This window comes from Billgrantia montanilacus (assembly GCF_003336675.1).
Taxonomy (GTDB): domain Bacteria; phylum Pseudomonadota; class Gammaproteobacteria; order Pseudomonadales; family Halomonadaceae; genus Halomonas; species Halomonas montanilacus.
Genome location: NZ_QPII01000002.1, coordinates 173,015 through 288,357, shown reverse-complemented (window position 1 = coordinate 288,357; position 115,343 = coordinate 173,015). Strand labels below are relative to the sequence as shown.

Here is a 115,343-nt window from a genome sequence, read left to right as displayed (position 1 = left end):
TTGCCGGTCGGGGGATCGAGCGCGAGTGGCTGGAGGCTGCCCTGCGCGGCGCCGAATTTCAGCAGGGCGTGTTGGATGCGATGGAGGGTGCCGCTGAGCGCCGGCTGCGCTGGGACGAATATCGGGAAATCTTCCTTCAGCCGGAGCGGATCGAGCGAGGCGTGGCCTTTATCGAAGCGCATCGCGAGGCGTTCGCCCGCGCCGAAGCCGACTATGGCATACCGGCGGAAATCATTGCCGCCATCATCGGCGTCGAGACCAGCTATGGGCGCTTTACTGGTCGCCACAGGGTCATCGACTCGCTGTCAACACTGGCCTTTCATCATCCCGTTCGGGGCGGCTTCTTTCATGGCGAGCTGACGGCCTTCCTCGAAATCACCCGGGAGCAGGGGGTGGAGCCGGGTAGTCTGAAAGGTTCCTACGCCGGCGCTATGGGATACCCGCAATTCATACCGACCAGCTATCGCGCCTATGCCGTGGACTTCGACGGTGACGGGGTACGGGACCTGTGGACCAACCCGGTCGATGCCATCGGCAGTGTCGCCAACTACTTTGCGGAGCATGGCTGGGAGCCGGGCAGTCCGGTCTACGATGAAGCCCAGGGGCCGGACACGCCGCCGGCGACGGTGGATTTCAACCGCACGGCCAAGCCCTATGCCAGCGTCGTCGAGCTTGCCGACGCGGGTATCCGGGTCGAAGCCAGCCTTGATGACGATGCCCTGGTGGTGCCGCTCTCCCTGGAGGTGTCCGAAGAGGCTTGGCGCTACCGGGTGGGTCACGAGAACTTCTATGTCATCACCCGCTACAACCATAGCCATCTCTATGCCATGGCGGTAACCGAACTGGCCGAGGCGATCGAAGCCTCGCGTGCACTGGGCATGCACCCACTCGACCCGACGAGCAACGGCGCGGGAGGTGATGAATGAAGCCCTGGTATCTCGGTCTGGCATTGGCGACCCTCCTGGCCGGCTGTGCCGGTGGCGGAGGTTCACCGCCTTCGGGTGAGCGTGAGGCATCGCGCAGTGCACCCGCGGCGGCCCCTGCCGGTGGCGGGCGCTACGCCATGAGTGGTGATGCCTACCCCGAGAACCCGCCAGACGTCAGTACCATCCCGGATGCGGTGCCGCGTGTCGAGGCACCGTCCCGTGGCGGCAACCGCCCTACCTATGAGGTGTGGGGCAAGACCTACCGGGTATTGCCCGATGCCCGTGGCTATGCCCGGCAGGGAACAGCCTCCTGGTACGGCGAGAAGTTCCACGGCTATGCCACATCGAATGGCGAAATCTATGACATGTACAAGATGTCCGCCGCGCATCGCTCGCTGCCGCTGCCCACCTATGCCAGGGTGACGAGCCTGGATAGCGGCCGTTCCGTGATCGTGCGGGTTAATGATCGAGGGCCCTTCCACAATGATCGTGAGATCGACCTTTCCTATGCCGCCGCGGCGCGCCTGGATATCCTGGGCAGCGGTACCGGTCGCGTGAAGGTAGAGGCAATCGACGCTGAGCGCTGGCTGGCCGAGAATGGCAGCAATGGCGAGAGCCGAAGTGCCTCGCCGGTGGTCCAGCCGCCGCCCGCCGCTGAGTCACGGGTTGCGCTGGCGGAGCCGGAGCGGCAGGCTTCGTCCGAGTCTGCCAATGGCGCGGTTCGCGAAAGCGCAGCAACGAACCGAGCCACGGAAGCAACCACTGACCAGGGTGCCATCTATCTGCAGATTGCGGCACTGGGGTCGGTGGACAATGCCCGGGCGCTGAAGGCGAGGCTCGACAATGAGTTGTCTCATCCCGTGCGGGTGGCAGATTCAGCCGGGATGTACCGGGTCCAGGTTGGGCCATTGGCCAGCGCTGCCCAGGTTGAGCCGGCACGTGACGAACTGAGGCGCGCCGGTTTTGACCAGACCTTTATCGTCAATGGTGCCGACTGATCGGCGCCTTGCTCCTGACTTTCCGATGTTTTCGATGAGATCCGAACCAATGAGAGTGCTGTTTCGTAAACGCCATCCGCTACTGCTGCCGGTGATGCTGGTGAGTCTGGTCCTGATGACGGCCCAGGCGCTGGCCCAGGCGGTGCCTACACCTCAGGTGCCTGCGCCTCAGACCATGATTCCCGCCCCCCCCCAGATTGCTGCCAAGTCATGGTTCCTCATGGATGCCGACAGTGGACGGGTGTTGGTCGAGCACAACGCAGACGAGCGCCTGCCGCCAGCCAGCCTCACCAAGCTCATGACGGCCTATCTGGTGGAACGGGAGCTGGATCGCGGCAATATCAGCATGGACGACATGGTGCGTGTCAGTGAGAACGCTTGGCGCACCGGGGGCTCGAAGATGTTCATCGAGGTCGATACCGAAGTGTCGATCCACAACTTGCTCTACGGCATCATCATCGCTTCCGGCAACGACGCCAGTGTCGCCGTGGCGGAGCATCTGGCCGGAGGCGAGGCGCCCTTCGCCGACCTGATGAACCAGCACGCCACGCGGCTGGGGTTGCACAACACCAATTTCGTGAACGCAACGGGTCTGCCGCATCCGGAGCAGTACTCGTCAGCCCGCGATATGGCACTGCTCTCGCAATACATTATCAACGACTACCCCGAGCACTACGCGGTTTACGCCGAGAAGTACTTCACCTTCAGCGATATCCGTCAGCCCAATCGCAATCGCCTCCTGTGGCGCGACCCCACCGTCGACGGGTTGAAGACGGGTTGGACGACCGAGGCGGGTTACGGTCTGGTGGCTTCCGCCAAGCGTGACGATATGCGCCTGATATCTGTGGTGATGGGCACCAGCTCCGAGGAGGCCCGGGCCCAGGAGACTCAGAAACTCCTGAGCTATGGCTTCCGCTACTACGAGACGATGAGCCTCTATGAGCAAGGTGCAGTGCTCAATACACCGCGGGTTTGGGGCGGTGAGAGGAACGAGCTGCGCGTGGGCGTTGACGAGAACGTCTTCATGACCGTTCCCCGTGCCCGCAATCAGGAGCTCAGCGCTCGTCTCGATATTCGCCAGGATCTGACCGCCCCGATCAGCCAGGGTGATCGCGTTGGAACGCTGGAGGTGCGGCTGGGGGACGACATCGTCGGTGAACAGGCCCTGGTGGCGCTGGAGTCGATCGAGGAGGGCAATATCTTCAAACGCCTGTTCGACCAAGTCAGGCGCTTCTTCAGCAACCTGATCGGTGGCTGGTTCGGCTAGAAGCCTATCGGACTTCGCGCGGATCTACTGCGAGATCCGGTCTTTCGGCCAATTTCATTCGATCTGATTCGTTAAATAGCGGGCTATTCGCCTGATCAGATCGATAAACTTGTCGCGAAATCCAATTTCTCGTGATGATCGGTCAAATCCGACAGGCTCCTGGGCGGTCCTTGGGTCGTGTTAAATAGCCGAGTAAAATACTCGGAAATGTTCTGAAGGGTAGATGGTCATGACCGACAGGAACCTGCGCGACTTGCGTCGGGCAGCAAAGACGAAGACAGCCGCCCCTGGGGCGCCGCCCACGATCACCTTCCCCTGCGACTACCCGATCAAGGTGGTGGGGGACGCCGCCGAGGACTTCGCGGCCGTGGTCTGCCAAGTGGTGTCTCGCCACGACAGCGAGTTCGATGCAACGACGCTGGAAGTGGTGGAGAGCCGCAACGCACGCTTTCAGTCGGTGCGGCTGACCATGCGTGCCACCGGTGAAGCCCAGCTCAAGGCGCTGTTCGCCGAGCTCAAGGCAACCGGGCGCGTCCACATGGTGGTTTGATGGGCGAGCTTGAGCTCCATCGCCTGGGCCGCCGCGCCTACGAACCGGTCTGGCAGGCCATGCGCACGCTGACCGATACTCGTGACGAGCATACTCCCGACCAGCTGTGGCTGGTGGAACACGATCCGGTGTTCACCCAGGGCCAGGCCGGCAAGCCGGAGCATCTGCTGATGACGGGCGATATCCCCGTGGTACAGACCGATCGCGGCGGCCAGGTGACCTATCATGGCCCCGGACAGGTGGTGCTCTATCCGCTATTGGATGTACGCCGTGCTCGGCTTGGCGTGCGCGATCTGGTTTCAGCCCTGGAGAATGCCGTGATCACCGTGCTGGCGGAGTTCGATGTGGAGGCGCGAGCGCGGCCCGATGCCCCCGGCGTCTACGTGGGTCAGGCCAAGATCGCCTCGCTGGGGCTGCGCATTCGTCGCGGGGCGAGTTTTCATGGGGTAGCACTCAACGTCGATGGGGATCTTTCCCCCTTCGACCGCATCAACCCCTGCGGCTACGCGGGCATGGCCATGACGCGTCTGGCCGACCTGGTCACCGACTGCCCCGGGGCCGAGGCGGTGGGCGAACGCCTCGCCGAGTGCCTGGCCCATGAGCTGGGAAGAGATATCCGCAGTACTGAGCGGTTGGCGCCCAGTCCTTGAGCAGGGCCATTGATTGATGTGCAGCGCGCGCCAGTGATGGCGCGCGCTGCTGTTTCCGTTCTAACGGTGCTCAGCGACACTAGCCGACGTTGATGGCGTCGATACGGTTGGTATCTGCTCCCTGGCCCGGCACCTCGGCGGGCGCTGCGAGACCGAGATTGTTTTTCTCGAAAACCTGGTCGGCGCGATAGCTGGAGCGCACCAGTGGCCCCGAGGCCACTTCCAGAAAGCCCTTTTCCAGCCCCAACTGACGATAGCGTTCGAACTCCTGGGGGGTGACCCAGCGCTCGACCGGCAGATGGTTTCGCGTGGGGCGCAGGTACTGGCCGAGGGTGACGATATCCACGCCGATGGCGCGCAGGTCGTCGAGGGTGGCCAGGATCTCCTCCTCGGTCTCGCCCAGGCCCAGCATGAGGCTGGTCTTGGTCAGGACCTCCGGCTTGTATCGCTTGGCATGGGCCAGCACGTCGAGCGTCTTGCGGTAGCCGGCACGCGGGTCGCGTACCCGGTGCGTAAGGCGCTCCACCGTCTCGACGTTCTGGGCAAAGACTTCCAGGCCGGAATCGACGACGCGCTCGATGGCCTGCGGGTCGCCGTCGAAATCGGGGGTGAGGGCTTCCACCACCACCTTGGGCGTGTTCGCCTTGATGGCGCGGATGCAATCGGCGTAGTGCGTCGCACCGCCATCGGGCAGGTCGTCGCGATCCACCGAGGTCAGCACCACGTAGCGTAGCCCCATCAGCTCCACCGACTTGGCGGTGTTGGCAGGCTCCTCGCTGTCGAGCCAGCCCCTGGGGTTGCCGGTATCCACGGCGCAGAAGCGGCAGGCACGCGTGCACACCGACCCCATCAGCATGATGGTGGCCGTGCCGTTGCTCCAGCACTCACCCATGTTGGGGCAGTGCGACTCGGTGCAGACGGTGCTCAGGCGGTGTGTGCTGACATTCTTCTTGACCGCCTCGAAGCGCTCGCCACCGGGGATCTGGGCACGCAGCCACTGGGGCTTCCGGCCCGGCTCGGGCTGCTCTTCGACCTGCTTGCGCTGCTTGATGCCATCCTTGATTACGGCCATGCCGTGTTCATTGCGGAATTTCTCACCGCTGGGCACGCGTTTTGAGGTGCTGTCGCTCATAAGGGTGTGAGCCCCTCCACTCGGCGGCTGCCAGGGCCATGTGGCTGTACGTCGAAGGCGCCCGGAAGGGGCGACGACAACGTCACGAGCGCTGCATGGCGCGCAGATTGATACGTTGGACGCAGGCCGCTAATCTACCATATTCGCCCTGGGAGGGGACAGCCGAGGCGGGCGCGCCGTGGCTCAGGTCGGCTGAATTGGCAGGCACACCACGCCGTGATCCGGAATCGGCTTGGGTGGCGCCTTGAAATGAGCGTCGAATTCGCCGAGTCGCTCGCGCACGAAGCGCAGGAATAGCTCCGTCACCGGGGTGGGGAAGCGATCTCGGGGATAGACCGTGCACCAGGAGCGGCGCAGGGGAAAGCCAGGCAGGGTGAGTTCGGCCAGCAGGCCCGCTCCCAGCTCCAGCTTGACGGCCAGCCGTGGCAGGACCGCAACGCCCAGGTGCGCCATCACACCCTGCTTGATGGCTTCGTTGGTACCAAGCTCCATGGTGTGGGGCAGGGGGACGTCCTGTTCGGCCGCCTGCTGCTCGAAGGCGGTGCGAACCCCGGATCCTGACTCGCGCATCAGTAGATAGTGCTGGGCCAGGTCTTCCAGGGTGGGGGTGGCGGCCGCCAGCAGCGGGTGCCCGGGCCACACCACCGGTATCAGTTCGTTTTCCAGGATCGGCATGAAGATCAGGTTGTCGTCGTCTTCGGGCACCATGGCCATGATTACCAGGTCGTCGCGGCGCTCGGCCAGGCGCTCCAGAGCCTGGCTGCGGTTGCAGACCTGCAGGCGCACCTGGACATTGGGATAGTGCGCGCGGAAGCGTGCGATCAGGTGGGGCACAACGTATTGCGCGGTGGAAACGGCCGCCAGGTTGAGTTCCCCTGAGATGGTGCCGGCCATGTCCGAGAGTGCCATCTGCAGTCGTGAGACCTGGCCGAAGATGGCCAGGGTCGAGGCCGATAGTGCATCGGCGGCGGGCAGCACATGCAGGGTCTTGCCGGTGTACTTGAAGAGGGGCTGGCCGATGACCTGTTCCAACTGGCGGATCTGCGCGCTGACCGCCGGCTGGGTCAGTCCCAGCGTTTGGGCCGCCCGCGAGTAGGAGTGTTGGCGATACACGGCCTGGAAGACCTGGAGTTGGCGAAAGGTCAGGCGGTTCAGCAGGCTTGGCGTGGTCATCGATCAATCCGCTGGAGGGGCGCCAGGCACCCATTGAACATCGGAATTCATGCTATCACCGCCTGCGGGCAGCGGTCATGCCCGGTTTTCGGCATCCACGAGGAAAGGCTTCATGAAACCTAGCGACAGTGCTGTCGGGCAGCCTAGCGCCAGGCAATCGGTCATGGTGGTGGGCAGTGGCCTGGAGGCGCTGCGTGCCGGCCAGGCGTGTACCGAGCTGGGGCTGGACTGGCACGGCAGTGATGGCAAGGTCGGCGACGAGCTGATGGGGCATGCCCGTCGGCTGGGCTGCGATCTGCTGCATCCCGCCGAGGCGGGGGCCGACGTCCAGATAGCCCTGGCAAAGGCCTGCCGCCAGGCCGGTCTGGCGTTTGTCGGACCCTGTGTCAGCCTGCTTGCGACACTGCACGATCTGTCGGCTGGCCGTCAGCTGATGCGGGAAGCGGGAGTCCCGCTCAGCCACTTGGAAGATGGGTCGCCTCCCCTGCATCTGCCGGTACTGGTCGACGCCCGGGGACAGGCGTTGGCCCTGATCGAGCATGAGATTCTCGATGGCGGTCTTGCGGTGGCACCAAGTGACAGACTGACGCCGGAGCAGCGCGCCTATCTGGGCCAGCTTGCTGTCAAAGGCGCCCAGTCGGCTGGGCTGGTCGGCCTGGCGACGCTCAGCTTCACATTGGTGGGCAATCGACTGGGGTTCGCCTACATGCGGCCCGGCTTGACGGGCTATGAGGGCCTTGCCGAAGTGCTTACCGGGCTCGACCTCGCTGTAGAGCAGCTGCGTCTGGTCGGCGGCGGTCGCCTGCGGCGTCCACGGGTGGGGCACATGGGGCATGGGCCGGGTCGTCCCGGCCAGGCGCGCTTGCGCTTGCTGTCGCTCTCGGGGGGCTTTCTGAGCGGCGGGCCAGGGGTCAGGCTCGACCGGCCTCGAGGTGATGGTGTCGGCGCGCCAGACGCGAGGTTGCTGGTTTGGGGGCGTGATGCCGCCGAAGCGGAACGCAGGGAGCGGCGGGCAATGACGGAGTGGCAGGTATCGGCTAGTTATTCTTGATTAACATTACAAAACAGAGGGTTGCGAATTTTGGATACAGAATTTCAATAAAATGACTCGTCAGCATGTCCCCCTACGTACTATGATTGTTGCATTGCAGCAATCAATCTCCCTCCTGGTGCCGACACAATCGGTGCCAGCGAACCCTGGAGTCGCACATGAACTCACTGATGCCGACACCGCCTGAAGAGGCGATGACCTTTCTGGATCCCTTCGGTTTCGGCCGTGCCGCGTTCGACTACTGGCGTGATGCCGTCGAACGCAGCGTGTTGTACATGGACGTCATGCGCGAGCGCGGTAACCAGTACCTGGAGCATATCGAGAAATCCAAGCCCAACGTGCTGGGTTTCGAGGCCGAGGTCGTCATGGATGGCCGCACACTGCCGCGACCGGTCAACTATGAGTTGATGCGAATCCTGCCACCGTCCAATGTCGAGCTTGACCTCCAGTCCCGTCCCTTCGTGGTCGTGGATCCGCGGGCGGGACACGGCCCGGGCATCGGTGGCTTCAAGCCCGACAGCGAGATCGGTGTTGCCCTGCGTGCCGGTCACCCCTGCTACTTCATCGGCTTCTTGCCTTACCCCGAAGAAGGCCAGACGGTGGAGGATGTGGTGGAGGCGGAGATCGCCTTCCTGCGCCGTGTCATCGAGCTGCATCCCGAGGCCGCGGAAAAGCCGATGGTGGTGGGCAACTGCCAGGCCGGATGGCAGATCATGATGGCGGCATCACTCGAGCCAGACCTGTTCGGGCCGATCCTGATTGCCGGTGCGCCGCTCTCCTACTGGGCCGGCGAGCGGGGCAAGGCACCGATGCGGTATACCGGCGGCATGTCCGGTGGCAGTTGGATGACCACGTTGGCCAGCGACATCGGTAGCGGCCTGTTCGACGGCGCCATGCTGGTGCAGAACTTCGAAAGGCTCAATCCGGCGAACACCTGGTGGAACAAGCAGTACCAGCTGTTCGCCAATGTCGACACCGAAGCCGACCGTTATCTGAATTTCGAGCGCTGGTGGGGCGGCCACGTGGTGCTTGGTGGAGAGGAAATCCAGTACATCGTCGATAACCTCTTCATCGGCAATCGACTCTCCACCTCGCAGCTGGTCACTTCCGACGGCCGACGCATCGACCTGCGCAACGTGCGCTCCCCGGTCGTGGTGTTCTGCTCGCAGGGTGATGACATCACGCCGCCGCCTCAAGCGCTGGGCTGGGTGCGAGACCTCTATGAAGACGTGGACGATATCATCGCCAGCGATCAGACCATCGTCTATTGCGTGCATGACACCACCGGCCACCTGGGAATCTTCGTGTCGGGCAGTGTCTCCCGCAAGGAACATACCGAATTCACGGCCAACATCGATTACATCGACGTATTGCCTCCGGGGCTCTATGAGACCACGGTGACGACTGCGGCCGAGCGTAGTGATGCGGAGCTGATCGAGCGGGACTACCTGCTCGAGTTCAAGCCCCGCTCCATCGAGGGAATGAATCGGGACGTCATCCGCCATAGCGAAGAAGACGACACGCGTTTCGCTACGGTGGCACGGGTGTCCGAGATCAACCTGGGGCTGTATCGACTCTTCGTCCAACCATGGGTGCGCGGAGTGATGACGCCCGAGGCGTCGCGGCTTATCCGTCGCATGCACCCCATTCGCCTGGGCTACAAGCTGCTCTCGGATCGCAATCCGCTATCCGTGCCGCTGCCCGTATTGGCCGACTGGGTGCGCGAGGATCGTCATCCGGTGGGGAAAGACAATATCTTCCGTACTTTCGAAGGTATTGCCTCGGACCAGCTGACTCGGGGGCTCGACGCCTGGCGTGAAATGCGCGACAACGCCACCGAGCAGCTGTTTCTGCAGGTCTATGGTCAACCGTTGCTGCAGGCTATGGTAGGCCTGGGAGGCGATGCGCACATTCACCGCCGTCGCCCGGGGAGCGAGCCCGAGCATCGCCGCTTCATCGAGCGTCGCCAGGATGAGCTGCGTCATCGGGTCGCCGAGGGTGGCAGCCACGAAGCCGTGATGCGCTCCGTGATCCATGTGCTGGGCGGATCACCTACAACCGATGAGCGCAACTTCAAGCGGCTGCGGGCTTCACGGGCTGAACTCGAGCCGGGGCGTAACCTGGCCGACTTCAAGCAATTAGTGCGTGACCAGTTCTTCATCCTCAAGCTTGACCGGGAAGCAGCCCTCGAGGCTATCCCGGAGCTGCTGCTGGGGGAGAAGGCCGATGAGATACGCGGCCACCTGGAGCATATCGATCATGTGCTGGCCGCCAGCGGTGACCTCAACGAGCGCGCAAGCAAGCGTTACGATCACGTCCGGGAACTCTTCGGCAAGGCGCTGGAGCGGGTCGATCCGGCAGGTCAGCGCCAGGCAATCGCCGAGTTGCATGCGGACGTAGAGAGTGGCGCCAAGGCCGAGGCGATGGCCCGTGGGGAGGTCGAGAAACTGCTGGAAGACAGGCAGGCCGAGTCCAAGCCGGTTGCCAAGCAGGCCGAGCCCAAGCCGGTTGCCAAGCAGGCCGAGCCCAAGCCGGTTGCCAAGCAGGCCGAGCCCAAGCCGGTTGCTAAGCAGACCGAGCCTAAGCAGGCCGAGCCCAAGCCGGGTGCCAAGCAGGCCGAGTCCAAGCAGGCCGAGCCCAAACCCAAGCCGAAGGCGACCCGTAAACCGCGCAAGCGCTGATTGTTTCCTTCGCTACCGTGCCCCCGTCGATTCCATCAACGGGGGCACCCGCCTTTTATAGAAGGAGCATTGGCGGGCCCGCTTTGGGGGAGGATGTTGGCGGGGCAGGCGGCGAAGTAAACGACAGCAGCCCTGCCTTGCTGCTACGTTCAGAGTGCTGGTTCCGTGCCGTCATTAGGGCCGTGACTGGCGCAAAGAGGGTTGCTGGGGTAGGGTAAGCGGATTTTTCACCCCGCGAGGATCGTCCGCTCGGACAGGCGGGCCGGAACCGTCAGGGGGGACCATCGGGTCCCCGCCGCGCAGAAAGTGGAGCACTATGGGCAAGTCATTGGTCATCGTCGAGTCGCCGGCCAAGGCCAAGACGATCAACAAGTATCTCGGCAGCGAATTCATCGTGAAGTCGAGCGTGGGTCATATACGCGACCTGCCGACCAGCGGCTCGGGCAAGGCTGCCTCCGACCCCAAGGAGCGCGCACGCCAGGCTGCGGCTACCCGCAAGATGTCGCCTGAGGAGAAGGCCGAGTACAAGCAGCACAGGGCCAAGGATCAACTGATTCGCCGCATGGGCATCGACCCGGAACATGGCTGGAAGGCACAGTACGAGATCCTGCCGGGAAAGGAAAAGGTCGTGGCGGAGCTTCAGAAGCTGGCCGAGAAGGCCGACGCCGTCTACCTCGCGACCGATCTGGATCGCGAGGGGGAGGCCATCGCCTGGCACCTCAAGGAGACCATCGGCGGTGAGGATTCTCGCTACAAGCGGGTTGTCTTCAACGAGATCACCAAGAACGCCATCCAGGAGGCTTTCACCGAGCCCGGCAGTCTCAATATTCCCCGGGTCGAGGCCCAGCAGGCGCGTCGTTTCCTGGACAGGGTGGTGGGGTTCATGCTGTCGCCCCTGCTGTGGGCCAAGGTCGCTCGCGGCCTGTCGGCGGGCCGCGTCCAGTCGGTGGCCGTGCGCTTGATCGTTGAGCGTGAGCGTGAGATTCGCGCCTTCGTGCCCGAGGAGTTCTGGGACGTACATGCCGACCTGGTCTCGAGCGAGGGTGAGCCTGTTCGCTTCGAACTGGTTCGCCAGGACGGCAAGGCATTTCGCCCCACCTCAGAAGCCGAAACCATGGAGCGCATTGCCGCGCTGCGTGAGGCGAGCCTTGCCATTACCTCCCGGGAGGACAAGCCGACCCGTTCGAAGCCGAATGCCCCCTTCATCACCTCGACCCTGCAGCAGGCCGCCAGCGGCCGGCTCGGTTTTTCGGTGAAGAAGACCATGACGCTGGCCCAGCGCCTCTACGAGGCAGGCTACATCACCTATATGCGTACCGACTCCACCAACCTGTCCAAGGACGCGGTGGAGAACGTGCGCGAGTATATCAACGCCGAATTCGGCAGCCGCTACCTGCCCGAGGCACCCAACCGCTACTCGAGCAAGGAGGGTGCCCAGGAAGCGCATGAGGCAATCCGCCCCTCGGAGGTACAGCGCAAGGCGGGTGAACTGGCCGGCATGGAGCGTGACGCCGAGCGTCTCTATGAATTGATCTGGCGTCAGTTTGTGGCCTGTCAGATGACGCCGGCGGAGTATCTCTCCAGTACCCTGACCGTGGAAACCGGAGGCTACGAGCTGCGGGCCAAGGGCCGTGTGCTCAAGTTCGACGGTTATACCCGTGTCATGAAGCCGGCGGGGAAGAACGAGGATCAGGCGCTACCCGACCTGCCCACGGGCACCCCCATGACCCTGGCCGCGCTTGACCCCAAGCAGCATTTCACCAAGCCGGCGGCTCGCTACACCGAGGCAAGCTTGGTCAAGGAGCTGGAGAAGCGCGGTATCGGCCGGCCCTCCACCTACGCGTCGATCATCTCCACGATCCAGGATCGTGGATACGTGAAGCTGGAGAATCGACGTTTCTACGCCGAGAAGCTGGGCGATATCGTCACCGAGCGTCTCAAGGAGTCCTTCCCGGACCTGATGGACTTCTCCTTCACGGCACGCATGGAAGACGGGCTCGACGAGGTGGCCGAAGGCGAACGCAACTGGCGGGAGCTGCTCGATGCCTTCTATGCGGAGTTCCGACAGGAGCTTGAGGCGGCCCAGAGCGAGGACGGCATGCGGCCGAACCAGCCGGTCCCCACGGATATCGATTGCCCCACCTGCGGTCGCAAGATGCAGATCCGTACGGCCTCCACCGGCGTCTTCCTGGGCTGCAGCGGTTACAACCTGCCGCCCAAGGAGCGCTGCAAGACCACCATCGACCTGCTGCCCGGCGAGGAGGCGGTCGCCGCCGATGCCGACGAGGAAGCCGAGGCCGAGGCGCTGCGTGCCAAGCATCGCTGCCCCAAGTGCGGTACGGCCATGGACAGCTACCTGATCGACGAGCAGCGCAAGTTGCATATCTGCGGCAACAGCCCCGACTGCGACGGCTACGAAGTCGAGAGGGGCCGGTTTCGCATCAAGGGTTATGATGGTCCCACCATCGAGTGCGACAAGTGCGGCAGCGAGATGCAGCTCAAGTCCGGCCGTTTCGGCAAGTACTTTGGCTGTACCAACAGCGAATGCAAGAACACACGCAAGCTGCTGAAGAGTGGGGAAGTGGCGCCGCCCAAGATGGATCCCATTCCCATGCCGGAGCTGGCCTGTCAGAAGGTGGAGGATCATTATGTCCTGCGCGACGGAGCCAGCGGCCTGTTCCTGGCCGCCAGCAAGTTTCCCAAGAATCGGGAAACGCGTCCGCCGCTGGTGCGCGAACTCAAGGCCCACGCCGAGGCGCTGCCCGAGAAATACCACTACCTGCTCGATGCTCCCACCGAGGATCCCGATGGCCGCCCGAGCCAGATCCGCTTCTCGCGCAAGACCAAGGAGCAGTTCGTGATGACCGAGGAGGAGGGCAAGGCCACCGGCTGGAAGGCCTACTTTGACAATGGCAGGTGGCAGGTGGAGGACAAGCGCAAATGACGCCTCGGGCCCGCACCAATCAGCTGCTCTATCAGGCCGAGCTGTTGCTCGATACGCCAACGGGCAGCGACGAGCATGCCGAAGCGCGTCGTATGGCGGCCGAGGAGGGTGCGCTGGCCTTGACGGAGCTGGCGCTGGAGTCGCTGCTGCGGGAGGTGACCGAGCATGCCCACCTGGCTCGTCATGACTGGCGCGAGCTGCTCGGCCCCGAGGGGGCCGGCATCGCCGAGCTGCACCGACTGCGCGAGCTGGCCGCCCAGCCCGACAGCTGGCTCGCCTGGCTGGTCACCCGGCTCGAGGCGCTGCACGGCTGCGATGGTGCGGCGCGGCGCTCCAGCGGCGCCACCCGGGGTCTGATCGCCGTGGGCAGCGCCGCCGCCCTGGGCGATGAGCTGCGCGGCTGTCTGCTGGACGCCAAGGTCGAGATCGCCGCCTTGCGTGAGACCAGTCAGGAGTGGTGAACCGAGCGGAGCGTGTCGCCATCTTCGTCGATGTGCAGAACGTCTACTACACTACCCGTCAGGCCTTCGGTCGTCATTTCGACTATCACGCCTTCTGGGCCCGCTTCGCGGCCGGCCATGACGTGGTCGTGGCCAATGCCTACGCCGTGGAGCGGGGCGATCCCAGGCAGCGCCAGTTCCAGAACATCCTGCGTGGCATCGGCTTCAGCGTGAAGCTCAAGCCCTACATTCAGCGTAGCGACGGCTCGGCCAAGGGCGACTGGGACGTGGGAATCGCGCTGGATGCCATGGAGGCCGCTCACGCCGTGGAGCGGCTGGTGCTCGTCTCCGGCGACGGCGATTTCGACCTGCTGGTCGAGCGAATCCGGCAGCGCTGCGACATCCCCGTGGACGTGGTTGGGGTGGAGCGCTTGACGGCCGACTCGCTGATACGCGCGGCCAGTGAGTTCATTGCCATCGACGCCTCTCTGCTTCGCTAGCGCGTATCGCTTCTCGTTGATATGCATCAAACCGCTCTCGCTGTGCTTTGGCTAAGATGAAGGCAGGGCGAGCCGATTAGGCTGGCAATGACGATATCGGGGGAGGTTCGTATGCGCTTTCATCAAGTGAAGGAACTGGTGCATTGGGCGGCCGACTATCACGCTCGTCTTGCCAGCCACTACTCGCAATTGGCCGGCAGCGGCGTCGACGACCGGGTACGCATGGCGTTGGATTATCTGGCGGAGCGCGAGCGCAAGCAGCAGTCCGATCTCGCCGGCTACCTGGATGACGGCTCTGATCATACCGGCGTGCTGGAGACATGGTTCGATGACCCGAACGATTTTCCCCACGCACCGGTGCTTGAACGTCTGCCCGAAGGGGTCGACAGTGAGAGTGTGCAGAGCGTACTGGCGACGGCACTGACCGCTCACCGAACGCTGCAGGATCTCTATGCGCACCGCAGTGAGCTGGCGGGAGGCAGCGACGAGAGAGCATTTTTCAATGCCCTTGCTGCCGGGCATGAAGCGGAGGTACGGCGTATCGTCCGTGACATGCAGAGACTCGAGGATTACTGAGCCACCAGGAGGAAGACCCTATGTCGGAACAGCTGTTATCCCCCAAGATGCTTGGCTACTGGACTCGAGATCAACTGCATGACGCTCCGGACGAATCCGGTATCTATTGTGTTTTTCGTGCCGCCAAGGATCCCGAAACCGAGGAAATGGACGTGCAGGAGCTTCTCTACGTTGGAGAGCATCGCAATGCACGCTATGGTCTCGAACACCACGAGGATCGTGCCAAGTGGGAGGCCTTCCTGCAGCCCGGAGAAGAGCTCTGGCATGCTGTCGGACTGGCCGGGCACGCCAATCGGGAGCGACTGGCGGCGGCCATGATCAATGCCCACAAGCCGCGTTTCAACAACCACAGCGAGTACCTGGACCGCTTTCCCTTCGATGAGACCACCGTCCACCTCTATGGCAAGAAGCACAAACTGCAGAGTATCTTTACGGTAGAGCGCCACGACTGACCTGGCCACCCTTGCCATCGTCCCGCCGGATTCCGCCCGGCGGGGCGTCAGGTCGGGGCAATCGTTCGGTGCAGGTAGGAGAATGGCCATGTGATAGGCGGCCATAAGAGGTACAATCGCGGTCTTTTGCACTACGGAAACACTACACAAATGCCTGCACGAGCGAATCGCTGCGTTGCGCGGTGCGCGGAATCCTCACATATACCCCATATGCTCCGGTTCCTGTGCTCCGTGCGCCTTGCGCTTCATCTCGCTCGGTGATTTGTTCAGCGTTTCCCTACGATTGGGCCTTCCTACGTGATCTCCACCGCCAATATCACCATGCAGTTCGGGGCCAAGCCCCTGTTCGAGAACGTTTCCATCAAGTTTGGCAACGGTCACCGCTACGGCTTGATCGGGGCCAACGGCTGCGGCAAATCCACGTTCATGAAAATCCTCGGAGGCGATCTGGAACCCTCGTCGGGTCAGGTGATGATCGATTCGGGGTCCCGTCTCGGTAAGCTGCGCCAGGACCAGTTCGCCTTCGAGTCCGAGCGGGTCATTGATACCGTCATCATGGGCAATCGCGAGTTGTGGGAAGTGGCGGCAGAGCGAGAGCGGATCTATTCGTTGCCGGAGATGAGCGAAGCGGATGGCATGGCTGTGGCCGACCTGGAGGTGCGCTTCGCCGAACTCGACGGCTATACCGCTGAATCCCGGGCCGGCGAGCTGCTGATGGGGCTCGGCATCCCCATGGCGCAACATGCCGGCCCCATGAGCGAAGTGGCGCCGGGCTGGAAGCTGCGGGTGCTGCTGGCCCAGGCGCTCTTCTCCGATCCCGATGTGCTGCTGCTCGATGAGCCCACCAACCATCTGGATATCAATACCATCCGCTGGCTGGAAGGCATGCTCACGGCCCGTAGCAGCACCATGATCATCATTTCCCACGATCGCCATTTCCTGAACAGCGTCTGCACGCACATGGCGGACCTGGACTATGGCGAGATCAAGCTGTTCCCTGGCAATTACGACGACTACATGACCGTTGCCACGGCGGCACGTGAGCGCCAGTACGCCGACAACGCCAAGAAGAAAGCGCAGATCGCCGAACTGCAGACCTTTGTCAGCCGCTTCTCGGCCAATGCCTCCAAGGCCAAGCAGGCGACTTCTCGAGCGCGGCAGATCGAGAAGATCAAGCTCGAGGATATCAAGCCTTCCAGTCGCGTCAGTCCCTTCATCCGCTTCGAGCAGGGCAAGAAGATCCACCGCAACGCGGTCAATGTCGAGGCCCTCAGCCAGGGGTACGCTGGCGAGCCCTTGTTGTTTGAAGGGCTCTCCATGACCGTCGAGGCGGGAGAGCGAATCGCCATCATCGGCCCCAACGGCATTGGCAAGACCACGCTGCTGCGTACCCTGGCCGGCGAATTGCATCCGCAGGCCGGCGCGGTGCGCTGGACCGATAGTGCGGAACTGGGCATCTTCGCCCAGGACCATGCCGACGACTTTGCCAACGACGCGACGCTGTTCGAGTGGATGTCCCAGTGGAGCGATGGCGGTGAGCAGGTGATCCGTGGCGCTCTGGGCCGCATGCTGTTCTCCAGCGACGATATCGACAAGTCGGTGAAGGTCATCTCCGGTGGTGAGCAGGGCCGCATGCTGTTCGGCAAGCTTACGCTGACCCGGCCCAACGTGCTGTTGATGGATGAGCCCACCAACCACCTGGACATGGAGTCCATCGAGGCGCTGAACCTGGCTCTGGAGCATTATCCCGGTACGCTGATCTTCGTCAGCCACGACCGTGAGTTCGTCTCCTCGCTGGCCACCCGGATCCTCGATATGAGCGATGCCGGGATCGTCGATTTCACGGGAAGCTATGACGATTACCTGAGAAGCCATGGCCTGCCAGGCTGAACAGCACTGGACGCTCGCCCGCAGGCGTTGATCGCTGTTGCACGAGGGGCTTGACTGGAAACCCTGCCAGAGGCCGGCTATGGAGCGCTGCAGGGGCTTCCATGGTCCGGCACCGGCCGCCTCGAGCAGCCATACGTCTTCGCCCGGGGGCATGAGCCACTCGATACTGGTGGTCGGTTTTTCCGCAAGTGATTGGTGCGCAAGAAGCCTGTGTAGTAATTTTTCTTGGTAAGGTGTGGTTTGCCAGCAGCGAAATGGAATTGCTTGGTCTGCAAGCGGAGAAAGGAAGCGGGCCCAGCGGGGCGGCTACATTTTTTTGCACTTCTATTTCGACTGACACCCATGCAACGGATAAGCTATAACAACGCCATAAGGCCCCGTTTTTCTGCTTTCTTCTTCCCCTGTGAGGAGCCGATGACCTCTGTCACTCGACGCCGCTTCGGCCTGCTTGCCCTGTCAGCGCCTTTTGCGCTGCTGATGTCCAATAGCGCCCGAGCCAATCTGATCGAAACCCTTCTGGCTCGCGCGCAGATTCCTCGTCATGACGACGAACTCTGGGTGTTGGTCGAAGACGAGCGGGCCGTGCTCAGTGTCTACCGGGGCAATGCACTGGTCGAGCGTTTCTCACCGGTCTCGTTGGGGAGAGCCGGTGCCGGGCCCGAGCGGTTGCGCGGTGGTAATGTGACCCCAATGGGCGAGTTTCGCGTCAATCGCTTCAATAACGAGAGCGATTGGCACATCTTCATCGGGCTTGACTATCCGACGCCGGCCCACGCGCGCATGGCTCTCGAATCAGGGCTTTACACTGAGCGCGATTACGAAGATTATTTCGCGTACTATCGGAGCCATGGCTATCCGCCGCAGCAGACCGTGCTGGGTGGGTTTATCGGTATCCATGGACTCGGTGGGGCAGACCCTGATGTGCATGCCAGTTACCACTGGACTCAGGGGTGTGTGGCGGTCACGAACGAGCAGATCGAAAGGCTTTCGGAGCTAATCGAGATTGGCACTCGCGTCGTGATCCGCTAGGCTCAATATGCGCAAGGGACGTTTCGAGCTATGGACAAGCGCCGTAAGGTGTTATAAAACAGCGTTTGACTCCTGTGCTTGGCAGCAGTCGCTGCAAGAATCCTGCAATTTGCAGGATAGCCTGACCTCAGGCTACATTAACGCCGCTGTACTAACCGTGCAGTACCAAGGAAGACTCAAGGAGAACACCATGACTCTGAAGACCACCCTGAAGCTCACCGCCGCTGCTGCATCTATGGCTATTCTGGCCGGTTGTGCTTCCAACGCTGCTCTGGATGAAGTTCGCCAGACTGCAGAATCTGCCCAGGCTGATGCTGCCGAAGCACGCAGCATTGCGACTCAAGCTCAGAACACTGCCAACCAGGCACAGCGTGACGCCCAGGCGGCGCTGCAGATGTCCGAGCAGAACCGCGAAGAAATGAACCGTATGTTCCAGCGCTCCATGCAGAAGTAACTCTGCGTGAGTGCCGGTATCACCCGTCAGGGTGATGGCGGTTTTGCAGTACAAGAAAACCCCGCTTCGGCGGGGTTTTCTTGTTGCTATTCTCGTTGCGCTCGAGGCGATAGGTGCGTTATCGCTGGCTGATCTCCAGCTCGGAAAAGAGCCCTTCCTGATGGGTAAGCTCCAGCTCGGAGAAGAGGCCTTCTTCATGGTCATCCAGGCTGGGAGCAGACGGGGATGGTTCTTCTTCGGCGACCATCAACAACGAAACCATCTGGCCGTTCGGGTTCTCGACGACGCGACGCAGCTGGGCATAGTCCACCGGGGGCTTTTCGTCGCCGAAGGTATTGGCGACCACCTCAATGGCGTTGAGAATCGGTTCGAAGTTGCCCAGGTTCTCCTCGAGCTGCGGGAAGGATTGGGCGTAAAGAATGCCATCAGAAGACCAGGCGGCCTTGAAAGGCTGGTCGATGATGTTCACCTTGGTACCGCTGGGCACTCGGTCATAGAGCGACTCGATATCTTCCGGGAACATCCGGATGCAGCCGCGGCTGGCTCGCATGCCGACCCCGTCGGGCATGTTGGTGCCATGGATCAGGTAGCTCGGCAGTCCCAGCAGAATGGCGTGCCGGCCCAGTGGGTTGTCGGGCCCAGGTGGGACGATTGTCGGTGCCGGTTCGCCCCTTGCGGCGGCTTCCTCGCGCATGGAGCGAGGCGGTGACCAGTGCGGGTCCTTGACCTTGACGGTGGTCCTTGTGACCCCCACCGGTGTGGCGAAACCGTCGCGGCCCACGCTGATGGGGTAGGTCTCGACCACGTCGTCGCTGGAGTAGTAATAGAGACGCAGTTCGGAGAGGTTAACGACGATTCCTTCCCGCGGTGCGTCGGGCAGGATGTGCTGGGCAGGAATCACCACTTCGATACCGGCAAAGGGTGCCCAGATGCTGACATCGGGATTCGCCATGCGGATCTCGTCATAGCCCACATTGTGCTGGCGCCCGATATCGATCAGGGTCTGCCCCTCCTCGACGGTAACGGTGTAGGCCTCACCGATCACGTTCCCCTGTTCGGGCAACAGGAAGTGGCCGCGGGGGAGCGTGTTTTCCTCGTCAGGCTCATTGGCAAGCGCCGGAGCTGCGAGCAGGGCAACAAGGCCGAAGAGCGCGGCAGAGCGCAATGTTCGTCTGGCCAGTGTCGGGTTTTTCATCAACGTCATGATCTCGTTGGAGAGTCGTCTGCAGCCGAGGCAGTAAGCACCCGGTACCCTGCGGAGCGACGGTTCAGGCATCCTGGCGAAGCGCCAGTGATGCCGTTTCGTGTCTTGGGTTGCGATGTTGAGAGCACGTATCGCCATTATAGCGCTCAAGGCGGTCGCGGGGAGTCCCCCTGTGAAACAAACGAGCTGGTGCGCCGCTTCAGGCGGCATCCGCCTTGCGGTTGAGTACTTCCAGCAGCTCCTCGATGGCGTGGAAGCGAGCCTCCTCCGTTTCCATTTCCCGCTCGAAGCGCAGCGTATCGGCGCCGTCGAGGCGATAGCACTCCGGGGACTTCTGGATCAACTGTACGAGTATCAATGGGTCGACTCGAGTCTGTGCGCCGAAGATCAGCCGGCCTTTCGCGGCACCGGCCTCGAGCCGCACGACTCCCAGGCGCTCGGCCCGCTGGCGCAGCTTAGTCTGGCGCATCAGGGTTTTCACCGGGGCCGGAAGAAGGCCGAAACGATCGATCATTTCCACCTGCAACTCCTTGAGGTCGGCCTCGGTCTCGGCACTGGCGATACGCTTGTACATCACCAGGCGCTGCTGGACATCGGGCAGATACGCTTCGGGGATCAGTGCCGGCAGGTTGAGGCTCACTTCGACGCCCTGGTCCAGCGGGGCGTCGATATTGGGCGTCTTGCCGGCACGAATGGCGGCCACGGCGCGATCGAGCATCTGCATGTAGAGGCCATAGCCGATTGCCTCCATCTGGCCGCTCTGCTCCTCGCCGAGCAGCTCCCCGGCGCCGCGGATCTCCATGTCGTGACTGGCCAGGGTGAACCCGGCGCCAAGGTCCTCGGCACCGGCTATCGCCTCCAGGCGCTTGGATGCGTCACGGGTCATGGTCCGCGGTGGCGGGGCGAGCAGGTAGGCATAGGCCTGGTGATGACTGCGGCCGACGCGGCCACGCAGCTGGTGGAGCTGGGCCAGGCCGAAGCGATCGGCGCGCTCGATGACGATGGTGTTGGCGCTGGGCACGTCGATGCCGGTCTCGATGATGGTGGAGCAGACCAATACGTTGAAGCGCTTGTGGTAGAAGTCGGACATCACCCGCTCGAGCGCGCGTTCGGGCAGCTGTCCGTGGGCCACTGCGACTCGGGCCTCGGGCACCAGCTCGCGTACCTTCTCGGCGGCGATCTCGATGGTCTTGACCTCGTTGTGCAGAAAGTAGACCTGCCCACCACGGAGTATCTCGCGCAGGATCGCCTCTTTGATCACCGACTCGTCGCGTTGTTGGACGAAGGTCTTAACCGACAGCCGGCGGGCCGGTGGCGTAGCGATGATCGAGAGATCGCGGATACCGCTCATGGCCATATTCAGTGTGCGCGGTATGGGTGTGGCGGTCAGTGTCAGGATGTCGACCTCAGCGCGCAGGTTCTTGAGTCGCTCCTTCTGGGTGACGCCGAAGCGGTGCTCCTCGTCGATGACGAGAAGTCCCATGTTGGGCAGTTTCATTGATTTCGACAGCAGCTTGTGGGTGCCGATGACGATATCGGCCTTGCCGGACTCGATGCGATCTAGAGATTCGGCCTGCCCTTTGCCGGCAGTGAAGCGCGAGATCAGCTCGATCTGCACGGCGGTGTCGGCAAAGCGATCGCGAAAGTTCTCATAGTGCTGGCGGGCGAGCAGGGTGGTGGGCACCAGCACCACCACCTGGCGGCCCGACTGCACGGCGAGGAAAGCGGCACGCATGGCGACTTCGGTCTTGCCGAAGCCGACGTCGCCGCAGACCACGCGATCCATGGGGCGAGGGGCCGTCATGTCACCGATCACCGCGGCGATGGCGGCGCGCTGGTCTGGCGTCTCCTCGAAGGGGAAGCTGGCGGCGAAGCGGCTGTACTCCTCGTCAGGGGGGGCGCAGGCGAATCCCTCGCGGGCCTCGCGGCGGGCATAGACGTCGAGCAGCTCGGCGGCGGTGTCGCGGATCTTCTCGGCGGCCTTCCGGCGCGCCTTGTCCCAGTGGTCGGAGCCGAGCCGATGCAGGGGGGCTAGTTCGTCGTCGGCGCCGGCATAGCGTGATATCAGATGCAGGCTGTCCACGGGCACATACAGCCTGGCGCCGTCGGCGTATTCCAGGGCAACGAACTCGGCTGCCTGGCCACCCGCTTCCAGGGCCTCCAGGCCACAATAGCGACCGACGCCGTGGGTCTGGTGGACGACGGGTGCGCCTGGACGAAGCTCGGAGAGATGCCGTACTGCCAGTTCGTTGGCATCCGTGGCCTTTTCCCGGCGGCGACTCTGTCGTACCACGTCGCCGAGGAGCTCGGTCTCGCTGATCACGGCGAGATCGGGCCGCTCCAGCCACAGGCCGGCGTCGATCTCGCCTTCGGTAATCGCCAGTTGGCTGTCGTCGGCAAGAAAGCTGCGAAAGTCGGCCACGTGGGGCAGTTGGAGGTGCAGCGGGGCCAGGGTCTCCTCCAGGGCTTCGCGACGCCCTCGGGATTCGGCGACGAACAGGGTCCGGGTGTCGGGGTTCTGGGCGAGGAACGCCTCGAGCGCAGCCAGCGGCTGCTTCGCCCTTGCATTGATGGGCACCGGTGGTGGCGCCTTGGCCGCGGGCTGCAGGGCGTGGCGATGGTCGGGGTCGTCGGTCAGCTCGACTCGCGGGTGCTTCTTGATGGCCGCAAACGCCTCGGCGACCGGCACGAAGGCGCGGTGAGGTGGCAGCAGGGGGCGGGTCGGATCGACGCCGAGATTCTCGTAACGACTCTCGATAGCCGCCCAGTGATGTTCCGCGGCGTCGAACACTCCCGGTAGCATCGCCACTCGGGTGCCTTCGGCCAGGTGTTCGAACAGGGTCGCGGTCTCTTCGAAGAACAGCGGCAGGTACTGCTCCAGCCCGGGTGAAGGGATGCCCTTGAGCGCATCGATATAGAGCGGACACTGGCGTGGGTCCACGTCAAACAGCGTCTCGAACCCTTCGCGGAAGCAGGCGATTGCCGAGCGGGCCAGCGAGTACTCGTGCGCCGGCAGCAGTTCCACGCCTTCGACCTTTTCCTGGCTGCGCTGGGTATCCGGGTCGAAGTGTCTCAGGGTGTCGATCTCGTCATCGAACAGATCGATACGCAGTGGAGACTCGCTGCCCATGGGAAAGAGATCGATCAGGGCGCCGCGCAGGGCGTACTCGCCGGGTTCGTAAACGGTCTCGACCGCCCGGTAACCAGCCCGGGACAGGCTTTCGCGGAAGCCCTCGCGGTCGAGGTGCATGCCCACATCCAGCGTCAGCACACGCCCTGCAATGTACTCGACCGGTGGCAGGCGTTGCATCAGGGTGTTGATCGCCACCAGCACGATGCCGTGCATGCCGTCCTGCAGCCGGCGCAGGGTGCGCAGTCGTGCCGAAACGATGTCCTGATGGGGTGAAAAGCTGTCGTATGGCAGGGTCTCCCAGTCGGGGAAGGACAGTACCGGCGTGGTGGAGAAGAAACGCAGGTCGTTCTCGAGGCGCTGGGCGCCGGCGGTATCAGCCGTTACCACCAGCAAGGGGGCGTCCTCGGCAAGATGCGCCAGGGCCAGGGCGGTGCCGCTGCCGGGAGGGGTCTGCCAGAAGAGGGTGTCACGAAGACCCTGCGGGCGTGGCGGATCCAGCAGTGAGAAATGGGACATGGTGTCGTCAGGCACTATCGTTGGGCTCTCTCGTCGGGCCGATGGATCAGGCGGGGTGCGGGATCGAGCCCGATCACGGTCTCGTAGTCGAATTCAATGGGGAATCATACCAGCCCGAAGATTCCCTTGTAGTCAATCTGCGATTTCTGTAACCCCCCTACAGCGCCTGCGACCATCCTGCGATTGCTCCGCCCGATGGCTGCACTGATAATGCGTATGAATTCCAGACCATCAGAGAGGCTTCACGTGAGTCAGCAACCCCTCGACACCGTTTTTCAGGATTGGCACGATAACCAGGCTCTTGCCGAGCAGATGATCCCGCTGATCGGCAGCCTATACCGCCACAACAACGTGGTCACCACCCTCTATGGACGGTCGCTGTTCAACCGCTCGGTGATCCGCATCCTGAAGGACCATCGTTTCGTCAGGAAGGTCGAGGGAACGGCGCTCTCCGTTCAGGATACGTTCCCGCTGGTGCAGGCTATGGCCGAACTCAACCTGGGGCCCGCCCATGTCGATGTAGGCAAGCTGGGCGTGGCCTTCAAGCAGCGTGGCGGGGGCGATGCCAAGGCGTTTCTGCGTGAGGAGCTCGCCGAGATCGTCGATGGCCGCGACGTCAACGGCAACAACGGGCAGTCGAAGGATGTGGTGCTTTACGGCTTCGGTCGCATCGGCCGGATCCTGGCGCGCGTGCTGGTCGAGAAGGCTGGCGGCGGAAACCTGCTGCGCCTGCGTGCCATCGTCGTGCGCGGCCGTGGCGATATCGCCAAGGACCTAGAGAAGCGGGCCAGCCTGCTGCGTCGCGACTCCGTTCACGGTCCCTTCGACGGTACCATCAGCGTGGACGCCGAGGCACGCACCATCACCGCCAACGGCAACGTCATCCAGGTGATCTATGCCGATTCGCCGGAGGATGTCGACTACACCGTCTATGGCATCGACAATGCCGTGGTGGTGGACAACACCGGTATCTGGCGCGACGAGGCGGGCCTGGGCCAGCACCTGCAGTGCAAGGGTGTGGCGAAGGCGCTGCTCACCGCGCCGGGCAAGGGCGATATCAAGAACATCGTCTTCGGCATCAACGATGGTGACATCAGCGCCGAGGACACCATCCTCTCGGCGGCGTCGTGCACCACCAACGCCATCGTCCCGGTGCTCAAGGTACTCAACGACGAGTACGGCATCGAGCACGGTCATGTCGAGACGGTTCACGCCTACACCAATGACCAGAACCTGATCGACAATTACCACAAGGGCGATCGCCGTGGCCGCAGTGCGCCGCTCAACATGGTGTTGACCGAAACCGGCGCCGCCAAGGCCGTGGCCAAGGCGCTGCCCGAACTCGGCGGCAAGCTGACCGGAAACGCCATCCGCGTGCCGACGCCCAACGTCTCCATGGCGATCCTCAACCTGACCCTGGAGAAGGAAACCGACGTCCAGGCGCTCAACGACTACCTGCGCCGCATGTCGATCGACTCCCTCTACCAGAAGCAGATCGACTACGTCGACTCGCCCGAAGTGGTCTCCTCCGACTTCGTCGGCAACCGCCATGCCGGTATCGTCGACGCCAAGGCCACCATCGCCAACGGCCGGCACGCGGTGCTTTATGTGTGGTACGACAACGAATTCGGCTACAGCTGCCAGGTGGTGCGCATCCTGCAACACATTTCCAACGTGCATTTTCTCAAGTTGCCCCGCGCCCGGGGCTGAGCGCCGGAGCCGAAGCGTCGCCCATTCCCGACCCCCGTGGTCGGGAATGCCATGACCCAGATCATTCTTGCCTCATCTGCGTCGGCACTCTCCGTGTGCCGGCCCTTTACCGTCAAGGCCGCGCCGCGGCTCGCTATCAGCGTTTTTCAACGTCTTCTCGACTCGCCGTTCGCCCCGTCTGGCATGTTTCGCCTGGCGGTTTGCGACTATAGGTCGTGTGGTCTTTGAGTACGCTTGTCTTTATAATACCGTGGATTTTTCGGGGTGGTCCGAGCATGCCTCGGGCCTGACTGGTAACGTACTGACGCCAATAAGAATTCGAATCCATTCGAACCCCTTTCCTTCGTATATCCGATCCATCAACTGGGCGAGACTATGATCGAAGTCAAGAAAGGCCTGGATCTCCCCATCATGGGGGCGCCCGAGCCGCGTATCGACGATGCGCGGCCGGTGCGCCACGTGGCAATCCTGGGTACCGACTACGTCGGCATGAAGCCGACCATGGAGGTCCGGGAAGGGGACAAGGTGAAACTGGGCCAACTGCTCTTCACCGACAAGAAAAACGAAGGCGTACGCTTCACGGCACCGGCTGCCGGCGAGGTCACCGCCATCAACCGTGGAGAGAAGCGCAGGCTACTCTCCGTTGTCATCAAGGTCGACGAGACCGAGGAGGCGGTGTCGTTCACCGCTCATGGCCGCGACAAGCTCGAAAGCCTGGAGCGCCAGGCTGTGGTCGACCAGCTGGTCGAGTCGGGGATGTGGACCGCTCTGCGGACCCGCCCCTACTCGCGCAGCCCGGCCATCGACGGCGTGCCGGCCGACATCTTCGTCACCGCCATCGATACCCACCCGCTGTGTCCTGACCCTGTCGGGATCATCAACGAGCAGCCGGAAGCCTTCGAGGACGGTCTCAAGGTGCTGGCGCGCCTGACCGAGGGCAAGGTGTACCTCTGTACCGCCCCGGGGGCGCAGATCCCCGGCGGTAACGTCGGCGGCGTGCAGGTCGAGACCTTCGCCGGACCGCACCCTGCCGGGCTCGTCGGCACCCATATCCATTTCCTGTCGCCGGTCGCCCTGCACAAGCGCGTCTGGCACATCGGTTACCAGGATGTGATTGCCTTCGGCAAGCTGTTCGCCGAGGGCCGGCTCGACATGAGCCGTGTCGTCGCCGTGGGCGGCCCCCGAGCCGAGAACCCGCGGCTGCTGCGAACCCGTATCGGTGCCAGCACCGAAGAGCTGTTGGCTGGCGAGGTCATCGAACCCGATGAGACGCGCGTGATCTCCGGTTCGGTCTTTTCCGGCTTCGCCTGTGAAGGGTCGCTGCGCTATCTGGGGCGCTTCCACAACCAGTTCAGCATGCTGGAAGAGGGCAACAAGCGGCAGTTCATGGGATGGCTGTCGCCGGGTACCAACCGGCATTCGGTCATGGGGATCTATCTGTCGAAGTTAACCGGGCTGCGTAACTATGCTCCCACTACATCGACGAATGGCTCCGAGCGCGCCATGGTGCCGGTCGGGATGTACGAGGAGCTGATGCCGCTGGATATCTTGCCGACCCAGCTGCTGCGCTCCCTGATCGTCGGCGACATCGAGGTGGCCATGCAGCTCGGATGCCTGGAGCTGGATGAAGAGGACCTGGCGCTGTGCACCTATGCGTGCCCGGGCAAGTACGAATATGGTCCCATCCTGCGTGACAACCTCACCTTGATCGAGAAAGAGGCCTGATGATGGGTATCCGACAGACACTCGACAATCTCGAACCGCATTTCCACAAGGGTGGCAAGTACGAGAAGATGTATCCGCTGTTTGAGGCGGTCGACACCATCTTCTATGCGCCGCCCAGCGTGGCCAAGACCACTGCCCATGTGCGTGACGGGGTCGACCTGAAGCGCATCATGATCACCGTGTGGGCCTGTACCTTCCCGGCGATGTTCTTCGGCATGTGGAACGCCGGCTGGCAGTCCAATATGGCGATCGCCGAAGGCTACGCTTCCATGGCGGGCTGGCGCGAGGCCATCATGCTGACGCTGACCGCCGGGCACGACCCGGGCAGCTTCTGGTCCAATATCGTGTTGGGTGCGACCTACTTCCTGCCGATCTATCTCGTGACCTTCGTGGTCGGAGGGTTCTGGGAGGTGGTCTTCGCCGTCAAGCGTGGCCACGAGGTCAACGAAGGTTTCTTCGTCTCCTCGGTGCTCTATGCACTGATCCTGCCGGTGGATATCCCGCTGTGGCAGGTTGCCCTGGGCATCACCTTCGGCATCGTCATCGGCAAGGAAATCTTCGGCGGTACCGGGAAGAACTTCCTCAACCCGGCGCTGACCGGCCGCGCCTTTCTCTACTTCGCCTACCCGGCGCAGATCTCGGGTGACGCGGTGTGGGTGGCAGCCGACGGCTACACGGGCGCGACAGCCCTCTCCCTGGCCTTTCAGGAGGGCATGGCCGCACTGACCACCGAATTCACCTGGTGGGACGCCTTCCTCGGCTTCATGCCCGGCTCGATCGGTGAGACCTCCACGCTGGCGATCTTCCTCGGTGCTGTCGTGCTGCTGTGGACCAAGATCGCCTCGTGGCGAATCATGCTCGGGGTGTTCCTTGGCATGGTTGCGACCAGCGCGCTGTTCAACTTGATCGGCTCCGACAGCAATCCGATGTTCGCCATGCCCTGGTACTGGCATCTGGTGGTCGGCGGCTTCGCCTTCGGTATGGTCTTCATGGCCACCGACCCGGTGTCTGCTTCCATGACCAACCAGGGAAGGCTGATCTTCGGGGCGCTGATCGGTGTCATGACCGTGCTGATCCGTGTGGTCAACCCCGCGTTCCCCGAGGGCATCATGTTGGCGATCCTGTTTGCCAACCTGTTCGCGCCGTTGATCGATCACTTCTTTGTTCAGGCCAACATCAAGCGCCGCCTGCAGCGCACCGGTGTACCGGCCGAGGAGACTGCCTGATGGCACAGAGCAATAACTCCATCAAGAAGGTCCTGACGGTGGCGTTCGCACTCTGCATCGTGTGTTCGGTCATCGTCTCCACCGCCGCGGTGGCACTGCGTCCCATGCAGCAGCTCAACGAGGAGCTCGACCGCAAGACCAATATCCTGCGTGTCGCCAACCTCTATGAGGCGGGCATCGACGTGGAGACGGCATTCGGTGAAATCACCCCCCGCGTGGTGGACATGCGTAGCGGTGAGTATACCGACCAGTTCGATCCGGAGACCTTCGACCACTTCCAGGCCTCGCGGGATCCAGCCACAGGTCGCACCCTCTCAGGGGAGCGCGACATCGCCGGCCTGTCTCGTGTCGAGAACTTCGCCACCGTCTATCTCGTCGGTGACCCCGAAGACCCCGAGCAGATCATCGTGCCGATTCGCGGCCAGGGCCTGTGGGGCCTGATGCGGGGCTACATGTCTGTCGAAGGCGACGGCAACACCATCGTTGGCATTACCTACTACGAGCACAGTGAGACCCCGGGGCTTGGCGCCGAGGTGAACAATCCGCGCTGGCAGGCTCAGTGGCAAGGCAAGGAGATCTATGCCGACGAGGAAAGTGTTCAGCCGGCTATTCGCGTGGCTCGTGGCAGCGGCAGCGGTGAGCACCAGGTCGATGGCCTGTCCGGTGCTACCCTGACCAGCAACGGTGTCACTAACATGCTTCAGTTCTGGCTGAGCCCGGAAGGCTTTGGCGAGTACCTGGCGAGATTCCGCAGCGGTATCGAACCGGAAGACGCTCAGGAAGCCGATGTCGAATTCGAAGCGGAAGGAGCCTGATCATGTCAACCGTCACTCCAAAAGGCGTCGTGTTGACGCCGATCTTCAAGAACAACCCCATCGCCTTGCAGATCCTCGGTATCTGCTCCGCGCTGGCGGTGACGACCAGCATGAGCGTCTCGCTGGTCATGACCATGGCGGTCATCTTCGTTACGGCCTTCTCCAACCTGTTCGTGTCGTTGATCCGCCATCATATACCTTCTGCGATTCGTATCATCGTGCAGATGACCATCATTGCTTCTCTGGTCATCGTGGTGGATCAGGTGCTCAAGGCCTTCGCCTATGAGATGTCCAAGCAGCTCTCGGTGTTCGTGGGCCTGATCATCACCAACTGCATCGTGATGGGGCGTGCCGAAGGCTTCGCCATGCAGAATACGCCGGGGCTCTCCTTCCTCGACGGTATCGGTAACGGCCTGGGCTACGGCATGGTGCTGATGTTCGTCGGCTTCGTGCGTGAGCTGTTCGGCTCCGGCAGCGTGTTTGGCTTCACCATTCTGCAGACCGTGCAGGACGGTGGCTGGTACGTGCCTAACGGCCTGCTGTTGCTGCCGCCGTCGGCGTTCTTCATCATCGGCCTGCTGATCTGGGTCATTCGCGAGACGCATCCCGAGCAGGTCGAGGAGAACGAGTTCAAGATGAAGCACAACACCGAGCCGAAGGAGGCTGTGTAACATGGAACACTATATTAGCCTTTTCGTCGCCTCGGTTTTCGTCGAGAACCTGGCGCTGGCGTTCTTCCTGGGTATGTGTACCTTCCTGGCGGTGTCCAAGAAGGTCTCGGCGGCCTTCGGCCTGGGTATCGCAGTCATCGTGGTGCTGACCATCTCCGTGCCGGTCAACAATGTCATCTACCATGGCCTGTTGGCGGAAGGGGCACTGACCTGGACCGGGATCAGCGGTACCGAGAACGTCGATCTCTCGTTCCTGGGTCTGCTCTCCTATATCGGCGTCATCGCCGCTCTGGTGCAGATTCTCGAGATGTTCCTCGACAAGTACGTGCCGGTGCTCTACAACGCGCTGGGCGTCTTCCTGCCGTTGATCACGGTGAACTGCGCCATCCTCGGTGGCGTGCTGTTCATGGTCGAGCGTAACTACAACTTCGGCGAGTCCGTGGTCTACGGCTTCGGTTCCGGGGTCGGTTGGGCGCTGGCGATCACCGCACTTGCCGGTCTGCGCGAGAAGCTCAAGTACAGCGACGTGCCTGCCGGCCTGCAGGGCCTGGGCATCACCTTCATCACCGTGGGTCTGATGTCGCTGGGCTTCATGTCCTTCTCCGGCATTCAGCTCTGAGCCAGGGCTTGTTTCCGGCGGTGCAAGGCACCGCCGGCGATCCGGTTACTCACAGCAAATAGGAAACCGACATGGTTGGAACATCACTCATCTTGCTCGGTGTGTTCATGTTCACCCTGATCGTCATCGGTCTGACCGGTGTGATCCTGGCGGCTCGCAGCAAGCTCGTGAGCAGTGGGGACGTGACCATTGAGGTCAATGGCGATCCCGAACATACCCTGACCACCCAGGCGGGTGGCAAACTGTTGAACACCTTGGCTGCCAACGGCATCTTCCTGTCTTCCGCCTGCGGCGGCGGCGGTTCCTGCGCCCAGTGCAAGTGCCGCGTTGAAGAGGGTGGCGGTGCGATTCTGCCCACGGAAGAGTCTCACTTCACCATGCGCGAGAAGAAGGAGGGCTGGCGTCTCTCCTGCCAGGTGCCGGTGAAGCAGGACATGAAGGTGGAGGTTCCCGAGGAAGTCTTCGGCGTCAAGAAGTGGGAGTGCGAGGTCATCTCCAATCCCAACGTCGCCACCTTCATCAAGGAGCTCAACCTCAAGCTGCCCGAAGGCGAGAACGTGGACTTTCGCGCCGGCGGCTACGTTCAACTGGTGGCGCCGCCCTACGATATCAAGTTTTCCGACTTCGATATCGAGGAGGAGTACCGGGGCGACTGGGAGAAATTCGACCTGTTCAAGCTCTCCCACAAGAACAACGAGGAAGTCATCCGCGCCTACTCCATGGCGAACTATCCGGAAGAGGTGGGGATGCTCAAGTTCAACATCCGTATCGCCACGCCGCCGCCCAACACCAACCATCCGCCGGGGCTGATGTCGACCTATGTCTTCAGCCTGAAGCCGGGCGACAAGGTCACGGTGATGGGGCCCTTCGGTGAGTTCTTCGCCAAGGAAACCGACGCTGAAATGGTCTTCGTCGGCGGCGGTGCCGGTATGGCGCCCATGCGCAGCCATATCTTCGACCAGCTCAAGCGTCTGAAATCCCAGCGCAAGATCTCGTTCTGGTACGGTGCACGCTCCTGGCGTGAAACGTTCTACAACGACGAGTACGACCAGCTGGCCGAAGAGTATCCCAACTTCGAGTGGCACCTGGCGCTCTCCGACCCGCTGCCTGAGGACAACTGGGAAGGCCCCACCGGCTTCATCCACAATGTCCTCTACGAGAACTACCTCAAGGACCATCCGGCGCCCGAGGACTGCGAGTACTACATGTGCGGGCCGCCCATGATGAATGCCTCCGTGATCAAGCTGCTACTTGACCTGGGGGTGGAGCCCGAGAACATTCTGCTGGACGACTTTGGCGGATGATCTCACTCGCCTCACGGCGATTTGCAGGGCTGGCCCATGGTGGGCCAGCCCTGTTCATGTTCCTGCTGCTGATGCTGCCCATGGCGCTTCTGAGCGCCTGCCGCAGCCAGTTTCAGGAGCATCTTTACCAGGGCACTGCCCTGGGTACGGGTTACCATATCACCCTGTATGCCGATCTCGATGCACATGAGCGCGAACGGATCGCGGTCGGTATACAAGGTGAGCTGGCACAGCTCCAGTCGCAGCGCGAAGCACTCCTGGGTTCGCTGGCCGCCGCCTTTTCCGCCAATCCATACACCAGGGCGGTGGCCCCGGTCTCGTTTGGCGACGAGCTGGAGCGTCTCATTCACGCCCTTGCCGTCGACCGCCTCACGGAATGGCTGACCGAGCTCGAGGTCGAACACATGATGGTCGAGGTCGGCGGCGTGATTCGCACCCGTGGCCTGCCGCCGGGCGGAGGCTGGTGGCTCTCCCTCGAGCATGCGGGGCTACCCGAGCAGGGCAAGAGGCGGCGAATCAATTTGACGGATGCGGCACTGGTGCATCGACTGGTCAGGCCGCACCCCGTGGCGATTCCCGTCCTGCCCAGGACGCTGGGTATCACGGTGGTGGCGGCCACCGCCAGCGAGGCTTCGCGCCAGGCGTTGTTGCTGATGGCGGCCGACCAGCAGGGTACGACGCCAAGCAGGACCATGGCTGTGGATAGTGCCGCCCGAATCGTTGTCAAGACACCACAAGGCATCGAAATACGCTACACCACGGCGATGGAGCCGTGGTTCGAGACCTAATGAAGAGGAGCGCGACATGAACATCTTTTTCCTCGTTCTAGGCTTCATGCTGCTCGTCATGGCCGCCATGGCAGTCGGTGTGATCATGGGACGCAAGCCCATCGCCGGTTCCTGCGGGGGCCTCAACAATCTAGGACTCAAGGAGGGGTGTGATATCTGCGGCGGCAAGGATGAGGTTTGTGAGGAAGAGAACCGCAAGGGGAATACGAGCCAGCGGCGTCGTAGCGACGAGAACCGTGGCACCGACCTGGGGTACGACGCAACCCGGCGCTGATTGCCATCCTCAACCAACGAGCAAGGGAACAGGAGACGCGAGAGCCCATGGCAGTTCATAACTATGACGTGGTGGTGATCGGAACCGGTCCTGCCGGTGAGAGCGCGGCCATCAATGCCGCCAAGCACGGCAGGCGGGTTGCGATAGTGGAGAAGCAGCCGGTGGTGGGCGGCAACTGCACCCACTGGGGTACGATTCCCTCCAAGGCGCTGCGCCACCAGGTGAAGCAGATCATGGCCTTCAATACCAATCGCATGTTCCGCGATATCGGTGAGCCCCGCTGGTTCTCCTTCCCCCGCGTAATGGAGCGCTCGCGCATCACCATCGATCAGCAGGTAGAGATGCGGACCCGCTTCTATGCCCGGAACCGAATCGACCTGTTCAGCGGTGTGGCACGCTTCAAGGATGAGCACACGCTTCTGATCCGTGATCGTCAGGAAGCACTGGAAGAGCTGGTCGCCCAGAAGATCATCGTCGCCACCGGCTCACGCCCTTACCGGCCGGCGGATATCAATTTCCGCCATCCCCGCATCTACGAATCCGACACCATTCTAAGCCTGTCGCATACACCGCGTACGCTGATCATCTTCGGTGCCGGTGTCATCGGCTGTGAATATGCGTCGATCTTCTCCGGCCTGGGCGTCAAGGTGGACCTGATCAATAACCGTGACAGCCTGCTTTCCTTTCTCGATGACGAGATCTCCGACGCACTCTCCTACCATTTGCGCAAGCATGGCGTCCTGATCCGTCACAACGAAGAGTACGAGCGTGTGGAGGGTGACGAGTCGGGTGTCGAGGTGCACCTCAAGTCGGGCAAGCGCCTGCGCGCCGACGCCTTTCTCTGGGCCAACGGTCGTACCGGTAACACCGATGAGCTTGGGCTCGAGAATATCGGCCTGGAGGCCAATGGTCGCGGACAGCTGCAGGTGGACGACCATTACCGCACCGCGATCCCACACATCTATGCCGCCGGCGACGTGATCGGCTGGCCCAGCCTGGCAAGCGCCGCCTACGATCAGGGCCTCAACGCCTGCGATGAACTGCTCGACCGGGATTACCGCTACGTCAACGAGGTACCGACCGGGATCTATACCATTCCCGAGATCAGCTCCTTCGGCCGAACCGAGCGTGAGCTGACCGAGGCCAGGGTGCCCTATGAAGTGGCACAGGCGTTTTTCAAGGATACTGCCCGTGCCCAGATCACCGGCGATACCGTCGGGATGCTCAAGATCCTCTTCCATCAGGACACCCTGGAGATCTACGGCATCCATTGCTTCGGTGACCAGGCCTCGGAAATCGTTCACATCGGCCAGGCGATCATGCAGCAGAAGGGCGAAGCCAATACGCTGAAGTACTTCGTCAATACGACTTTCAACTACCCCACCATGGCCGAGGCCTATCGGGTCGCGGCGCAGAATGGACTCAACCGGGTGTTTTGAGCACTGTCCGGAGGAGGAGCCAAGCCTCTCCTCCTCATTCTCCTTCCCTTGATATCCTTTTCGGAAAGAAGGATATCGTCATGATGATAGCTAGCAAGGCTCTTGAATCCATGATGCCTGTGCTGCTCCTCTCTCCCGTCGCCGACAACGAGTGTTTCTGATCACTCAACCGCATATCGATGGATACGCGAGCCTGATGCCACCGAAAACCACCGTACCTATCGGGTCTGATAGGCCGGCTTCCTCATGATTTTTACCTGCCAAACACGGCCAATATGGCGTCCGATGGCTGTCGCTTGCTCCTCACATGATTGTGGTCTCTGGTAGGCGGACCAGCATGCTAATCCTTGCGGATAATGCAGTCGACTCCGCAGGATTTTCAGAACCGTTATGCGCTCAATGCTCCGCCCGACGTCAAGGCTGAACTACGGTACCTTGTAGTTGGCCAGTGTGACGGGAAAGCGTTCGTGATGCTTTCATCACTGGCAATCTCGAGGTATTGCCCGATGATCGACAGCCCGGCAGGGCGAGTGACGTGGAATGGAACGCTTGGCGTGAGAAAAAGAGCGGGCAAACGAAACTCCCGGGAAAAATTTTAATAATATCAGTGGGTAGTATGATTTGTCGGCCAGGTTTATGAGCTTTTGAAGATTCTAATGCTACGCGACTGATTTTTTTGTCACTTTATAGTTGAAGTTTGCGACCAGGTGTAACTGTGTGTAATGTTTAAGTGGGTCTTGCGTGCGATCGTCGGCATTGAAAACTCGTTGGCGTGGCTCGCCGTCGTTGCACATAAGCGAATCTATCTATGCCGATGGGACCAGGGGGGATCCTCGATGTCTCCATTCTTGTCGATAGTTTTTGGGTTGCCCCGCGCCAGCAAGCGGTTGATACAAGTGGTGGCGGACGTTTTCCTCATTACGGTCAGCTTTCTCGTGGCCATGTGGCTGCGTGTGGACAATTTCGACTTCCTGTCTCAGCCTGGCGTGTGGATCGCCCTGTCCCTCGCTGTACCCATCAGCATCGCATTGTTCATCAAACTGGGCTTCTATCAGACAATTATCCGCCACCTTGGACTGAAGGCCACCCAGACGATGCTGATCGGTGTGGTTGTCTCGTCCGGAGTGCTGGGCCTGACAATCATTCTATTCGGACTTCCCATCCCGGGCTCGGTCCCTTTCATCTATGCCATGGTGGCGCTGATTGCGGTCGGCGGGGTCAGGCTCGGCCTTCGCCATCTTTTTCTCAGTGACCAGGTGCGACGCAAGGGACGAGTATTGATCTATGGCGCTGGCGCCTCTGGTCGCCAACTGGCTATGTCGCTTCGTCATGGGCGAGACTACCAGCCTGTTGCATTCGTGGATTATGCGCCCAGGCTGCAGGGCAGCCATGTGCAAGGGCTCAAGGTATACCCACCAGAAGAGAGTGGTTGGTTGATCAAGACCTACGCTGTGCAGAAGCTCCTCTTGGCTATACCTGAAGCGACTCGAGCCAGGCGGCAGGAAATCCTTCAGTCCATCGAGACATTGAACATACCCGTGCAGACCATTCCTGACATGGCCGACATCATCTCGGGGAAGGCAAGATTCAACGAATTGCTGGACGTTGCGATTGAAGACCTGTTGGGGCGGGATCCTATTCCCCCCGACCCAACACTGATGGGGGCCGACATCACTGGCAAGGTTGTGATGGTGACGGGTGCTGGTGGTTCCATCGGTAGTGAGCTTTGCCGACAGATCTTATGTCAGAGCCCCCGACAACTGCTACTTGTCGATGCCGCTGAATACGCGCTCTACCAGATCGAACAGGATCTCCAGCAAATGCAGGAGAGGGCTGGGTCGAGTATTCCATGTCTGCCCATCCTGGCATCGGTTCAGGACGGTGAGCGACTCGAGGCCCTACTGCTGGGATTTAATGTCAATACGATCTATCACGCTGCAGCTTATAAGCATGTGCCGTTGGTCGAGCAGAACATGGCCGAAGGCATTTGCAACAATGTGTTCGGAACGCTAGCCATGGCCAAGGCTGCCATAGCGGCTCAGGTATGCAATGTAGTCTTGATTTCTACCGATAAGGCAGTCAGACCCACGAATGTGATGGGGGCGAGTAAGCGGCTGGCCGAAATGATATGTCAGGCTCTCGCCAAGGAGCAGTCCGTAACCTGTTTCTCCATGGTTCGATTCGGCAATGTGCTGGGGTCCTCGGGCTCCGTTGTCCCCCTTTTCAGGAAGCAGATCGAAATGGGAGGGCCCATTACCGTGACCCATCCCGATATCACTCGATACTTCATGACGATTCCAGAAGCGGCTCAACTGGTCATACAGGCGGGAGCCATGGCACGTGGAGGGGATGTCTTCGTACTGGATATGGGCGATCCAGTGAAGATAAGTGACCTTGCCTTTCGCATGGTGCGGTTGACGGGGTTACAGCCCTACTTTCCTGAAATCGAAGAAGCAGTCGATGCGTCAAATCATTCTAGTGGCTCGAAAGGGGATATTGCTATTTGTTTCACCGGCATGCGCCCTGGTGAAAAGCTGTACGAAGAGCTTCTGATAGCCGATTCTGCAAAAGCCACGTCGCATCCGAGGATCATGACGGCCGTAGAAAAAATGCTGGGATGGGATGAGCTACAGCAGTTATTGCGCGCGATCAATAAAGCTTGCTGCGAGCAGGACATGAATCAAGTCCGAAATATTCTTTTGTCGGCGATGATCGGTTACGCCTCGCAAAGTGAACTCGTCGATATTCGTTGGCTTCAGAAAACGGATCATGCGCGGACACCTGAAGATGCATCGGCAGAATGGCTGGATGCTGAGCTACCCATTAAGGAAAAAGCGTCAAGCCTGGCAAAGTTTAATCCTGGTGGTACCAAGGTGGCTTTTCATTCCCAAGGTAGTCCCGAGACCAATGTTGCAATGATGTACAGGAAGCCCGACCAATAGTGACTGATTTTGATTAAGTGGCAAGCCAATAGGAGTAGCAAGTAGTTGTTCGGATTATACGAATTGGTGAAAGGCTTCGAGGACGCGCCGTCACTTCGGGGCGGTAGCGTGGGTAAATGACCACATGGCCAATCCAAGCCCTGAGAGATACTAATAATGAGGGACACATTCATGGCAATACCCCGATCGCTTCGGGCGACACTGGCAAGCTTGGCTATGCTTGGGCTGGCAGGCTGTGCCTTCGCCCCCGGTGGGCATATGGACTATCCCGAAGTCGAAAGTGTCGACCTTGCCTCGATGGTGGATATCGAGCCGATCACTCCGGCGCTGCTACAGCGTATCGAGCGAGAGCGGCCGACCGCGCAGGCACGGTCGGAGGTATTGCGCCGCCAGATTGCCGAATATGACTACCAGGTAGGGCCTGGCGATATCCTGAGCATCATTGTCTACGACCACCCTGAGCTTACGATTCCCGCAGGGGCAGAGCGAAGCGCTGCGGAAGCGGGCAACATTATCCGGCCGGACGGCACCATCTTCTACCCCTTCCTGGGGCGCATCAACGTTGCCGGCAAGTCGACCGATGAGATTCGCGTCCAACTCACACGCGGTCTGTCTGCGTATCTGACGGATCCCCAGGTGGATGTGTTCGTGGCCCAATACAACTCACAGAAGGCATACGTGACCGGTGCCGTAGATGAGCCAGGGGCGCTGCCCATCACCAACGTGCCCTTGACCATCGTGGATGCCATCAGCGCCGTGGGTGGCCCTTCCGACGATGCCTACTGGCATGACCTCACTCTGATTCGCGAGGGGCAGGAAGAGCGGCTCTCGCTGTTTTCCCTGCTTAGCGAGGGGGACCAGAGCCAGAATCGCCTGCTCCGCGATGGCGATCAGCTGCACCTTGCCAGCGCTGACAACAAGGGAATTGCCATGCTTGGTCAAGTCCTCGTGACCGGCAATCTATCCATGAACCGTGAGCGGCTCTCGCTGACCGATGCCCTGTCACGCGCGGGTGGAATCAACGAAGAGCGCGGCGATGCCACCGGGATCTTCGTGATGCGCTCTCAGCCGATGGAAAGCGACAAATTGGCCACGGTCTATCAACTGGACGTGAGCGACGCAACTGCCTACATGATGGCCAGCAGGTTTCCACTTAGAGCCAACGATGTCGTGTATGTGACAACCGCCCCGCTGGCTCGCTGGAACCGGGTGATCACTCTAATCCTGCCGTCCCTGGGGTTGCCGGGTGATATCCGGGGTGGCCGCGACAGCTTCGAAGATCTGCTCTAGGCATGTTCCAGCGCATATTGGTCGTGTGTACCGGCAACATCTGCCGCAGCCCGGTAGCGGAGGTTATGTTGCAACAGCGGCTGCCACATCTGACGGTAACGTCGGCTGGCCTGGGCGCCTTGATCGGCCAGCCGGTGGATGCGCAGGCCCGACGACTGGCCGAGGCCAATAGGCTCGACGTATCGTCGCATCTGGCGCGCCAGTTGGACGCTGACTTGCTAGCCGAGGCCGATTTGGTGCTGGTAATGACGGACGGCCAGCGCCAAGCAGTAGCCAAGCGTTGGCCGGAGGTGCGTGGAAAGATTTTGCTGATGGGCAAGTGGCTGGCACAGCAGGAGGGGATCGACATCCCCGACCCCTACCGTAAGAGCCCGGAAGTCTTCGAACATGTGCACCGGCTGCTGGATGAGGCAACTCGCCTCTGGGCAGAACGCCTCTGATGCCCGTGCCATGTCCCCATTCTTCCCCTCCTTATTCGCGGAAGAGTTAATGAACGAGACACCACAACAATCGCCACAACAGCAGGACACGCAGGAAGCCACCATCGATCTGGGGCGGTTGCTGGGTGTGCTGCTGGATCACAAGTGGCAGATTCTTATCATCACTCTGCTCTTTGCCGGGGTCGGCTACGTGCAGGGGCAACTGGCCACGCCGATCTATCAGGCGGATGCCTTGGTACAGGTGGAACGCCGCTCCAGCGTTAGCCCCTTTGGTACCGTCGGTAGCATCCTTGGTGAGGATGTCGTCAGCACGCCGGCAGAAGTGGAAATTCTGCAGTCTCGAATGGTGTTAGGTCAGGTAGTGGACCGCCTGGAGCGAGACGTGATCATTCGCCCGGTGGAGCTGCCCTTCATCGGCAATTACGTGATGCGTCACGGCATTCCTCGCCCCGAATTCATGGATCGCCAGCCGCATGTCTGGGGAGATGAATCTCTCGATGTGGCGCGTTTCGAACTGGCCGACAGCCGTCGCGGTCAGCGGCTCTTGGTTGAGCGACTGCCCGAGGGTTATCAGGTACTGCTGGATGGCATGCCCATTGGCAGTGGGCAGGTTGGCCAGGCAGAGCGCTACCTTGAGGGTGATTTGACGCTGCATATTGCCAGCTTCAATGCCGCACCCGGTGCCCGCTTCCGACTCATGAAGCAGCATCGAACCTCGGCAATCGGCAGCATCGGAGCGCGGTTGCAGATTCGGGAAACTTCATCGAGCAGGGATGGTGCCGGCATGTTGCGCCTGATCATGACCGGTGACGACCCGGCTGAACTCACCCGTACGCTGGGTGCCGTGGCGGAAACATTCCTGACTCAGAACGTTGAGCGGCAGTCTGCTCAGGCCCAGCAGAGCCTGGAATTCCTGGAAGAACAGGCGCCGGAGTTGCGCAGCCAGCTGGCCGATGCCGAACGGCACCTGAACGAGTATCGGGCGGGTCTGGATAGTGTCGACCTCGATAGTGAGTCGCAGGCTGCCATTGAGCGCTACATCGAGCTCGAAACCCGTCTGAACGAACTTGAGTTCCAGGAAGCCGAGCTCGCCCAGCGATACACGCCCAGCCACCCCTCCTATCAGGCCCTGCTGCGACAGCGCCGCCAGATCCAGCAGGACCGGACCGAGCTGAACGACCGTGTAAAAGAGTTGCCCGCCGCCCAGCAGGAGGTTATTCGTCTGCGGCGCGATGTGGATGTCACCCAGGCGATCTACGTCAACGTACTCAACACTATTCAGGAGCTGGAAGTGGCACGTGCTGGCACCATCGGCAATGTGCGCATCATCGACACCGCGGTGATCAGCGGCCTGGTGGCTCCCAATCGCATCCGTATGATTCTTCTGGCTACGTTGGTTGGCCTGGTGCTCAGCGTTGGCCTGGTGCTGATGCGTGAGTTATTGCGCCGAGGCGTGACCTCACCCGACCAGATCGAGGCAGCGGGGATTCCCGTCTATGCCACTATCCCGCTTTCCAGCGCACAATCACGCCTGACCAAGCGGATGAGGCGAAAAGGTCTTAAGCAGACCAAGAGCGTGGTGACCGGGATACTGGCCGAACAAGCCCCGGCTGACCTGAGCGTCGAAGCGATACGCGGGCTGCGCACCAGCTTGCATTTTGCCCTGCTGGAAGGTTGCAACAATCGCATCATGATCACGGGCTCCAGCCCCGGCGTGGGAAAGAGCTTCCTTACGATCAACCTTGCATCGGTCTTTGCCCAGGCCGGTAAGCGGGTGTTGGTAGTGGATGCCGATTTACGAAAGGGGTATCTGCATCGCGCCTACAAGCTGGATGCCAGCCCGGGATTATCCGACTACCTGGCGTGGCAGTGCGAGCTGGCCGATATCATTCGTCCCACCGGCATCGAAAACTATTATGTGATCAGCCGGGGCAGGGTGGCTCCCAATCCTTCCGAGCTGCTCATGCAGTCGCGCTTGGCTGAGGCCATGGTGGCCTTGGGCGACCGTTTCGATCTGGTGCTGGTTGACACCCCCCCGATGCTTGCGGTGACTGACGCCAGTGTGGTCGGCAAGCACTGTGACACCACCCTATTGGTGGCTCGCTTTGAGCAGAACCCGGTGCGTGAGATCAAGGCGGCCAGGCGGCGCCTGGAAGACAACGGCATACGGGTACGCGGTGCCGTGCTCAATGCCGTCGAGCGCAAGCCCTCGACGGCCGGCGGCTACTACGGTTACTACCACTATCAATATCGGTGAGAGAGCCCTTTTCCACATCAAGATTCTTGTCACTGGCAGCGCTGGCTTCTTCGGCGTTCATACGTCCAAGCGGTAGCTGGAGCGGGGTGACAGCGTGGTTGGGTTCGATAGCACGAACGACTACTACGACATCGCCATCGAGGGGCCTGGCTGGAGGTACAGTGGACCACGGAGGTGAAGTCGTGCGTGGTTGGCGTCGTGGACTGGCATCACGAAATCTATGGACATAAACCATGAATCTATTGATGACCTGGGTTTACCAGACGCCTGATTGTTTCACAGGCACCATTACGCCATGAGTAGAACGGTGCTCAACCGTCTACATGACCGCGTTAGGGTGTTTGGAAAAAGCAGGTTCGTGCGCAATGTCGCCACCGTGGCAACGGGTATCGCGGCCGCGCAGGCAATCTCGCTAGTATTCGCTCCATTCCTGACACGGTTGTATGGGCCTGAAGCATTCGGGGCGTTAGCTGCGTTTACTGCCATGATCAATATCATCACGCCACTTGCCACGCTCGGTTATGCCAATGCGATCGTGATGCCCGAGACGGATGAGGGGGCGACCGCGATTGCTCGGTTGGCCATTGTGTGTGCAACAATGGTGGCGCCGGTGATGCTCAGTTTCGTATATATCTTCCAGGACCAGTTGGCCACTTGGGCGAGCCTGGAAGCAACGCCAGCGATACTGTATTTGATCCCAGTTTCATTACTGCTGGGGGCGCTGCTGTCAGTTGCTGACCAAACAGCCATCCGTGAAGGATTGTTCAAAGCCAAAGCGGGCTCCCATGTAGCCAGCACGCTCCTGATTAACATCGGAAAGTTGACCGGCGGATTGCTTGCGCCTTCTGGCCTGCTGCTTATCGTATTTTTTATGCTCGGAAAGGCAATCAACTTTGTGATGTTGCTGGCGCTTGTGCCAAGAAATGGTGCTTACGAGGTGCGGCGCTGGTTCGGTGCTGCTGGTATTCGCAACGCAGCTAGGGAGTATCGTGACTTCTCGCTGTACCGGATGCCACAGAGCATGATCAATGCCGCTGCGCTTGGTTTGCCTGTGATTTTGCTCACTAGCTTTTTCGGTTCCGGCGCTGCTGGCCAATACTCTCTTACTGTGCTGGTGCTGGGGGCGCCTGTGATGTTGCTGGGGCAATCGGTAGGAGAGGTGTTCTATCCCAAAATCACACGTGCGATCCTTGAAGGAAGCCAGGACGCTGGAAAGATGCTCATTCAAGCAACTACTGTTCTCTCGCTATTGGCATTGGTGCCATTCGGGATCATCGCGATTGCCGGCCCCGTATTGTTTCCCATTGTGTTTGGTGATGAGTGGAGTCGGGCCGGCGAGTATGCCCAATGGATTGCCCTATGGTTGGCGTTTGTACTGGTTAGCGGGGCATACGTCGCGGCCTACCCCGCGCTGAAATTACAACGATACCTTCTTGTACAGGAGGTGCTGAGCGTGATTCTACGTGTCACGGCGCTCTATATTGGTTTCACTTTTTTTAAGTCTGACCTGGCTGCGATCGCGCTATTTTCAATAGTTGGCTGTTTTCTCAGCACCGCCTTGTGTGTGGTTGCGTTCATTCGCCTCAATGGCGGGATCTATTTTCAGAAAGATAAGGATTGAACTATGGGGAACAGCATAGACATATTTCCTGAGCCAACTGCTATGGGGGCTGAAAGCTGGAAACGAAGTTGCCGGTTAGTGGAGCGCGTGGACGGTAGTGAATCAGAGAAACAGCTCTGGTGGGAGTATCCTAGCAACGTTCCTCAGGCGACCCAAAAAAATTGCGATTCATATCTTCTTGCGGTCCTGTTGCCGGCCATGAAGCAGGGAGCTGATATTCACGTGCACGGCAGTGTGTGTAGTGAATTGCTAGCTAATATGACCGAGCTACAGAGGGTTTGGGTCAAGTGGTGCCCGGAAGTTTATCAGGAAGTAAAAATCGAGGTGGATGAGGTTCGTGATGAGGGGGAGCCTGTAGCGGGCGCGGTTGTCACTTTTTCAGGAGGTGTTGATGGGCAATTCACAACCTATCGTCACACGAAGGGGTTGGCCAGAGATAAACGAATATCAATCTCAGCTGGAGTATTAGTCCATGGCTTTGATATTCCACTGGAGGACCATGACGGGATCGCAGGTGCTGCCGAACGGGCACGGGTAGCGCTAGCAGATTTAGAGCTGAATTTGATCTTAGTGCGAACGAATATTACCGAAGTTAGCTTGGTGAACTGGGAGCATTACTGCGGTACTGCACTAGCATCAGTGTTTAGCGGCATGGCAGACTTTGCAGGGATGGCTCTAATTGCATCAGGAGATGCTTATGATAGACTTGTAGTCCCGTGGGGCTCCCATCCCATCACTGACCCTCTGCTCAGCTCAAAGCGTATGCAGGTCATTCATGATGGAGCCGGGTACAGCCGATTTGAGAAAATAAAAGTCCTTTCAGCTTGGGAGGTTGGTGTTAGGAATCTCAGAGTTTGCTGGGCCGGAGAGCTGCATGATCGAAATTGTGGAAACTGTGAGAAATGCGTGCGAACACGCCTAGATTTCCTGCTTGCGGGCGAGCCGGATCCGACCTGCTTTGATACTCCTCTGGGAAAAAAGAGCCTGGCCTCTGTAGTACTTCGTAGCGAAGCGGAGCGATTAGACTGGAAATTCTTCTATGACAAGATAATTAGAACGGGAATTGGTAAAGACATGCTGCCGGAAATTGAGAAGGTACTTAAACGCCCCTCGGTGCGGTGGGGGAGTATTCTTCCAGCCAATACACGCAGACGCCTGATAGCTAAGCGCTTCCTGGGGAAATAGTGATGCGGGTGGGGCAGAAACGAATACTTCCGGTTTTACTCGAGAAGTATCTTGTGATTTGTCTCTTTTTCAGAAGTATTTGTCCACATCTCAGCCACTGATTATGTACTGCTTGATTTTGTATTGGAGATCAAAGCATTTTCATAGAAAAATAATAATGCAATTTACTAGGTATCATGTGGTTCCAGTACCTATCAGTTTTCTCCATTGGGTCATCAGCTATATATTCATTAGATATCAGGTGCGAGATCTGAATTAATTAATTTTTGGACAGTGAGCATGAAGTTAAAGTTTTCAGTGATTATACCTGTTTATAATGGCGAGATGTATCTTAAATACTGCTTAGATAGCATTCTTTTGGCGGCAAAAAATCATGCGGTAGAAGTTATAGTCATCGATGATGGTTCTACGGATTCATCGGCCGGTATAGCGCAGAAATATTCAGAGTCCTTCGAGAGTTTTCTTTTCATTACTCAAAATAACAAAGGGCCTTCTGCTGCCCGCAATGTAGGATTGGGTGTGGCGAATGGAGAGTATGTAACGTTTGTAGACTGTGATGACATAGTCTTTAATAATTATTTCTTTTGCCTTGAAAACGCATGCCGAAAAAATCCAGATATTATAGTTTTTGGTTATCAACGTGTCTTTTTAAATGGTGAAAAACAATCCTTTCCCACTAGTGGAATGGAGCAATATATATCGCCAGGGAAATTTCTAGATGATGTGATTGGCGACCGAGAGCTGTTTTGGTTCACTTGGAGTAAAGCATTTCGAAGATCTGCCCTGAGTGATTTGCGCTTTGATGAGAGGCTTCATCTTGGTGAAGATACTATTTTTAATATGTATGCGGTTCTTTCGGCAAAGTATATCATAAGAATTCCTGAAATAATTTATTCGTACTATCAGGTAGAGGGGTCTCTTTCAAGCCCTCGATATAAACCACTGCTTTTGGAAAATATGCAAGTGCATTTTGATACTCGGCTTGATATTCAAAATAAAGCAGGTGAGATAACAGATGAAGGCCGTCGTGATATTCGCGACTACTATATGCTTCATATATTACCTTGGCTGATCTCCAATGCCATAAAGATTAGTGATTTTTCAGCACAAATTGACGAGCTCAAGAGAATTAGAAACTCAGAACTAGTAGAAACATGCCTTTCCTGGAAGGGGAGGAGGGGAACTAGAGGAATGAATATAATTCAGCTTTTGTTTAAAGCTAGAATGTTAAGGTTATTGCGGTCTCTCTTGGTATGGAAATCAAGAATTGAGAGTAGCAAAAAAGATGGAGTGAGATCATGGTCAATAAAGTAATCGCTACGTTTTTTGCGCTGATTCCAAGATCAATCAAGATTTGGCTGTCAACATGGTTTCACAAGACTAACCTTTCTCTACCTTCAGGAAATCGGGCGCTAGTGTTCTTGGCTGCCGATTACGGAAACATTGGTGACTTGGCGATTACTGCAGCTCAGGAGTCGTTTCTCCGCAGCACCCTGAAAGACTATTCCATTATACGAGTTCCAATCAGCAGTACCCGCAGCCTGCTAGATTCTATTAAACATCAGGTTTTAGCCAGTGATGTTATAACAATTGTTGGTGGTGGCAATATGGGCTCACTGTACTCTGACATAGAAGAGTTGCGACAACTTGTTATCAAGTCGTTTCCCAATAATCGGATTATCTGCTTTCCTCAGACACTTGATTGGGACAATTCGAAAGTGTCGCAGCGGGCGCTTCGAAAGATCGTGCGTGTCTATTCAGCTCATGCAGATATTCATATTTTTGCACGCGAATCGGTTACACGCGACAAGCTCGAGGCATTGTTTAGTGCTTATGCTAACGTAACTATTGGGTATGCACCTGACATCGTGCTGAGTGCAAGTAGAATAGTTTTTTGCAGACATGCTGATATTCATCCTGCGGGCATTTTACTTTGTTTGCGTGACGACCGAGAGAGTGTAATCAAACCACAGCAACGAATGATACTGGAGGACATGCTGATTAATACCGGTATGCCAGTAGAAGTTACTGATACACATGTCGGCGGAATTCGGCTTGATAAATTTCGATGTGAACAGTTGCTGGCAGAGAAGCTTAATCAGTTCAGTTCATCCAGGCTGGTGGTTACTGATCGCTTGCATGGCATGATTCTATCGATAGTTGCCGGTACGGCCTGTCTTGTGCTTCCGAACGCAAACCATAAAATTCACCAGACTTGGCTTGATTGGCTCGACGATAAACCTCAGGTACAGTTTATCATGTCTGATTGCTTCAATTTGATTCCTGAAGTAGTCGAAAATCTACTTGCATACGAACGGTGCAGTCCAGTTAATCCACCACTCGATCTCGGAAACTATGACGAACTGAGACAATCCGTGACTTACCCATGAAAGATGAAAAAAAACCTTTGGTCAGCGTGATCGTTCCTGTCTACAACGTGGAACGTTATCTCGACTGCTGTCTGGATTCGATTCGCGACCAAAGCTATCAGCGGCTTGAGATCATCATGGTCGAGGATTGTTCAACCGACGGCTCACTATCGATGCTGGAGCGGCACCTGGCCGATCCTCGTGTGCGCCTGCTGAGGCACAAGCGTAACTCTGGTCTTTCTGCAGCCCGTAACACCGGTATCGAAGCGGCCACTGGTGACTTCGTGCTGTTCGTAGATTCTGACGACGTGATCGCTCATGAACTCGTTGACACCTGTCTTTCTCATGCCTTGGAGACTGGTGCAGACCTGGTGGTATTCGACTTTGTCGCATTCAAAGATGGTGATGATCTTCCCGAAGTCAATCAGGCCGTTGATACCATCGGCGCTGAGCCACTCGGTGGAGTCGAATACTTCAAGCTGCCTCATTTTGCATGGTTGAAGTTCATCAGCGCCGATTTGCTGAATGACCCGCGTTTGCGCTTCCCGGTAGGAGCCTATTACGAGGATTGGCCATTTCATTGGGAGCTAGGCTTCTCAAGCGGTCAGATAGTGCGCCTAAGCGGATATTGGTACTGCTATCGGCAACGCGTTACATCCATTACGTCTTCCATGGGGAGAAAACTCCTTGATCAGTTTGTAGTGCAACGTATGGTGCTGCAGACGGTCCGTCTGCGTGGCGATAGCGCTGAATCGAAAGTATTTTCTGAGAAGGTTTACGAGGCATCATGGTCAGTGCTGATGAAGATTGATATCAATCTTCTTTCAGAGGCAATAGAGCAGGCAAAGGGTTTGCAATCGGAGCTTCGATTGCTGGAAATAAACTCGCCGCGCGGAATAAGAGCTAAACTTCTGGCCGAAATTATCTCTGTTCCTTATTGGCTATCCATTTTGAGCGTTCGTTTACTTCGCGGGATAAAGACTATAAGCAGGGTTAAGCCACGCGTATTAGGAAGCTTAAGATTCAAGGAGGTGCCATGAATATCGCTCATCGAAGTCCTCCACGCCGCATTTTGCACATTGTTGGTCGAATGGATAGAGCGGGCGCTGAAACCATGATCATGAACATTTATCGGGAAATCGATCGCAGTCAATATCAATTTGATTTTATATATTTTACAAGTGATCGCTGTGATTTTGATGATGAAATTGAAGCGCTTGGGGGGCGTATTTTTCATGCAAGCGGAAGTAATTCAATCACACGATCTTTGAATCTATGGCGTATTCTGCGTAAAAACAACTGGACTGTTGTGCAATCTCATACACTCTTCAGTAGCGGCTTGAATCTATTGGCTGCTAAGGTAGCAGGTGTGCCTCGCAGAATTGCACATTCACATAACACTAGCGACATAAATAGCGTTTCAGTAATTGGTAGGTTCTACCAGTTCTGCATGCGCTGGATTCTTGCTTGGGTATCTACCGATTGCGTTGCTTGTGGCAAGGCTGCGGCATCGTACCTTTTTACTGATAAAGAACACGTTGAAATTATTCCAAACGCCGTAGATATATGCCGTTTCATAGAAGCAAATGGATATGCAACAAAGAAGGCATTGGCAATTCCTGATGGAGTCATCACAATACTTCAGGTCGGTCGATTAATGGCGGTTAAAAATCATAACTGGTCCGTCAGGCTAGCGGCGGCGCTTAAGGATGCCGGTATCGATTTTCAAATGCTATTTGTTGGTGATGGTCCGGATTCTGATGCCATTAAGGAGCAGATTAATTTTTTGGGTTTGCAACAAAATATACGATTGCTGGGAGTGCGTCATGACATTCCAGAATTGATGGCAGCCTCTGATGTGATGTTAATGCCATCATTGTATGAAGGTTTTCCGGTGGTGTTGGTTGAATCTCAAGCTTCTGGCCTTCCCGCAGTTATTTCGAATACAATTTATCCTGAGGTAGATCTTGGCTTGGGACTGGTTCATTTTGTTGAATTGGATAATTCTCCCCAGTGCTGGATTGAGAAGGTGCTAAATTCCATCAAACAGCCTGAGGTTGATCTCTTGATACGCCAACAACGCTTAGAGACACATGGTTTTTCTTCGAAAGCTGGAGCCCTTCGATTGGTTTCGTTGTATCGGTTCTCATGATTCCATATCTTTTTTTGTTATTTTTTGTCGTTTTTGTTGCCACACTTGGTCGCAAATACGGTAGTGTCGGTGTCCGGCGCTTAAGTTTAGTATTTGTCGCTGCTTTTCTCATTTTTTTTGCCGGGTTTCGTGATAGGACGGTTGGTACAGATACGGGAAATTATGTTGCCTGGCTTTTACGGGTGACTTCCATTGAAGAAGCGTTAATCTTTCCAATAGAGATTGGCTATAGTTTTTTAGTTTTGCTCAGTTCATCGCTATCTGATAGCTATGCAGTGCTACTGACTTTAACAGCGTGTCTCGTCGTTGGATGCTACGCGGTTACAATTGTACGCCTCGTAAAGGTTTATGAGTTTTCGTTGTTTGTCTTTATTACGTTAGGGGTATACACTTTTTTCTTTAATGGCGCGAGGCAAGGAATAGCAGCAGCGTTGTGTTTTCTTGCATTGCCTTGGTTGCTTAACCGTCGGGCGATTCCATATTTTTTCTTTGTCTTTGCTGCAACTCTGTTTCACAAGACAGCAATTATTGCAGCGCCACTTTATTTTATTGCAAGATCACATATTGGGTTGCGTGAAATCTTTTCGGTTATGTTTGGAGTCGTGACACTTTCTGTATTTTTATCTAGTTTGACAGAGTTTGCCGCTTTTTTTATTGATGAGCGGTTTGCGTCATATGGTCAGTCTGGAGTAGGTGGTGGGCACGTCCAGCTTGCATTCTTATCTGTACAAGGTATTCTGTTGTTATTGTTTAAAAATCAGATCGAAGAAAATAAAGTCTGGTACTGCAGGCTACTTAATATTTATTTTATCGGATTAATTCCTGCCATTGCTTCTGTGGTTTCTAGTGCAAATCCATCAGGTATACTAAGACTGGCGACGTATTTTTCCCATACAAGCATACTTCTTTGGCCTATGGTGTTTGTCAGCTTTAAAAGGGTTACTGATAGAAGAATATTTTTACTTGGATTTTCCTCATTTGCGCTCCTCTACTTTGTGTTGACTACTACTAGTTTTAGTGGTCTTTCACCTTATCAGCTTAATATGAAGCCTTTCTTGTGAAATGTTCTCTTCCTCCTGTATCAATCGGTATTCCTTTTTTTAACGCCGAGGATACTCTCCTTGATGCTGTTCGTGCCGTATTCTCTCAATCTCATATTGATTGGGAGCTGATTTTGTTAGATGACGGTTCTACCGATAACTCTCTTGAGTTGGCGCAGTCTATAAAAGATCCTAGAGTGAGAGTATATTCGGACGGAAAAAACCGATGGCTTGCGGCTCGACTTAACCAAGTAACAGCATTAGCGTCTCATGACTTTATTGCGAGAATGGATGCCGATGATTTGATATCTCCTGAAAGGCTAAGGATTCAGCTGGAGTTTTTGCTTGCCAGACCGAAATTAGACTTGGTATCTACAGGAATATGTTCCTTGTCAAATAATAACTATCCACTTGGACTTCGTGTGCCTTCCAATGGTTATAAAATATCACCAAAAACCCTTTTGTCCGGAAATTCCGGGATTGTTCATGCGTCTCTCCTTGGAAAGCGAGCCTGGTTTCAACGTAATCCTTACCGTGAAAACATACGCGTTGGTGAAGATGCAAACCTTTGGGTGAGAGCCTTCTCACAAGGTGATCTGCAAGTTGGTTTTGTCGACAAGCCCCTGTATTATTACCGCGAAGATGGAAATGTAGTTCCTTCCAAGCTGGCAGTTGCTTATCGTGAATGTTTGCGAACAATAATGAAAGATTCTGGTTTCGGGTTTTCGCTTGCTGATAAGGTACATGCCTTTTCCGTCACTCTGGCAAAGTTGATGGTTGCACGTGGACTTTCGATTGCTGGATCGCTGGATATTCTAAGAAGGCGGAGAAATAAGGCGCCGTTGTCCCAAGATGAAAAAGACTTTTTCTTGGAAGAGATAAAGCACATACAAGCAATTGACCTTCCAGTCTAGTACCTTTCTGTTTTGCCAAATATTACAATTAAAGAGAAAAAAATGAAGCGTATTGTATTTGTCGTAGCCGCACCAGCTACTGCAGAGGTTTTTTTGAGTGGTCATATTGCTGCCCTGGGAGAGCGCTATCAGGTGGATTTGATCGCAAATCTACATCAACATTATCCATTATCTCTTTCGGCCAATAATATAATTCATGCGCCGATCCATAGAAGTATCAATGTCTGGCTTGATTTTATGGCTCTTGTCGCACTCGTCAGAATTTTTTCAAATAATCGCTACGATGCTGTGCATTCTGTGACACCGAAGGCAGGCTTGTTGACAATGATAGCCGCTTGGATAACTCGGGTGCCAGTCCGGAACCATACTTTTACTGGACAGGTGTGGGTAACACGAACTGGTTTACCACGCTATCTTCTCCGCTCACTTGATAAGCTGCTTCATAGTATGTCCACGCACTCGCTGGTGGACAGCCACTCTCAACGAAACTTCCTCCTCACTGAGCAAGTCATCCAGCGAAGAAAGTCATCAGTTCTGGCGAATGGTTCTATATCGGGAGTAAACGTTGACCGTTTCAAACCTGACTCTGAAATGAGGAAAATTGTACGAGATAAACATGGGGTCTCCGAGAATGACTTTGTTTTCCTGTTTCTTGGACGCATTAATGCTGAAAAAGGGGTTCCTGAGCTGGTTTCCGCCTTTCGAAGAATTTCAGAGGCCTACTCCGAGGCGAAGCTGCTGATTGTGGGGGAGGATGAGTCAGGAATGTTTGATGACGGCTCTATTGTGGATTCTTTCACGGGTAAGCTCATACGTGTTGGCTGCACTAGTGAGCCAGAGGCCTATTTTAATGCGGCGGATGTGTTTTGCTTGCCCAGCCATAGAGAAGGATTTGGTTCCGTTTTGATAGAGGCAGCAGCTTGTGGTGTGGCTAGTGTCGCGTCAAACATCTATGGTATTTCTGATGCACTGGTTGATAATAAAACAGGGCTCTTGCATTCTGTAAAATGCGAAGAGGATTTGTTTGCGAAGATGGTCGTTCTGATTTCAAATCCACTCTTAAGAACACAGTTGGCTAACGCAGCGATGTTTCGTGCTCGTGGTGATTTTTCGTCTTCTGTATTGGAGCAGGAGTTGGTTGAATTTTATGAGAAGGCTTTTCTTGATAGTGAGAGGGCTTCTTACCCTTGTTGATTGGTAATGCATACGGCAGGCAAGGTTTTATACACGCCCGGGAGGCCGGCGTTATAATGGATGAGTTATATTTGTTGGTGCAAGTATCGCCGTTGTCTGTAATCTGAAGTATGACACCACAGTAATCGCTTTACCTACCAAGCTCTTCGCTTAATAAATTGCTTGCTACTTTTATCTTCTCTTGGTGGAATAATGTTGAAAGGACCCTTTTCCCCTTGGCCTTCTTTCTCCGAAGAGGAGGCCCAAGCGGTGCAGTGTGTTTTGCTTTCCAACAAAGTGAATTACTGGACCGGTACTGAGGGGCGTGAATTTGAGCGAGAATTTGCCCATTTTGCCGGTACTGATTATGCCATTGCCGTATCCAATGGCACGACGGCATTAGACCTTGCCTTGAAGGGGCTCGGTATCGGTGGGGAGGGCAGCAGCGGACGTGACGAGGTGATCGTCACTCCGCGCACATTCCTGGCCTCGGCTTCTTGCATCGTCACTGCTGGCGGTGTGCCGATATTCGCGGATGTGGATCGCCATTCCCAGAACATCACCGCTGAGACGGTAGCCAAGAAGATCTCTCCTAATACCCGAGCGATCATCGCTGTTCACTTAGCCGGTTGGCCCTGTGAAATGGATGAGTTGATGGCGCTGGCCGCGCAGCATGGGATCTACGTAATCGAGGACTGTGCTCAGGCGCACGGTGCCACTTACCGCGGCCGTAGCGTGGGAAGTATTGGCCATGTAGGCTGCTGGTCGTTTTGCCAGGATAAGATTATGACCACTGGCGGGGAAGGTGGCATGGTAACCACCAATGATAAGGCTCTATGGGAAATGATGTGGAGCTACAAGGACCATGGCAAGAGTTGGGAAGCGATTTACAAACGCGAGTCTACCCCCGGGTTTCGCTGGTTTCATGAAACATTTGGCACGAATTGGCGGCTGACTGAGATTCAATCGGCCATCGGGCGCATACAGCTTGCTCGAATGCCTGATTGGAAGGCAACTCGCTTGGCCAATGCTCAACGTATCTGGCTTACGGCTAGTGAGTGCGCTGGGCTCAGGGTGCCTCGGGTGCCTGAGCATATCGATCATGCGGCTTACAAGTGCTATGTCTTCGTGGAGCCGGAACGGCTGGACGAAGGTTGGGACCGCGAACGTATCATGAACGAGATCGTCGCCAGAGGCGTCCCATGTTTTTTTGGTTCGTGTTCGGAGGTTTATCTGGAGAAAGCTTTTGATGGCACCGGTTGGCGGCCAGCGCAGGCGCTTCCGATTGCACGCGAGTTGGGGGAAACAAGCTTGATGTTTCTTTGCCATCCCACGCTTACCGATGCTGAGATCGACAAGACCTGCCAGGTGCTGAAAAGTGTGATGGACTTGGCAGCCAAGCCACAGAGGGCTCAATGAAAGTGTTGGTAACCGGTGGAGCTGGCTACATTGGCTCGCATACCATTCTCTCGCTGCTCGAAGACGGGCACGAGGTGGTGGTGTTGGACAACCTCTGCAACGCCTCCCGAGAACCCCTGCGCCGAGTAGAATGCTTGGCTGGCCGTGAACTCGCTTTTATCGAAGGGGATGTTCGGGATCGCACGCTGCTGGATCGGCTGTTCAGTGAGTATTCGGTTAGTGCGGTGATTCACTTTGCTGGCCTCAAGGCGGTAGGCGAAAGTGTGCATCAGCCGCTGGCATACTACGAGAACAATGTGGCTGGTACTGTTACGCTTTGCAAAGCCATGCAGTCGGCGGGAGTTACTCGTTTAGTGTTCAGCTCCTCGGCAACCGTGTATGGCGATGGCCACCCCATGCCGTTGCACGAAGGTCTGACCACTGGAACACCCACCAATCCTTACGGCCGCTCGAAGCTGATGGTGGAAGAGTTGCTCCGCGACTTGGCCGCTTCTGATAACCGCTGGTCCGTTGCATTGCTTCGCTACTTCAATCCGGTCGGTGCTCATCACAGCGGTCAGATTGGTGAAGATCCCCTGGGAGTTCCCAATAACTTGCTGCCTTTTGTGGCCCAGGTAGCAGTGGGGCGCCGCAAGTGCTTGGCAGTATACGGTAGCGACTACCACACGCCAGACGGCACCGGCGTACGCGACTATATCCATGTGATGGACCTGGCCGAAGGGCATCTGTGTGCGCTATCTGGCTTGGCAGATGGCAGCGGCGCGCGCACCTGGAATCTAGGCACTGGCCAGGGGCATTCGGTGTTCGAGGTCGTAAAAGCCTTCGAGCAGGCATCGGGACAATTGGTGCCCTACCGGATTGAGCCGCGCCGCCCCGGTGACGTGGCCGAGTGTTGGGCCGATGCCAGCCTTGCTGAATGCGAACTGGGATGGAAGGCCAAGCGCAGCCTTGACGACATGATGCAAGATACCTGGCGCTGGCAGCAGCTCAATCCGGATGGTTATCGCCAGAACACTACTACGAAAACTCAAAATAGTTCAAACGACTAATACTATGTGAGACTGTGTTTGGAACTTGAGGCCGTCATTCATTTAAGTGTACTACTTGCGCGTGCAAGAATATAACTTGGAGAAATCTTTGATGATTCATTCCGATTCGATTGTGCGGCGAAATCCCGACATTATTGCTGCAGGAGTGGATGAGGAAGTTGTCATGATGAGTGCAGATTGTGGCCAATACTTTGGCTTAAGTAGTTTGGCGGCACACATTTGGCGGTTGACGGAAGAACCGGTCCGCATCGATAATCTGGTAGAGTTGCTTTGCCAGCATTATGATATTGACCCCGTCTCCTGTGAGGCAGATACGTTGGATTTTGCTCAAAAAATGCTGGATGCAGGCCTGTTTGAAGAGATAAATCACTAGCCATGTTCGGTATTTTGCTCACGAAATTGCATGCTCGCTTAGTCCGAAAGATACGCTCACTTGTTGCCAAGCCAGCCTTTTTCAAAATATGGTTCCTCCCTGTATGGTGTTTGCTGGGTGTCAGCAAGATAATGATATTAAAAGCTAAGTTTTGTCAAATGGAGAAATTTCTAGGGCGTAAGCTGGGTGTGTCAGTACTGGTTCCCTTGCTGGATTCCAAGCAGCAGAACCGCGCAATACAGGTAGGACATGTGGTGCGTGTTGTTTCGCATTATACACCTTGGGAATCCAATTGCTTTCCGCAGGCATTAACGGCATTGATTATGCTGCGGCTTTATCGCGTGCCCTATCTTCTCTCCTTTGGGCTACGCCGCTGCGCATCTACCAGGGATTGCCAGGCTCACGTTTGGCTTGTTGCCGGGCCTGTTTGCGTTACTGGTGGGTATGGATTTTCTAGCTATGCATTGGTTGGATCTTACCTATCTCCTCATATAAATATCAGCATTGATAGTGAAAATTGCTAAGCATTTAACGACAATTAGCGTTGTTCTAAATTTGATGTGTGTTTAGCGATTAGAGCAAGTCGCTTTCAGATGGCGTGACCCTTGTGGCCTCACTGGCTTTCCAGTATCCACCAGAGGTGTGACATTATGGCATTAACCTCTCGATCACCAGTGCTTAGCACGGAGTTTCGCTTAATACTATTATTGTCTCGTCTGGTGCTTGACGATGCCCAGGCAAGCGCGGCGTGGAAACTCTGCAATGAGGTAAACGATTGGGAGGCGGTTCGCCACACGGCAATGGATCGCTTTATCCTTCCTGTCGTGTATCGCCACCTGCGTCATCTAGAGCCTTCCTCGTTACCTGCCGAGCAGCTGGTCCTGATAAAGCATCAAGTCATGGCGCTGTATCGGCATGACTTGAACGTAATAGCGAACCTGGCAGAGATCCACGAACAACTGCTGCTGCCGCTGCAAGTTCCCTACGTCACCTTCAAGGGGCCGTCGCTGGCTGTCTGCTACTATGACGAGCCCGCCATGCGTTTTTCTCGTGATATCGACATTTTGGTGCCCAGAGAGCGGATGGCTGAACTCTTGGCTCGCGCCCTGGCGGCGGGATACACACCGCTCGTGCCTCAGGATCTGGGCAATGATCCTGTCAGTTTGGCCTTCGTGGCGCGCTACCAGAAAGTGATAACGCTGCTGTCGCCGAGGGACATCGTTATCGAATTCCACTCTCAGATCGATAATATCGGTACGGTGTATGATACGCGTGCGTTAATTGCTCGGGCTGAGCCAGCTCGCGTGGGTAGTGCCGAGGTGTCGGTGCTGCCAACCGATGAGCTTTTTGTTTACATTTGCTGGCACCACACTAAGCACTTCTGGTCACACCTGCACTGGCTGGTCGATCTCGACGCAATTCAACGCCACCCAAGTTTCGATCGCCAGAAAGCCTATGCTTGTGCGGAGCGTCACGGGTTGACCGCCACGGTCGAGGTTTGCGTGAAAATGGCCGAGTTGTTGGGCTCACCCGAGTTCGAGCCGCATGACAACCAGGACGAGCGGCTTAATGCTCTCTTGAAGTTCTCTCTCGAAGCCATGCAGGGTGATGTGTTGTTTGAGCACCATCTCGCGAGCAAGAAAGCGACGCCTGATTACGCCTTTCACTGGCAGACCGACCGCCGCCATAGGCTGAGTTGGAAACTGCTGGGCTGGCTGCGGAGGTTTCGTCCAAGCTATGCCGAGTACCGAGTAAGGCCTTTGCCCAGCGGCTGGCAGTGGCTCTATTGCTTCTTGCGGCCTTTGCTGGCATGTCGGCGTCGCTTGATAAATCATGACGCTGACTAGCCAATGGGACGTTATGTCTTACATCAGCAAGTTGATGGCTCCCCTTACCACCCTGCGGCGAATCTTTCCCATTCTTTGGGCTAGCAGCCGCAAGTGGGCACTAATATCCGCCGGCCTGATGGTGCTCGAGATCATCTTCGGCCTGGTGATGCTGTTTCTTCTAAAGTATCTCGTTGATGTGGTGACGACGATGCTAGGCAGTGATGCCTCGACAGACGATATTCAGCTCGTGCTGTGGGCGGTGGCGGTAACCGGGCTGTGCTCGCTGGTATTCCTGGCTGCTCGAGGATTCTCCGGGCTGGCCAGAGAAACCCAGGGCTTGCTGGTGGCCGAGCGCATAGATAGCGCGATTCACGATCGCGCCGTGCGGGCGGACCTCGCCTATTACGAAAGCCCACGCTACTTCGATACGTTGCAGCGTGCCCGCCAGTCGGGTAGTCAGAGACCTGTCCAAGTTGTCAATAATCTGATGCTGCTGGTCAAGAATACACTGATGCTGGCCGCCATCGTGGCTGTGTTGGCTACCATCAACTGGATGCTTCTTCCGCTATTGGTTATGGCCATCGTGCCGGCACTACTGGTGCGGCTAGGCTTCACCCGAAAACTATACGACTGGGAGCTCAGACGGACACAGATGGAGCGCCGAGCGGGCTATCTCGACTGGTTACTGACCTCGGATATCAACGCCAAGGAGCTACGTCTCAATCAGTTGGGTGATTTCTTGCGCGATCGGTACGCTGAGCTCAAAGCCTTGATACGTCGTGAGCGGCTGGCTATCAGCCGACAGCGAACCATCGTTGAAGTGGGCGTGGCCACCGTGGCCACGGCGGCCTTTTTTTCGGCATTAGGGTATCTGGCATGGGAAACCTCCGTAGGCCGAAATAGCGTCGGTGACTTGGTGCTTTTTCTACTGGTGTTCCAGCGCGCCCAGTCCATGGGGCAGGAACTGGTGTTTCAGCTGTCGCGGCTCTACGAGGATCACCTCTATATTGGGCTGTTGTTCGAATTTCTCGATGTGCGTCCTGTAATTTCGGAGCCTATTCTCCCAAAACCGCTACCCACCCGCATGAATGATGGCGTATGTTTCGAAAACGTTGGATTTCTCTATCCCGGTACCACCCGTGAGGTCTTGCGCAGTATCGACCTTACCATCCGACCAGGACAGATCGTGGCGCTGGTCGGGGCTAATGGGTCCGGGAAGACGTCACTAATCAAGCTGCTCTGTCGCCTTTATGATCCCACTTCTGGGCGTATTATCCTGGATGGAGTTGACGTGCGGGAGTACTCGTTGGACGATTATCGGAGCAAGTTCAGCGTGATCTTTCAGGACTACGGCAAATATGCCGATACGGTACGCAATAATATTCGTTACGGTGATATACATCAGCCACTGGATACTCCCATGGTGGAAGAGGCAAGCATCAGATCCGGGGCGGATTCGTTTATTCAGTCGCTGGATAAGGGCTATGATACCCCTCTCACGCGCATGTTTGATGAGGGGCGTGAGCTCAGTATCGGCCAGTGGCAGAAGGTGGCGCTGGCGCGGGCTTTCATGCATCAGTCTGAAATCTTGATTCTCGATGAGCCGACCAGCGCTCTCGACCCGGGGGCAGAGTTCGATCTGTTCGCCAACTTCCGCGAGCGGATCGACCATCGCGCCGCTCTGGTAATCAGCCATCGGCTTTCCACGGTGCGAATGGCGGATTACATTTATGTTCTGGATGACGGGGAAATCCGTGAGGCGGGTACCCACGACGAGTTGATTCACCAGGGTGGCATGTACTTCGCGCTCTTCAGCCAGCAGGCATACTATTATCGAGAGGTCGAGGCTTGAATGAGTGCCATTTGCGGCATCGTGAGCCTCGACGGGCGTCCAGTCGCGCCTTCTCAGATGGCAGCCATGGTATTGAGGTGTGAGCATCGACTGTTCGACGATGTCTTCTGTCATTACCAGGCGGGTATGGGGATGGCTTGTCTATCCCGAGATATCTCCTCGGATGGCACAGGGGAGTGCCGGCCTGAAGTCTACGAGGAGGGACGTTGGGTTTTCGCGGCAGACGGACGTCTGGACAACCGAGAGTCCTGCCTTGGCTGGCAGCCCCCGGGCTTTGCCACGCATGATAAGGCATCCGATAGTCGCCTGATCTTCGGGACTCTGTTGCATGACCCGCTTCAGGGGCCGGGTAGGTTACTCGGGGATTTTGCCTATGCGCTCTGGGATACTCGGCAGCGAGTCCTGCGGCTGGCGCGCGATGCCATGGGCATGCGCTCATTGTATTTTCGTGTCGAGCCGGGGCGTATTCTGTTTGCCACGGAGCTGAGCCAGATCCTGGCCGTGGAAGGGGTGACGAGGCGTCCCAATCGCCTAGCGATGGCTTGGCATCTTTCTGACCTGCAAACCCCTCCAGGCTGTACCTTCTTTGAGGGAATCGATGAGGTCCTGCCTGGTGAGGAGGTCGAGATCGATGTGCGTGGCAGGGCGCGGCGGCGTGTGATATGGAAGCCGGATCCCTGCCATCGGCTGCACTATCGGGACAGCAGCGAATACGCCGAGCATTTTCGTTCGCTCCTCGTCGAGGCGGTGCGTTGTCGTTCCCGGGTGGCCTCGCCTGCCGCCATCTCTCTGAGCGGCGGGGTGGATTCGGGGAGTGTCGCATCGATTGCGGGATGGTTGGCTGAGCAGGGTCAGGATATGCCTGCACTCAGGGCTTATAGCTGGGCCTTCACACAACACCCCGAGTGTGATGAGCGAGAGAATATCTACCGCATTGCCAATCGCTTTTCCATTCCTGTCACCGAGATTCCGGCCGAGCAGACCTACCCCTTGATGAATCTGGCTGCCTATGTGCCGGACGAGGACGGTCCCTTCAACCTGATCTATCAGGGCTTCGTCGAAAAGGTGCTGCAAGGCGCTGCGGAAGATGGTTGCCGCAGCGCCTGGTTCGGCTACCGTGGCGATGTCGTGGCGGGAGGATTGGTTCACGATCTGTCGGGCCTGATTCGTGAAGGACGCTGGCGCGAGGCGCGGCGTGAACTGGCTTGCCTCCGACTTGGCCATGGGCTGAGTCGGGCTCGAGGCCTGTATCGTTTCGGGATCAGGCCAGTGCTGGATGATGCCTTGAGTTTTCTGACAAGGCCCGTAAGGCAGGCCCCCTTCAGCGACGCTTTGCTGCCCGCTTACTCCCCGCAAGATCGGCTGCCCTCCTTCGTGACGTCAGACCTGGCTCTGCGCTGCGGCTTGCCCGACAGGGACCCCCTGGTTGCCGACTCCAACGCCTGGAGCCGAGCCTCTCACCGCGAGCGCTATCGCCAGATTTTCTCCCCTCTGGTCATGAGCGTGATGCGACTCACGGAACGACACTGTGCCGCCCATGGTCTGGTCATGGCAGATCCGTGGAGTGATCGGCGCTTGGCAGACTTTGTTCTCGCCTGCCCACAGCATCAGGTCGATAGGTTTCGTCAGCCAAAACGTCTTGCCCGCCAGGCAATACGAGGCATCATGCCGGATGAGGCGCTCCTGCACTGTCGGAAGGTGATACCGGAACCCCTGTATGAACATGCGATTCGTCATGTGGTTCATGACTCAGTGCTTGACTTGATGACGGATAGTCGATGCGCGGCTCTTGGCCTTGTCGACGAGGCACAGTATCGGGCGCTGTTCCGCCGCCATTGTCGCGGAGACCCTCAAGAAGTCGATTTCTGGCCTGCGCTATCGCTTGAACTCTGGCTGCGTCGCTGGTGGGCTTAGAAGGATGTCATACGTAATGCTGATTTTACTCTTGACGCAGATGAATGTATTGCAGTCAATGCTTTTTGCAAACAATATGTAACTTGGGCCGGTAAGCGATATTTTCAACGGTACTGGCGGCGGTTGATATTCGGGTCACCAGACATGACTGGATCATCTTCGATGATCAGGGAGGTAGTAATGGACAACAATGCAAAAAACGCTCGCCAGTCCAACGGCAGGGCAAGGTATCAGCCCCCTCAGCTCCAACATTGGGGCGCCGTGTCGGACCTGACTCGCGCTGGCGGCTCTGGCGGTGCCGGAGATATCGCCTACAATCCTGCCGGCAAAGTCGTTGGCCGTGATGACGGTAGCGCGACACTCGGGTTCACTTAAACATCGTAGCCTGACTCCGGGGTTCGCCAAAGCCGACCGGGCATCCTATGAGTAGGACCGAGGCACGGCCTCAAGGCCGCGGCTTTTTCCTAGATGCGCCAGCACTTGATGCCTTGGCCGCTCTTGCCTCAGGATTCACTGCTTGGAGGGGGGGCCGTGCCCCGATTCCGTCTGTTTGGTTTCGAAACCCTCGCCGATATGGACCTGCCCACTCCCATGGCAGAACCCTTACCGTCGGCGGCTCCCGAGCTCTCTTTCAGATGCCTGACGGCTGATCCGGCCGAAACTCAACTTTCCATAGGCAATACCCTCTACCTTAGCAAGAGTCTCAACGATACAGGGGAGCCTTCCGTTCAGCTTTTCGAGGCGAGTGGGTCTGCTTGGTTGATGCGCTTTCCAGGGATTGCCGACTTCTATCTGCGACCGGGGGAGATCGAGTGTCGGCTCGTCGAGCCGGGACTGGCTTACATGATCAATGTCCTGCTGCTGGGGCATGTCATGGCCTGCTACCTGGAGCGTCAGAGTATCCTGGCCCTGCATGCGGGCGCCATTGTTGTTGGCGATCAGGCCGTGCTACTGGCCGGAAACAAGGCGGCAGGCAAGAGCACTCTGGTGACCTCCATGGTCGCGGCAGGTTTTTCCTTGATGGCAGATGATATCGCCGCTGTGGAGGAGAGGGCGGGTAAGGTGCTTTGCCGCTCGGCCTTTCCCCTGGTCAAGCTGACACCCGAGCAACTCAAACGCTTCGTGAAGGGGGGAGGCAGATCATACCCCCGTTTTCACCCGGGCTTTACCAAGCTGAGTGTGCCGGTGGCGGATCTAGGCAGTTACGATCCAGGCTCCCATCCGGTGGGGACGATCTACCTGCTCGAAAGGGGGAACGACGAGAGCCCGGTCATCGAGACTCTGCCGCCTGCCAGGGCGGTGGCGGAGCTGGCCAGGCACTCCTTCCTCGGCCATGTCCTCGAGTCGACTCCCATGCAGCGTGATCGCTTCATCCATCTGGTACGTGTAGCACGCTCCATCCCCGTCAAGCGCTTGAGCTATCCGAACGGCTTCTGTCATCTGGCCGACGTGCATGCGGCCATCGTGCGTGACCTGGAGGCTCAGTAGTGGGTGCAGACAATCTGATGGTGACGCTCCATGACGGCGCCCAAGTCCCCACTGCTAGGTTGCTATCAGTGACCGGGAAGTCGGACGTGCCCTCGGCAGTCGAGGAACTGGCCGCGGCCGTTCGTGCCAATCCGCTCTGGTGTCGGTTGCCGGGTTCGGTACTGATCGGGAGGTGTGAGCCCGTGCCCTTGCTGGCGGTGGCCGGCACCTTTACCGAAGAGCAGCAGGTACTGCTGGTACAGCTCAGAGAGCACCTTGATGTCCTTCTACATGAACGTGCTTTCGTCGACTATTCCCAGGCAGAGGAGGTGTGTGGCCAGCTTGCGGATAGGCTGGTCATGGTCTTCGGTACCGACATTCTTCAATCCGCGCAGTTTGCTGCCATTCCCCGAGGAGGCCTGTTCGTGCTGGGAATGCTCGCCTACCATCTTGACTTGCGCCCCGACCAGCTCACTAGCCTGGAGGCGGCTCATGCCGGCAGGATGCTGTTCGTGATTGACGACTGCAGCCTGTCCGGCACCCGTTTCCGCGAAAGCCTGAACCGTATCGTCACCCATTCCGTGGTTTTCTGTCCCCTCTATGCGCCGGAGGCGCTGTGCGCGAGCATTGTCTCTAGAGAGCCCAGGGTGGTGAACTGCTTGGCAGGGGCCAGTCTCAGGGATACCTCGCCGACTTCGGACGATGTCGGTTATTCCGCCTGGAAGCATCAGCGTCTCGCCCAACTCGGCGGTGACGGCTACTGGCTGGGGCAGACACTGGGCGTTGCCTTTGCCTGGTGTACACCGCAAACGCGGCGCTGGGATGAAACGGAAGGGCGCTTTATGGAAGGCTGGGATGTGGTGCCGCCGTCGCGTAGCCTCAAGCGTCGTCGGCTGTTGCAGCGGCTTGAAGGTGATCCTGCAGTGGACTATCTACCGCCCCTGACACTGAATATGCCGATTTCCGAGGCCGACGTTCGGGCCCATGATCGCGTGCTCTGGTCTTGCCGAGGCAACGAGGTGATCGTTGCGAAGATCCCTCAACGGGCTGGCATCGGCGCCAGGGTATATAGCCTGGCCGGCATCAGCGCGGAGTTTTGGCAGCTGTTGATGACGCATGGTTCTATGCAGCACGCCATTCAGGTGTTGCTGACCCGCTACCAGGTAGCGAGTGAATGGCTTGGGGCTGACATGAGCAGCTTGGTGGAGCAGATGCGCTCGGAGGGGTTGATCGTGCAATGCGATGGAATACCTCGGGGTGGTGGCTCCGTTGCATGAAGTCGTTGTGGCAGCAGGGACTGACCTGTTGGCTGGTGGCTCTGTTGCAATTTTGAGACTGATATTCTCCGTTCGGAATGCCTGAGAAAAATCGTACGGCAACGGAATGGCTTATATGCAACACTTCGTGAGGAGATTGATAAGTTCTGTAAAGCCTGTTGCTGACTGCAGAAGCTGATTACGGTTTCGGCATCAGCCAATGTCCAGGGCGACAATGAAAATAGGCTGTCGTGACAGGGAGATGGGTGGGGGAGGAGTGATGATGAACATCCGACTATGGCATGCGAGTCGTGACGAGGTTAGTGCCCGAGCTGGGCAGCTTCGTGCTCTTATTGCTGTAGAGCAGGAGTGCCAAGATGGGCAGCTTATTCATTCAGATCTCAATCCTTACATCGACAAGATCCTGGGCTTGGCAGAGTTTATCCTTCTGGAGGTGGACGATGAGTGTCAGGGTTTCTGCGCCTTTTATACCTATGACGAATTGCAGGACAGTGCCTTTATCACTCTGATTATGATCTCGCCGATATTGCGCAGCAGCGGGCTGGCAGAACAAATTCTTGACCATGTCGTCGAGGCGGCCAGGTCACATGGATTCATGGGCGTAACCCTGTGGGTCAACCGTCACAACGACAGGGCCATTCGGTTCTACCGTCGGTTGGGCTTTCAGGCGCTGCAGAGTGACCGTAATGGCCAGGTTTTTATGAGGCTTGATCTTGCTTTATATAACAGTGTTTGCAGGGCCTCAGACTACCGGGTTGGTGTCATAGACTAGCATCGGGGCAACAGTGAGGGATTTAAGATGTTGGGGGGAGTTACACTCGAAAAATTTGAGCAGGATATGCACGAAAAAGGCTGGGTAATCTTCGAGGAAGCTTTGCCCGATGATTTTGTTAAGGAGCTTAGAGATGATTGCTTGAAGTGGGTCGATATATGCAAGAAGTATCAGATTAAAAATGGTGTTAATGGATCAGGCGACGGCACGGCACACCATTGCCTAGGATCGGGAGACAGCATAGATCGCTATGTCGACATGCACCTTTTTCACCCCTATATTTCGCGATATTTTGATGACCAGCCTTATATCTGCAACTCACTCACACCGATTGGTGGATTTCCGGGAGTGACGACCTATGTACACAAGTTGCATCGTGATGTACGAACCCTGATCCCAGGATATCCATTAAAGCTTAATATGTTAGTAATGTGCGATGACTTCACTTCAGAAAACGGCACCATGGTATTGACGGGGTCACACAACCGGCCCGACAGGCCCAGCGATGAGGAGTTTGGACGCTATCATGAACGCTTCGTGGGCCGAGCTGGATCAGTTGTGCTCTTCAATTCCACCCTGTGGCACAAGGGAGTTACGATATTAGGCTCTCGCCCACGAGTCGCCTTGACTGTTGGGTATGGACGAGCTTTCGTCAAACCAGCCATGGACTATGCACGCATGCTGGGTGAAGTGTACGGAGACTCTCTCTCCCCATTGACTCGCCAGGTCCTGGGTTATAACTCCCGGGTTCCTGTGACGTTAGATGAATGGTATCAGGCCGTGGATAAAAGGCTGTATCATCCTGATCAAGGATGATGATTTGTTTATTTATTATTTTAAGGTTTCCGCGCTATGATTAAAAGAGCTTTTGATGTTTTCATGGCCAGCATAGCCCTTCTGGCACTTTCACCACTGATGCTGGTAGTGGCGATTTTGGTAAAGTTGACCATGGGTGGTGATGTATTTTTTCGCCAATGGCGGCCGGGTAAAGGTGAAATTCCCTTTCAAGTGATAAAGTTTAGAACGATGCGAGAAGCGGTCGATAAGCAGGGCGTTCTCCTTCCTGACGAAGAACGTGTTACACGACTTGGACTGATGATTCGGCGCGCTAGTCTCGATGAGCTACCGCAACTCTTCAATATCCTGAAGGGAGACATGTCTTTCGTAGGCCCGCGTCCATTGCTGATGGACTACCTGCCCTATTTTATTGGAGACGAGCGCCGTCGCCACGATGTTCGGCCAGGCGTGACCGGGCTGGCTCAGGTTAATGGTCGCCACGACATAAGTTGGGAGAATAAGCTGAAACTGGATGTTGAGTATGTCGAGCGCCATACCCTATGGCTGGACCTGAAGATCCTGTATGCCACTTTCTTTATTGTGCTCAAGCGTGAGGGTATATTGTATACGGCTCCTCAGGGGCGGCTGGATGATTATCGCAGGCGGCTCGGGCTTCGACATGTCGCCTGATCATGCTTTTCTGGCTTCTGTGTCCCATCGGGTGGGTGGCGCCTTCTATCTCTTCGATGCGCGTAAATTTCAGGACAATTATCTCGACCTGCGGGACCAGCTTCGCCGTCATTGGCCGAAAACCGAGCTGGCTTATGCCATGAAGGCCAATTACATGCCCCCGATCGGTCGTGTGCTGGCCGAGTTGGATGGCTGGGCTGAAGTGGTGTCCGCCTTTGAGTATCAGATCGCCAGGGCCTCATTACCTGGCGACAGAATCATCTTCAACGGGCCGGTCAAGCGAGAGCAGGATCTGCGAATGGCGCTTGATGACAGTAGTCAGGTCAACCTGGATTCCTTCCGGGAAATCCAACTGCTGAAGAAGATTGCACCGGAGTTCGATCATGTCGAGGTGGGCCTGCGGGTCAGCTTCGACTTTCCTGAGCTGGCCAGCCGTTTTGGCTTCGAGGTGGAAACCGGAGAGCTGGATAAGGCGCTCATGGCGCTAGATACAATCCCGGGTGTCGAGGTTGTGGAGCTGCACTGCCATGCCACCCGCCGCCAGCTGGGTGTGGCTGACCCCGTGGAGCGGGTAGAACGTCTTTGTAGCCTGGCCGGTGACCTGATGCATCGACATCCCATCCGGTCGATCAATATCGGCGGAGGGTTGCTGGGCGACATGCCCTCGTCACTCAGGGAGCAGTTTCCCTATGCGGTGCCGAGCCTTGCCGAGTACGCCGATGCTATTGGCCGTGCTCTTATACACCGCTCCCCTGCGGCATCCATGCGCCTGGTCGTGGAGCCTGGTACGTCGATGGTGGCGAACACCATGTGTTTGGTCGCGCCGGTCGTCGAGACCAGGCAGCGTCGAGGGGGCTGGCAGGCCTTGCTCGATACCGGCATCAATAGTCTCAACGCTACCCGTTCGGCTGCCCGGCCGAGTCTGAGAGTGGTGTCGTCATCTCTGTCGGTTATAGGCGACGCACCGCGGGACTATCGCTTGGTAGGCAATACCTGTATGGAGCATGACATCATTTGCGAATCGTTCATGGGATGCCTTGATATCGGTGACTTTGTGGTCTTCGAGAACCGTGGTGCCTACTCATTGAACTACACGCCACCGTTCATTGTGCCCTGTCCCGCGGTGGTGGATTTCCAGGGACGCCTGCTGAAGCGGGCCGAATCGCCCGACGATATTCTGGCTTCCTATCGCAACCAAAGCACTTGATGAACTCGAGGAAGCCCAGCATGAACATCCTTCTTACCAGCGCCGGAAGGCGTAACTATCTGCTGGCGTATTTTCGGAATGCCCTGAGGGGAAGGGGGCGTGTGCTGGCCGCTGATTGCTCCGGCTATGCCGCTGCACTGCAGGAGGCAGACGAGGCGTTTGTAGTGCCCCGTGTAGACGCGCCCGACTATGTAGAACACCTGCTACAGCTCAGCATATCCTGTGAAGTGGGACTGATTTTATCTCTCAATGATCACGAACTGCCGATCCTGTCTGCTGCAAAGGAGCAGTTTACTGCTCAGGGAGTTCAGGTGGTGGTCTCACGTCCCGACGTTATAAAGCTGGCAGCTGACAAGCTGATGACGGCGAGATTTCTCAATGAGGTGGGACTGGGTGCTCCTATAACCTATGCCTCTCTTGAGGAGGCCCTGGCAGGCCTGGATAGCGGTGACGTGGCCTTTCCTCTGGTGGTGAAACCACGCTGGGGCACAGCATCGCTGGGCATCGAGTTGGTTGATGACCTGAAGCAACTCAGGCTGGCCTGGGACTATGGGAGGTTGCGTCTGCCCAAGATGGGACTTAGTAACGGAACCACCAGGGCGGAAGGTTTGCTAATCCAAGAGCTTTTGCCAGGTCAAGAATATGGTCTGGATGTGGTCAATGACTTGAATGGCCGTTACCGAACCACCTTTGCCAAACGCAAGTTGGCCATGCGAGGCGGAGAAACCGACAGGGCTGTGACAGAGAATCGTCCGGAGTTGATTGAGCTGGGAAGGCGGATTGGTGAGTCGCTAGGGCATGTCGGCAATCTGGACTGTGATGTGTTCCTCCATGGTGACTCGTGCTTTGTGCTGGAACTCAATCCGCGTTTCGGTGGCGGGTATCCGTTCAGTGCCGAAGCAGGGGCCGATGTGCCTGCCGCCTTGATAGCTTGGGCCGAGGGCCGCGATGCTCCTGTTGGCTGGGATTCGCTACGTAACGATATTATTTCGGCCAAGTGCGATCGCCTGGTGAGAATCGACGAAAGCCTTTCGACTACTCTTATCGAGCCGGTGGGACGCTAGCCCATGGATATCTGGGGTGGTTTGGGGGTTCTAGCGCTGGGTGGCTTGTCACTACTGGTGCCTCATGGTTTTCAGATCTTCCTGCTGGGGCTGGCCGCTGGCATGTTCCTCTGCATGATGCGACCGGGAACAGGCGTTGCCGCCCTGACAGTGCTTCTGCCTCCCCTGTTCATGACCCTGTTCGGCGTGACCTGGCTGGCGTTGGCGGCGTGGCATGGTGAAACTCTGGCGACCTGGCAACTGATATGGCCGGTGCTGCTGGCTTGTCCGGTCGCATGGGTCGTGCAATGTGTCAAGCTGGATCCCGTCTGGTTCTGGGGTGGCCTGGCACTGGGCGCTTCCGGTGCCGGAGCTTGGGCGATATTCCAGGTACTGGTGCTGGGGGCGGACAGGGCCGCGGGACATGACCCCCTGCATGCGATCCTGTTCGGCAATCTGGCCTTGATGATGGGCCTGTTTTGTCTGGTTGGGTTCAACTGGGCCTGGCGCCAGCCCGAGCGCGCTTTCTGGAGCTGCGTGATGGCCATTGGAGTGCTGCTGGGAAGCTTTGCTTCGTTGCTCTCAGGGACCCGGGGCGGCTGGGTGGTGCTGCCGGGGCTTCTGGCGATATGGTTGCTGGCGTTCGGTGGCTGGATAACAGTGCGTCGTCGAGTGCAGCTCGCTGTCTTTGGGGCTTTGCTAGTGGTCTCAGCCGTGGCGATTCCACAGATGGGGGTTCAGGCACGGCTGGCGTTGGGCATAGAGCATGCTTGCCGTTACCTGTCCGGGGAGCGCACAGTGGCCACTGCTGCCCGTCTAGAGATATGGCGGGGTGCGGTTCTGCTGATCAGTGAGCATCCGCTGAGGGGATGGGGGAGTGCAGGATATCTGGAGGGTATGGCGCAGCTCTCGGCGGAAGGTCGACTGGATCCTGCCACCTCCAATTACTGGCATGCCCACAGCGACCTTCTTGATGCCTGGGTGCGACGTGGTGTTTTCGGCCTGGCCGCGCTGCTGGCTATCTACTTGCTGCCGGTCTATCTGTTTCGGAAAGGCATCAGCGCCCGAGATCCGACAAGGCGAGCGTTGGCAACCTGTGGTCTGCTGCTTCCCGCCGGCTTTGCCGGTTTCGGACTGAGCTATGCGTTCATGGCCTATTCGGCAGGTGTGGCGGCCTACACCGGCTGGCTCTGTGTGATCTGGGGATTGTATGTCTCCCTGCCGCCCAGTGCGGATTACTCGGATTCATCAAGCTGATGCCCAAAACAGGGAGGCGAGGCCGGTTCGCAATCGGCGGCATCCTCGTCCTGCAGCGCCTGAAGCAGGGCGTCCCGCAGCAGAGGCAGATGGGAATCGTCGAGGTGGCGGGCCGCAGAGAGCAGAGTCAGTCGCCCGCGCCGGGCATGGCGCATCAGGGGCGTCAGGCAGGCAGGGTCATCGCGCAACTCGCCCCGGTAGCGTGCAGCGAAGACGGTTTCGCTGATCTCACCCTGATGGTACTGGCGCCTGAGTAGCGTGGAGGGGGATGCATCACGATACCACTCCGTCAGGGCCAGGCCCTCGCGGCGCTTGCCGCGAGGCCAGAGGCGATCCACCAGCACCCTGGCACCATCCCCTGCCTCGGCCGGGCTGTAGATGCGCTTGAGGACAATCTCGTAGCTCATGGTCTGGCTCTTCCTGTTGCGAATGACCTGGTACGCCCTAGTGCTCCTTCAATGCCTCACGAGCCTTTGCCTGCCACTGGCCGGGGATTTTCGCCGCTCTCGATAGGGCATGGTGGGCCTCCTCGGCGTCACCTCGATGCTGCAGCGACAGCCCCATGTTGAGCCAGGCCACAGCGAGTTTATCATCATGGCGCACGGCTACGCGGAAAGCTTCAATGGCACCGTCCCGATCGCCTAGCACATGGCGCGCATTGCCCAGGGCGAAGTGGCCCATGGCCGACGTCGGGAAGCGGCTGACCAGGGCTTCCCAGGCGGGTAGTGCTGCCTGTGGCCCCTGTACCTGCTCGTAGGAGGCGATTGCATCGAGCGCCTGGTATGCGCCGATAGCTTCGGGCAGTTGCCCCGGCGGCAGTGCGACGAAAGCCCAGCGGTCGCTACGAGTCCAAGTGGCGTCGAAGCGTCGGAATGACTCGATGCGTTCCGCTTCCTCGCCGCTATGCAGGATCATCTCCTCGGCCTCTCGATCGTAGCCGATGGCCACGGCGTAATGCCACATGGGCCAGGCTGGAAGCGATAGATTCTGCATCACCACCACGGGGTGGCCTGCCGCGATCTCAGTAAGCAGCGCATCGAAGGTATTGTTCAGTACGTAGGGGATGACGCCATGGCGACGGGTGGTTGCCAGCATTTCCGGTTGAACGCTGCCTTCTCGATCCGGAATGAAGACCTGCGGAATCAGGGTATCCACTGTCACATCGACACCCTGGCTATTGAGTACCATGGCAAGCGATGCGGGACCGCACTGGTACTCCCGCTGGGCGTGGAATGGCACGCCATCGATCTGAGCCCGCATGGGCAGAGAGGCTTCCGTGGCATCGGCCAGCTGCGGAGTGGTGGCACAGCCGGCGAGCATCATCGAGACAGCCGACAGCAGAACGCCCGCAAAGCGGGCGTTCAGAAGCTGCCGAAATCGGCGGGTTGTCATGAGGCGTCCTGTGTCAACGCGTGAAGGGGAAGACGTTGGTCAGACCGAGGATATCGGTGACCAGCAGCACGACGAAGACGAACAGCAGTGCACCCACGACACTGGCGCCTGCGGGCAGCTGCTCGAGCTGCTCGGCCATCTGGCGTGCTTCATCATCGGAGAGTGCGGCCACCCGGGCGTCCACTTCATCGAGATCCACGCCCTGGGCGATGAGCTGCTCCTGGACGTCGGCCCGGGACAGGATTTCCTGGATCCGCTCGCGATCGGCATCGGGGCGCTCGGCGCTCAGGGCCGCCTGGGTGGTCACCAGATCACTGGTAGGCACGGGGGCGGCGGCCACGGAGACACTTCCCAGCAGCAGGGCGAGGATCAGCAGCGGGCTGAGGTAACGGTAGAATCTTTTCATGGCGATCTTCCTTCTTCTTTGGATTGGGCTTCCGGCTCTTGAATGATCCATGTCGCCATCGCGGCGAGCTGGACACGTCCTGCACTCCAACGATGTCTTCTTAGTATAAGCAGAAAGGCCGTGGTATTTCATGCTCTTGCATCATGTATAATGGCTGGCTCAGGCGATCCGGGTGCAGTTTCGCCCATTGGCCTTGGCTGTGTAGAGGGCCTTGTCGGCGCGTGAGTAGAGTGAGTCGAAGTCAGAACCCTGCTTCTGGCCGGTGGCCAGGCCAAGGCTGACGGTGAGCATCGTGGACGCACCGAGTGTCGGTGCGGTGAGTCCAGCGATGCGGTGGCGAATCCGCTCGGCGACTTCAAAAGCCCCTTCTGACGATGTGTCAGGCATCAGGATGCAAAATTCCTCGCCTCCGATTCGACTCACGATATCGGCTTGACGCGTCTCCTCCTGCACGGCGTTGGCGAAGGCCTTCAGTACGCCGTCGCCGGTGGGATGGCCCAGTCTGTCATTGAGCTGCTTGAATAAATCGAGGTCGAGTAGCGCTATGCTCAGTGGCTTGCCATTGCGCAGGCTCTGTTCGTGAAGACGATCTGCGGCTTCCTTAAGGTAGCGTCGATTCCCGAGCCCGGTCAGTTCGTCGACCAGGCTGAGGCGCTTCACGGCTTCACGTTCCCGATGCAGACGTAACAGAGCGAGCATGAGCCCGCCGACCACTATCAGTACCAGCAGGACCAGGGCGCCGATTGCCCAGGTGAGCCGTTCCATGAGTATGCGCTGCTCGGCGGCTGCGACGTGGATCAGTTCATTGAGCTCGCTATAGGCTCGTGCCATCTCGTTCTCGATCTCGTAACCGAGTCGCGTCAGCTCGACCGGTACGACACCGGCTTGCAGCTCATCGACCCGGTTCTGTAGCTCGGGCAACTGCGCTGCCGCCTGATGCAGTGTGTCGAGCGACGGGACATACTCGGCCGGGTCGAGTTGACTTCTGGTCAGGCCATGACTGACGCCGTTGATATGCTGCGGTATGCGCCACAGCAGATTGCCGAGGCGCTCTTCGGGTGCGCGTTCGGGCGACTCTTGCAGTCGATCCAGGGTATGGCGGAGCAGCACGGGGTGCTGCTGGGCACGCACCACATCGGCGACCAGTGCCGTGTAGTTGGCCCCCACGTGCTGACGTGCATTGACCACGTAGAAGCCTATCGTCAGGGCGCAGACCCCCGCCAACAGGGTGAACCCCAAGGCCAACTGCCAGCTCAGGGTGCGGTGCTGGCGTTGGCTCATTGGGCCTGAATGTCTCGAATCGACCAGATCCAGTGGGTCATGCTCGCTGTGCCTGCTTCAACGGCCTGGGCATCGGCGGGTATGATCAGCATGGTGGGGCCGAACTCCGTAAGCGTCAGGGGGTCACCATCGAGGCGTGTGGCGAGCAGGTAGCGCGTCTCTTCACGATCCTGGGGGGTGATGAAGACCGTATAGTCATCGTGGGCGATAAGCCGCAGCGTGGCAGAAGCGTCAAGATTCTGGGAGTCGAGAAAGTCGTCCAGCCACACACCCGCGAAGCTCCCCTGCGGGCCTTCGAAATGCTGAAGTGTTACCTCATGGAGGGGCGATGACTCGATCTCGGCGCGACTAACGGGACGGCGCTCGCCGTCGCTGTGCAGCGTGAGAATGGGTGTCTCATCCTGTGACGGGGACAGTTCGCTGGGGGCGGCCTCGGTGGCTTTGACGGGCGCCATGGCGAGCGCCATGAACAAGCAGGTCGTCAGGGCGACCAGTGAAAGCGTCAGGTGTGAGGGGCGGCTCATGCGGATGGCTCCCAGGCAGCAGTTTTCAAGGGGATGATGGCAGGATTCCAGGCCGAATATCTGACGCAGAGTTAACGCTTTAAATCAGAAGCGTTAACCCACGCGGTATGAGGAGGGCAGTTCCGCGAGCAGGCCACGGCCGCCGGCCAGTGTCAGGGCCAGGTCATGCAGGCCGTCCCATAATGGCAGTGGGCTGGCACCCTTGATCGCCAGGTCCAGGCGCTGGGCCAGTAGCAGCAGTTTGTGCAGTCGTTTCATTGGTAGTCGAGCGATGGCCTGCTGATAGGCCGGTCGACGCTTGTCGAAGATGGCGGGCTTCTGGGCCTTGCAGGCATGTTCGAAGCTCTGGCCCTGGTCCAGGTGCTGATGAAGCGAGAGCAGTGTGCGCAGCTCACGCGTCAGCGCCCAGAGCACGATCGGTGATTCGACGCCTTCACCGCGCAGCCCGCGCATGATTCGTGACACCCGTTCACGCTCCCCCTTCAGGCAGGCATCCATCAAGGTGAAGACGTCGTAGCGTGCGCTGTTTTCGACGCCACTGGCGATCTCGGCCGGGCCGACACGGGCTCCCCTGGGCAGCAGCAGGGAGAGCTTCTGCAATTCCTGATCGGCAGCCAGCAGATTACCTTCGGTTCGATCACCCAGCATGCGGGCGGCCTCGAGGTCGAGGATCAACTGGTGACGCTCGGCGCGGTCGCGCAGCCAATAGCCGAGGCGAGAGGGGTCTACCGGCCATACCGGCACGAACAGACCCACCTTGTCGAGCGCCTGGAACCAAGCACTCTTCTGCTGGCGGTAGTCGAGCTTGCCCATGGAGACCAGGAGCACATCATTACTACGCTCGAGTTCCCCGGCATGCTCCTTGAGTGCCTTGGCTCCCTCCTGGCCCAGGCTGCTGGAGCCCAGCCTCAGTTCGATCAGCTTGCTGGAGGCAAACAGCGACATGCTGGCGGCGGTTTCGCGTAGCCGTCCCCAGGCGAAGTTGGCTTCCACATGGAGAATATCCCGCTCTTCGATGCCGCGGGATCGCGCGGCCAAGCGGACGGTGTCGCAGGCTTCCATGTGCTGCAGGGGTTCATCACCGGCGACGATGACCACCGGGGGCAGCTTCTTGTCCAGCGCGTCGGCAAGCTTGTCGGCAAAGACCTTCATCGTCTATTCGTCATTCCAGTGAGCGTAGCCGGTCAAGGAGACGGCGAGTCGCATCGCGACGCAGCTCCTGCTGGGCTTCCTCGCGGATCTCCTCCTGTGCCAGGAGGTTGTCATCGCTGACCGTGAAGCGGGTGACGACCTCTAATGACTGCTGAGGCAGCCGATAGGCACCATCGGATCGTCGCTGAACCGAGAAGGGGACGCGAAGGGACATTTCCATCTCCCGGGGGCCCGTATCCTGTACGCCAAGGGGGCGTTCGCGGAACTCCTCGTCCCCCAGATTGAGCACCAGGGCGGCATGGGCGTGCACATGTGTATCGCCGGACTCCAGCCTTTCCTGCACCATTCCGGCAAAATCGCTGTCGCTGCCGGAGATGGCGAGTTCGCTGATGGCCGGGCCTGGCGTATCGAGACCGCGCAGACGATAGCCGCAGCCTGAGAGGCCAAGGCTGGCGCTACCGGTCAGCAATAGCCCTAGGAAGGTGCGTCGTTGCATTAGCCTGCTCCTTACGCGACTACGATATTGACCAGCTTGCCGGGCACTACGATCACCTTGCGGACCGCCTTGCCCTCGATGTGGCGCTGCACGTTCTCGGCAGAGAGTGCCTGGGCCTCGATGGCAGCCTTGTCGGCATCGGCCGGTGACTCGATACGTGCCCGCAGCTTGCCGTTGACCTGCACCACCAGTTCCATCGTGTCGCGTGTCAGGGCGCCTTCATCCAGTTGAGGCCAGCGAGCGTCGATAGCGGGCTCGTCATGGCCGAGGTGATGCCACAGGGCATGGCAGGCGTGAGGCGTGATCGGGGAAAGCAGCAGTACACTGGCCTCGATCGCCTCGCGTGCCACGGCCAGGCCCCGGGGTGAGTTGTCGTCGAATTTCGAAAGGGTGTTGGTCAGCTCCATGACTGCGGCTATGGCGGTATTGAATGTGGTACGCCGTCCGATGTCGTCGCTCGCCTTCTTGATCGTCTCGTGAGTCTTGCGCCGAAGCTCACGCTGGGCATCGTCGAGCGATGCGCTATCCAGCGTGCCAGGCTCACCGGCCTCGAGGTGTTCAAAAACGATGCGCCACAAGCGCTTGAGGAAGCGACTGGCACCCTCCACACCGGAGTCGGACCACTCCAGCGACTGTTCGGGAGGGGCAGCGAACATCATGAACAGACGCACGGTATCGGCACCGAAACGGTCGATCATCGACTGGGGATCGACGCCGTTGTTCTTTGACTTCGACATCTTCTCGATGCCGCCCATTTCCACGGACTTGCCGTCTTCGATCAGCACTGCACTGATTGGGCGGCCCTTGTCGTCACGCTTGACCTCCACGTCGGCGGGGTTGAACCACTCCTTTCCGCCGTTGGGCGTCGAACGATAGAAGGTCTCGGCGATCACCATGCCCTGGGTCAGCAGTCGCTGGAAGGGCTCGTCGACCTTCACCAGACCCAGGTCGCGCATCAGCTTGGTGAAGAAGCGCGCATAGAGCAGGTGCAGGATGGCGTGTTCGATACCACCGATGTACAGGTCTACCGGCAACCAATAGTCGGCACGCTCATCGAGCATGGCGTCGTGGTTGTCGGAGCAGCAGAAACGCGCGTAGTACCACGAGGACTCCATGAAGGTGTCGAAGGTATCGGTTTCCCGGGTCCAGCCCTCGCCCAGGTCCGAGAATTCGGGCATTTTCTTCAACGGCGAACCGGAGGCATCGACGGTGACCTCCATGGGCAGCGACACCGGCAGTTCGTCGTCGCTGAGCGGCACAGTCTGGCCCTCTGGGCCGTATTTGACCGGTATCGGCGCCCCCCAATAGCGTTGGCGGGCGACCCCCCAGTCGCGCAGGCGGAAGTTGGTCCTCACCTCGCCCCGGCCGAGCGATTCGAGCCTGGCGGCGATGGCGTCGAAGGCCTGGGTGAAATCGAGGCCGTCGAACTCGCCGGAATTGATTACCGTGCCGTACTCTTCCAGGGCGCCCGCGGAGAGGTCCGGTGACTGGCCGTCCGCATCGGCGATTACCGCTTCAATGGGCAGGCCATACTTGGTGGCAAACTCCCAGTCCCGCTGGTCATGACCGGGCACCGCCATGACGGCGCCGGTGCCGTATTCCATCAGCACGAAGTTGGCCACATAGACCGGCACTTCACGGCCGGATAGCGGGTGTACCGCCACATGCCCCGTCGGCATGCCTTTCTTCTCCATGGTGGCTAGCGCCGCCTCGGAGGTTCCGCCGTGTGTGCACTCCTCGCAGAAAGCGGCGAGCTCGGCATTGCCTTCGGCAGCGGCCTTGGCCAGCGGATGGCCGCTCGCGACTGCCACATAGGTCACGCCCATCAGGGTGTCAGGGCGTGTGGTGTAGACGCTGATGGGGTCAACACTTGCGCCGTCACTGCGCTTTATATCGAAGGAGAGTTCCACGCCGCGCGACTTGCCGATCCAGTTGCGCTGCATGGTCTTGACCTGTTCGGGCCACTCGATCTTGTCGAGGTCGGCCAGCAGTTCCTCGGCGTAGTCGGTGATCTTGAGGAACCAAAGCGGGATCTCCTTGCGTTCGACCAGGGCGCCAGAACGCCAGCCGCGCCCCTCGATGACCTGTTCGTTGGCCAGCACTGTCTGGTCTACCGGATCCCAGTTGACCGTCGACATCTTCTTGTAGACAAGCCCCTTCTCCACCAGCTTGGTGAAGAACCACTGTTCCCAGCGGTAATAGTCGGTATCGCAGGTGGCGAACTCACGCCCCCAGTCGTAGGCAAAACCCAGCGCCTTCAACTGATTGCGCATGTAGTCGATGTTGTCGTAGGTCCACTTGGCCGGCGGGACCCGATTCTGGATCGCGGCATTCTCGGCAGGCATGCCGAAGGCGTCCCAGCCCATGGGCTGCATGACGTTCTTGCCTTGCATGCGCTGATAGCGGGAGACCACGTCGCCGATGGTGTAGTTGCGCACGTGCCCCATGTGCAGCTTGCCGCTGGGGTAGGGGAACATCGACAGGCAATAGAACTTCTCGCGACTGGCATCTTCCACCGCCTTGAAGCACTGATTCCTGTCCCAGTACTGCTGGGCGTCGTGTTCGGTTTCTTGGGGCTTGTACTGTGCGTCCATCGGTTTTCGCGCTTACCTTGAATGTTCGGGCACTGTGGCGGGCACGGTGCGGGTCGGCGGAGTCTTGTCCGGCGTCAGGCGTTGATCGCTTCTTGGCGATAAAACGTTGAACTGACGGCTAGATATCGTCTAAATGGTAACCAAGGATACCCCAGTAGGGCGGGGTCGGCCATGCCCGGCCCCGCCTGCGAGCCGCTTCGAGGAGAAGAACATGAGCGAACGTCCCGACCCCCATCGCGAACATCGCCTGCGTGAAGGCTATGAGCGGTTGCTGGCCCGGATGCAGGAGGGCGCCCGCGACCTGACCTGGGAAAACCTGCAGCGTGAACTCGACGAGGCGGTGGAGTTCGAAGCCGACCTCGAGGAGTTCACCAAGGATGAGCTTTCCCTGCTCCGTGCCTGGGTCGAGCGTGACCTGGTTGACATGCGCCGCTACCTGCATGCCGGTGGTCGCAGTGTTGCCACCTGGCTAGGAATCGATCTCGACCAGCTGTCGCGCCGGGTGGTGGAGTCGCTGCTTTCCATTGCCGACCGGAGCATCGTCGACAACGAGCGTCTGAAAGATGATCTGGAAGCGGCCCGTGCCGATTATTGCGAAGGCGAAGTGGCTGCCCCGGGCCGCATGGCCTGCGTCCACTGCGACGCCATGGTGGAACTGGAGGGCGTGACGCGCATTGAACCCTGCCACCAGTGTGGGCATCGCTATTTCTATCGCGTTTCCGAGTAAACGCGTTCGAAAGGAGGAGGGTGCCCGGGCGGGCTACCCCATTCGGTCCAGCAGCAGAATGGCAGCTACCGCCAGGCCGCTCATTACCAGCGCATAAACCAGGTTGTGTTTCATCATGCGGTAGCCGCTGACGCCGTAGCGCCCCTGCAGCGAGAGGTTGATTCCGGACAGCGGCCCTACCGAGGTGCCGACCGCCCAGGAGGCCAGGGCCGTGAAGGCGAACAGGGTCTGACGGTCTGCTCCCAGGTCGAGCATCGAAGCCAGTACCGAGACGCCGATAATGGGATGCAACCCGATGATGGCGCTGGCAACGATGGCCAGAAAGCTGAAGATCGCTTCCCTTGCGCCAAAGTGGTCAAACAGTGTCCATTCGCTGCCGGTTGCGGCGGCAATGGCGGTGGAGAGGCCGAGCGTCAGCAGGCCGGCCGACAGGAACAGTGCAATCTCCCCGCGCATGGCGGGCAATCGCACCAGGGTATGCTGACGAACGCGATACAGCGTCCAGCGAGGGCCGGCGGGCAGGTTGCTGGCCAGTGCCACTGCGGGCAGCAGGAAGGTAATGATGCTGACGATGCCAAGCTGGGGTGTCAGGCGATAGTGAAACAGCATCACCAGGGCGGCCATGGCCAGTGGCATCAGCAGGCTGCGTGGAGAAAGCGAGAACCCAGCCACCTCGGCGAGATCGAAGCGACGCGATAGCTCGAAGGTAGTCAGTGCCCCGCTGAGCAAAGCAAGCGGCAGGCCGATGGCCAGCACCCGGGAGTACTCCAGTGCCGGGGCCAGCGTCATCACCACCCCCATGGAGGCGAAGAAGGGCGACCAGAGGGCAGCGCTGGAGAGCCCCCGGTTGAGGGCCAGCAATTGCGGCGTGGTCAAGGGGCCGCGTCGAGCCAGCCGATCACCGATCATGAATACGGTCGATAGATTGAGGATGGTGCCGAGCATATGAACGCCCAGCCAGGTGCCAGCGGTGCCGCGTCTCCCGGTGACAGGTCTTCCCAGCGGCCGCTTCGAACCGCTGCGGTTGCCGATCAGCCCGATGAAGCTGACCCCCACCAGCATGGCGACCACATAGGTATTGCCATCCAGTATCGCCGGCCAGGCAATGGCGGCATCGAAGCGCAGTCGAGCCAGTGCCAGAAGCCCCACCCCGATGACGGTGAGTGCCCCTGCCTGCCAGCGCGTCCGGCGGGGCGTGTCGCGCCACAGCAGTGCCGTTGCCAGCCAGAATGCGTAGCCAACCAGATGGGATAGCGGCAGCAGATCGACGAAGCCCAGGATCTGCAACAGTAGGCCTAGCAGGATCAGAGTCCCGGCCAGTTTGTGGCGCAATGAAGGTTCGGTTGATGAAGGTTCGGTCGATGAAGGTGCGATCGATGAAGGCGAGTTCACGTCGGCTGGAGGCTCCGTCTCGAAAGGCTGATCCACAGTTTAATAAGCAGTCTAACAAGATTCCTGCATATCAGTCCCGGCTAGCTTCGTCACGAGCGGCTTCCAGCAGGCCAAGCATCGCCCTGGCGGCATTGGAGAGGGTTCGGCTCTTGTGCATCAGATAGCCCAGGGAGCGATGGATAGGCGGATGATCCACCTCCAGCTCATGCAGCTCACCGGCCACCAGTCGTTCCGGTAGCAGACTCCAGCCCAGGCCGATGGCGGTCATCATCTTCAGCGTCTCCAGATAGTTGGTGGAAAGTGCTACCGGCAGTTCGAGACCGGTGGCGGCGAAGCGAGACTCGATCAGTGTGCGGGTGAAGGTCAGGGGGCCGGGCAACACGGCATCGAAGGCACATAGCTCGTGCAGCGAGAGCCGCCCGCGTCCGGCCAGAGGATGGTCGTGGGCGCAGACGAAGCACATCCGATCATCCCATACCGCCACCACGTCGAGCTGTGGGTCCGGGTGTGGTGCTAGCGTCACCACGGCGAGCTCCAGCTCACCGTCGAGCACCCCCTGGTAGGCCTGCTCGGAATCGAGAAACTGCAGGTCCAGGCGTACATTCTGATGCTTTCGGGTATAGGCCTTGAGCAGCGGTGGCAGGCGGTGAAGGCCGATGTGGTGGCTGGTGGCGAGCGTCAGGCTGCCGGCTACGTTGCCGCCAAGATTGACCAGCGCCCGTCGGCTGTCGTCCACCATGACCAGGATCTGCCGGGCGCGCGGCAGCAGGATTCGCCCGGCTTCGGTCAGCGTGACGCGGCGGCCGATGCGGTCGAACAGGCGCGCGTTGATCTGGTCTTCCAGCGTGGCGATGCGCTTGGAGACCGCGGGCTGGGTCAGGTGCAACTGCTCGCCTGCCCGGGAGAAACTGCCGCTGTCGGCCACGGCGAGAAAGGCCTGAAGGCTCTGGGTATCCACGGGCTTCCCTTGTTGAAGTGATGTCTTCCAATTGGTATTCCAGTATGGAATCCAATGAATAAATAACATGAATTGCTTTTATGATGGAGTCGGGCAAGACTGGCTGTCAATCGGCCAATCTATGCTGGCAGGGGCTTTGCCGGCGACAAGGTCTTCGAGGGGGCGCTGTAAATCCATCCCTGGACGCTACATTTGCCATCCATGGCAAATGACCCCCTCTCCGACCTGTCCCCGGCGCCCCTTGGCTAGCGATGCTGCAATGGCCACCTGAAGCAGAACGTCAATACAAGACCGGACAGGCAAAGGGCCCCAGAGCCCGGGAGAACGATATGGCAGGCCAGACACTCTACGACAAGCTGTGGTCGCAGCACCTGGTGAAGGAGCGCGACGACGGCACCGCGCTGATCTACATCGACCGCCAGTTGCTCCACGAGGTGACCTCGCCGCAGGCCTTCGAGGGCCTGCGCCTGGCCGGGCGCAAGCCATGGCGTCTCGATGCCAACCTGGCCACGCCCGACCACAACGTGCCGACGACGCTCAAGGAGCGTGCCGAGGGCAACGCCGGCATCAAGGATCCGGTGTCGCTGATCCAGGTGCAGACGCTGGATGACAACTGCGTAGAGTTCGGCATCGAGGAGTTCAAGATCAACGACCCGCGCCAGGGCATCGTCCACGTTGTGGGACCGGAGCAGGGCGCTACCCTGCCGGGGATGACCGTGGTCTGTGGTGATTCCCATACCGCGACGCATGGCGCCTTTGCGGCGTTGGCGCACGGCATCGGCACCTCCGAGGTCGAGCACGTGCTGGCCACCCAGTGCCTGCTGGCCCAGAAGATGAAGAACATGCAGGTGCGTGTCGAGGGCAAGCTGGGCACGGGTGTCACCGCCAAGGACATCGTGTTGGCGGTAATCGGCAAGATCGGCACCGCTGGCGGCACAGGCTATGCCATTGAATTCGCCGGCAGCGCGATTCGCGACCTCTCCATGGAGGGGCGCATGACCGTGTGCAACATGGCCATCGAGGCCGGTGCCCGGGTCGGTCTGATCGCGGTGGACGATACCACCATCGACTACCTCGGCAACCGGCCATTCGCCCCGACCGGTGAGCAGTGGGACGCCGCCGTTGCCGATTGGCGCAACCTTGTCTCCGATTCGGACGCCGACTTCGACAAGGTGGTGGAGCTCGATGCCGCCGAGATCGAGCCGCAGGTCAGCTGGGGCACCAGCCCTGAAATGGTCACGGGTATTTCCGGCGAGGTGCCCGACCCGGCCGAGGCTGGTGACGACACCGTGCGTCGCGGTTACACCCGCGCGCTGGAGTACATGGGGCTGGCGCCGAAGCAGAAGATCACCGACATTCGGCTCGACAAGATATTCATCGGCTCCTGCACCAATTCGCGCATCGAGGACCTCCGCGAGGCCGCCAAGGTGGCCAGGGGCAAGAAGGTGGCCGACTCCATTCAACTGGCCATGGTGGTTCCGGGCTCGGGCCTGGTGAAGCGTCAGGCCGAGGCCGAGGGCCTGGACAAGATCTTCATCGAGGCCGGTTTTGAATGGCGCGAGCCGGGCTGCTCCATGTGCCTGGCCATGAACGCCGACAAACTCGGCGCCGGTGAGCACTGTGCTTCCACTTCGAACCGCAACTTCGAAGGGCGCCAGGGCTACGGCGGGCGCACCCACCTGGTCAGTCCGGCGATGGCCGCCGCCGCCGCGATTGCCGGACACTTTGTCGATGTGCGTCGATTGGATGCCCATCCCGCAGCTGAGGAGGCCTGAGCCATGAACAAGTTCGAACGTACCGAAGGCCTCGTCGCGCCGCTGGATCGGGCCAACGTCGACACCGACCTGATCATCCCCAAGCAGTTCCTCAAGTCGATCAAGCGCACCGGTTTCGGTGTCAACCTGTTCGACGAGCTGCGCTATCTCGATGAGGGCTATCCCGGCCAGGATATCTCGGCGCGCTCGCTCAACCCCGATTTCGTGCTCAACCAGGCGCGCTACCAGGGCGCCAGCGTCCTGCTGACGCGGCGCAACTTCGGCTGCGGCAGCTCCCGCGAGCACGCCCCCTGGGCGCTGGAGGACTTCGGCTTTCGTGTGGTGATCGCACCGAGCTTCGCCGACATCTTCTACAACAACGCCTTCAAGAACGGCCTGCTGCTGGTCACACTGGCAGAGGAGACGATCGATCGCCTCTTCGCCGAAGTGGAAGCCAACGAAGGCTATCGCCTCGACGTCGATCTGGAGAACCAGCGGGTGATCACGCCCTCCGGCGAGATCCTTGAGTTCGAGGTCGATGGCTTCCGCAAGCACTGCCTGCTCGAGGGGCTCGATGATATCGGTCTGACTCTCAAGGACGAGGATGCCATCCGCGCTTTCGAACAGCGCCATCGCGCCGCGCGGCCGTGGCTGTTCCGCGAGTCTGCCCGGGCCTGACACGCTTACTCGGCATTCGCCCTCTGCATCTGCCGGAGGCAGTGGGGCTGATCCGGGAATGGATTGACCAACCTAGAATTGTAGGGCGTAGGGGACAGGCCGGAGAGGAGGTCTTTTGCCATGGATGGCAAAAGTAGCGCCCAGGGATGGGTTCACAGCGCCTCCTCGACGGTCCGGCGCTCCGGGGCCTGTCGCCGTACAGCCCGCCGCCATTCGCTAAAGAAAGGCAAGGACAAGGATTGAATAACACATGACACGCAAGATTCTGGTACTGCCGGGCGACGGCATCGGCCCCGAGATCACTGCCCAGGCGAGCCGCATCCTGGCCGCCTGCCAGGCCCGCGGCCTCGACGTCGAGGTGGAAGAAGGTCTGGTCGGCGGCAGCGCCTACGACGAACACGGCGAGCCGCTGCCTGCGGTGACCCTGGACAAGGCCAAGGCCGCCGATGCCATCCTGCTCGGCGCCGTGGGCGGCCCCAAGTGGGACAAACTCGAGGATCTCGCCAAGCGTCCCGAGAAGGGCCTGCTCGGCCTGCGCAAGAACCTCGGTCTGTTCGGTAACCTGCGCCCGGCCATCACCTACCCGCAGCTGGCCTCCGCCTCGAGTCTCAAGCCCGAGCTGGTCGCCGGCCTCGACATCATGATCGTCCGCGAGCTCACCGGGGGGATCTACTTCGGCCAGCCGCGCGGCATCGAGGTACGCAACGGCGAGCGGGTCGGCTTCAACACCTACGTCTACTCCGAGAGCGAGATCGAGCGCATTGGTCGTGTCGCCTTCGAGATGGCGCAGAAGCGGGGCAAGAAACTCTGCAGCGTGGACAAGGCCAATGTGCTCGAGGTTACCATCCTGTGGCGCGAGGTCATGGAGCGCCTGGCGCCGGAGTATCCCGACGTCGAGCTCTCACACATGTACGTCGATAACGCCGCCATGCAGTTGGTGCGTGCACCGAAGCAGTTCGATGTGATGGTCACCGGCAACATGTTCGGCGACATCCTCTCCGATGCCGCGGCCATGCTGACCGGCTCCATCGGCATGCTGCCCTCGGCTTCGCTCAACGAGAGCGGGCAAGGCATGTACGAGCCTTGCCACGGCAGCGCGCCTGACATCGCCGGCCAGAACGTGGCGAATCCGCTGGCCACCATCCTCTCGGTGGCGATGATGCTGCGCTACTCGCTGGACGAGCCGGCGCTGGCCCAGCGCATCGAAGATGCCGTGGGCAAGGTGCTGGACGACGGCCTGAGAACCGCAGATATTGCCTCCGAGGGGACGCGTACCGTATCCACCAGTGAAATGGGTGATGCCGTGCTGAGAGCCTTCGACGCAATTTGATACGAAGGCCGGGGGCTATGCCCGCTATCCTCGTAGATACTGGCGGCATGGGGGCGGATGCCCCGGTATACCTGTCTTGCGGCAGGAGCGGCTAAAAATACCCGGCTCAATTCTGTATAATGGTTGGTTCATACTTTTCTGGAGGACTTCACATGTTGAAAGTCGGTTTCGTCGGTTGGCGTGGCATGGTGGGCTCGGTGCTCATGCAGCGCATGCAGGAGGATGGAGATTTCGACGGCATCGAGCCGATCTTCTTCACTACCTCCCAGGTTGGCAAGTCCGGCCCGGACATCGGCGTCGACGTTCCTCCGCTCAAGGATGCCACCGACATCAATGAGCTCAAGGCATTGGATGTCGTGATCACCTGCCAGGGTGGCGACTACACCAAGCAGGTCTACGGTGACCTGCGTGGCGGCGGCTGGAAAGGCTACTGGATCGATGCCGCCAGCACCCTGCGTATGGAAGACGAGGCGACTATCGTCCTCGATCCGGTCAATCGCAAGGTGATCGACGACCAGCTGGCGCGCGGTGCCAAGACCTTCGTGGGGGGCAACTGCACGGTCAGCCTGATGCTGATGGGCCTGGGCGGCTTGTTCGAGGCCGATCTGATCGAGTGGATGACCTCGATGACCTACCAGGCCGCTTCCGGCTCCGGTGCCAAGCACATGCGTGAGCTGCTCAACCAGATGGGCGCCCTGCGCGACAGCGTCGCCAGTGAGCTGGACGACCCGGCCAGTGCGATCCTTGATATCGACCGCAAGGTGACGGCAGCCATGCGGAGTGGCGATTTCCCGGTCGATAACTTCACTGCTCCCCTGGCCGGTAGCCTGCTGCCCTGGATCGACACCAAACTCGACAATGGCCAGAGCCGTGAAGAGTGGAAGGGTAGCGTCGAGACCAACAAGATTCTCGGTCTGCAGGACAACCCGGTCCCCATCGATGGCCTCTGCGTGCGTATCGGCGCGATGCGCTCGCACAGCCAGGCCTTCACCATCAAGTTGAAGAAAGATGTGCCGATAGATGAGATAGAGGAGCGCATCGCCAAGCACAACGAGTGGGTCAAGGTGATTCCCAACGACAAGGAGGCCACCATCGCTGGGCTGACGCCTTCTGTCGTCACCGGCACCTTGAGTGTCCCGGTGGGTCGCCTGCGCAAGCTGAACATGGGCGGCGAGTATCTGTCCGCCTTCACAGCCGGTGACCAGCTTCTGTGGGGGGCGGCCGAACCGCTCAAGCGCATGTTGAAGATCCTGCGCGAGCAGTGATCCACCGCGTCGACCAGTGATGACGGGGCACCTCCTCAAGAGGTGCCCCGTTTTCATATCCTTTGAAGAAAGCCCGAGGGAAGGGCGGGTATAGGCGAGATACTCTGCGTCCGCACAGACACAGGCTGACGAGAATGTGATACAAATTTCGTATTGGCTTGGTCATCGGCCTTAGAAAAATCAAACGAACTGTTGCTCGTCGGTGACGACGGCTACGCAAGGGAACCTATGAGACGCAAGCTGACAATTGCCATGCTGCTATCGCTGTCGGCCGCTAGCCTTCAGGCGCTGGCACTTGGGGTCGGGGAGGTGGCGGTCCATTCACCGCTCAATGCGCCGTTGCGTGCCACGATCCCGTTGACCGATACCGCTGGTATGGAGTCAAGCTTGCTCAGGGTGTCGGTGGCCGAACCTCGTGAGTTTGAATCCGCAGGGCTGACACGCTCGCCGCTGGCGGCCAGCGTGCGTGCCGCTGTGCAGGTCCGCGAGGGGCAGTTGGTGGTGGAGCTTTTCAGTGAGCGGGCAGTGCGCGAACCCTGGTTGGATCTGATGCTGAGCTTCGAGTGGCCCGAGGGAAGGCAGCTTCGTGAAGTCACCCTGTTGCTGGATCCACCCGATTACGACCAACTGCCGGTGCTGGTCGGAGTGTCGCGCGCGCAGCCTGCTTCCACGGCCGAGCGTTCTGCCACCGAAACCGTGCGGGAGGCGCCGACGCAGCCCGTCGTGACCCAGTCGCGAGACACCCAGTCGGGAGATCCGGCCTGGGTAAGCAGTGGCGATACTCTGTGGGCCGTCGCCGGCCGGTTGCGGCCCGACAGCGGTATCAGCATGGACCAGATGATGGTGGCACTGGTCGAGGCCAATCCGGATATCTTCCCCTCTGGCAACATCAACGCCATGCGGGCGGGGCATACCCTGGTCGTTCCCTCCCGCGACGCGATTGCGGCGCGCTCGTCTCAGCAGGCCGGCGCCGTGGTGCAGGCCATGAACCAGGCCTGGGCCAGTCGCGGCAGCGGCGCGCCTGCAACTGTCCCCTTGGGTACGACCGAGGTCGCCAGTGTCGATGCCGTGCCAGCCGACTCCACCGAGCTTGTCGACACCGATGGCGAGCCCGAGGCGGTATCCGGGGCCGAGGGGGCTGCCGGTGGCTTGGTGGCTGGTGTGGAAGAGTCCGCGGAGCCTCGGCTGACATTGCTCAGCGATGCCGAGCTGGCCGCAGAGGCCGCTTCGGACCCGGCACAATCTGCCGAGGCCGAGGCGGATACGCGCTCCCAGAGCGAAGCTGGCCAGGTGGCATCGACTGAGTCGCAGCTCGATCCCGAGGTGCTGGCTTCGCTCGATGCCGGGGGACTCGTTTCCCAGAACGAAGCGCAACGCCTGGCAAACCTGGAGCGTCGCTGGTTGGAAAGCCAGAATGCACTCGAGGCGGTTCAGGCAGAGCGCGATGCGCTGCAGAATGAACTGGGTGGGCTGCGCAGCGAGGTCGATGCCATGCGCGACCAGTTGGCCACTCTGGTTGCCGGCGGGCAAGGCGTGGATGGCCCCGGTGGAGGGGGCATGGTGCCACCTGGCGGAGAGGCGAACGGGGCGGAGTCGCCCTGGTGGGGAGCGGTCTATCAGGATAGCCTGGACCGCCAACTGATGTTGGGCGGGGCAGGTCTGGCGGCCCTGTTGGGTTTATGGCTGCTGATCCGCCGTCGTCGGTACCGGGAATCGGAGTCGACCAAGGGCTTCGCCACCATGCCCAACGTGACCTACGGGGCGCCGGCTGCGCCCGCGGATGTTCCGCCGGCTTCCCAGGTGACGCCGCCGGTTGTGGCGGGCATGTCCGTTACCAGTTCCGAGCCGGCCGTCGAGTCGCCTGCGCCGATGCCCCAGGCCGAGGCAATCAGCGAGGCGGATATCTTCATGGCCTACGGACGCTACGACCAGGCCAGGGAGAGCCTCCTGGCCGGGCTCGCCCGCGAACCCGACCGGGACGATCTGCGACTCAAACTGCTTGCTGTCCATGTGGAGCAGGGGGACTGGTCAGCGGCCGAGCAGGAGGCCGAGCGGCTTGCCGAAGGAGGCGACCCATCGATGGTGGCGGAAGCCAGCCGACTCATGGCCGCCCGTCGTGCGGCAGCGCCCGACAACGACCAGGGAGTGGGCCAGCCACGGTCCGAATTTGCCGCCGCCAGGGAATTGCCGCCACAGGAATTCGACTCCCTGCTTGACCCACAGAACAGAGCGGCTGAGAAAGGCGGTGAGACCGGGAATGGCAGCGCGGTTGAGAAAGGCGACGGGGTGGAGCAAATCAGTGGCCTAGGCGGCAGTGAGAACGACTGGCCACGGGTCGGCCAGCCCGACGACGATCACCAGTTCCACGCAGCGAATGAGCCGACCCGATTTTCCGAACCGATGACCTCCCTGGAGAACGAAGAGGTTGAGAAAGCTGAGGAGCAGGAGGAGGAGACGAGGAAGGGCGAGTCGTCGCCGGAACAGCCTTCCCGCAGAACCACGGGTCTGGCGAGCGACATGATCGACTATCAGCCACCCACCCTCGACCCTGAGCCGGGTCGGCGTGAAGAGACACCGATGCAGCCGAGTATCGATTTTCCCACCACCGCGCCGGGCAAGGAGGCGGCCGGGGGCGCAGCAGGCGAGCCGGTTGATACGCCGAAGAATACTGCGCGCCCTAACGAGGCGCTCCCGACAGAGGAGGAGTGGGAAGTGGAGGAGGTGGCCTTTCCGCCTCTGGAACGGGATAATGATTACGCTAGCGACACCCGGGCCGGATCCGATGACCTCGAGGAGGCGCGCCGGCTGCTCGAGGTCGGCGCGACCGAGCGTGCGCACGCCTTGCTCAAGCGCCTGCTGGACAGCACCGCCGATCCCGGGCTCCAGGCCCAGGCCCGGGAACTGATCACCCACTATCGACTCTGATGGCCGAATGACCCTCTTTCGACGTCTCGATGAACGTAGCCCCCTCAGCGGCCGCCTGGCCCTGGGGGTGGAGTACGATGGCAGCGCCTACTGCGGTTGGCAGCGCCTCAAGAATGCACCCTCGGTGCAAGCCGAACTGGAGCGGGCGCTGGCGAAGGTCGCCAGCCAGCCGGTAACGGTGCACTGCAGCGGTCGCACCGATTCCGGCGTACATGCCACCCGCCAGATCGTTCATTTCGATCCTCCGGTGCCGCGTTCGCAGAAAGCCTGGGTATTCGGCGTGAACGCCAACCTACCGCGGGACATTGCGGTGCGCTGGGTGCATGAAGTGCCGGACGATTTTCATGCGCGCTTCAAGGCGCTGGCGCGGCGCTACCGCTACATCATCCTCAACCAGCCGAGTCGGCCGGTGCTCGAGAGAGCCAACGTCACCTGGTGTCGTGACCCGCTGGACGCCGAGGCGATGCATCGCGCGGCTCAGACGCTGGTGGGCGAACATGATTTTTCCAGCTTCCGGGCGGCGGGCTGTCAGTCCACGACACCTTGGCGCAAGTTGCATTTCATCGAGGTGCATCGGCACGGACCCCTGGTGGTCGTCGACGTCCAGGGCAACGCCTTTCTCCACCATATGATCCGCAACATCGTTGGCGCCTTGGTGACGGTGGGGCGTGGTGGTCGCGGTGACGATTACCTGGCGGAACTGTTGGCACTCAAGGACCGTTCCCTCTCCGACGTCACGGCCCCGGCCTGCGGCCTGCACTTTGTCGATTCGCTCTATGACGAGATCTGGGATCTGCCCCGGGAACCACTGGGGCCCAACCTGCTGGCGTTCCTGGGCGAGTGGACCGGTGAGCGGGCGCTTCCCGACTGTCCGATGGTCCAGTTCCGTCGAGGCCGGCCGCTGGCTGAGCCGTTCACTCCAGCAGTGCTGGAGGAGACGCTGGTCGAGGAGAAGGCGCCATGAGCGAATCGCCCCAGCACCCCATTCGTACCCGGATCAAGTTCTGCGGGCTGACTCGCGAGCAGGACGTGGATGTCGCCGTGGCTGCTGGCGCCGATGCCCTGGGTTTCGTGCTCTGGCCAGGTAGTCGCCGTTGTGTCGACGATGATCGCCTGGCGTCTCTCGCCGGGCGTGTGCCCGCCTTCGTCACTCGCGTCGGACTCTTTGTCGACCAGCCGCCGGAACGAGTCGCCTACCTGAGCCGCTTCCTTGACCTCCTGCAGTTCCACGGCGACGAACCCCCGGACTATTGCGCTGGTTTCGAGCGTCCCTGGATCAAGGCATTGCGCATGCGCGAGGGCCTCGACCTGCACGCTGCGGCGGCGGCCTATTCCGGTGCCCAGGCGCTGTTGCTGGATGCCTATCGTCCCGGCGTGCCGGGCGGCACCGGGGAGACCTTCGACTGGTCGCGAATCCCCGCAAGCCTGACAAAACCTGTTATTCTCGCGGGAGGTCTGACGCCGGCCAATGTGGCCCAAGCCATTGCCAGCGTGCGCCCCTTTGCGGTGGATGTTTCCGGTGGCGTCGAGGCAGCTCGCGGCTGCAAGGACCCCGAGCTGCTGAAGGCCTTTGCGGCGGCGGTGCATGGTGCCGATGACGGGTGCCGTTGAGCGTCGACCGTATCTTCGTTGTACTTCCCCTGTTCCTACTGGCGACCTTGTGAGGTGTCTTTCGTGAGCAAGTTCAGTGACCTGACCCGACTGCCGGATGCCCGTGGCCATTTCGGCGCCTATGGTGGCCGGTTCGTTTCGGAGACCCTGAGCTTCGCCCTGGACGATCTTGAGAAGGCCTACCTGAGCCTTCGCGACGATCCCCAATTCCAGGCCGAATTCGACTATGACCTGGCCCATTACGTGGGCCGTCCGTCACCGCTCTATCATGCCGAGCGATGGTCGAAGCAGCTTGGCGGGGCGCAGGTCTGGCTCAAGCGGGAAGACCTCAACCACACCGGCGCCCACAAGGTGAACAACACCATTGGCCAGGCTCTCTTGGCCAAGAAGAGCGGCAAGCCGCGGGTGATCGCCGAGACCGGGGCAGGGCAGCACGGTGTGGCGACGGCCACGGTGGCGGCACGCCTCGGGCTGAAGTGCGATGTCTACATGGGCGCCGAGGACGTGCAGCGCCAGAAGCTCAACGTTTATCGCATGCACCTGCTGGGTGCCAATGTGATTCCGGTGGAGTCCGGGACCCGCACGCTCAAGGATGCCATGAACGAGGCGCTGCGCGACTGGGTCACCAACGTCGACGACACCTTCTACATCATCGGCACCGTGGCCGGCCCGCACCCCTATCCCATGCTGGTACGCGACTTCAATGCCGTGGTCGGTCGTGAGGCGCGTCGTCAGTCGCTGGAGGAGTTCGGCAGGCTGCCCGATGCGCTGGTTGCCTGCGTCGGCGGCGGCTCCAACGCCATGGGCCTGTTCTATCCTTTCGTGGAAGACGATGACGTGGTGATGTATGGCGTCGAGGCCGGTGGTGACGGCGTCGAGACCGGCCGCCATGCGGCACCGCTCGCCTCCAATGCGCCCCGTGGCGTGCTGCACGGCAACCGAACCTACCTGATGTCCGACGAGGGTGGCCAGGTTTCCGACACCCACTCGATCTCGGCGGGCCTGGATTATCCCGGCGTCGGCCCCGAGCATGCACTGTGGAAGGACGTCGGGCGGGTCAACTACGTGGCTGCCAACGATAAAGAAGTGCTAGAGGCGTTTCGCGAGTTGACCCGGGTCGAGGGCATCATGCCCGCGCTGGAGTCCGCCCACGCCCTGGCCTATGCCAAGGTGCTGGCGCCGACCATGCGTCCCGACCAGAACATCGTCGTCAACCTTTCCGGCCGCGGCGACAAGGACATCATGACGGTTGCCAAACTCGACGGCATCGAATTCTAAGGGGCTCAAATGAACCGTATCGACCAACGCTTCGCCGCGCTCAAGGCCGATGGCCGTCGGGCGCTGATTCCCTTCATCACCGCCGGCGACCCGGCCCCGGAGTATACCGTCGGGTTCATGCATGCGCTGGTGGAGGCGGGCGCCGACATCATTGAGCTGGGTGTGCCGTTTTCCGACCCCATGGCCGATGGTCCGGTGATCCAGAAGGCCTGCGAGCGCGCCCTCAAGCACGGCGTGCGCCTGACCCATCTGTTCGAGATGGTGCGTGAGTTCCGCCAGACTGACACGGAAACGCCGGTGGTCCTGATGGGCTACCTGAATCCGGTCGAGCGGATCGGCCTGGACGCTTTCGCCGACCAGGCAGCCGCTGCGGGTGTCGACGGTGTGCTCACCGTCGACATGCCCCCTGAGGAAGCCGATGTATTGGGCCCTATCCTCAAGGCGCGTGGGCTCGCCTCGATCTTTCTCGTTGCCCCTACCACTTCCCATGAACGGGCCGCTACAATATGCGGCCATGGCGAAGGCTACCTCTACTATGTGGCCCTCAAGGGGGTGACCGGTGCCGCTACGCTCAATGCAGAGGATGTGGCCGTCCATCTGGCCCCGCTGCGTGAACTGACCGACCTTCCGCTCTGCGTGGGCTTCGGTATTCGCGACGGCGCCTCCGCCGCCGAGGTCGGCAAGGTGGCCGACGGCGTGATCGTCGGCAGCGCGCTGGTCAGCCGCATTGCCGCCAATGCCGAGAACCCGGGCGTCATTGCCGGTGAACTCAAGGCGGTATTGAGTGACATGCGCACGGCCCTGGATGCCCTGAGCGGGCGCTGAAGTCGCCAACCGATTCGATACACGACGCCCGGCTACGCCGGGCGCGACAGCATACGGAAGCCTTTCATGAGCTGGCTTGACAAGATCGTACCTTCCATGGGGCGTATACAGCGCAAGGACCGCCGGGCCAGTGTGCCCGATGGCCTGTGGCGCAAGTGCCCCAAATGCGAAGCGGTGCTCTACCTGCCTGAGCTGGAGAAGCACCACAACGTCTGCCCCAAATGTGATCATCACATGCGGCTGACCGCGCGCAAGCGCATCGACTGGTTTCTCGACAAGGAGGGGCGCGAGGAGATATCCGCGGAACTCGAGCCCGTCGATCGTCTCAAGTTCCGCGACTCGAAGAAGTACAAGGATCGCCTCAGTGCCGCCCAGAAAGAGACCGGCGAGAAAGATGCGCTGATTGCCATGCGCGGTAGTCTGGACGGTCTACCGGTGGTTGTGGTGGCCTTCGAATTCACCTTCATGGGGGGCTCCATGGGGGCCGTGGTTGGGGAGAAGTTCGTGCGTGCCGCTACCCTGGCCCTGGAGGAGCGCGTACCGTTGATCTGCTTCTCCGCCTCGGGCGGCGCGCGCATGCAGGAAGCGCTGTTCTCGCTGATGCAGATGGCCAAGACCTCGGCGGCGTTGGAGCGCCTGCGCGAGGCGGGCGTGCCCTATATCTCGGTGCTCACGGATCCGGTGTTCGGTGGCGTCTCGGCGTCGCTGGCGATGCTTGGCGATCTCAATGTGGCCGAGCCCAACGCCCTGATCGGTTTCGCCGGTCCGCGGGTCATCGAACAGACCGTGCGTGAGAAACTGCCCGAGGGCTTCCAGCGCAGCGAATTTCTGCTCGAGCACGGCACCGTGGACATGATCGTGTCACGCGGCGATATGCGAAACCGGCTGGGTGGAGTGTTGCGCAAGCTGACCCACCAGCCAGCCAGCGGTCTCGACGAGGAGATGCTGGCGCAACCGGACCTGGTCGATATAGCCGAGCAGGTCGAAGAGGTTGAGATCGAGCAGCCCATAGGCTCCGATCCGGCCGGTTCGCAAGACGAGTCACCCGGGGCTGGCGAGCCTGACAGGGAAGATGACCGTTCTGAGCCGCCGCGTTGAACCGGCCGTGACGCGACCCGCCACCTCCCGCCGACTCGAGGCCTGGCTGGCTCAGCTGGAGGCAGCGCATCCCATGGGCATCGATCTCGGCCTCGACAGAGTGTCCGAGGTCGGCCGGCGCATGGGATTGCTTGGTATCACCCTGGCTCGGCGTGTCATCACCGTGGCGGGGACCAACGGCAAGGGCTCCACGGTCGCCATGCTCGAGGCACTGGCCCGAGCGCATGGCCTCTCCACGGCTAGCTACACGTCGCCCCATCTGCTCCGCTACAACGAGCGACTGCGCCTGAACGGGGTGGAGGCCAGCGATAACATGCTGATTGCCGGCTTCGAAGCGGTCGAGGCAGCACGCCTTGACGGCAGCCCCGTCAGTCTCAGTTACTTCGAGGTAGGTACCCTGGCGGCTCTTTGGGCCATCGCAGGCTCGCAGCCGGATCTGGCGATTCTGGAGGTCGGCCTGGGTGGACGCCTGGATGCGGTGAATATCATCGATGCCGACGTGGCAGTGATCACCACCATCGCCCGGGACCATGCGGAATATCTGGGCGATGACCTCGATGGCATCGGACGTGAGAAGGCGGGTATCTTTCGCGCCGGCAGGCCTGCCGTGCTGGGTAGTCGCGACCTGCCGGAGAGCGTCCGCGCGACCGCTGCTGAGCTTGGGACGACTATCGTCGCCATCGGCGACGCTTTCCATTGGCAGGAAGCGGGTCCTTCCGTCTGGTGCTGGCAGGGCGGCGGATGCGCCGCCGCCGGCCTGTCTCTCGATGACTTGCCTGACCCGGGCCTGCCGCTGGACAATGCAGCAACGGCGCTTCAGGCGCTGACCCTGGCCGATGTTGCCCTGGATGTTGTCGCCACTCGGCGTGCACTGGCCGACGTCCGGCTACCGGGGCGGATGCAGTGGCTGGGGCAGTGGTGTCTCGATGTCGGGCACAATCCGCATGCAGCGGCCTATCTGGCAGGGCGGCTTCATGCGATGCCTTGCAAGGGCCGAACCTGGATACTGCTGGGCATGCTGGGCGACAAGGATGCCGATGGCGTGATCGGCGCCTTGGCGGCGGTAGCGGACGCCTGGGTGACAGTGACGCTGGAGGGCGTGCGGGCGCGCAGCGCAGCGGAGCTGGCCGAACACGTTCAGGCAAGTGGCGCGGCTGTGGCCTTCCAGGCGGCATCGCCGGAGGCGGGAGCCGAATGGCTGAGCGGGCGGCTCGCCCCCGAAGACCGAGTACTGGTCTGCGGCTCCTTCTTTACCGTAGGCGCCATTCTGGCATGGATGCAGGCGTAGGTGTGGCTTAGCCTGGGCAGGAGGTCAAGATGAAGTACGGAATGCGTGAGCGTATCAGCGGGGCCATTATCCTTGTCGCCCTGGCGGTGATTTTCGTGCCGATGTTGTTTGACGATCCGGCACCCCGCGACGAGCGGCCACAACCGGTCATGAGCATCGAGCAGCCGGTTCCGGTGGAACGACGTGATGTGCCAGACCCGCAGCCGCCAGGTAGCCTGGGAGAGATCCGTGGCCCCGAGTCGGCACCGGGCGAGGTAGGCTCGCTGCCTGAGCCCGTTGACAACGAATCTGTCACAGAACCGGGCGTCGAGGCGTCGGATGAACCGGCTGTCGTCGAGGTGCCGCCAGCAGACGTGCTCCGGCCAGCCCCTGACCAACAGGCGCCCGAGGCCGTCGAGCCGCCGGCTCGAGAAGCACCTGCCGATGATCCGATCGCCGACCTGGCCCGTGCGGCATCCGAGCGGATGGACAGCCAGCAGGCCGATCCTGCACCGAGCGCCACGCCAGCGACTCCCGCCGGGGAGTGGGCGGTACAGGTGGGCAGCTTCGCCGAGCCGGGCAACGCCGAGCGGCTTCAGGCTCAGCTGTTGGAGCAGGGGTTCTCGGCCTATAGCCGCCGGCGGGACAACAACATGACCACGGTATACGTCGGGCCCTACGACTCCTCCGAGTCCGGCGAACGCGCCATGGCTGAGCTGAAAGAGCAGGCCAACCTTCAGGGACTGCTGGTGAGGGTGAGGGAGTGACGTCAAGAGTGAGCCCATGTTACTGACCTGGATCGACTGGTTATTTCTCGGCGTACTGGCGGTATCGACCCTGGCAGGGTTCATGCGTGGCTTGATCCGGGAGGGGCTTGGGCTGGCGGCCTGGATCATTGCCCTGCTGGCAGCAAGGTTGCTGGCCGAGCCGGTGGCCGACCTGTTGTCGGGTTTTATCGACAATCCCGATGGCCGCCTGGTGCTGGCCTTCGTGCTGGTGATCCTCGGGGTCATCCTGCTCTGTGGCATCGTCATCCGCATGGTCCATGCGGCGGTGGAGTGGGTCGGCATGGGGTTTTTCAATCGCGTAGCCGGCGCCTGCTTCGGCGTGGCCCGCGGAGCGGCGATACTGGTCATCGCTACTATCCTGATCACGCTGACCCCGTTGGCACAGCTTCAGGCCTGGCAGGAAGCCGAGCTGAGACCCGCCTTCGAGCAGCTGCGTGACTGGGCTGTCAGCCAACTGGAAGCCTGGGAGGACAGGGTGCCCGAGACGCCGGAGTCATGGCGAAACCTGTCGTTTCCTGAAGGCCGCGAAAGCGTCGAACCCGACGCGTCCAGTGCCCCAGACGCCCCAAGCGAAAGCGCGCTCTGAGGCTGCAGCTTCGTACTACCGACGATCGACTCGATCCAGCGAACGACAAGCGAATGACAAGCCGGCCTCCAGGTCGGCCCCCATGGCAGCGAGGTAAGGTGGAATGTGCGGTATCGTGGGCCTACTGGCCAAGCAGACCGTCAACCAGGCGATCTATGATGCCCTGACGGTGCTACAGCATCGCGGACAGGATGCCGCCGGCATGATGACATGGAGCGAAGGCCGCTTCCTGCTCCGCAAGAGCAACGGCCTGGTGCGCGATGTCTTCCATACTCGCCACATGGCACGTCTGAAGGGCAACGTGGGCATCGGCCACGTGCGCTACCCCACGGCCGGCTCATCCAGCGAGGCGGAGTCCCAGCCCTTCTATGTCAACTCGCCCTACGGTATTTCCCTGGCGCACAACGGCAACCTGACCAACTCGGATCAGCTCAAGCAGGAGCTGTTCTCCTCCGACCTGCGTCACATCAATACCAGCTCCGACTCCGAAGTGCTGCTTAATGTCTTCGCCCATGAGCTGGGCAAGCAGGGTCCCCATCTGGAGCCCGGCGACATCTTCGATGCCGTGCGTCGTGTCTATCGGCGCTGCCGGGGCGGCTATGCGGCCGTGGCGATCATCAACGGCTTTGGCCTGGTAGCCTTCCGTGACCCCAACGGCATTCGCCCGGTGGTCTTCGGCACCCGCGATGAGGGCAGCGGCCAGGAGGTGATGATTGCCTCAGAGTCGGTGGCCCTCGACGTGGGCGGTTTCGAACTGCACCGCGACCTGGCGCCCGGCGAGGCGATCTTCGTCGACATGGAAGGCAATATCCATACGCAGTCCTGTGCCGACCGGCCCAGCCTCGCGCCCTGTATCTTCGAACACGTCTACCTGGCTCGCCCGGACTCCATTCTCGACGGGGCCTATGTCTACGGCACCCGCATGCAGATGGGCCGCAAGCTTGGCGACCGCATTCGCAGTGAATGGCCGGAGCATGACATCGACGTGGTCATCCCGATTCCCGATACGTCGCGCACCTCGGCCCTCGAGCTGGCCCAGCACCTGGGAGTGACCTATCGTGAAGGCTTCATGAAGAACCGCTATATCGGCCGGACCTTCATCATGCCGGGCCAGACCCAGCGCAAGAAGTCGGTGCGCCAGAAGCTCAACGCCATCGATATCGAGTTCAAGGGCAAGAACGTCCTGCTGGTGGACGACTCCATCGTGCGCGGTACCACCTGCAAGCAGATCATCCAGATGGCTCGGGAAGCGGGCGCCAACAAGGTCTACTTCGCCTCGGCGGCTCCGCCGGTGCGCTATCCTAATGTCTACGGTATCGACATGCCGGCCGCCACGGAGCTCATTGCCCATGGCCGTAGCGAAGCGGAAGTGGGCGAGCTCATCGGTGCCGACAGGATATTCTACCAGGACCTGGAGGATCTCAAGGCGGCCTGCCGCGAGGTGAATCCGGAACTGGCCAGCTTCGATTGCTCGGTCTTCGACGGTTGCTACATCACCGGCGATATCGATGCCGGCTACCTGTCGGCGCTGGAGGCATCGCGCAACGACGCCGCCAAGCAGCAGCAGAGTACGGGCGGGCATGCGTTGGTGGGAATGCACAACCAGGACGACGATATCGACGACTGATCGTTGTCACGGCATTCCACCACGTTGGCCACAGGAAAAAAGGACGAAACATGCACGACGACCCGACACCGGAAGCGGCCTGGGCGCTGGAGACCCAGGCGATCCGCGCTGGTCACCAGCGCACCTTCGAGCAGGAACACAGCGAGCCGATCTTCCCCACGTCGAGCTTCGTCTATGGCAGTGCGGCGGAAGCAGCGCGGAAGTTTGGTGGTGAGGAGGCGGGTAACGTCTACTCGCGCTTCACCAACCCCACGGTGCATACTTTCGAACGCCGCCTGGCGGTGATGGAGGGGGGCGAACGCTGTGTGGCAACCAGTTCGGGGATGTCGGCCATTCTGGCTACGGTCATGGCGCTGCTGTCGGCCGGCGACGAAATCGTCGCCTCACGCTCGCTGTTCGGTTCGACGGTCAGCCTGTTTGACAAGTATTTCGGCAAGTTGGGCATCACCACGCGCTATGTGGAGCTGTCGGACCTCGCCGCCTGGGAAGCGGCCATCACGCCGAATACCCGTTTGTTGTTCGCCGAGACACCCTCAAATCCACTCTCGGAGGTCGTCGACATCGAGGCGTTGGCCGAAATCGCCCATCGTCATGGTGCCTTATTGGCCATCGATAACTGTTTCCTGACCCCGGCTCTCCAGCGTCCGCTGGCGCTGGGGGCCGATATGGTCATCCACTCGGCCACCAAATACCTGGATGGGCAGGGCAGGGCAGTGGGTGGCGCGGTGGTCGGACGCAACCAGGAGCTCGAGGAGGTATTCGGCGTTGTGCGCACGTGCGGGCCTTGCCTCAGTCCCTTCAACGCCTGGATATTTATCAAGGGACTTGAGACGTTGAGTCTGCGCATGCGGGCACATTGCGACAATGCCCTGGCGCTCGCGCAGTGGCTGGAGCGGCATCCGGCAGTGGAGCGGGTTCATTATAGTGGCTTGGAACATCATCCCCAGCATGCACTGGCAAGGCGTCAACAGCAGGGCTTCGGTGCGGTACTCGGTTTCGAGGTGAAGGGGGGGCGTGCAGGTGCCTGGTCGGTGATCGATGCCACGCGCATGCTCTCCATTACCGGCAACCTGGGTGACGTCAAGACCACCATCACTCATCCGGCAACGACGACCCATGGTCGTCTCTCCGATGACCAGAAAGCCGCTGCCGGCATTACCCAGGGCTTGATTCGCGTGGCGGTGGGGCTGGAATCTCTCGACGACATCCGCACCGACCTGGCGAGGGGGCTCGACGTCCTGGCTTGAGCGGTTCGTTTGTCCTGTGGGGTCTGCGAGAACCTGGCCAAGGACCTGTGTCCTTGCTGTAGTGCATAGCGTTTACAGATTGCGTTATTTTTTTGAACGTTGCATTCGGCTTTTTTCAGCAGATGCTGATACTGCACTGCGGTAAGCTCCGTCTCGTTGAAGTCTCTTCATTCCGCGAGGGCGATATGTGGCGTAATACCCGCTCAGGCTGGGGCCTGGTCAGCATACTCCTGCATTGGCTCAGCGCCCTGGTCATCATTGGGCTCTTCGTTCTCGGCTGGTGGATGACGGGCCTGAGCTATTTCGACAGCTGGTATAACCTCGCGCCATGGTGGCATCGTTCTATCGGTATGTTGCTGTTATTCGCCACGTTACTGAGATTGGTCTGGCGCTTCATACAGCCGACGCCTGTCGCTCAAGGCAGTCGCTTCGAGCGTCTCGCGGCACACATGGGCCATATTACCCTCTATGTGCTGCTTGTGCTGGTCATGGTCAGCGGCTACCTGATATCTACCGCCAAGGGGCGAGGAATCAGTGTCTTTGACTGGTTTGAAGTGCCGGCACTGATAAGTGATCTGCCAAACCAGGCCAGCGTCGCGGGAGACATCCACTGGTATAGCGCACTGGCGCTGCTGCTGCTTGCTGCTGGCCATGCTTTCGCAGCACTCAAGCATCACTATCTCGATCGCCGCGATACCCTGACCCGCATGTTGAATCCGGCGCGCTCGCGTCGCCGGTGACCGTTGCGCCCTTCGCGCATCTTCACAAGGAGAACCCTCTCTATGATGACCAAGACGTTCAAGAAATCCGTTCTCGCCGCCGCCCTGGGCACCGCTTCCTTCGTCGGCTTCAGCCAGGCTCAGGCCGACGACTACGTGATCGATACCGAAGGCCAGCACGCCTTCGTCCAGTTCAAGATCAATCACCTCGGTTACTCCTACATACTCGGCAAATTCGAGGAGTTCGAGGGGCAGTTCCACTACGATCCGGAGAATCTCGAGGCTTCGAGCTTCGAGATGGAAGTCCAGGTCAACAGCCTGAACAGCAACCATGCCGAGCGTGACCGCCACTTCTTGAGCGATGACTTCCTGAGCGCCGGTGACTATCCGACAGCCACGTTCGTTTCCACCGGCTTCGAGCCGACCGGTGACACCGAAGGGGTGATCACCGGTGATCTGACGCTCAAGGGCGAGACCCGCGAGATCGAGATGCCAGTCACACTGGTGGGTGAAGGAGAAGATCCCTGGGGCAGCTACCGCGCCGGTTTCGAAGGCAGCACCATCTTGACCCTGGCCGATTTCGGCATCGACATGAGCGACTTCCCCGAAATCATGCAAGAGCTCGAGCTCTACGTGACCTTCGAAGGTGTGCGTCAGTAAACGCATTCACGCTCTCTTCGTGACCCTGCACCCCCGGCGCCGGCCGGGGGTGCGCTTGCTGAGGAAAGTCGCACGGAAAACCGATACCATGCATCGCTGAGAAATCGTCAGATGAGTCATTGTCGGGGTCGTGCATGCAGTTCATGAATCGAGGCCGTTTGTCCGGGATTCGGTTGACCATAGTGGTAATGCTAGCGGTGCTGCTACTGCTGGTGGGATGCATCGTTGCAAGAGTACACCCCAGCCTGATGCCGGTTCTGCTTCCGGCATCAGGCGTTCTGGTTGCCGTTGCTTGGATCTGGGTCAGCTCCAGTTCTCGGCGAGCCATGCTGTCGCATGACATGGCCCGGTTGCAGGCTGGAGATGCCCGATTCCGTGCCATGCTGGAAGGCCTGCCGAACATTGCCGTTCAAGGCTATGATCGGCAGCGGCGGGTGATTTTCTGGAACGAGGAAAGCGCAAAACTCTATGGCTACAGCGAAGAGCAAGCCAAGGGGAGGCAGTTGGAAGAGTTGATCATACCTGAAGCCATGCGGTCCCAGCTGGTTAGCCGCCACCAGGCCTGGGTCGTGGAAGGCAAGCCGATCCCAGCCGGGGAACTGGTCCTTCGTCACCGGTCAGGCGTCGGAGTGCCCGTCTATTCCTATCATGTGATGCTCGGTGAAGCGTCGGGGAATCCCGTCATGTTCTGCGTCGACGTCCCATTGGACCGCAAGCCGGCATGAATGGGGTCCGGTCCATGGAGAACCCGTGACGTTCCAGCCTGCCACTTCCCCTCCCCTCGGCTTGACCCTGTGGCGCCAGACCTGGCCAATGGCCATCGGCGTGCTGGCGCTGCTCGGCTTCCAACTGGTGGACAGCGCCTTTATCGCCCGGCTGGGTACCGCGCCTCTGGCGGCCCAGTCCTTCACCTTTCCGCTATCGTTCCTGGTCATCGGTGTCCAGGTCGGGTTGGGCATCGCGATTGCCGCCATGATCTCCCGTACGCTGGGAGCAGGCGAGCAGGAGCGAGCACGGCGGCTGGGGCTGCTGGTGTTGTTGGTGGGTGCGGCCCTTATCGCACTGCTGGTACTGCTGCTGTGGTGGGTACAGGAACCCGTGTTTGCTCGCCTGGGAGCCGATGCAGCGACGCGTGAGTTGATTCGTATCTATTGGGCGCCGCAGTTGCTGGCTGCCTGGCTGGGTGCCGCGCTCTACTTTGGCTACAGCCTGTTTCGTGCCCATGGCGATACGCGACTGCCCGGCAAGCTGATGGTAATCACCAGCCTGGTGAACCTGACCCTCGATCCCCTTTTGATTTTCGGTATCGGCCCCTGGGATGGGCTGGGGTTGCCCGGGGCGGCATGGGCCACGGTCATCGCCTTCTCCTGTGGTCTGCTGGTGCTGGGTCGTCGCCTGTTGCGGACCGATTGGCTGGCCCGTGACGGAATCGCCGCCGAGCTGCGCCATTCGGCACGCCCCTTCGCCGGAATCGCGGGGCCGGCCATGGTCAGCCAGTTGATGCCGCCTCTGGCAGCCATGCTGGCGATCTCGGTGGTGGCGGACCTGGGTGACACATCGGTGGCAGCCTGGGGGTTGGCCAGCCGACTTGAGACTGTCTCCCTGATGGTCGTGCTGGCCATGACCATGTCCCTGCCTCCCTGGCTGGGACGCTGTTACGGCGCTGGGGACTGGGACCAGGTGCATCGGCTGATGAGGCTCGCACTCAAGGTTGTCGTGTTCTGGCAGCTGGGGCTGGGGCTGGTGATGGCGGCGACGGCTTCCTGGGTAGCACTGGTGCTCTCCGGCAATCCGGAGGTGCGCGATGAGCTGGCGACCTTGATCCGGTTTCTGTTGCCAAGCTATGCCCTGCTCGGCGTATGCATGCTGGTGGTTTCCGCGGGCAATGCCCTGGGTTGGCCTCTGCGAGCCATGCTGCTCTCCTGTGCGAGACTCTTTCTCTTCTACTTGCCCTGTCTATGGCTGGGGGCGCAGTGGGGGAGCCTGACCGGGTTGGCGCTGGGCGCAGCGGTTGGCAACCTGTTGGCAGGATTGGCTGCTTGGCGGATGCTCCGGCGGATTCTTGACCGCCCCCAGCGACGCTCTCGTTGCCGGGAAGGCCCCGGGCCACATCGACCGATCTCGGGGGGCAGGTGCAACCGGCCGAACTAGTTGAGTTTTTCCGTGTCAGGGTAGGGTGGGTGGCCATTCAGCCACAGACTTGTCCATGACGAATCGGAGTAATAGATGAAGGTAGTGAAACTGGTAGCAACGGCTCTTGTGGCACTGGGTATGGCATCACCGGCTATGGCGCAGCAGTCCATGCAGGCTCCGCCACAAGGTGATCAGGTGGACCAGCTCAACGAGCTGTTGGACCTTGATGAAGGTCAGCAGCAGGAAATTCGTGGACTTCTCGACGATGCCCAGCAGCGTCTGCAGCCCATGGAGCAGGAGGCTCAGGCCCTGCAGACTGCACTGGGCAACCATATCGATCCCAATTTCGATGAATCAGCGATTCGTCAGGATGCAACAAGGCTGGGTGAACTGACCGGCGAACTCGCCGCCGAGACCACCCTGCTGCAGGCCAGGGTTGAAGCCGTCTTCACCGAAGAGCAGCGTAATCGGCTGGAAGAGGTGATGGCGCAGCAGCAGCAGCAGATGGATCAGATGCGACAGCAGATGCAGCAGCAGGCGCCGCCCGCACAGTAAAACCCCTTTAGCTGTGTCCGAAAAGCTGCTGAGCGCAGGTAGTTTTCAGACAAAGCGCAGCCGATGGGCGTAGGCCGCTGAACGGTCTTCTATGGGCGCCACTGGGTCGAGTGGCTTGGTGGCGTCCTTCCGCCCCAGGCTTTGCCGCCTGCTTCGAAAAGTGGCCCTGCCGATGTCAATCGGCAGGGCCATTTTGTGGCATGAACCGGCGACTGGTTCAGGAACTGAAGGGTAACTGCCGAAGCGCGCCGCCCTTTCGCACATCGCCTAGTCGGCAGCCGGAGGCGTGGTGGGTGCCGGTCGCGGGGCAGCCAGCCGCTCTTGCTGCCAGGCGAAGTAGAGGAAGAGAACGCCCATGCCCAGATAGCCCAGGGTGAAGTCCGAGGCGGCATTGAAGGCCAGCTCCGGGGCGTGCATCAGGCCCACGAAGGAGAAGCCCGCTGCGATAGCTGCAAATACGGCGGCGCGGCGGAAGTGGTGATCGATCACCGATACGGTCATCGCGCCGATGAAGATAGCCATGAACATCGCCCCCTGGCCCATGGCGACGATGCCTCCCGAAATATCGGCAACCACCTCGCCGGCTCCCCGGTTGAAGCGCGTCATGACATAGTTGGCGAAGTAGGGCAGCATGGCCAGCGCGACGGCCGGATAGTAGCGGGTGTCGTTGCTTTGAAAGGCGGTGGCGATCATCGACATGCCGACGAACACCAGGATCGGCGCCACTACCGAGACGGGAATGATGGCGGCCAGGGCCGCTATCAGGCCGAACATGGTGGCAATGGCATAGACGGCACCGTTGAGAATACTGTAGCCACGACCGGCACCCATCCACTTGGCGCCCACCGTGGCGATGTAGACCGTGGTAGGAAAGACGCCGCCGAACAGCGCGCCAATCATTGTGCCGGCACCGTCCACTGCCTGGCATTCACGGACGTCATACTTGTCGCCGGCGGCTTCCATGGCCTCGACATTGTTCATGGTTTCAATTGCGTTGTAGAGCGTGATCGGCAATACCACCGTCAGCACCGCCAGCATGCCGGTGAACAACAGTCCCAAGCCTTCGAGCCAGGCCAGGTTGGGCAGCAGCGGATAGAAGCCCAGATGGGCGAAGGCATCGCTGAATCGCTCACCACCGGCATCGCCGATCAGGTAGGCCATGGCGGTACCTATCACGATGGCAAATAGTGAGGTCGGGATCCGGAATGGCATCGACACCCTGGCGACCAGGCCTACAATGATGATGGCCAGCACCAGCAGGCCGATGATCGGCATCTCCAGGGTCTTGAACAACATCTCACCAGCGATGAAGGTGAGTGCCACACCGGCCACGGCCCCGAGCATGGCGGCGCGAGGCAGGTGGTACTGCACCCAGCGACCCACCAGGCTGACCATCGCTTCGATGGCGCCGCTGATGAAACAAGCCGCTACCGCCACTTTCCAGGCCAGTTCGGCGTCTCCGGTCAGCTGCTTTGCTGGAAGCAGCACGCCGAACAGAAAGACGAACATGACTGGCGTCGAAATACCGTAGGAGAGTGCGGTCACATCTGCGCGGTTCTCTTTTCGCGCCAGGCGTGCCGCCGTCCATGCGTAGTAGAAATTGCCCACCATCACCGCCACTGCGGCCCCGGGGAGCACCTGACCGAAGACGATCGACGCGGGAAAGCCCATGCCCAGCATGGTGATGGCAATGATGACGAAGTTGGCAATATTATTCTGGAACAGAGCGAAGAAGGCATCGGTGTCCTCCTTCTTGTACCACGGATAGTGCACAGGGGTTGCCGCCATGGTGAGCCTCTTCTGTTATGGGGTTGTATACAAGGCAGCTGACAGTCTGATGCCAATCTGACTGATTGGTCAAGCCTGCTTTAGACGTAGCCGTAAACGGAGCGAGTGCTCGTTGAATGATGAATGGAGTGGTTCCAGTCACGATATGCTGGACGTTACTGAAGTTGCGGTTTACAAAGGAGAAAGTACATTCGTGGCAATCTGAAACGTCCATGTGCTGTGGCTGCTTAATGATTCAGATGGCTCGGTCGGCTAGCCAAGCCGATGGCTCGGTTGGGGCTGCCGCCCATGTCCTTGAGCTTGCGAGCATGGTCTGCCCATTGTTTCAAACGAGGGGGAGTGAAGGTGAAGCACCTGGATAGCTGTATCGTGCGTCATTTCAGCTACTACTATGACTTGTCCCGGAAAGACGAGGAGTTGTTGCTTGAGCTGGAAAAAAGTCCGGTACGAATCAAGGCAGGCACCCAGCTCTGGGAAGAGCGGGATGGCGCCAACGAATTCTGCACCCTGAGTCGTGGCTGGGCCTACTCCTACCGTATCCTTGAGAACGGTACCCGACAGATCCTCGAACTGTTCTTGCCGGGCGATATCATCGGCCTACGCGAATTTGCCTTCTCCCAGCGCCTGGCCGGAGTGAAGATGGCCGAGGATGGTGTTGTGTGCTATTTCCCTCATCAGCATGTATTGGATCTCTTCCGCCAGTCGATGACCCTGACCACCATTATGTTCGCCATTTCCAGCCGCCAGCAGGTGTTGATCACGGAGCGCCTGGTCAATCTGGCTCGGCGCAATGCAAAGCAGAAACTCGCACACTTCCTGCTCGAGACCTACCAGCGCCTGAGGCAGACACAAGCCGATGGGCACGACAGCTTTCGCTTGCCGTTGTCCCAGGAGCTACTGGCGGACCTGCTCGGACTCAGTCCGGTTCACGTCAGTCGCACCCTGACAGCCCTCAGTGATGAAGGGCTGGTCTTTCGTGAACGACATGTCGTGACGATTCCGGATTTGAAGGCATTGAAGGAGATGGCCGACTTCGACGACCGTTACCTCATAGACAACATACGGCCACTGTTTGGCAGACACTGAATCCCGTGCGGGAGGATGAGAAAAGGCGGCGCTGGTTAACGCGGCTGGGTGGATGGTGCCCCGGTTCCCTGGGGCACCGTCCCTTCAGGTGTCGTGCTCGGCGCCGCTATCAGTTGACCGCAGCGATTGCCTTGGCCAGGTAAGGAAGGTTCTCGTGCGAGAAACCCGCCACATTGGCGCGGCCCGAGCGAACCATGTAGATGCCGAACTCGTCGCGCAGGCGGTCGACCTGCTCCGGGGTCAGGCCGGTATAGGAGAACATCCCCCGCTGCTCCGCCACGCAGGCATACTTCTGATCGAGACCGTAGGGCTTGAGGGCTTCGACGAAGTCACGACGCAGCGTATTGATGCGATCGCGCATTTCCGTCAGCTCTTCGCGCCACACGGCGGACAGCTCAGCGGAGTGAAGGATTTCGCTGACGATGGCGCCGCCATGTGCCGGGGGATTTGAATAGTTCTCCCGGGCCACGATGGCTACCTGGGAACGTACGTTCTCCATCTGCTCGGCGTTCTTCGCCACCATGATCAGGCAGCCGGTCCGTTCGCAGTAGATACCGAAGTTCTTTGAGCAGGAACTGGTGATGATCACTTCGTCGAGGTTCTCGGCCAGGAGGCGAACGCCATAGGCATCCTCGTCGAGACCCTCACCGAAACCCTGGTAGGCGAAATCGATCAGCGGCAGCAGGTTGCGCTCGTGGACGACCTCCAGGACCTGCTGCCACTGGTCGCGAGAGAGATCAAAACCGGTAGGGTTGTGGCAGCAGGCGTGCAGCAGCACCACATCACCTTCGGGAATCGACTTCAAGGCGCTCAGCATTCCGTCGAAGTCCAGGCGGTTCTCGGCATCCACGTAGGGATACTTGTGCAGCGTCAGGCCCGCGGCGGGAAAGATGCCCAGGTGGTTTGGCCAGGTCGGGTCGCTGACCCAGATATCCTTGCCGGGCAACTGGTGAGCGATGAAGTCCGCCGCCAGGCGGAGGGCGCCCGTTCCGCCCGGAGATTGAGTTGCGCTGGCACGCTTTGCCTCGAGTACCGGGGAGTCTTCACCCAGCACCATCGGCAGGACCACTTCGCCATAGCTGGGAGCGCCGTGGGAGCCAATGTAGGTCTTGGTTGTCTCGTTCTTGAGCAGCAGGGACTCGGCTTCCTTCACGGCGCGCATCACCGGTGTGTTGCCCTGAGCGTCCTTGTAGACGCCAACGCCGAGATCGACCTTCTGGGGGTTGGTGTCCTTCTTGAAGGCCTCGATCAAGCCGAGGATGGCATCCCCGGGGACCCGCTCAATATGTTCGAACATTTATTTCGCTACCTCGTCGGTTCTGGCGGCAAGTATGAAGTCGTTGCGGTGCAGGCCTTGAATCTTGTGTGACCACCAGGTCACGGTAACCTTTCCCCATTCGGTCAGCAGGGCCGGGTGGTGATCGGCCGCCTCGGCGATTTCGCCGACACGGTTGGTAAAGTCCAGCGCCTGCCGAAAGTCGGTGAAGGTAAAGACCCGCTCAAGCTGCATGATGCCATTGCGCTCGAGGATCTGCCACTGGGGAACCTCGGGTTTGAACAACAGTATCTCTGCCTCACTGACGGTCGGGGCGTTGCGACGGCAGGCTTCGCAGGGCTGTCGAGAAAGTCGGGCCATGTCATCTTCCTGAGGCGATTGGTGGGGGCGCTACATCAACCTTCTGGCGGTACGGACATCCTGTCAATAAATCAAGGCGCTATGCTTGAAGGACTAGTCATGAAGGGCGTGCTTGAATGACATGCTTGAAAGGAGGGCACCATGCCTCGCCGCATTTTCCGGCTGCCACTCTGGCTCAAACTGCTCTTTACTGCCTGGATTCTGTTCTGGGCGCCGGCCTATGCCATCATGCTGGGGGCGGAGAACTACTTCTGGCTATGCAATCTTGCCAGCTTTCTTATCCTGTTCGGGCTGTGGGCGGAGAGCCGGCTGCTGCTCTCCATGCAGTGGCTCGCCGTAGTGTTGGTCGGGCTCTTCTGGGCGCTGGACGTGGGAGTGGCGTGGCTGGCCGGTTTCCATCCGATCGGCGGTACCGAGTACATGTTCGACCCGGCGCATCCGTCATTGGCGCGTGTGCTGTCGCTCTATCATCTGGTACTGCCTCTCGTGGCGGGGTATGCCGTTCTGAAACTCGGTTATGACCGCCGCGCCATGGTCTGGCAGACGCTTCTCACCTGGCTGGTGATTCCGTTGACATTCCTGTTCACCGAGCCCGGGCGCAACATCAACTGGGTGCATGGACCCTTCGGCACGCAGCAGGAGGCTCTCGCCCCCCTCGTCTATCTGGCGGGATTGATGCTGGGCTGGCCACTGGTACTGTATCTGCCGGTGCATGGCCTGCTGTGTTATCTCCAGTGGCGTGGCAAGGTACGGTGAGTTCGGCCTCAGCTCTCGACTCGATTGCGCCCCAGATGCTTGGCCGCATAAAGACTGCGGTCGGCGCGCTCGATGAGGACGTCTCGGGGTTCGCCAGGCCGGTATTCTGCCAGGCCAATGCTGACGGTGATCTGTCCGGGCTCGATGCCGAAGGCGTGTTCGGCAATACGTTGTCGCAGCCGCTCGGCAAGGGGTAGGCTGCGGACAAGAGGGGTGAGCGGCAGGACGACGGCGAACTCCTCGCCGCCGAGCCGGGCGATAGTATCTTCTTCGCGCAGCAGTTTGCGGCACAGCTTGGCGAGCTCGATCAGTACCTGGTCGCCCTGGAGGTGCCCCCAGGTGTCGTTGACGCGCTTGAAATGATCGAGATCAATGAGCATCAACGACAGTGGTGAGCCATGTCGGTTGCATCTCGACGTCTCTTCGGCGAGTCGAACCATCAGCTTGCGGCGGTTAGCCAGGCCGGTGAGGTCGTCGGTATCCGACAGACGGCGTAGGCGTGCCTCCTCCACCATCTGTTCGGTGATATCGATCATCAGGCCATGCCAGAGCACACCTGTCTGGGCATCCTCCGGCTGCGCGCGTAGCGCTACCCAGCGACACCGGCCATGAGGCAAACGGATACGGAACTTGGTGGCGATGGGGACGCGCCAGCGAGCCGAGCGCTCGATGGCGGCCATCAGCTTCGGATAGTCGTCGCCATCGAGCCGGTCGAGCATATGTCGTGCATCCTGGCCCAGTGCATCGCGGTCGATGCCTGGCAGGCTGGTACCGCTACCGGCAAGGTAGGGGAAATGCATGTGGCCATCGAGGCCACGATGAAACTGGAAGATGACGCCGGGCAACCGTTCGGTAAAGTCACGAACGTTGCCAGGCATATCCAGCCCCCCACCCGTCATGGCGTTCTCTTCAGTCATGCGGGCGTCCTAGTGTTCCCTGCTGCGTGCAGGCCTGTCATTCTTATAGTTTCGGCTCAACGGGTGACAAAAGCCGAGGCGCTAGGCGCCGAGATCAAAGGCTGAGCCGTTAGTGAACGGCTAATATACGTTGTAACTCAGCGTAAATCATCTGGCGCTTGCTGTAGGAAATCGCCGACAGTGATTGTAGGGGGGAGCTTCTTCGCAGTCTGGCTTAGCGCGGGGCGTCATAGCGACTGGCACGGTCGCGTGAGAAGACGACCTGCCAGAGCTGCATGTCCCTGCCGCGGAAGGCGCCAGCACATACCGAAAGATAGTAGCGGAACATGCGGTGGGTGCGTTCGCTGTAGCGCTCGGCCAGCTCTGGCCAGGCGTGCTCGAAATTCTTCAACCAGGCCATCAGGGTCGTGTCATAGTCGGGCCCAAAATTCTGCCAATCCTCCATCAACAGCAAGTCTTCGCTGGCGTCCGCCACCTGTCGGGCAGAGGGCAGGACGCCATTGGGAAAGATATAGCGATCGATCCAGGGGTCGACGGTGATGTGCGAACTGTTCGAGCCAATGGTATGAAGCAGGAAAAGGCCATCATCGGCCAGCACACGTTGGACGGTTTCGAAGTAGGCACGGTAGTTGCGGTGTCCCACATGCTCGAACATGCCAATGGATACGATGCGGTCAAAGCGGCCATCGATATCGCGGTAATCCTCGAGATGAATCTCCACGGGCAGGCCTGAGCAGCGCTGTTGGGCCAGGGCAGCCTGTTCCCGGGAAATGGTGATCCCGGTGACGGAGACCCCATGGTGTCGGGCGGCGTGCTCGGCAAAGCTCCCCCAGCCACAGCCAATATCGAGTACCCGCATGCCGGGTCGTAACTCGAGCTTGCGGCAGGCGAGCTCCAGTTTGGCCAGCTGTGCCTCGTGCAAGGAATCGGCTTCCTTCCAGTAGCCGCAGGAGTAGCACATGGTGGGGTCGAGCATCCGCTCGAAGAGATCGTTGCCCAAGTCGTAGTGGGCCTCTCCAACCATGTAGGCGCGCGCCTTGCTCTGAAGATTCATCAGCCCCGCCTGGAGTCGATACATCAGCCGATCGGAGGGTGGGCGGGCACGTTCTCCAAGGCCATGAAGCAGAAGGCGCCTGGCCAGTTCGTCGAGACGTTCGCACTCCCACCAGCCATCCATGTAGGATTCGCCCAGGCCCAATGAGCCCTGGCGGAGTATTCTGGCACAGAAGTCGGGGTTGTATATCTGCGGGTCCCAGGGGGCGTCGCCGTTAAGGCTGATCCCCGAGTCTTCCAGCAAGGATTCGAGTACTCGCCGGGCGCGGTTATCGGGCAGGGCGATGGGGCCGATTCGATGGTCACTGGTCATGGAGTCCTCCCGGTCCATCAGTCGAGTGCTAAGACAGGCTCTGTCAATGTGGTCTTTCCCCCTGGATTTGAGCATAGCCCAGGTAGTGGGGAACGGTTAATCGACGGGGCTGATATACTCCCCGGCATCCAACCAAGATGCCGACTGGAGCCTTCATCGTGTCTAGTGACTCGCCGCTGATCATCGCCCTGGATCATCCTTCGCTCGATGCCGCCCTTTGCCTCGCCGACCGACTCGACCCGTCCCGCTGCCGGGTCAAGGTCGGCAAGGAGCTGTTTACCCGCAGCGGTCCGGATGTGATCGAAGCACTGCATGGGCGGGGCTTTCAGGTTTTCCTGGACCTCAAGTTCCACGACATCCCCAATACGGTGGCCGGCGCCGTCCAGGCCGCCGCCGAGCAGGGGGTCTGGATGGTCAATGTCCATGCCGGGGGCGGACGGCGCATGATGGAGGCGGCGCGAGAGCGTCTCGAGCGCCATGGGCTGGCCACGCACCTGATCGCCGTGACGGTATTGACCAGCATGGAGGCCGCGGATCTGCAGGAGGTGGGCGTGACCCTGGCTCCCGCGGAACAGGTCGAGCGCCTGGCACAATTAGCCATGGCCAGTGGCATGGCTGGCGTCGTCTGCTCCGCTCAGGAGTCGACACGGTTACGAGAGCTGTGCGGTGATACTTTCCTCAAGGTCACGCCGGGAATACGGCCGAGCTTTGCCGCAGCAGACGACCAGCGGCGAATCATGACCCCTCTTCAAGCCATGACGGCAGGCAGTACCCACCTGGTCGTCGGCCGGCCGGTGACACAGGCCGAGGACCCCATGGCGGCCCTGGAGGCCATCGAGCAGGAGCTGGCGAACTAAGCCGATCTGCCTTGTCGGTCACTCTCCTTCGATGCCCGTAATGGGGCGGGTCGTGCCCCAGCTGCGGCAGCGTGGGCACTGCCAATGCAGCGGTTCGCCGGCGAAGCCGCAGCGTCCGCAGCGATGACGAGGGCGTGCCTGGAGCAGGGTGTGGGTGTGCTGCTTGAGTAGTTGGATACGGCTATCCGGGGAGCCCCGCTCATGCTGCTGGTGTTGATAGAGGTCTAGCAGGTAGTCGAGCGCACCCAGGCTCGGCGAGCGATTGAGCTGCTCGCTGACCAGATCGATGGCCGACTGGATGCCTTGGCGTCTTCGCTGTGTCTCGGCCAGCATGATGATCAGGCTGGTGAAGTGGGCGCGTTCCAGCAGACCTTCCAGATGGGCCACCAATCCTTCTTCGTCACCCAGCAGCTGATAGGCATGGTGCAGGGGTTCCAGCACCGTGGGGATAAATTCCAGGTCCTGGTCGGGAATGCGCATCAACAGGCGAATGGCGTCCCGGTAATGGCCGGTATCCTGCGCCATGGCCGCTAGCAGAAGATTGGCCCGAACGCAGCTTGAATCGACAGAGAGCGCTTGTCGCAAATGCTTTCGAGCCAGCCCGGGGCTGGCGGAGTGGCGTTCCTGGTCGGCCAGTTCGCAGAGCCAGTGTGCAGCGGCGCGCCGGACATCATCGTGCTGACGAGTCAGGGTGGGGTGAGCCACGTCGAAAGCGGCCTGCCATTCGCCTTCCCGGTCGAAGAGGTCGGCCAGCAGGCGCTTGGCGGCATGACGGATCTCGTCGCGACTGGATTCACGGATCAGCTGCTGCAACAGGCGCTCGGCACGGTCGAGCAGGCCCAGTTTGAGAAAATCGCGCGAGAGCTCCAGTTGAACCTGGTCACTCTGTGCGGCCGTGAGGGTCGGCCTGGCCAGCAGGTTCTGGTGTATCTTGACGGCGCGATCAGCTTCACCCCGGGTGCGGAACAGATTACCCAGGGTGATATGGGTGTCTATCGTTTCGCTGTTGACTTCGAGCGCCCCGACAAAGGTCTCGATGGCGCGATCCGGCTCTTCGTTGAGCAGGTAGTTCAGCCCTACGAAGTAATCCCGCGACAGCGATGTCGTCGACTCGTCATCACGCAAGCCACGGCGTTCACGGCGGCCAAGCCACCAGCCGATGGCAAGGGCTGCCACCAACAGGGTCAGCAGCAGGGCGTCGGGCATTTAGGGCAGTTCCTTGAGCTCCTGCACACGCAGCCGGTCGAGCTCCTTGCGCTGTTGCCGGTTCTGTCGCTGGGCTCGGGATAGCGCTGTGCGCAGTCTCAGCCATACTCCGGTCATGGCCAGCATGCCCAGCAAGACGCCACAGACCAAGGCGGCGAGCAGCCAGACCGAAAGCGAAACGGCCGGCAGCTCCGTCCAGATCAAATTGAGCGGCACCGTCTGCTGGTTGTTCACGGCAAACAGGATGCCGACCAGTAGTACCGCCAGCAGAATAATGGCCAGGATAAGGCCTTTGAGCCAACGCATGTGGGTATCCCTTGTAGAAAAGTCGGTTAGTAGCCGAGGGCGCGGCTGGCATTGACCTGCTCGCGAAGCTCCTTGCCCGGTTTGAAGTGTGGCACGAACTTGCCCTCGAGTGCGACCGGGTCGCCTGTCTTGGGATTGCGGCCGACGCGCGGCTCGCGATAGTGCAACGAAAAGCTGCCAAAGCCACGAATTTCCACCCGGCCACCCTCGGCCAGGGTATCGGTGATGTCGTCAAGGATCAGGCGAACCGCAGATTCGACTTCCTTGATCGAAAGCTCCGGCTGATGCATCGCAATCTGCTCGATCAATTCGGATTTGGTCATCGGTGATCTCCAGGCAGCCCCCTGATCCGGTTGGACCTGGGCGAGATTATTGTTCTGTCATCAGCATACTGCGCAAACCGAGATAAAACAACGCACTACGACCAAGGTCAAGCAATCCTTCGAAAGCGACCGGTTGTGCTGCCCCCTTCGGGTGGCTCCGGTATACTGATGGCTTACTCACCAGCACAGCCGAGGCAGACGTTGAGCGACACGACGAATCCGGATGACCAAGTGACAACCCCCGAAGCGGCGGCCCTGCGCAAGCAGCTCTACTGGCACTCCCGCCGTGGCATGTGGGAGCTGGACCTGCTGCTGATTCCCTTTCTCGAGCACTGTTTTGACCACCTGGGCGCCGAGGACCAGAACGCCTACCGGCTGCTGATCGAAGGGGAGGATCAAGACCTGTTCGCCTGGCTGATGCGGCGCGAGCAGCCGGAAGATCCCGCCTTTCATCGAATCGTACGGCTGATTCAGGAACATGCCGAGAACGCCGATAACGATCCGCGTCGTCCCGTCTAGGCTGGCACGCTGGGTCCACGGCCTGTTGTCTCTGGTGCTGTTGGCTCTGCTGGTCCGCTATGGTGCTACCTGGCTGGCAGGTCTGGGCATGGCCTGGTTGGGGCTGATGGCGTTGTTGATGACGGCATGGCGGCGCGAGCATGGCCGTGTCTGCGGTGAGCTGCGTATCGTGCCCCGGGAGAAAGTCGGTTGTCGCTGGGATTGGCGGCCCCGGTCGGGTGATGAGAGACAGGATGTCGCACTGCGCTGCCGCTATCTGGGGCCCTGGCTGATTGCGCTCGAGATCGAGGGCAGCCGTATATGGCTATGGCCGGACAGCAGTTCCCGGGAGTCGCTGCGCCAGCTGCGTCGCTGGCTGGTTCATTCTGGCTGACGGTTCTCGCCAGCGCTTTACATTTTTCCCGGTTTAATCATTCGAGTTTCTTATTCGATATCAGTGATATGCAGTCGGGAAGGTTGAGGATTCGGCGCCGGTTCAGGGCAGTCGGGATTGAAGTGCAAGCCGCGCGACTCCCGGCGTGCTCTGGCTGCCATCACGGTCAACCTTGCCAGCCTCATGGCATGCCATAGGCTGGCAAGGGGCGCGCTCGGGGCGGCGTGGTTCACCGCTTCTTCCACCTCGGCGCTCAATGCGCGAAGCTCGCTCGCCGCGTTTTCCAGGCCCTCATCCCGCCGCACGATGGCGACACGATAACTCATGATGTCGCGCATGGCCCGGCGCCAGTGCCGAACCTGATCGAGATCCACATGCCGTCGCCCTGGCTGCCACTCCTCCAGCGGTGCAGGGAGAGGCGGCGGCACTTCGGCCAGGCGTGACGCACAGCTGCGGGCGAAGACCAGGCACTCCAGCAGTGAGTTGCTGGCCATGCGGTTGGCGCCGTGCAGGCCGGTGCAGGCCGCTTCCCCGATGGCGTAGAGGCGGGGGACGGTGGAGGCGCCGTCGAGATCAGTGGCGACCCCGCCGCAGCTGTAGTGAGCAGCAGGCACCACCGGTATCGGCTGTTGGGCGATATCCATCCCGCGACCAAGGCAGTGCGCGTGAATGGTGGGGAAGTGGTGGCGAATCGCAGCTTCACCCAGGTGGCGTACATCGAGCCAGACGTGGGGTGCCCCGGTGCGCTGCATTTCGGCATCGATGGCGCGGGCGACGATATCCCGGGGCGCCAATTCCGCCCGCGGGTCCAGCGCCGGCATGAAGCGTTCGCCTTGCGCGTTCAACAGGTGGCCCCCTTCCCCCCTGACCGCTTCGCTGATCAGGAAGGGGGTGCCTTCCGGATCGTAGAGGCAGGTGGGATGGAACTGCTGGAACTCCAGGTTCATCACCTCGGCGCCGAGCTCGGCGGCCATCAGCATGCCTTCGCCGCTGGCTGGGTTGGGGCTGGTGGTGTGTCGATAGAGGCCACTGGCGCCGCCCGTCGCCAGGATGGTGTCGGCTGCCAGCAGTTCGGTCGGCTCGCCTCGCTCGCTCAGGCAGCGTGCCCCGCGGCACTGGCCGAGGGTATCGGCGAGCAGACCGATGGCGGTGAGATCGTTCCGTATCGTGATGGCGGGGTGGGCCAGGGCGTTGGCCATCAGGGTGTCGAGTACGGCGCGCCCGGTAGCGTCTTCGGCATGAATGATGCGTCGTGCCCCGTGCCCCCCTTCTCGAGTCAGGTGGAAGGGGTAGGGCGAGGCGGGGTCCGGGTCGCGAGTAAAGGGAACGCCCAGTGAAAGTAGCCATTCAATGGCGGCGGGCCCCTGTTCGACGGTGAAGCGGACGGCGCGTTCGTCGCACAGGCCGGCACCTGCCACCAGGGTGTCGGCCACATGGGCATCGAAATCGTCTTGCGGAGAGAGAACGGCGGCAATGCCACCTTGTGCCCATCGGCTGGCGCTTTGATCGTCGCTTGCGGGGCGAACCAGGGTCACGCGGCGATGGCCTGCTGCGTGCAGTGCGAGGGTCAGGCCGGCAACGCCACCGCCGACAATCAGTACGTCATGTTCGCTACGGGGCATTCGGGGGTCTCGCTGGATCCTGTCACATCAGCCGACTGACTCGGCTCGTTAGCGTCCGATGATACCGGTAGAGGAGCAGGATAGCGAAGAGTCTGGTGCCCGGAGCCGGGCTCGAACCGGCACGGTGTTGCCACCGAGAGATTTTAAGTCTCTTGCGTCTACCAATTTCGCCATCCGGGCGGCACGGGATTTCGAGCAGACAACTGAAGGGAATAAGTGGAGGCTGGAGTCGGAATCGAACCGGCGTACACGGAGTTGCAGTCCGCTGCATAACCACTCTGCCATCCAGCCTCAATGAGTCGTATGGATCGGGAAAGGAGATCGATCGGACCGGCATACCGGCTCACGACCCTCGATACCGCCTCTCTTGGGAACCTTGTTCCAAGGCATTACCCGAAGAGATTGGAGCGGGAAAGGAGATTCGAACTCCCGACCCTCGCCTTGGCAAGGCGATGCTCTACCACTGAGCTATTCCCGCTCGACTCGAGAGCGAATTATACGGATAAGGTCGTTTCTGTCAATCACTTGTTGGCATCGAGTACTACATGGAGCGGCTCAGGTGGGGCCAGGCAGAACGCAGGTAGAGCGCCATGGACCAGAGGGTCAGGATGGCGGCAACGTAGAGCGTGGCGACGCCGACCAGGGCGAGCTGGGTGCCCGGCGAGAAGGCCAGCAGCAGCAACAGCGCAACCATCTGCAGGGTGGTCTTGACCTTTCCCAGCCAGGAGACGGCGACGCTGCCGCGCTTGCCCATCTCGGCCATCCACTCACGCAGGGCCGAGATGACGATCTCGCGGCCGATGATCACCAGCGCCGGTAGCGTCAGCCAGACGCTGTCGAAGCGCTCGATCAGCAGGGCCAGGGCGACGGCGAC

103 protein-coding genes and 3 tRNA genes (2 of these 106 running past the window's edge) are annotated in these 115,343 nt (G+C 59.8%); 79 read left to right on the top strand and 27 right to left on the bottom strand.

The features are described 5' to 3' along the window. The 5 genes from mltB to lipB all read left to right on the top strand — a co-directional run. A protein-coding gene (gene mltB / locus DU505_RS03935) for a lytic murein transglycosylase B (protein ID WP_114477689.1) crosses the window boundary here: on the top strand, nucleotides 1-926 show its 3' portion. It extends 139 nt beyond the left edge of the window; the window shows 926 of its 1,065 coding nt (coding positions 140-1,065); the start codon falls outside the window, past its left edge; it ends in the stop codon at nucleotides 924-926. Continuing rightward, nucleotides 923-1,924, top strand: a complete 1,002-nt coding sequence (locus tag DU505_RS03930; protein ID WP_114477688.1) for a septal ring lytic transglycosylase RlpA family protein — start codon at nucleotides 923-925, stop codon at nucleotides 1,922-1,924. The genes mltB and DU505_RS03930 overlap by 4 nt, the downstream gene beginning before the upstream one ends. Before the next feature lie 115 nt (nucleotides 1,925-2,039). Next, nucleotides 2,040-3,191: a D-alanyl-D-alanine carboxypeptidase family protein gene (locus DU505_RS03925; RefSeq protein WP_245947776.1), complete on the top strand. Its 1,152-nt coding sequence runs from the start codon at nucleotides 2,040-2,042 to the stop codon at nucleotides 3,189-3,191. 229 nt (nucleotides 3,192-3,420) lie between these two features. Next, nucleotides 3,421-3,741 carry an HP0495 family protein gene (locus tag DU505_RS03920; RefSeq protein ID WP_114477955.1) on the top strand — a complete coding sequence of 107 codons (321 nt, stop codon included), beginning with the start codon at nucleotides 3,421-3,423 and terminating at the stop codon, nucleotides 3,739-3,741. Continuing rightward, complete coding sequence (gene lipB / locus DU505_RS03915) at nucleotides 3,741-4,391, top strand: lipoyl(octanoyl) transferase LipB (RefSeq protein WP_114477687.1); 651 nt, start codon at nucleotides 3,741-3,743, stop codon at nucleotides 4,389-4,391. Before DU505_RS03920 ends, lipB begins: the two co-directional genes overlap by 1 nt. A 79-nt stretch (nucleotides 4,392-4,470) precedes the next feature. Here lipB and lipA read toward each other — a convergent pair whose 3' ends face one another. Together lipA and DU505_RS03905 are read right to left on the bottom strand one after the other, a co-directional pair. Next, nucleotides 4,471-5,523 carry a lipoyl synthase gene (gene lipA, locus DU505_RS03910; protein WP_114477686.1) on the bottom strand — a complete coding sequence of 351 codons (1,053 nt, stop codon included), beginning with the start codon at nucleotides 5,521-5,523 and terminating at the stop codon, nucleotides 4,471-4,473. Between the two features lie 183 nt (nucleotides 5,524-5,706). Continuing rightward, nucleotides 5,707-6,696, bottom strand: coding sequence for a LysR family transcriptional regulator (locus DU505_RS03905; RefSeq protein WP_114477685.1), 990 nt, complete (start codon nucleotides 6,694-6,696; stop codon nucleotides 5,707-5,709). Nucleotides 6,697-6,808: 112 nt separating this feature from the next. On the opposite strand from DU505_RS03905, the gene DU505_RS03900 reads away from it, so the two are divergent. From DU505_RS03900 to DU505_RS03855, 10 genes are all read left to right on the top strand, one after another. Then, a complete protein-coding gene (locus DU505_RS03900) occupies nucleotides 6,809-7,747 on the top strand; it encodes an ATP-binding protein (protein WP_181872723.1) in 939 nt (312 codons plus the stop codon). A 158-nt stretch (nucleotides 7,748-7,905) separates the two neighbouring features. After that, a complete protein-coding gene (locus tag DU505_RS03895; RefSeq protein WP_114477683.1) occupies nucleotides 7,906-10,428 on the top strand; it encodes a DUF3141 domain-containing protein in 2,523 nt (840 codons plus the stop codon). A 316-nt stretch (nucleotides 10,429-10,744) separates the two neighbouring features. Beyond that, on the top strand, nucleotides 10,745-13,372 hold the full coding sequence (gene topA, locus DU505_RS03890; RefSeq protein WP_114477682.1) for a type I DNA topoisomerase: 2,628 nt from the start codon (nucleotides 10,745-10,747) through the stop codon (nucleotides 13,370-13,372). Then, complete coding sequence (locus DU505_RS03885; protein ID WP_114477681.1) at nucleotides 13,369-13,833, top strand: DUF6586 family protein; 465 nt, start codon at nucleotides 13,369-13,371, stop codon at nucleotides 13,831-13,833. The genes topA and DU505_RS03885 overlap by 4 nt, the downstream gene beginning before the upstream one ends. Further along, nucleotides 13,830-14,312: a LabA-like NYN domain-containing protein gene (locus DU505_RS03880; protein WP_114477680.1), complete on the top strand. Its 483-nt coding sequence runs from the start codon at nucleotides 13,830-13,832 to the stop codon at nucleotides 14,310-14,312. Before DU505_RS03885 ends, DU505_RS03880 begins: the two co-directional genes overlap by 4 nt. Before the next feature lie 111 nt (nucleotides 14,313-14,423). Then, nucleotides 14,424-14,888 carry a 2-hydroxyacyl-CoA dehydratase gene (locus DU505_RS03875; RefSeq protein ID WP_114477679.1) on the top strand — a complete coding sequence of 155 codons (465 nt, stop codon included), beginning with the start codon at nucleotides 14,424-14,426 and terminating at the stop codon, nucleotides 14,886-14,888. A gap of 20 nt (nucleotides 14,889-14,908) precedes the next feature. Beyond that, on the top strand, nucleotides 14,909-15,340 hold the full coding sequence (locus DU505_RS03870; protein ID WP_114477678.1) for a hypothetical protein: 432 nt from the start codon (nucleotides 14,909-14,911) through the stop codon (nucleotides 15,338-15,340). Between the two features lie 297 nt (nucleotides 15,341-15,637). Continuing rightward, entirely contained in the window at nucleotides 15,638-17,230 is a 1,593-nt protein-coding gene (locus tag DU505_RS03865; RefSeq protein ID WP_114477677.1) for an ABC-F family ATPase, read from the top strand. A gap of 414 nt (nucleotides 17,231-17,644) precedes the next feature. After that, the gene (locus DU505_RS03860; RefSeq protein ID WP_114477676.1) at nucleotides 17,645-18,259 is read left to right on the top strand and encodes a L,D-transpeptidase family protein; all 615 of its coding nucleotides are present in this window, start codon (nucleotides 17,645-17,647) and stop codon (nucleotides 18,257-18,259) included. A 190-nt stretch (nucleotides 18,260-18,449) separates the two neighbouring features. After that, nucleotides 18,450-18,713: an Lpp/OprI family alanine-zipper lipoprotein gene (locus DU505_RS03855; protein WP_102652204.1), complete on the top strand. Its 264-nt coding sequence runs from the start codon at nucleotides 18,450-18,452 to the stop codon at nucleotides 18,711-18,713. A gap of 118 nt (nucleotides 18,714-18,831) precedes the next feature. Here DU505_RS03855 and DU505_RS03850 read toward each other — a convergent pair whose 3' ends face one another. Next, nucleotides 18,832-19,908: a L,D-transpeptidase family protein gene (locus DU505_RS03850; protein ID WP_114477675.1), complete on the bottom strand. Its 1,077-nt coding sequence runs from the start codon at nucleotides 19,906-19,908 to the stop codon at nucleotides 18,832-18,834. Between the two features lie 208 nt (nucleotides 19,909-20,116). After that, on the bottom strand, nucleotides 20,117-23,566 hold the full coding sequence (gene mfd / locus DU505_RS03845; protein ID WP_114477674.1) for a transcription-repair coupling factor: 3,450 nt from the start codon (nucleotides 23,564-23,566) through the stop codon (nucleotides 20,117-20,119). Nucleotides 23,567-23,812: 246 nt separating this feature from the next. On the opposite strand from mfd, the gene DU505_RS03840 reads away from it, so the two are divergent. From DU505_RS03840 to DU505_RS03650, 38 genes are all read left to right on the top strand, one after another. Then, entirely contained in the window at nucleotides 23,813-25,276 is a 1,464-nt protein-coding gene (locus DU505_RS03840) for a glyceraldehyde-3-phosphate dehydrogenase (RefSeq protein WP_114477673.1), read from the top strand. A gap of 375 nt (nucleotides 25,277-25,651) precedes the next feature. Continuing rightward, a complete protein-coding gene (locus DU505_RS03835; RefSeq protein ID WP_114477672.1) occupies nucleotides 25,652-27,001 on the top strand; it encodes a Na(+)-translocating NADH-quinone reductase subunit A in 1,350 nt (449 codons plus the stop codon). Beyond that, on the top strand, nucleotides 27,001-28,227 hold the full coding sequence (locus tag DU505_RS03830; protein WP_114477671.1) for an NADH:ubiquinone reductase (Na(+)-transporting) subunit B: 1,227 nt from the start codon (nucleotides 27,001-27,003) through the stop codon (nucleotides 28,225-28,227). The genes DU505_RS03835 and DU505_RS03830 overlap by 1 nt, the downstream gene beginning before the upstream one ends. Then, nucleotides 28,227-29,042 carry a Na(+)-translocating NADH-quinone reductase subunit C gene (locus tag DU505_RS03825; protein ID WP_114477670.1) on the top strand — a complete coding sequence of 272 codons (816 nt, stop codon included), beginning with the start codon at nucleotides 28,227-28,229 and terminating at the stop codon, nucleotides 29,040-29,042. Before DU505_RS03830 ends, DU505_RS03825 begins: the two co-directional genes overlap by 1 nt. Before the next feature lie 2 nt (nucleotides 29,043-29,044). Then, nucleotides 29,045-29,713: an NADH:ubiquinone reductase (Na(+)-transporting) subunit D gene (locus tag DU505_RS03820; protein ID WP_114477669.1), complete on the top strand. Its 669-nt coding sequence runs from the start codon at nucleotides 29,045-29,047 to the stop codon at nucleotides 29,711-29,713. A 1-nt stretch (nucleotide 29,714) separates the two neighbouring features. Further along, the gene (gene nqrE / locus DU505_RS03815; RefSeq protein WP_114477668.1) at nucleotides 29,715-30,332 is read left to right on the top strand and encodes an NADH:ubiquinone reductase (Na(+)-transporting) subunit E; all 618 of its coding nucleotides are present in this window, start codon (nucleotides 29,715-29,717) and stop codon (nucleotides 30,330-30,332) included. Nucleotides 30,333-30,403: 71 nt separating this feature from the next. Beyond that, nucleotides 30,404-31,636 (top strand): NADH:ubiquinone reductase (Na(+)-transporting) subunit F, encoded by a 1,233-nt coding sequence (nqrF, locus tag DU505_RS03810; RefSeq protein WP_114477667.1) that lies wholly within the window; start codon nucleotides 30,404-30,406, stop codon nucleotides 31,634-31,636. Further along, nucleotides 31,633-32,424 (top strand): FAD:protein FMN transferase, encoded by a 792-nt coding sequence (locus tag DU505_RS03805; protein ID WP_114477666.1) that lies wholly within the window; start codon nucleotides 31,633-31,635, stop codon nucleotides 32,422-32,424. The genes nqrF and DU505_RS03805 overlap by 4 nt, the downstream gene beginning before the upstream one ends. 16 nt (nucleotides 32,425-32,440) lie before the next feature. Then, complete coding sequence (gene nqrM, locus DU505_RS03800) at nucleotides 32,441-32,698, top strand: (Na+)-NQR maturation NqrM (protein ID WP_114477665.1); 258 nt, start codon at nucleotides 32,441-32,443, stop codon at nucleotides 32,696-32,698. Nucleotides 32,699-32,745: 47 nt separating this feature from the next. Next, nucleotides 32,746-34,137, top strand: a complete 1,392-nt coding sequence (gene sthA, locus DU505_RS03795) for a Si-specific NAD(P)(+) transhydrogenase (protein WP_114477664.1) — start codon at nucleotides 32,746-32,748, stop codon at nucleotides 34,135-34,137. Between the two features lie 836 nt (nucleotides 34,138-34,973). After that, on the top strand, nucleotides 34,974-37,079 hold the full coding sequence (locus DU505_RS03790; protein WP_114477954.1) for a polysaccharide biosynthesis protein: 2,106 nt from the start codon (nucleotides 34,974-34,976) through the stop codon (nucleotides 37,077-37,079). Between the two features lie 171 nt (nucleotides 37,080-37,250). Next, nucleotides 37,251-38,369: a polysaccharide export protein gene (locus DU505_RS03785; protein ID WP_114477663.1), complete on the top strand. Its 1,119-nt coding sequence runs from the start codon at nucleotides 37,251-37,253 to the stop codon at nucleotides 38,367-38,369. 2 nt (nucleotides 38,370-38,371) lie between these two features. Further along, entirely contained in the window at nucleotides 38,372-38,809 is a 438-nt protein-coding gene (locus DU505_RS03780) for a low molecular weight protein-tyrosine-phosphatase (protein ID WP_114477662.1), read from the top strand. A 49-nt stretch (nucleotides 38,810-38,858) separates the two neighbouring features. Further along, entirely contained in the window at nucleotides 38,859-41,066 is a 2,208-nt protein-coding gene (locus DU505_RS03775) for a polysaccharide biosynthesis tyrosine autokinase (RefSeq protein WP_114477661.1), read from the top strand. A gap of 358 nt (nucleotides 41,067-41,424) precedes the next feature. Beyond that, nucleotides 41,425-42,687 carry a lipopolysaccharide biosynthesis protein gene (locus tag DU505_RS03765; RefSeq protein WP_181872722.1) on the top strand — a complete coding sequence of 421 codons (1,263 nt, stop codon included), beginning with the start codon at nucleotides 41,425-41,427 and terminating at the stop codon, nucleotides 42,685-42,687. Between the two features lie 3 nt (nucleotides 42,688-42,690). Next, nucleotides 42,691-43,872, top strand: a complete 1,182-nt coding sequence (locus DU505_RS22255) for a hypothetical protein (protein ID WP_147273043.1) — start codon at nucleotides 42,691-42,693, stop codon at nucleotides 43,870-43,872. 279 nt (nucleotides 43,873-44,151) lie between these two features. Further along, entirely contained in the window at nucleotides 44,152-45,186 is a 1,035-nt protein-coding gene (locus DU505_RS03760; RefSeq protein WP_114477659.1) for a glycosyltransferase family 2 protein, read from the top strand. Then, nucleotides 45,171-46,262 carry a polysaccharide pyruvyl transferase family protein gene (locus tag DU505_RS03755; RefSeq protein ID WP_114477658.1) on the top strand — a complete coding sequence of 364 codons (1,092 nt, stop codon included), beginning with the start codon at nucleotides 45,171-45,173 and terminating at the stop codon, nucleotides 46,260-46,262. Before DU505_RS03760 ends, DU505_RS03755 begins: the two co-directional genes overlap by 16 nt. Next, entirely contained in the window at nucleotides 46,259-47,281 is a 1,023-nt protein-coding gene (locus tag DU505_RS03750) for a glycosyltransferase family 2 protein (RefSeq protein WP_114477657.1), read from the top strand. Before DU505_RS03755 ends, DU505_RS03750 begins: the two co-directional genes overlap by 4 nt. Next, entirely contained in the window at nucleotides 47,278-48,393 is a 1,116-nt protein-coding gene (locus tag DU505_RS03745; RefSeq protein WP_114477656.1) for a glycosyltransferase family 1 protein, read from the top strand. The genes DU505_RS03750 and DU505_RS03745 overlap by 4 nt, the downstream gene beginning before the upstream one ends. Continuing rightward, nucleotides 48,390-49,454, top strand: coding sequence for an EpsG family protein (locus DU505_RS03740; RefSeq protein WP_114477655.1), 1,065 nt, complete (start codon nucleotides 48,390-48,392; stop codon nucleotides 49,452-49,454). The genes DU505_RS03745 and DU505_RS03740 overlap by 4 nt, the downstream gene beginning before the upstream one ends. Next, entirely contained in the window at nucleotides 49,451-50,347 is an 897-nt protein-coding gene (locus DU505_RS03735) for a glycosyltransferase family 2 protein (protein ID WP_114477654.1), read from the top strand. The genes DU505_RS03740 and DU505_RS03735 overlap by 4 nt, the downstream gene beginning before the upstream one ends. Before the next feature lie 42 nt (nucleotides 50,348-50,389). Continuing rightward, nucleotides 50,390-51,541: a glycosyltransferase gene (locus DU505_RS03730; RefSeq protein WP_114477653.1), complete on the top strand. Its 1,152-nt coding sequence runs from the start codon at nucleotides 50,390-50,392 to the stop codon at nucleotides 51,539-51,541. A gap of 192 nt (nucleotides 51,542-51,733) precedes the next feature. Continuing rightward, on the top strand, nucleotides 51,734-52,939 hold the full coding sequence (locus tag DU505_RS03725; protein ID WP_114477652.1) for a DegT/DnrJ/EryC1/StrS family aminotransferase: 1,206 nt from the start codon (nucleotides 51,734-51,736) through the stop codon (nucleotides 52,937-52,939). Beyond that, the gene (galE, locus tag DU505_RS03720; protein WP_181872721.1) at nucleotides 52,936-53,988 is read left to right on the top strand and encodes a UDP-glucose 4-epimerase GalE; all 1,053 of its coding nucleotides are present in this window, start codon (nucleotides 52,936-52,938) and stop codon (nucleotides 53,986-53,988) included. The genes DU505_RS03725 and galE overlap by 4 nt, the downstream gene beginning before the upstream one ends. A gap of 91 nt (nucleotides 53,989-54,079) precedes the next feature. After that, nucleotides 54,080-54,361, top strand: a complete 282-nt coding sequence (locus tag DU505_RS03715) for a PqqD family peptide modification chaperone (protein WP_114477651.1) — start codon at nucleotides 54,080-54,082, stop codon at nucleotides 54,359-54,361. A gap of 2 nt (nucleotides 54,362-54,363) precedes the next feature. Next, on the top strand, nucleotides 54,364-54,885 hold the full coding sequence (locus DU505_RS03710; RefSeq protein WP_114477650.1) for a lasso peptide biosynthesis B2 protein: 522 nt from the start codon (nucleotides 54,364-54,366) through the stop codon (nucleotides 54,883-54,885). Between the two features lie 195 nt (nucleotides 54,886-55,080). Then, nucleotides 55,081-56,208, top strand: a complete 1,128-nt coding sequence (locus tag DU505_RS03705) for a nucleotidyltransferase family protein (protein ID WP_181872720.1) — start codon at nucleotides 55,081-55,083, stop codon at nucleotides 56,206-56,208. Next, entirely contained in the window at nucleotides 56,195-58,042 is a 1,848-nt protein-coding gene (locus DU505_RS03700; protein ID WP_114477648.1) for an ABC transporter ATP-binding protein, read from the top strand. The genes DU505_RS03705 and DU505_RS03700 overlap by 14 nt, the downstream gene beginning before the upstream one ends. Then, nucleotides 58,043-59,956: an asparagine synthetase B family protein gene (locus DU505_RS03695; RefSeq protein WP_114477647.1), complete on the top strand. Its 1,914-nt coding sequence runs from the start codon at nucleotides 58,043-58,045 to the stop codon at nucleotides 59,954-59,956. 531 nt (nucleotides 59,957-60,487) lie between these two features. Continuing rightward, nucleotides 60,488-61,444 (top strand): phosphoenolpyruvate carboxykinase (ATP), encoded by a 957-nt coding sequence (locus DU505_RS03685; RefSeq protein WP_147273042.1) that lies wholly within the window; start codon nucleotides 60,488-60,490, stop codon nucleotides 61,442-61,444. Further along, nucleotides 61,444-62,700, top strand: coding sequence for a PqqD family protein (locus tag DU505_RS03680; protein WP_114477644.1), 1,257 nt, complete (start codon nucleotides 61,444-61,446; stop codon nucleotides 62,698-62,700). The genes DU505_RS03685 and DU505_RS03680 overlap by 1 nt, the downstream gene beginning before the upstream one ends. 262 nt (nucleotides 62,701-62,962) lie before the next feature. Further along, entirely contained in the window at nucleotides 62,963-63,472 is a 510-nt protein-coding gene (locus DU505_RS03675; protein ID WP_181872719.1) for a GNAT family N-acetyltransferase, read from the top strand. A 27-nt stretch (nucleotides 63,473-63,499) separates the two neighbouring features. Continuing rightward, nucleotides 63,500-64,288, top strand: a complete 789-nt coding sequence (locus DU505_RS03670) for a phytanoyl-CoA dioxygenase family protein (protein WP_114477642.1) — start codon at nucleotides 63,500-63,502, stop codon at nucleotides 64,286-64,288. A 36-nt stretch (nucleotides 64,289-64,324) separates the two neighbouring features. Beyond that, entirely contained in the window at nucleotides 64,325-64,939 is a 615-nt protein-coding gene (locus DU505_RS03665) for a sugar transferase (protein WP_114477641.1), read from the top strand. Further along, nucleotides 64,899-66,146, top strand: coding sequence for a type III PLP-dependent enzyme domain-containing protein (locus tag DU505_RS03660; protein ID WP_181872718.1), 1,248 nt, complete (start codon nucleotides 64,899-64,901; stop codon nucleotides 66,144-66,146). Before DU505_RS03665 ends, DU505_RS03660 begins: the two co-directional genes overlap by 41 nt. A 20-nt stretch (nucleotides 66,147-66,166) precedes the next feature. Next, nucleotides 66,167-67,210 (top strand): ATP-grasp domain-containing protein, encoded by a 1,044-nt coding sequence (locus tag DU505_RS03655; protein ID WP_181872717.1) that lies wholly within the window; start codon nucleotides 66,167-66,169, stop codon nucleotides 67,208-67,210. A 3-nt stretch (nucleotides 67,211-67,213) separates the two neighbouring features. Continuing rightward, a complete protein-coding gene (locus tag DU505_RS03650; protein WP_114477638.1) occupies nucleotides 67,214-68,446 on the top strand; it encodes an O-antigen ligase family protein in 1,233 nt (410 codons plus the stop codon). Here the strand turns inward: DU505_RS03650 and DU505_RS03645 are convergent. The 8 genes from DU505_RS03645 to leuS form a co-directional block, all read right to left on the bottom strand. Continuing rightward, on the bottom strand, nucleotides 68,425-68,853 hold the full coding sequence (locus tag DU505_RS03645; protein ID WP_114477637.1) for a DUF488 domain-containing protein: 429 nt from the start codon (nucleotides 68,851-68,853) through the stop codon (nucleotides 68,425-68,427). The genes DU505_RS03650 and DU505_RS03645 overlap by 22 nt on opposite strands. 37 nt (nucleotides 68,854-68,890) lie before the next feature. Further along, nucleotides 68,891-69,838 (bottom strand): PA2778 family cysteine peptidase, encoded by a 948-nt coding sequence (locus DU505_RS03640; RefSeq protein WP_114477636.1) that lies wholly within the window; start codon nucleotides 69,836-69,838, stop codon nucleotides 68,891-68,893. A 13-nt stretch (nucleotides 69,839-69,851) separates the two neighbouring features. Further along, nucleotides 69,852-70,244: a PA2779 family protein gene (locus tag DU505_RS03635; RefSeq protein WP_114477635.1), complete on the bottom strand. Its 393-nt coding sequence runs from the start codon at nucleotides 70,242-70,244 to the stop codon at nucleotides 69,852-69,854. Nucleotides 70,245-70,403: 159 nt separating this feature from the next. Continuing rightward, nucleotides 70,404-71,525: a GGDEF domain-containing protein gene (locus tag DU505_RS03630; protein WP_114477634.1), complete on the bottom strand. Its 1,122-nt coding sequence runs from the start codon at nucleotides 71,523-71,525 to the stop codon at nucleotides 70,404-70,406. Then, entirely contained in the window at nucleotides 71,522-72,049 is a 528-nt protein-coding gene (locus DU505_RS03625; RefSeq protein WP_114477633.1) for a hypothetical protein, read from the bottom strand. The genes DU505_RS03630 and DU505_RS03625 overlap by 4 nt, the downstream gene beginning before the upstream one ends. Nucleotides 72,050-72,142: 93 nt before the next feature. Next, nucleotides 72,143-73,201 carry a DNA polymerase III subunit delta gene (gene holA / locus DU505_RS03620; RefSeq protein ID WP_114477632.1) on the bottom strand — a complete coding sequence of 353 codons (1,059 nt, stop codon included), beginning with the start codon at nucleotides 73,199-73,201 and terminating at the stop codon, nucleotides 72,143-72,145. A 10-nt stretch (nucleotides 73,202-73,211) separates the two neighbouring features. Next, the gene (locus tag DU505_RS03615) at nucleotides 73,212-73,697 is read right to left on the bottom strand and encodes an LPS-assembly lipoprotein LptE (RefSeq protein ID WP_114477631.1); all 486 of its coding nucleotides are present in this window, start codon (nucleotides 73,695-73,697) and stop codon (nucleotides 73,212-73,214) included. An 11-nt stretch (nucleotides 73,698-73,708) separates the two neighbouring features. Further along, nucleotides 73,709-76,291 (bottom strand): leucine--tRNA ligase, encoded by a 2,583-nt coding sequence (leuS, locus tag DU505_RS03610; RefSeq protein WP_114477630.1) that lies wholly within the window; start codon nucleotides 76,289-76,291, stop codon nucleotides 73,709-73,711. 211 nt (nucleotides 76,292-76,502) lie between these two features. Between leuS and DU505_RS03605 the strand changes: the two genes are divergently transcribed. Beyond that, complete coding sequence (locus tag DU505_RS03605; protein WP_114477629.1) at nucleotides 76,503-77,018, top strand: zinc ribbon-containing protein; 516 nt, start codon at nucleotides 76,503-76,505, stop codon at nucleotides 77,016-77,018. A 33-nt stretch (nucleotides 77,019-77,051) separates the two neighbouring features. Here the strand turns inward: DU505_RS03605 and DU505_RS03600 are convergent, their stop codons facing one another. Further along, nucleotides 77,052-78,350: a hypothetical protein gene (locus DU505_RS03600; protein WP_114477628.1), complete on the bottom strand. Its 1,299-nt coding sequence runs from the start codon at nucleotides 78,348-78,350 to the stop codon at nucleotides 77,052-77,054. Between the two features lie 130 nt (nucleotides 78,351-78,480). Next, nucleotides 78,481-79,368, bottom strand: coding sequence for a LysR family transcriptional regulator (locus DU505_RS03595; protein WP_114477627.1), 888 nt, complete (start codon nucleotides 79,366-79,368; stop codon nucleotides 78,481-78,483). 329 nt (nucleotides 79,369-79,697) lie between these two features. Between DU505_RS03595 and leuC the strand changes: the two genes are divergently transcribed. From leuC to DU505_RS03495, 20 genes are all read left to right on the top strand, one after another. Beyond that, complete coding sequence (leuC, locus tag DU505_RS03590) at nucleotides 79,698-81,143, top strand: 3-isopropylmalate dehydratase large subunit (protein WP_114477626.1); 1,446 nt, start codon at nucleotides 79,698-79,700, stop codon at nucleotides 81,141-81,143. Between the two features lie 3 nt (nucleotides 81,144-81,146). Next, nucleotides 81,147-81,800, top strand: coding sequence for a 3-isopropylmalate dehydratase small subunit (gene leuD, locus DU505_RS03585; RefSeq protein WP_114477625.1), 654 nt, complete (start codon nucleotides 81,147-81,149; stop codon nucleotides 81,798-81,800). 250 nt (nucleotides 81,801-82,050) lie between these two features. After that, the gene (gene leuB, locus DU505_RS03580; protein WP_114477624.1) at nucleotides 82,051-83,130 is read left to right on the top strand and encodes a 3-isopropylmalate dehydrogenase; all 1,080 of its coding nucleotides are present in this window, start codon (nucleotides 82,051-82,053) and stop codon (nucleotides 83,128-83,130) included. 152 nt (nucleotides 83,131-83,282) lie between these two features. Next, a complete protein-coding gene (asd, locus tag DU505_RS03575) occupies nucleotides 83,283-84,395 on the top strand; it encodes an aspartate-semialdehyde dehydrogenase (protein WP_114477623.1) in 1,113 nt (370 codons plus the stop codon). 228 nt (nucleotides 84,396-84,623) lie between these two features. After that, on the top strand, nucleotides 84,624-87,320 hold the full coding sequence (locus DU505_RS03570) for a FimV/HubP family polar landmark protein (RefSeq protein WP_114477622.1): 2,697 nt from the start codon (nucleotides 84,624-84,626) through the stop codon (nucleotides 87,318-87,320). Nucleotides 87,321-87,327: 7 nt separating this feature from the next. Then, on the top strand, nucleotides 87,328-88,284 hold the full coding sequence (truA, locus tag DU505_RS03565) for a tRNA pseudouridine(38-40) synthase TruA (RefSeq protein ID WP_114477621.1): 957 nt from the start codon (nucleotides 87,328-87,330) through the stop codon (nucleotides 88,282-88,284). Further along, nucleotides 88,281-88,931, top strand: coding sequence for a phosphoribosylanthranilate isomerase (locus DU505_RS03560; RefSeq protein ID WP_114477620.1), 651 nt, complete (start codon nucleotides 88,281-88,283; stop codon nucleotides 88,929-88,931). The genes truA and DU505_RS03560 overlap by 4 nt, the downstream gene beginning before the upstream one ends. 63 nt (nucleotides 88,932-88,994) lie before the next feature. Next, complete coding sequence (gene trpB, locus DU505_RS03555; protein WP_114477619.1) at nucleotides 88,995-90,209, top strand: tryptophan synthase subunit beta; 1,215 nt, start codon at nucleotides 88,995-88,997, stop codon at nucleotides 90,207-90,209. Between the two features lie 9 nt (nucleotides 90,210-90,218). Then, complete coding sequence (trpA, locus tag DU505_RS03550; protein WP_114477618.1) at nucleotides 90,219-91,034, top strand: tryptophan synthase subunit alpha; 816 nt, start codon at nucleotides 90,219-90,221, stop codon at nucleotides 91,032-91,034. A gap of 66 nt (nucleotides 91,035-91,100) precedes the next feature. Continuing rightward, nucleotides 91,101-92,132: an acetyl-CoA carboxylase, carboxyltransferase subunit beta gene (gene accD, locus DU505_RS03545; protein WP_245947763.1), complete on the top strand. Its 1,032-nt coding sequence runs from the start codon at nucleotides 91,101-91,103 to the stop codon at nucleotides 92,130-92,132. Continuing rightward, nucleotides 92,107-93,420, top strand: a complete 1,314-nt coding sequence (gene folC, locus DU505_RS03540; RefSeq protein ID WP_114477617.1) for a bifunctional tetrahydrofolate synthase/dihydrofolate synthase — start codon at nucleotides 92,107-92,109, stop codon at nucleotides 93,418-93,420. The genes accD and folC overlap by 26 nt, the downstream gene beginning before the upstream one ends. Before the next feature lie 29 nt (nucleotides 93,421-93,449). Then, nucleotides 93,450-94,166 (top strand): SPOR domain-containing protein, encoded by a 717-nt coding sequence (locus DU505_RS03535; protein WP_181872716.1) that lies wholly within the window; start codon nucleotides 93,450-93,452, stop codon nucleotides 94,164-94,166. Nucleotides 94,167-94,182: 16 nt separating this feature from the next. Beyond that, nucleotides 94,183-94,773 (top strand): CvpA family protein, encoded by a 591-nt coding sequence (locus DU505_RS03530; protein ID WP_114477616.1) that lies wholly within the window; start codon nucleotides 94,183-94,185, stop codon nucleotides 94,771-94,773. A gap of 103 nt (nucleotides 94,774-94,876) precedes the next feature. Continuing rightward, nucleotides 94,877-96,400, top strand: a complete 1,524-nt coding sequence (gene purF, locus DU505_RS03525; RefSeq protein ID WP_114477615.1) for an amidophosphoribosyltransferase — start codon at nucleotides 94,877-94,879, stop codon at nucleotides 96,398-96,400. Nucleotides 96,401-96,450: 50 nt separating this feature from the next. Continuing rightward, nucleotides 96,451-97,647, top strand: a complete 1,197-nt coding sequence (locus DU505_RS03520) for an O-succinylhomoserine sulfhydrylase (RefSeq protein WP_114477614.1) — start codon at nucleotides 96,451-96,453, stop codon at nucleotides 97,645-97,647. A gap of 185 nt (nucleotides 97,648-97,832) precedes the next feature. After that, the gene (locus DU505_RS03515; protein WP_114477613.1) at nucleotides 97,833-98,387 is read left to right on the top strand and encodes a cytochrome b; all 555 of its coding nucleotides are present in this window, start codon (nucleotides 97,833-97,835) and stop codon (nucleotides 98,385-98,387) included. Between the two features lie 42 nt (nucleotides 98,388-98,429). After that, nucleotides 98,430-99,026, top strand: a complete 597-nt coding sequence (locus DU505_RS03510) for a YceI family protein (protein ID WP_181872715.1) — start codon at nucleotides 98,430-98,432, stop codon at nucleotides 99,024-99,026. Nucleotides 99,027-99,160: 134 nt separating this feature from the next. Then, nucleotides 99,161-99,751 (top strand): PAS domain S-box protein, encoded by a 591-nt coding sequence (locus tag DU505_RS22800; RefSeq protein ID WP_245947762.1) that lies wholly within the window; start codon nucleotides 99,161-99,163, stop codon nucleotides 99,749-99,751. 88 nt (nucleotides 99,752-99,839) lie between these two features. Then, nucleotides 99,840-101,177 (top strand): MATE family efflux transporter, encoded by a 1,338-nt coding sequence (locus DU505_RS03500; protein WP_114477949.1) that lies wholly within the window; start codon nucleotides 99,840-99,842, stop codon nucleotides 101,175-101,177. 75 nt (nucleotides 101,178-101,252) lie between these two features. After that, nucleotides 101,253-101,714, top strand: coding sequence for a Spy/CpxP family protein refolding chaperone (locus DU505_RS03495; protein ID WP_114477612.1), 462 nt, complete (start codon nucleotides 101,253-101,255; stop codon nucleotides 101,712-101,714). 267 nt (nucleotides 101,715-101,981) lie between these two features. Here DU505_RS03495 and DU505_RS03490 read toward each other — a convergent pair whose 3' ends face one another. Next, nucleotides 101,982-103,502, bottom strand: a complete 1,521-nt coding sequence (locus DU505_RS03490) for an NCS2 family permease (protein ID WP_114477611.1) — start codon at nucleotides 103,500-103,502, stop codon at nucleotides 101,982-101,984. Nucleotides 103,503-103,847: 345 nt separating this feature from the next. On the opposite strand from DU505_RS03490, the gene DU505_RS03485 reads away from it, so the two are divergent. Further along, on the top strand, nucleotides 103,848-104,588 hold the full coding sequence (locus DU505_RS03485; protein WP_245947775.1) for a Crp/Fnr family transcriptional regulator: 741 nt from the start codon (nucleotides 103,848-103,850) through the stop codon (nucleotides 104,586-104,588). 109 nt (nucleotides 104,589-104,697) lie between these two features. Here the strand turns inward: DU505_RS03485 and DU505_RS03480 are convergent, their stop codons facing one another. Then, nucleotides 104,698-105,885: an amino acid aminotransferase gene (locus tag DU505_RS03480; RefSeq protein WP_114477610.1), complete on the bottom strand. Its 1,188-nt coding sequence runs from the start codon at nucleotides 105,883-105,885 to the stop codon at nucleotides 104,698-104,700. Then, complete coding sequence (locus tag DU505_RS03475; RefSeq protein ID WP_114477609.1) at nucleotides 105,886-106,224, bottom strand: 4a-hydroxytetrahydrobiopterin dehydratase; 339 nt, start codon at nucleotides 106,222-106,224, stop codon at nucleotides 105,886-105,888. A gap of 141 nt (nucleotides 106,225-106,365) precedes the next feature. Here DU505_RS03475 and DU505_RS03470 point away from each other — a divergent pair, with 141 nt between their 5' ends. Beyond that, on the top strand, nucleotides 106,366-106,980 hold the full coding sequence (locus DU505_RS03470; protein ID WP_114477608.1) for a hypothetical protein: 615 nt from the start codon (nucleotides 106,366-106,368) through the stop codon (nucleotides 106,978-106,980). Nucleotides 106,981-106,988: 8 nt separating this feature from the next. Here DU505_RS03470 and DU505_RS03465 read toward each other — a convergent pair whose 3' ends face one another. Both DU505_RS03465 and cfa read right to left on the bottom strand, forming a co-directional pair. Beyond that, complete coding sequence (locus DU505_RS03465; RefSeq protein WP_114477607.1) at nucleotides 106,989-107,897, bottom strand: GGDEF domain-containing protein; 909 nt, start codon at nucleotides 107,895-107,897, stop codon at nucleotides 106,989-106,991. 214 nt (nucleotides 107,898-108,111) lie between these two features. Further along, nucleotides 108,112-109,263 (bottom strand): cyclopropane fatty acyl phospholipid synthase, encoded by a 1,152-nt coding sequence (cfa, locus tag DU505_RS03460; RefSeq protein WP_114477606.1) that lies wholly within the window; start codon nucleotides 109,261-109,263, stop codon nucleotides 108,112-108,114. A 158-nt stretch (nucleotides 109,264-109,421) separates the two neighbouring features. On the opposite strand from cfa, the gene pyrF reads away from it, so the two are divergent. Next, nucleotides 109,422-110,120, top strand: coding sequence for an orotidine-5'-phosphate decarboxylase (gene pyrF, locus DU505_RS03455; RefSeq protein ID WP_114477605.1), 699 nt, complete (start codon nucleotides 109,422-109,424; stop codon nucleotides 110,118-110,120). Between the two features lie 18 nt (nucleotides 110,121-110,138). Here pyrF and lapB read toward each other — a convergent pair whose 3' ends face one another. Genes lapB through ihfB form a run of 3 tightly spaced genes read right to left on the bottom strand, consistent with a single transcriptional unit; the run spans nucleotide 110,139 to nucleotide 111,955 of the window. Then, a complete protein-coding gene (gene lapB / locus DU505_RS03450; RefSeq protein WP_114477604.1) occupies nucleotides 110,139-111,326 on the bottom strand; it encodes a lipopolysaccharide assembly protein LapB in 1,188 nt (395 codons plus the stop codon). Further along, nucleotides 111,327-111,632 (bottom strand): lipopolysaccharide assembly protein LapA domain-containing protein, encoded by a 306-nt coding sequence (locus DU505_RS03445; RefSeq protein ID WP_114477603.1) that lies wholly within the window; start codon nucleotides 111,630-111,632, stop codon nucleotides 111,327-111,329. Nucleotides 111,633-111,658: 26 nt separating this feature from the next. Then, entirely contained in the window at nucleotides 111,659-111,955 is a 297-nt protein-coding gene (ihfB, locus tag DU505_RS03440) for an integration host factor subunit beta (protein WP_114477602.1), read from the bottom strand. A gap of 291 nt (nucleotides 111,956-112,246) precedes the next feature. Between ihfB and DU505_RS22795 the strand changes: the two genes are divergently transcribed. Both DU505_RS22795 and DU505_RS03430 read left to right on the top strand, forming a co-directional pair. Continuing rightward, nucleotides 112,247-112,474, top strand: coding sequence for an FAD assembly factor SdhE (locus DU505_RS22795; protein ID WP_245947774.1), 228 nt, complete (start codon nucleotides 112,247-112,249; stop codon nucleotides 112,472-112,474). Further along, nucleotides 112,434-112,847 (top strand): protein YgfX, encoded by a 414-nt coding sequence (locus tag DU505_RS03430; protein WP_147273041.1) that lies wholly within the window; start codon nucleotides 112,434-112,436, stop codon nucleotides 112,845-112,847. The genes DU505_RS22795 and DU505_RS03430 overlap by 41 nt, the downstream gene beginning before the upstream one ends. Nucleotides 112,848-112,897: 50 nt before the next feature. Here DU505_RS03430 and nadB read toward each other — a convergent pair whose 3' ends face one another. The 5 genes from nadB to pgsA all read right to left on the bottom strand — a co-directional run. Then, nucleotides 112,898-114,469 (bottom strand): L-aspartate oxidase, encoded by a 1,572-nt coding sequence (nadB, locus tag DU505_RS03425; RefSeq protein WP_114477599.1) that lies wholly within the window; start codon nucleotides 114,467-114,469, stop codon nucleotides 112,898-112,900. A 93-nt stretch (nucleotides 114,470-114,562) separates the two neighbouring features. Then, nucleotides 114,563-114,649: transfer RNA gene (locus DU505_RS03420), tRNA-Leu, on the bottom strand. Nucleotides 114,650-114,686: 37 nt separating this feature from the next. Next, nucleotides 114,687-114,760, bottom strand: a tRNA-Cys gene (locus tag DU505_RS03415). A gap of 112 nt (nucleotides 114,761-114,872) precedes the next feature. Further along, a tRNA-Gly gene (locus DU505_RS03410) sits at nucleotides 114,873-114,947 on the bottom strand. A gap of 63 nt (nucleotides 114,948-115,010) precedes the next feature. After that, nucleotides 115,011-115,343: the 3' portion of a CDP-diacylglycerol--glycerol-3-phosphate 3-phosphatidyltransferase gene (gene pgsA / locus DU505_RS03405; protein ID WP_114477598.1), read on the bottom strand. Its footprint extends 216 nt past the window's final position; only the last 333 of its 549 coding nucleotides appear in the window; its start codon lies beyond the right edge, outside the window — the gene reads right to left on this strand; the stop codon is at nucleotides 115,011-115,013.

What these genes read in the sequence shown, in the direction of transcription:
- DU505_RS03445 (WP_114477603.1), bottom strand. Translation starts at nt 111,632, where the DNA reads ATGCGTTGGCTCAAAGGCCTTATCCTGGCCATTATTCTGCTGGCGGTA.
- DU505_RS03465 (WP_114477607.1), bottom strand. Translation starts at nt 107,897, where the DNA reads ATGACTGAAGAGAACGCCATGACGGGTGGGGGGCTGGATATGCCTGGC.
- DU505_RS22800 (WP_245947762.1), top strand. Translation starts at nt 99,161, where the DNA reads ATGCAGTTCATGAATCGAGGCCGTTTGTCCGGGATTCGGTTGACCATA.
- truA (WP_114477621.1), top strand. Translation starts at nt 87,328, where the DNA reads ATGACCCTCTTTCGACGTCTCGATGAACGTAGCCCCCTCAGCGGCCGC.
- DU505_RS03930 (WP_114477688.1), top strand. Translation starts at nt 923, where the DNA reads ATGAAGCCCTGGTATCTCGGTCTGGCATTGGCGACCCTCCTGGCCGGC.
- DU505_RS03470 (WP_114477608.1), top strand. Translation starts at nt 106,366, where the DNA reads ATGCCTCGCCGCATTTTCCGGCTGCCACTCTGGCTCAAACTGCTCTTT.
- holA (WP_114477632.1), bottom strand. Translation starts at nt 73,201, where the DNA reads ATGAAGGTCTTTGCCGACAAGCTTGCCGACGCGCTGGACAAGAAGCTG.
- DU505_RS03825 (WP_114477670.1), top strand. Translation starts at nt 28,227, where the DNA reads ATGGCACAGAGCAATAACTCCATCAAGAAGGTCCTGACGGTGGCGTTC.
- DU505_RS03740 (WP_114477655.1), top strand. Translation starts at nt 48,390, where the DNA reads ATGATTCCATATCTTTTTTTGTTATTTTTTGTCGTTTTTGTTGCCACA.
- leuD (WP_114477625.1), top strand. Translation starts at nt 81,147, where the DNA reads ATGAACAAGTTCGAACGTACCGAAGGCCTCGTCGCGCCGCTGGATCGG.
- leuB (WP_114477624.1), top strand. Translation starts at nt 82,051, where the DNA reads ATGACACGCAAGATTCTGGTACTGCCGGGCGACGGCATCGGCCCCGAG.
- DU505_RS03635 (WP_114477635.1), bottom strand. Translation starts at nt 70,244, where the DNA reads ATGAAAAGATTCTACCGTTACCTCAGCCCGCTGCTGATCCTCGCCCTG.
- DU505_RS03855 (WP_102652204.1), top strand. Translation starts at nt 18,450, where the DNA reads ATGACTCTGAAGACCACCCTGAAGCTCACCGCCGCTGCTGCATCTATG.
- DU505_RS03495 (WP_114477612.1), top strand. Translation starts at nt 101,253, where the DNA reads ATGAAGGTAGTGAAACTGGTAGCAACGGCTCTTGTGGCACTGGGTATG.
- DU505_RS03510 (WP_181872715.1), top strand. Translation starts at nt 98,430, where the DNA reads ATGATGACCAAGACGTTCAAGAAATCCGTTCTCGCCGCCGCCCTGGGC.
- DU505_RS03895 (WP_114477683.1), top strand. Translation starts at nt 7,906, where the DNA reads ATGAACTCACTGATGCCGACACCGCCTGAAGAGGCGATGACCTTTCTG.
- DU505_RS03700 (WP_114477648.1), top strand. Translation starts at nt 56,195, where the DNA reads ATGACGCTGACTAGCCAATGGGACGTTATGTCTTACATCAGCAAGTTG.
- DU505_RS03755 (WP_114477658.1), top strand. Translation starts at nt 45,171, where the DNA reads ATGGTCAATAAAGTAATCGCTACGTTTTTTGCGCTGATTCCAAGATCA.
- DU505_RS03925 (WP_245947776.1), top strand. Translation starts at nt 2,040, where the DNA reads ATGACGGCCCAGGCGCTGGCCCAGGCGGTGCCTACACCTCAGGTGCCT.
- cfa (WP_114477606.1), bottom strand. Translation starts at nt 109,263, where the DNA reads ATGACCAGTGACCATCGAATCGGCCCCATCGCCCTGCCCGATAACCGC.
- DU505_RS03625 (WP_114477633.1), bottom strand. Translation starts at nt 72,049, where the DNA reads ATGAGCCGCCCCTCACACCTGACGCTTTCACTGGTCGCCCTGACGACC.
- lipB (WP_114477687.1), top strand. Translation starts at nt 3,741, where the DNA reads ATGGGCGAGCTTGAGCTCCATCGCCTGGGCCGCCGCGCCTACGAACCG.
- DU505_RS03830 (WP_114477671.1), top strand. Translation starts at nt 27,001, where the DNA reads ATGATGGGTATCCGACAGACACTCGACAATCTCGAACCGCATTTCCAC.
- galE (WP_181872721.1), top strand. Translation starts at nt 52,936, where the DNA reads ATGAAAGTGTTGGTAACCGGTGGAGCTGGCTACATTGGCTCGCATACC.
- DU505_RS03655 (WP_181872717.1), top strand. Translation starts at nt 66,167, where the DNA reads ATGAACATCCTTCTTACCAGCGCCGGAAGGCGTAACTATCTGCTGGCG.
- DU505_RS03660 (WP_181872718.1), top strand. Translation starts at nt 64,899, where the DNA reads ATGATTATCGCAGGCGGCTCGGGCTTCGACATGTCGCCTGATCATGCT.
- DU505_RS03790 (WP_114477954.1), top strand. Translation starts at nt 34,974, where the DNA reads ATGTCTCCATTCTTGTCGATAGTTTTTGGGTTGCCCCGCGCCAGCAAG.
- DU505_RS03570 (WP_114477622.1), top strand. Translation starts at nt 84,624, where the DNA reads ATGAGACGCAAGCTGACAATTGCCATGCTGCTATCGCTGTCGGCCGCT.
- nqrE (WP_114477668.1), top strand. Translation starts at nt 29,715, where the DNA reads ATGGAACACTATATTAGCCTTTTCGTCGCCTCGGTTTTCGTCGAGAAC.
- DU505_RS03650 (WP_114477638.1), top strand. Translation starts at nt 67,214, where the DNA reads ATGGATATCTGGGGTGGTTTGGGGGTTCTAGCGCTGGGTGGCTTGTCA.
- DU505_RS03530 (WP_114477616.1), top strand. Translation starts at nt 94,183, where the DNA reads ATGTTACTGACCTGGATCGACTGGTTATTTCTCGGCGTACTGGCGGTA.
- DU505_RS03785 (WP_114477663.1), top strand. Translation starts at nt 37,251, where the DNA reads ATGGCAATACCCCGATCGCTTCGGGCGACACTGGCAAGCTTGGCTATG.
- DU505_RS03665 (WP_114477641.1), top strand. Translation starts at nt 64,325, where the DNA reads ATGATTAAAAGAGCTTTTGATGTTTTCATGGCCAGCATAGCCCTTCTG.
- DU505_RS03640 (WP_114477636.1), bottom strand. Translation starts at nt 69,838, where the DNA reads ATGACAACCCGCCGATTTCGGCAGCTTCTGAACGCCCGCTTTGCGGGC.
- leuC (WP_114477626.1), top strand. Translation starts at nt 79,698, where the DNA reads ATGGCAGGCCAGACACTCTACGACAAGCTGTGGTCGCAGCACCTGGTG.
- DU505_RS03870 (WP_114477678.1), top strand. Translation starts at nt 14,909, where the DNA reads ATGTCGGAACAGCTGTTATCCCCCAAGATGCTTGGCTACTGGACTCGA.
- purF (WP_114477615.1), top strand. Translation starts at nt 94,877, where the DNA reads ATGTGCGGTATCGTGGGCCTACTGGCCAAGCAGACCGTCAACCAGGCG.
- mfd (WP_114477674.1), bottom strand. Translation starts at nt 23,566, where the DNA reads ATGTCCCATTTCTCACTGCTGGATCCGCCACGCCCGCAGGGTCTTCGT.
- DU505_RS03535 (WP_181872716.1), top strand. Translation starts at nt 93,450, where the DNA reads ATGAAGTACGGAATGCGTGAGCGTATCAGCGGGGCCATTATCCTTGTC.
- ihfB (WP_114477602.1), bottom strand. Translation starts at nt 111,955, where the DNA reads ATGACCAAATCCGAATTGATCGAGCAGATTGCGATGCATCAGCCGGAG.
- leuS (WP_114477630.1), bottom strand. Translation starts at nt 76,291, where the DNA reads ATGGACGCACAGTACAAGCCCCAAGAAACCGAACACGACGCCCAGCAG.
- DU505_RS03615 (WP_114477631.1), bottom strand. Translation starts at nt 73,697, where the DNA reads ATGCAACGACGCACCTTCCTAGGGCTATTGCTGACCGGTAGCGCCAGC.
- DU505_RS03860 (WP_114477676.1), top strand. Translation starts at nt 17,645, where the DNA reads ATGACCTCTGTCACTCGACGCCGCTTCGGCCTGCTTGCCCTGTCAGCG.
- nqrM (WP_114477665.1), top strand. Translation starts at nt 32,441, where the DNA reads ATGAACATCTTTTTCCTCGTTCTAGGCTTCATGCTGCTCGTCATGGCC.
- DU505_RS03605 (WP_114477629.1), top strand. Translation starts at nt 76,503, where the DNA reads ATGAGCGAACGTCCCGACCCCCATCGCGAACATCGCCTGCGTGAAGGC.
- DU505_RS03710 (WP_114477650.1), top strand. Translation starts at nt 54,364, where the DNA reads ATGTTCGGTATTTTGCTCACGAAATTGCATGCTCGCTTAGTCCGAAAG.
- DU505_RS22255 (WP_147273043.1), top strand. Translation starts at nt 42,691, where the DNA reads ATGGGGAACAGCATAGACATATTTCCTGAGCCAACTGCTATGGGGGCT.
- asd (WP_114477623.1), top strand. Translation starts at nt 83,283, where the DNA reads ATGTTGAAAGTCGGTTTCGTCGGTTGGCGTGGCATGGTGGGCTCGGTG.
- DU505_RS03775 (WP_114477661.1), top strand. Translation starts at nt 38,859, where the DNA reads ATGAACGAGACACCACAACAATCGCCACAACAGCAGGACACGCAGGAA.
- DU505_RS03645 (WP_114477637.1), bottom strand. Translation starts at nt 68,853, where the DNA reads ATGAGCTACGAGATTGTCCTCAAGCGCATCTACAGCCCGGCCGAGGCA.
- DU505_RS03490 (WP_114477611.1), bottom strand. Translation starts at nt 103,502, where the DNA reads ATGGCGGCAACCCCTGTGCACTATCCGTGGTACAAGAAGGAGGACACC.
- DU505_RS03500 (WP_114477949.1), top strand. Translation starts at nt 99,840, where the DNA reads ATGGCCATCGGCGTGCTGGCGCTGCTCGGCTTCCAACTGGTGGACAGC.
- DU505_RS03920 (WP_114477955.1), top strand. Translation starts at nt 3,421, where the DNA reads ATGACCGACAGGAACCTGCGCGACTTGCGTCGGGCAGCAAAGACGAAG.
- nadB (WP_114477599.1), bottom strand. Translation starts at nt 114,469, where the DNA reads ATGCCCCGTAGCGAACATGACGTACTGATTGTCGGCGGTGGCGTTGCC.
- accD (WP_245947763.1), top strand. Translation starts at nt 91,101, where the DNA reads ATGAGCTGGCTTGACAAGATCGTACCTTCCATGGGGCGTATACAGCGC.
- DU505_RS03675 (WP_181872719.1), top strand. Translation starts at nt 62,963, where the DNA reads ATGAACATCCGACTATGGCATGCGAGTCGTGACGAGGTTAGTGCCCGA.
- DU505_RS03760 (WP_114477659.1), top strand. Translation starts at nt 44,152, where the DNA reads ATGAAGTTAAAGTTTTCAGTGATTATACCTGTTTATAATGGCGAGATG.
- DU505_RS03515 (WP_114477613.1), top strand. Translation starts at nt 97,833, where the DNA reads ATGTGGCGTAATACCCGCTCAGGCTGGGGCCTGGTCAGCATACTCCTG.
- folC (WP_114477617.1), top strand. Translation starts at nt 92,107, where the DNA reads ATGACCGTTCTGAGCCGCCGCGTTGAACCGGCCGTGACGCGACCCGCC.
- DU505_RS03430 (WP_147273041.1), top strand. Translation starts at nt 112,434, where the DNA reads ATGCCGAGAACGCCGATAACGATCCGCGTCGTCCCGTCTAGGCTGGCA.
- trpA (WP_114477618.1), top strand. Translation starts at nt 90,219, where the DNA reads ATGAACCGTATCGACCAACGCTTCGCCGCGCTCAAGGCCGATGGCCGT.
- DU505_RS03695 (WP_114477647.1), top strand. Translation starts at nt 58,043, where the DNA reads ATGAGTGCCATTTGCGGCATCGTGAGCCTCGACGGGCGTCCAGTCGCG.
- DU505_RS03850 (WP_114477675.1), bottom strand. Translation starts at nt 19,908, where the DNA reads ATGAAAAACCCGACACTGGCCAGACGAACATTGCGCTCTGCCGCGCTC.
- DU505_RS22795 (WP_245947774.1), top strand. Translation starts at nt 112,247, where the DNA reads ATGTGGGAGCTGGACCTGCTGCTGATTCCCTTTCTCGAGCACTGTTTT.
- DU505_RS03480 (WP_114477610.1), bottom strand. Translation starts at nt 105,885, where the DNA reads ATGTTCGAACATATTGAGCGGGTCCCCGGGGATGCCATCCTCGGCTTG.
- DU505_RS03885 (WP_114477681.1), top strand. Translation starts at nt 13,369, where the DNA reads ATGACGCCTCGGGCCCGCACCAATCAGCTGCTCTATCAGGCCGAGCTG.
- DU505_RS03820 (WP_114477669.1), top strand. Translation starts at nt 29,045, where the DNA reads ATGTCAACCGTCACTCCAAAAGGCGTCGTGTTGACGCCGATCTTCAAG.
- sthA (WP_114477664.1), top strand. Translation starts at nt 32,746, where the DNA reads ATGGCAGTTCATAACTATGACGTGGTGGTGATCGGAACCGGTCCTGCC.
- topA (WP_114477682.1), top strand. Translation starts at nt 10,745, where the DNA reads ATGGGCAAGTCATTGGTCATCGTCGAGTCGCCGGCCAAGGCCAAGACG.
- DU505_RS03725 (WP_114477652.1), top strand. Translation starts at nt 51,734, where the DNA reads ATGTTGAAAGGACCCTTTTCCCCTTGGCCTTCTTTCTCCGAAGAGGAG.
- DU505_RS03750 (WP_114477657.1), top strand. Translation starts at nt 46,259, where the DNA reads ATGAAAGATGAAAAAAAACCTTTGGTCAGCGTGATCGTTCCTGTCTAC.
- DU505_RS03905 (WP_114477685.1), bottom strand. Translation starts at nt 6,696, where the DNA reads ATGACCACGCCAAGCCTGCTGAACCGCCTGACCTTTCGCCAACTCCAG.
- lipA (WP_114477686.1), bottom strand. Translation starts at nt 5,523, where the DNA reads ATGAGCGACAGCACCTCAAAACGCGTGCCCAGCGGTGAGAAATTCCGC.
- DU505_RS03805 (WP_114477666.1), top strand. Translation starts at nt 31,633, where the DNA reads ATGATCTCACTCGCCTCACGGCGATTTGCAGGGCTGGCCCATGGTGGG.
- DU505_RS03715 (WP_114477651.1), top strand. Translation starts at nt 54,080, where the DNA reads ATGATTCATTCCGATTCGATTGTGCGGCGAAATCCCGACATTATTGCT.
- DU505_RS03520 (WP_114477614.1), top strand. Translation starts at nt 96,451, where the DNA reads ATGCACGACGACCCGACACCGGAAGCGGCCTGGGCGCTGGAGACCCAG.
- DU505_RS03730 (WP_114477653.1), top strand. Translation starts at nt 50,390, where the DNA reads ATGAAGCGTATTGTATTTGTCGTAGCCGCACCAGCTACTGCAGAGGTT.
- DU505_RS03670 (WP_114477642.1), top strand. Translation starts at nt 63,500, where the DNA reads ATGTTGGGGGGAGTTACACTCGAAAAATTTGAGCAGGATATGCACGAA.
- DU505_RS03560 (WP_114477620.1), top strand. Translation starts at nt 88,281, where the DNA reads ATGAGCGAATCGCCCCAGCACCCCATTCGTACCCGGATCAAGTTCTGC.
- nqrF (WP_114477667.1), top strand. Translation starts at nt 30,404, where the DNA reads ATGGTTGGAACATCACTCATCTTGCTCGGTGTGTTCATGTTCACCCTG.
- DU505_RS03835 (WP_114477672.1), top strand. Translation starts at nt 25,652, where the DNA reads ATGATCGAAGTCAAGAAAGGCCTGGATCTCCCCATCATGGGGGCGCCC.
- DU505_RS03630 (WP_114477634.1), bottom strand. Translation starts at nt 71,525, where the DNA reads ATGAGCCAACGCCAGCACCGCACCCTGAGCTGGCAGTTGGCCTTGGGG.
- DU505_RS03475 (WP_114477609.1), bottom strand. Translation starts at nt 106,224, where the DNA reads ATGGCCCGACTTTCTCGACAGCCCTGCGAAGCCTGCCGTCGCAACGCC.
- DU505_RS03900 (WP_181872723.1), top strand. Translation starts at nt 6,809, where the DNA reads ATGAAACCTAGCGACAGTGCTGTCGGGCAGCCTAGCGCCAGGCAATCG.
- DU505_RS03780 (WP_114477662.1), top strand. Translation starts at nt 38,372, where the DNA reads ATGTTCCAGCGCATATTGGTCGTGTGTACCGGCAACATCTGCCGCAGC.
- DU505_RS03745 (WP_114477656.1), top strand. Translation starts at nt 47,278, where the DNA reads ATGAATATCGCTCATCGAAGTCCTCCACGCCGCATTTTGCACATTGTT.
- lapB (WP_114477604.1), bottom strand. Translation starts at nt 111,326, where the DNA reads ATGCCCGACGCCCTGCTGCTGACCCTGTTGGTGGCAGCCCTTGCCATC.
- DU505_RS03875 (WP_114477679.1), top strand. Translation starts at nt 14,424, where the DNA reads ATGCGCTTTCATCAAGTGAAGGAACTGGTGCATTGGGCGGCCGACTAT.